The sequence below is a fragment of the Nitrospira sp. genome (genome assembly GCA_037045225.1).
GTDB lineage: Bacteria > Nitrospirota > Nitrospiria > Nitrospirales > Nitrospiraceae > Nitrospira_A.
Genome location: JBAOHZ010000009.1, coordinates 1,326,447 through 1,438,814, shown reverse-complemented (window position 1 = coordinate 1,438,814; position 112,368 = coordinate 1,326,447). Strand labels below are relative to the sequence as shown.

Here is a 112,368-nt window from a genome sequence, read left to right as displayed (position 1 = left end):
CTGTGAGATCGAATCAGGAACACCCCTGCTTCTCATGCGACGACCAGCGGCTGGTGCGACTCGTGCCGCGCGCGACCCTCGCGTCGATCGATCACGGGAGGCCATTTCAGCATCCGTTCGAGTTGACGCAAGCGGAGTGGGATACAACGGTACGCAGCGTAATGGTACGTAGCGTTCACAGCCCACTGCTCGGACCGTCATACCAAGGGACCATCGAGCCGGTCTTTTCCGAGGAGGAAGTCCGGTACCTGGGGGCATCGCTCCGGCACGCGTTTCAGCAGGCAACGGCGCAACAGCAGGTTGCCTTTGCGCTGGCAAGGGTGTCTGAGTCAGGCTTGGAGCAGTTGACATCCGGGGCTTGGTTTGTCGAAGCGGGGCGAATCCACCTTCGCTTAGCTAATTGCCGCGTCACGGTCACGATGCCGTCGATCCGGAAACAGATCTGGATCGATCCCCTATTTGCGCAGGCCGGGACATTGTACGATTTGGTGCCGGGGGAGCGGCAGGCGTTGGTGACTCCTGCACGGGACAGCGGCAATCCGTTTCGGCCCGCTCCGGCCGAACTGGAGATCAATTATCGCGGCATAAGTGGACAGGTGCCGGTGCCGGCTTCTTCCGGCACTACTTCACCGTCGGCCCCAGCCAGGTCTTTGGAGGAGCAGCTTGGCTTGTTGAAGCGCCTTCATGAGCAGGGCCTGATTACGGAAGAGGAGTATCGAACCAAGAAGCAACAACTCCTGGATCGACTCTGAGGGTGAGAATCTTTTCGGCTCGGCGGAAAGATGGCGCGGTGGTTGGCCGTAGAGAAATCTGATTTGTGCCTGCCCCTTCGGGTAAGATGCGGGGGAATGAATGCCCATGCGAAAGGAATTTCATGAGCATGCCTCCCGTTCCGATCTCTTCGCAGTGGTCCCTTCCCAAGCAGGATGACTGGTCGACTCCGTTTGCAGAAGTGTTGCTGGAACAACTCGATCTGCGCCCTGGCCTCACGATTCTTGATATCGCCTCAGGACACGGTATTCCCGCCTTCTATTTAGCCGAGCAGGTCGGTCAGACCGGCACCGTGGTCGGTATCGATGCCAGCCGAGGTCAGGTGGCGAGTGCGCGTGCGGTCCAGCGTGGCGAGCTCCCCTGGCTGCGCTTCGAATGTCTGGATATGCGCGCCCTGCCGGCATCGTTCCCCACGTTTCAACGTGTCACCGGGAATCTCTCCGTCATGTTCCTGCGACCGAACCGCTTTGAGGCGATGCGCGGATTGGTCGAACATCTGGAACCGAGCGGCCAGCTTGTGCTGACGTTTCCCTCTCTTGGCACGTTCGATTCCATCTGGAAACGGATCGATGAGGAAATGGACCGATACGGACTTGTCATCGAGCGGGAGCGATTGGCCGCCCATGTGGCGGAACGGCCTTCGGCGGCAGAGGCACGCGGATGGTTGGATCGGCTGGAGATGGAACGGATCGCCGTCGTCGAGCGGCCGCTTGAGGTGGCGAGCGGATCCGGTCAACGGTTTCTCCAGCATCCATTGTTGCGGGGCGGCTTTCTGGACGATGCCTATGAATGTTTCGAGGATCAGCGGGTGGCGGAAGAGGTGATGACGCGGGTCTCACTGGACCTGGAGCGCATGAAGCCGTTGATCGCACAACGATGCGCCCTCAGCGGCTGGAAGCGCAAGAACGGATGAGCCTCGGATGGTCACCGAAAGATGAGATGGCAGGGAGGATGACGTGAACGCTCATATCACTCGAGCGCTGTTCGGAGTGCTGGGAATTTTTGTTGTGGTGGGCTGCAGTCCCTTGCCTGCTCGATATGTTCAGCAGGCGGAGCCCGGAGTCACCTTGACCTCCCTGACACAGTCTCAGGAGGGCTATCAAGGAAAGACGGTGATTCTGGGTGGTGTGGTGGTCGACCAAAAGCAGGATGGCCAGCGGCTGTGGCTGCATTTGAAAAATCGCCCGTTGGACAAGGACTACCGGCCCCATCGCCCGACCATCAACGATGGGCCGGAAGCGGGATACTATTGGGTTGTGGTGCCGGACGCGTCGACCTTGCCTCCCAAATGGAAGCAGTGGGCACGGGTGACGGTGGTTGGGCGGGTCATGGACTCGAAAGCGGTCGTCTCTTCGATCGAGCCGACCGCTGAGCCGGTGCTCAGTTTATTGTTCATGCGAGGGTGGGCGATGGGGCAGTCCAGTCAAGCCGGCGTGTGGGAGGGATCGGTCGATGCAAACTATCTCTTCTCCGTGCCGGAAGGTATCCACAGGGACTGAGGGGGCACAGATGCGGCGACGCGGCCTCCTTCACCTGCCAGGTCCAGACAGAATTCAGCCCCTCTAACTAGACCGGCAGTGTTACGGCAGCCGCTCTTCCGCATACCGGCTGTGGAGTTTGAGCGGCGCCGCTCGTTTTTTCCGCATGCGAATGTTCAGCATTTCGACGGTCACGGAAAAGGCCATGGAGAAGTAGATATAGCCTTTCGGCACATGGACGTCGAATCCTTCGACCATCAAGGTCACGCCCACGAGAATCAGAAACGAGAGGGCCAAGATTTTGATCGTGGGGTGTTCATCCACAAAATCCCCGATGGTTTTGGCCGCCATCAACATCACCACCACCGCGAGAATGATCGCGACCGCCATAATCGACACATGTTCGACCAGGCCAACGGCCGTAATGACCGAATCCAACGAAAAGACGATGTCCAGCAGCGCAATCTGAACGAGCACCATGCCCAGGCTCGCCGCGGCGGTCGTCGTCTCGCCTCCCTCGATCCCCTCCAGGCTGTTGTGAATTTCGTGTGTGGCCTTGGCCATAAGGAACAGGCCGCCTCCGACCAGAATGAGATCCCGCCCTGAAATTCCGTGCCCGAAGATCGTCACCCATGGATGGGTCAGTCCCATCACCCATGAAATGGAAAATAGGAGTCCCAGGCGCGCCATCATTGCCAGGCCCAGGCCCACTTGGCGTGCGACGGCGCGCTGATGCTCGGGGAGTCGCCCGACGAGGACGGAGAGGAAGATAATGTTGTCGATCCCCAGCACGATTTCCAGCGCGGTCAAGGTTCCCAGGGCGATCCATATTTGAGGATCGGCAAGCCAGTCCAGCATCAGCGGCTCCATTCGTGAAAGAAAAGGCAAACGAGTCGATCGGACATGCGAGGATGTGCGGCATCGAGACGCGTTGAAGAAGTCTACCGTTCCGGGCGGGACTGCGCAATAAAAACCAGTCGATGGACGACGTGGTGCGACCGGGTGGATCGATCGAGGAGAGGTCCCCGAAGCGGCCTTTTCTTCAGGAAGGGGCTGGAGCAGGGTTTGTTAGACCGGCTCCTCGGGTCGTGAAGGGCGGTGCTGTAGCGATTCGAGGAACAGCAGCTTCAGGTCCTGGGTCATCAGGTTGACGTGGGTGTTCAGGAGGCCCAGCATCTCAGCGCGATGCCGCAATTCGTTGCTTCGGTAGATTCCCCCTCTGCCCAAATAGAGTTCGGCCAGACGTTGCTCCTGCTGTGAGCCGGGTTTGCCCAGATGGTGTTGCCATGTACGCAGATACGCGTGAAGCGGGATGCCTGAGCGAGGCAGGACGCCTGAGATCGACCCTCTCCTCATGGCCTGAGGCTGTTCCGGGGTAACCTGGAGACTGGGCCGGGGCACCGTTCAAGCCGGTCCTTTGCGTGGGAGCGTGGCGTGCGCGATCCCCGGCCGTTTCTGTTATGAGCCCGAGCTTCGCTTCAAAAAGTCCGGGCGGTCACGGATCGCGACCATCTTTACCAAGTCGCGGATAGAGAGGACCCCGACGACCTTCTCATGTTCGGTGACGGCGAGATGGCGGACTCGTTTCGCGGACATCCGTTCACTGGCATCGCGGATGGTGCGATTGATGTCGATGTCGATTAACGGCGAATTCATGAGCGCCCCCACGCGCAGGGTCTGCGGATCGAGTTGGTAGGCCAGTAGTTTGCGCACCAGGTCGCCTTCGGTGATAATCCCCACGAGTTCATCGGCTTCCATCACAAACAGCGCCCCGATATGTTTGTCCGCCATTCGTTGCGCGGCCTCGAGGGCCGTTTCGTCGCTTCCGATGGTTTCGATGGCGGTTTTCATTAGAACACTCAACGGGCGGTAGACATTGGTGAGCGCTTGCACCGGCCCGCCGTCTGCATCCACGAAGTGTCTCACCAAGTCGCGTATCGAAATGATCCCGAGTACCTCCGTGCCTTCGGTCACGGCGAGGTGTCGTATGTTTTTGTGTTGCATCAGATGGCTGGCATCGACCATCGGACGATTCGGTGCGATGGTGATGAGCGGACTACTCATGATGTCTGCCATGCTGGTTTGAGCGGGAACGCGACCCGGCGCCAACACCTTGGCGACGAGGTCGGTTTCGGTGACGATGCCCGCAATCCGGCAATCGTTGTGCGGGCGGTCGAAGCATTCGATCAGCACCGAGCCGACGCTGCGTGTCCGCATGGTGGTGGCCACGGTCACGACGGAGGTATCTTGCGGAACGACCTCCAATTGGCGATGCATGTAGTCACTGACGTGCTGGCCCGATACGGTCGTCATAGGAGCTCCTTTTTTCAACATGAATGTCCCTTGGCCTTTGCGTATAGGCTCGATTGTCTCTCATCGATCACCATCAATCCAGACCTACGTCACGTTCCTCGCTGGGGTTGCAGCGGGAGTCGCGCGCCCATTCGCCCGCAGACGAATTTCCGCAGTTCGTCCGCCAGGAGCAAGCCGATGGCCCCGAGTGCCAGCGGTCCGAAGATCCAGGCCGGGAGCGAGGCGGTATCGAACACCAGATGTCCGGCCGGGCTGTAGGTCATGATGAGCAGGATCGTCAGTTCGACGGTAACCCCCACCAGGATCAAGGGATTGCTGAACCAGCCGAGCCGAAACGCCGACATGCGGTCGGAACGGCAAGCAAAGACATTGGCGACCTGTGCCGCCACGATCCCGGCGAATGTGACCGTCGTCGCTTCCTTGTACAACGAGGAGTTCCAGTCGAGCGGCACTCCCCAACTCCAACCCTGGCTATATAAATAGAGAAAAAACCCTCCCATGGCAATGCCGGCTTCGATCAATCCCAAAAAGGCGTAGGCTCTCAGGAGCACATCCCTGCTGAGCAGCCGCTCGGTTCTTGGCCGTGGAGGGTCATCCATCACTCCGCCTTGCGGCGGCTCTGCGGCCAACGCCAGCGCCGGGACCATGTCGGTTCCCAAATCGACGGCGAGGATTTGCGGGACGGTCAAGGCCAGTGGGATCGACGACAGTCCAAACGCCAGGTAGGGCACGACCTCCGGGACGTTGCTGGCCAGCACGTAGGTTACGAACTTGCGGATGTTCATAAAGACGGCTCGACCCTCTTCGATGGCATTGACGATGGTGGCGAAATTATCGTCGAGCAGGATCATGGAAGCCGTTTCTTTGGCCACGTCTGTGCCGGTGACTCCCATGGCGATGCCGATGTCCGCCATTTTTAACGCCGGCGCGTCGTTTACCCCGTCGCCGGTCACGGCGACCACTTCTCGCATCTCTTTTAGCACCGAGACGATGCGCATTTTATGCCGAGGTGCCATGCGGGCGAAGATCGGGTCCAGTTCGCCGGGAGCGGTCGGCGTGAGCAGTTGGCGCAGTCGATCGTCGCTGAAGGTGTCGATATGGGCGCCTTCGATCACCGGTACGAAATGGCCCGGTGGCGTGGAGATCGTTTCCGGAGCCAGTCCGACCTTGCGTGCGATGGCCAATGCCGTCAGGGGATGGTCGCCGGTAATCATCATGACGCGGACCCCGGCCCGCCGGCATTTTGCGATGGCGGCCGGCACTTCGCGGTGTGGCGGGTCCATCATGGCCACGAGTCCGAGAAATGTCAGTCCTTGTTCGACCGTGTCGGCCTCTAACTGCTCGACGTCGCGGTCGACTTCTCGCATGGCCACGGCCAGCACCCGGTACGCCTGTTGGGCGAAGGCCTGACTCTGGGCCAGGATTTTTTTGCGTCCGTCGACGGTGAGTTCGACGGGCGCGGCTGATCCCTGCTGCAGGGTGCACAACGGCAAGACCGATTCCGGCGCGCCTTTGGTGAAGGCGAGCAGCCGACCCTCGTTCCAGTGCAGCGTCGTCATCCGTTTGCGATCGGCATCGAACGGGAGTTCGCCCATGCGCCGGAGCGGCGGGCGATGGAGGAGTCCGTGGTCCGCGGCAAACTCCAGCAGCGCTGTCTCAGTGGGATCGCCGGTCGTGCGGCTGCGACCGTCGGGGTGGCGGGTGCGCTTTGCGTTATTGCAATGGACCATGGCGTCGAACAGGGGACGCCAGCGTTCGGATTCGGCGGCGGTGATGAGGCGGTTTCTCGTGAACAAACAGCCCTCCCGCGATTCGACAATGAGGTCCTCCACGTAGAGCTTGTCGAGCCGCATCCGGTTTTCCGTCAGCGTGCCGGTCTTGTCGGTGCAGATCACGGTCGTGCACCCCAGGGTTTCGACGGCCGCCAGGTGTTTGATGAGCGCTTTGCGTGCCGCCATGCGTTGACTGCCCATCGCGAGGGCGAGGGTGACGGTCGGCAGCAGGCCTTCAGGCACGTTGGCGACGATGATGCCGATGCCGAAAATCGCGCTGGTCCAGAAGCTCAATCCCATCCCGACGCCGATGATGAAAAAGACCAGGCCCATCAGGACGGAGAGTGCGGCGACGACGTGGGTGACCTTCACGATTTCCTGTTGGAGCGGGCTCAAGCCGGTCTGAACCGTTGTCGTCAGATGCGCGATTTTTCCGAACTCGGTGTTGAGGCCGGTGGCAAACACCACGCCTTGGCCATGGCCGGAGAGGACTGTGGTTCCGGCAAAGGTCAGATTCGCGATGTCGAGTGGATGACCATCCGTGATGGGATCAGCCGTCCGGTGCTGTGGTTTTGATTCGCCGGTGAGCGAGGAGTTGTCGACGCGCATGCCGGCGGCTTCGGTGAGCCTCGCATCGGCGGGAATCTGTTCGCCTTCTTCGAGCACGAGCAGATCGCCCGGCACCAGTTCGCTGCGGGCGATCTGTTGCTGGTGCCCGTCGCGAAGGACCCAGGCTTTCGCCGGCAGCATGTTGCGCAAGGCCTGGACCGCGCGTTCGGCCTTATACTCCTGCAGGAAGGCGAAGACGGCATTAATGAGAATCACGCCGAGGATGGCCCACCCCAGCGTCGCCATGCCTTCACCGGAGTGGAGGGCGTCGGCGAGAAACGCCAGGCCTGCCGCCACCCATAGGAGCAGCGCCAGGAAATGCGTGAACTGACGCGCAAAACGGCTGATGAGCGGCACCCCGCGCAACGCGTGCAGACTATTCGGTCCGTACCTGAGGGTTCGTCGCCGGACGTCGTCCGCCGAGAGCCCCTGTGGGGTGGTGGCGAGTGCGCGGTATACCTGGCTGGGTGCCAGGCGGCAAATCTCTAGCGCAGTCAGTTCAGGCACGCCATCCTCGCACGATGAGTACCGAACAGGGGGCATACTTCAGCAGCGCTTCGGAGACGCTGCCCAATTGAAGGCGTTCGGACCCCGTCAAGCCTCGTGAGCCTGCCACGAGCAGATCCACCTTGTTGGAGGTGGCCTGCTGGAGAATCGTGTCGGTCACATGATCGACCTGCACCCGAGTCGTGACGGCACAACCTTCGGCCAGGAATCGATCGCGTAAGTTCTCTACCACCTGTTCCGCGGCCTGGCGTTTCGGGGCCGAGATCTGCTCCACCTGGTCTTTCGACAGATACTTGGTCGCGAGTTCCGTCATGGCCGGTTCGACGACCGACAGTACCGTGACGTGCGCGGACTCCGGAAGAAAGCGTTGGCACAGAAAGCGACAGGCGCCTTGTGAGTGTTTCGAGGCATCAGCCGCAAAGAGGACGTGGGAGAGGGTTGTGAGCGGCCGCTTCACGACCAGCACCGGGCAGGCAGCCAGGGCGCTGACTTTACGGGACACACTGCCCAGAAGGTAATGTTCGGCGTCGCTCAGGCCGCGCGAGCCAAGGACGAGCAGGTCGACTTTCTTCTGCTTGGCCAGCTTTGTGATGGTATCGGCGATGCGGCCATGGGCAAGGATCGTGTCGATGGACGTGCGAGGTTTGGTGGCGGCTTGTTTGAGGGCAATTTTTGTCAGGCCTTGGAAGCGGCGCAGGATCTGATCGCCGGCCTTTGTCATGGCGGCGATGGCCTGCTTCGAAAGTGCGGCATGTTTACGGGCGGCGGTTTTCAGCGGTGCGCTATCCACGACATGGACCAATGTGACGGAGTCGGGCGGGCGGCTTGCGACTGCTTCCAGTACCTGTACGCTCCACTCGGCGAACTCCGACCCATCCACCGCGATCATCATCTTCATGTGTGCTTCTCCTGGGTTATCAGCGATCTGCTCTGGAATGAGGTCTGCATCGGATATGCCTGAATATACTTCAATGCCGGGACAGTATTCACTGCGATGCCAGGCGGTTGACAGGTTTGTTGGGGACTCATGGGGCCCAGTTGCGGCGTTTTGCAGCAGTGAGGAGGACGATATTGGGGTAATTGGCATCAGTTAGAAGGGCGCCCGAAATGGCGATGGGTGGTCGATGTGCGTCTGTCTATTCGCCCTCATGGTCTTGTTGGTCGCTTCCGGGAACGTGTTCGGGAAGGCGGCTAGGCCGAGCCGGGCGGTCGAACCCTGTTTCCCCTGTGCCGCTCCTCACCCAAACGATGAACAGAGCGTGTGGCCGTACCGGCGCCTTCAGCGGGGAGATATGCGGGAGATAGTGCATGCTGGAGGCAGTGATCGACCGACGGTGGAAGATGAGGGCTCGTCCATTGCTTAGCCGGGGCGCCGGGGTTGGGCCACGGGAGAGAACAAGGTGCCGACGATCGCGAGCAGACTGAAGAGCGCGCCCGCATAAAATGTGAACGATGCGTCGAACCGATCCCAGAGGAATCCCGCCAGGACACTCGCAACGAGCATCGCAAGTCCGCAGGCCAGATTGAAGCAGCCGTAGGCCGTTCCACGCAAATCGGCCGGCGCCACGTCTGCGACCATGGTGGCCAGCAGGCCTTGTGTCATGCCCATGTGTACCCCCCAGAGCGCCACGCCTCCCAGCACGACGCTCCAGTGATCGTTCATGGCCAGGACCAGGTCGGCCGCAACCAGCACCAAGAGGCCGCCGGCGAGCAGCGCCTTGTGGTTCATCCTGTCGGAGAGCTTGCCGAACGGATAGGCAGAGCACGCATAGACCAGGTTCATGGCGACCATGACCAGGGGAATGAAGGCGATCGGAATCCCGCCTTGTTGGGCGCGCAGGACGAGAAAGGCTTCGCTAAACCGCGCCAGCGTAAACAGGGCGCCGATCCCCACGATCCACCAATAGGCCGACCCTAAGCGCGCGAAATTATCCCGGGTGATCGGATTGGTTCTCTGTGTCGTCGGGCGCGCCTCAGGCTCCTGTATGCCGAATAGCAGGAGCGCGACGGCCATCATGCCCGGTATGACGGCCACCCAGAAGACGGCACGGAAATCGTCGGCCCAGAGCAGCATCAATCCGACAGCGAGCAGGGGACCGAGAAAGGCCCCCACCGTATCGAGCGACTGTCGCAAGCCGAACGCGGCGCCACGGAGATGCGGCGGCGCGATGTCCGCTACCAACGCATCGCGGGGCGCACCTCGTACGCCTTTTCCCACCCGGTCCAGCAAGCGGGCGGTCAACAGGGTGCCGATGTCCGGGGCCATGGCGAAGAGCGGTTTGGTCAGTGCGCCTAATGCGTAGCCGCACAGGGCCAGTCCCTTCCGCTTGCCGAGGTAGTCGCTTAATGTCCCGGAAAAGACTTTGACCACGAGGGCCAGAGATTCAGCCAATCCTTCCACGATGCCGACAGCAATCGTGCCGGCGCCGAGGGTTGTGACCATGAAGAGCGGCAGGAGGCTGTGGATCATTTCCGATGAAATGTCCATCAGCAGGCTGACACAACCCAACACCCAGATGCCGGACGGCATTTGGCGAAGCACATGGCGCGGAGGCATGTTCATAATGATCGACAGGTCGAGGCGATCGTATGGCCATCATCGGCGTGTTTTTGCCTGACGGATTATAGGGAACGCAACTCAGGATTGTCATGTGACTCCTGCCGGGTCTCGGAGGTGGTGAGTACATCTTCGTTAGGGGCGCTGTGAACTCTACGTATGGGACCTGTGAAGGATCACGCGAGGCGTCAACGGGTGATTTCTGTGAGTGAGAACGAAGAGAGGTCCGGTTCTGAGTCCGCACCATGAGCCGCCGCCCGGCATAGAAGCGACCGCCGGAGGAAGGGATTGATGAGTGTGGGCGATTGAGGGGAGAGGTTACATTGAGGGACGAGGCATATACATAATGACGGCCATGCCGATGAGGCAGATCGCCGCTCCTACGACATCGAATCGATCCGGCCGGACACTATCCACGCCCCATCCCCACAGCAGCGACAGGATGATGAACATTCCGCCATAGGCCGCATAGACCCGTCCGAAGTGCGCGGTTTGCAACGTGGGAATGATCCCGTAGAGGATCAAGAGCACCGCCCCCGCTGCTGCATATCCGAGGGGTTTGCCTTCACGGAACCATAGCCAGACGAGGTAGCCGCCGCCGATCTCGCACAGTCCGGCGACGATGAAAAGACTCATCGACAGGGCAAATGACATCACTGCCTCCTTGCGACGACCTTCGGGGCATCCTGCGGGCTGGGTTGATCCCTATTGGCACAATACGGCATATGAGGTGATTGTGCTGTCCCACAACAACCGTGCCCTGCTGTACTCCGTCAGGCACAGGGTTGAGCTGAGAAAAATACGATGGGCGTTTCCTTGTTCTGAACATGGAGAATCAAGCCGCCGAACAATCGTGGAAGGAATGACAGGTCCCGTCGCTCTTGTCCGGCAACGCCGTTTTGGATGCTGCCCACCCATTCCGTCGCTTGCCGGTGATCGTTAGAGGCGTTGTAGGTCAGGTGTAACAGCTGCCCCTGGTACCACGCCTGGATCGGACCAGCCCGGATGGTCCGCTCCTCAGCTCCATCCTGGTTGCTGATGCCAAGCGTCAGGTGCCCGGTGGTGAGGGCCGTCACGACATCATCGCGCAGGGCCGAACAATCAAGCCGGATTGCCCGGACATGATGCCGCGCGAGAAACGCCGCGTCGTCTGCCAAAAACTGCCGATAGTCGTCCAGACCGGAGATGGTATAGGTCTGGATATGCAGGGCTCGACAGGCGTCCGGCGGGCACCAGGTGACAAACATCAGGACGCTCAGCACTGCCAACCCGGCTAGCGCGAGCACGATCATAGACTGCCGGTTCACCACATTGAGCTCTCATAAAAGGAACCTGGCGGCGCGATGGTTCCGGCCCTTGAGGCCCTGAACCGGACGCTGGTTTCATTGATTGTGGTGATCAGTTGTTCCATATGCCCACCTAGTGGTTCGATTGTCATGCTATTTACGCGCTCGTTGGTGATGTTGGGGACAGGGCTTCGGCCGTTGGAGATCGGACGGAATTTGAGTCGCCTCATCCAGGCAGGCCTGATCCAGTTGTGCTTGAACCAGCCCCAGTGTGCCGCTGAGGTTCGCCCCCCGCAAGTCGGCCTGTTGCAGATCGGCGTTGTTCAGTTGGGCGCCTGTCAAATCTGAGGCGCTCACATTCGCCCCGCGTAAATTGGCCTCCTGGAGGTTTGTTTGTACCACGACCGCGTGGCTGATGTCGGCCTGGCTCAGGTCGGCTGCCACCAGGTTGGCCAATTCCAGATTGGCTTCGGTCAGCCGGGCCTGCTGCAGATGGGCTTTCGGGCCATACATTTCGGTGAGGTCGGCTTTTCGCAGATCGGTCCGTGCCAGTTGGGCGCCGATGAGGACGGCGTGATGCAGCGTGGCCCCGTGTAGCGTGGCCCCGGACAGGTTGGCCTTATACAGGACCGTCATGGTCAGCGTGGCCGAGTCCAGTCGGGCTTTGACGAGGTTCGCTCCTTCCATATTTGCATTTTCCAGGTTGGCTCGCTGCAGGTTGGCTCCGCCGAGATGCGTATAGCGAAAATCTGCGCCACGGAGGCTGGCCTCATGGAGATCCGCGCTCGCCAGTGAGGCGTCGTCTAAATAGGCGCTCTCCAGATCTGCTTCGACGAGTGATGCGCCGTCGAGGGTCGCACTGTCCAGCAAGGCGCCCTGCAGACTGGCTCGGCGTAAATTGGCCTGGCGCAAATTAGCCCGGCGGAGGTCGGTGCTTGCCAGGTCGGCGTCGGTGAGATTGGCTTTCAACAGATTCGCGCCATAAAAATAGCCGTCCAAGAGGGTGGCATTGCTGAGGTCTGCGCCCCGCAGATCGGCATCTTCAAAATGAGCTCGCTCCAAGAGCGCGTCCCGGAGGTGCGCGCCTTGAAGGTTGGCTCCGTAGAACGCCGCTTCGTCGGCCGCGACGCGATTGAGATGGGCGTTGACCAACAGGGCCTTGCGTAGGTCGGCGCCCTCCAGGTTCGCGTCGTCGAGGATCGCCTGGGAGAAGTCGGCGCCTTTGAGGTGTGCTTGCACAAGACTCGCGGTGCGCAGATGTGAGCCCTTCAGGATCGCGCCTTCGAGATTGATCCGTTCGAGGTTGGCCCCTGCCAGGCGCAGTTGTCGAAGATCGGTGCGGCAGAGATTGGCCCGGCGGCCATCGGGGGAGTCCCGATCTTCCAGCCAACGGGCATGAGCCTGGAGCACTTTGTTTATTATGTTTGGCGCCGGACGCGTCTGCTTGAAGGCGCTTTCGCAGGTATTGCCCGTGGAGGGTTTGGGTGCCGGCTTCGCCGCGGCATCCGCACCGGCCGGTAGGCAGAGGAACGCGGCCACCATCCAAGCGGTGACGGTGGTGCTGGAAACAGAACGCTGGTTCATGAACGGGCCTCCTTCAAGAAGATTCGATGCTGCGGTGAATGGCATGGTTTCGGGAGCATGATGGGGCTCATGTGTAGCGATCGACCTGTTCTGCCAATTCGGTGAGAGTCGGCGCGATCCGGACCTCGTAAGGATCGGCACGGTCGATCCGGCGCAACGGGTCGGACAATTGTGTCAGCGAGAGCCGGGCATGTCTGCGGATCTCTTCCACCGACGGCGGGGGATGCGACGCGTGTGCCTCCCTGCATCACCTGACCCAGTAGCGGCTCGCCTTCCCGCCAGTCGCCCTCGACCGTGATGATATCACCGTTCAGGCATCCGTCGCTTCCGATCCGGCAATGGACCTGTTTTCGGCCGGGCCAGGTGGCCTTGCCTTCGGATCGTTTACGGCAGGGTCTGCCAGCATATTCCTGGAGTTTATAGGCGCAATAGTCGAGCAGGGGTTTATCGCCTGCAACTAAGACCAACCGGCAGGCTTTGGAGGCCACCAGCGTTTGGAAGTTCAGGAGATTCATGATCCTGATTTCCATGAGCTGCGTTGCGGCGGTAGTTTCCGAACAAAGAATTCAAAGACGGCGATGTCCGTCATGCTCTGGACGAGATAGGCCTGCGTCATTGAGAGCTGGTAGAGCTCTGTGAGCAGCGCGTCCGAGGTGCGGTTCATCTGGCCAACCGCTCCAGGCTCAGGGGAATGGCGCCGGCGAGCACCATCGCTTCTTCGGCGCGTCGACCGTCATCAGGAAGGACATTCACCGGCCGGATGGCATCGACCAACAGGCAGACCTCATACCCGAGTGTCCGGGCATCCCGCACCGTTTCAAGCACGCAATAGTCCGTGGCCAGTCCTCCGATGAACAACCGGACAATGCGGGCTGCCTGGAGACGATCGTGCAACGCAGTACCCTGGAAGCCGGAGTACGCCTCGCGTGTGGGGTCGGTGCCCTTGGAGATCACCACGGCCGTTGGAGGAAGTTGGAGGCTGTCAGGAAACTGTGCTCCTGGCGTGTGCGCGATGCAGTGTTGTGGCCAAGGCCCCCCCTGTGTGTGGAAGGAACAATGGTCGGGCGGGTGCCAGTTCTGGGTGAGAAACACCGGCAGGCCGCGTTCTATAAACAGCAGTAGATACCGCTGCAACGGGGGAATGACTTCCTGACCGCCGGGCACGGCCAACGCTCCACCCGGGAGCAAATCGTTCTGCACATCCACGATGATGAGCGCATCGCCTGGTTGAAAACGTTTCATACGGAGTCCCTTCGCGGAACTCGTCCGCTCGGCAGCTTATTGGCCCTGCTGCACCAGCAGCCGGATGTAGGCGAGCACGTCCTGCCGTTCCGTTTCGGTTAGTTGGCCTTGCCAGGAATGCATCGGGCTGAAGACGATGCCGTGTTCGATCGTTCGCAGAAGCTCCTCGTCGGACTTGAGGAAGGATTTCAAACGGTGGAAATTGGCCGGCGGGACCTTCAAGGCGGCGGCATCGGGGCCGTCGCCCCATCCGCCACGGCCATGGCAGGCGAGGCAATGACGCCCGTAGACGGCCTTTCCTCTGATGGGGTCCGGCGGGAAATCCTGGGCCCCTGCGGAGCCACATGCTGCCGCGAGGGTCACGACGAGCGAGAGGACGAGAGAAAGCCGGATTCCGGTGGCCATGATGATCTGCATGGGTCGCTGGGTCTCCTTCAGCTCTTCTTGGTCGTGTGGGCGATGAACGAGGAAAAGTGTTGCTGTAGTTTGGTGCTGCCGCAAGCCGGACATTGGACCTCGCCCTGTTCATGTTGTTTCAGCGTCACGATGATCAGCGATTCTTTTCCGCAGGCCAGACACGTGTAGTCATACATGGGCATACGGACCTCACACGGCAAATTCCCCCGCTTCCACGGCCGCGACGACTTCCCGGTTCAACGCGAGGTGGTTCGTATTCCGGGCGGGGATGATCACCCCCTGCGCACCGGCAGGACGCTTCTGTTTATCCGACGTCATCCTTGGCTCCTACAGTTCCAACGCGTGAGATGGCTGCACGATGGTGGCGTGTAGGCCCTTCTCACCCGGTTCACTTTCGAAGAGAACCTCCTGCCCGTCTTCCATGTCGTTAAACGTGATGCCCTTCACGGCATTCTTATGGAAATACACCTCGCCGCCGCCGTCCTTCAGGATGAAGCCATAGCCGAGGTCGGGGAATACCTTGCTCACCACGCCGCAGAGTTGAGGCAGCGGTTCGATGCGCAGGACTTTGTCCGCCCGTTTCTCGCGATATTTCCGCAGTTCGATCGCCACGGCATCGAAGGCGGCCCGGATCGCTTCCTCGAATGTTTTGTCTTCTTTGCGAGAGGTAATGGTGTGACGGGTTGGCACTGTGACCAGCACAAGCGCCTCCGCCACGTTGTCCAATTTCTTATGATGGCGATTTTTCGTCAGGGTGACGCGTCCATGTATAATGTCGTCGTGGCCACGCTGTAAGGTGGCCATCCGCTCTTCGATCTCGGTTTTCCAGCGCGGAGTCATGGCGATGTTGCGGCTCTCAACTTCCAGGTTCATGCGCCCTCCTCTCGTCTCAGATGAACAGTCTGTGCACCTGCTGTCTCAGCAAGGCACATGCCCTTGCCGCAGGGGGGGACGCAGGGCGTGGATGAAACTGAAACGCCTGAAAGAGGGGCTTTTGCACGAGTTTCGTACGCGGGATGATGGTGGGCTTTCGGGACACTGGCGCATAATTCCTCACTGCTCCTGGAGGGGCTGAAGCTCAATGCGCCAGTTGCCGCTTCACTTGTCGGTTGGAGCGGGGGATTTTTCAGGAACATGTTTTGCGTAGAAAACGTGGTATGCCGGTCTTGAAGAAATCTGCTGTGGAGACCTACCTCAAGGCCCGGTTCGGGCCGAGCGCCGAAGTGCTCGCCTATGGGCCGATCGGCAAGGAGACCACCGGCGCGCGGTATAAGCAATACGGGTATGGTGCGCCGGTCCGGCTGACCTTCCGGCAGGGAGGCAAGACTCGCCGGGTGGTATTGGGCACGATGAGTCCCGGTCCATTCGGTCACGAGCATTCAGCCGACCGGGCTCAGGCGATGTTGTGGGACTACGACTGCTACGGCCGTCTGCCGGGACATATCGACGCGCTGGATGTGGGGGCCTTCACGACGCGTGGCGAGTTGATGTCCGTGGCGGCGGCCAAAGAGTTTTTTTTGCTCACCGAATGGTCGGAGGGTGCGACCTATCATAAGGATCTCGAACGCATGGCAGGGGCGAGCAAGCCGACTGCGCTCGACCGGAAGCGGACCGGGGCGCTGGCCGGATATCTGGCCGGGATTCACAGGGTGAAACAGACAGACCCGCAACTCTATCGACGGCGGCTGCGGGAATTGCTCGGGCATGGCGAATGTATCATGGGGCTCACCGATAGTTACCCCGACCGGTTTGCGTTTATCACGCAGGAGCTGCTCGAACGGATCGAGGTGGCCTGTAACGCCTGGCGTTGGCGGCTGCGCGGCCGGCATACGCGTCTCTCCCAAGTGCATGGCGACTTTCATCCTTGGAATGTACTGTTTCGACGCGGGACGGATTTTTCCGTCTTGGACCGGTCACGCGGGGAGTGGGGCGAGCCAGCGGACGACGTTACCTCGATGTCGATCAATTACCTCTTCTTTTCGCTGTGCCGCCATGGAACGTTAACGGGTGCGCTGGAAGTGGTGTTCCATTCATTTTGGGAGACCTACCTTGCCCGGAGTCGCGATCACGAGGTGCTGGAGACGACGGCGCCGTTTTTTGCGTTTCGCGGGTTGGTGCTGGCGAGTCCGCTCTGGTATCCGAAACTGACCGTGGGGGTTCGGCGGAAAATCTTCCGGTTCATCGAAAATGTCCTGGCGGTGCCGCGCTTTGACCCGGCGGATGTGAATCGTTACTGCGAAGAGTGACCGTGATGACTCATGCCCCGTTCGCCATCTGGTTCACCGGTCTTCCCGCTTCCGGGAAAAGCTCGATTGTCGCGCGGTTGTTGCCGAGGCTTGAATTGGCGGGATTGCCGGCGGAAGTCCTGGAGTCGGATGCCATCCGGAGTATTCTCACGCCGGAGGCGAGTTATGCGAAAGAGGAGCGGGATCTGTTCTATCGCGCCCTGGCGTTCATGGGGGCGCGCCTGTTCGCGCACGGCGTGAACGTGATCTTCGATGCGACGGCGAGTCGGCGGGAGTATCGGGAATTTGCGCGCAGCCTGATTCCAAGCCTTTTGGAGGTCTCCATTGAGTGTCCGCTGGAGGTCTGCATGCAGCGCGATAAGAAGGGGACGTACAAGCGAGGGCTGGAAGGCGAGTCGTCCACTGTGCCGGGGTTACAGACGCCCTACGAAGCACCGACCTCGCCGGTCCTGACGATCGATACCACGGTCACCTCTCCGGCTGCTGCAGCCGAACAGATTCTCGATGTGATCCGATCCCGCCATCGGTCGTGAGAGGTTGCTTCGTCGCTTCGATTGTCGACATCGTCCTTCGCATATGTGCATCGCGGTAGGCTCTCTGCCCGTTCGCTATCTCTTGCCGAGTTGAGCGGCCTCGGATAGGATACAGCCGTTTCGGCGATGGCTTCTCGTGAGGGCCTCCATGCCCGCGTCACTCACCCACATTCATCCAGACACCCCGATGGGGGCCAATCTGATTGCCGGCGGCGCGACGTTTCGTTGCTGGGCCCCGCATGCCAAGTCCGTCTATGTGGTCGGCGATTTCAACCACCAGGTACGGAGTGAAGCGAGTTTGCTGACGCGGGACGCGCAGGGGCATTGGCGGGGGTTCATCCCGGGTGTGAAGAATCGCCAACGCTACATGTTCTACGTGGTCGGCGAGGGGAGTGAAGGGCTCAAGCGGGACCCCTATGCCCGCGAGTTGGAGGCGCCCTTCCCTAGTCAATGCATCATTCGCCATCCGGACTTTCCCTGGCACGAATGCGGCTATGTCGTGCCTCGTTTCCATGAATTCGTGATCTATCAGCTCCATGTGGGGACCTTCTTCACGCCGAATCTCCCGCAGAAGGGCGGCACCTTCCTCGACGTGGCTCGTAAGCTCCCCTACCTCGCCGACCTTGGCGTGACGGCGTTGCAACTGATGCCCATTCAGGAATTTCAGACCAGCTTCAGCTTGGGCTACAACGGCACCGACTATTTTTCTCCTGAAATGGACTTCGCCGTGGCGGATGCCGATCTGCCCCCCTATGTGGCGATGGTCAACCGATTGTTGGACGAGAAAGGATTGCGCCGGTACCAAGTGACGGAACTGCAAGGGGAAATGAATCAGCTCAAGGCGCTGATCGACCTCGCCCATATCTATGGCCTGGCGGTGCTGCTCGATGTGGTCTACAACCATGCGGGCGGAGACTTCGGGGACCAGAGCCTGTATTTCTTCGATCGGCAAGATCCGGCCGGCGGTCAGCGCAACTCGCTGTATTTCACCAATGTCGGCCATGCCGGCGGTCTAGTGTTCGACTTTGCCAAGCCCGAGGTGCGTGACTTTCTGATTCAGAACGCCAAGTTCTTCCTCACCGAATACCAGGTCGATGGCTTTCGATACGACCAGGTGAGCGTGATCGATCATGACGGGGCGCCGGAAGGCTGGCGTTTTTGTCAGGATCTCACGGCCACGTTGCATGCGCAGCATCCGGAGACGTTACACCATGCGGAATATTGGGATGTGAATCCGTTCATTGTCGCGCCGCTGCCGGTCGGTGCCGGGTTCGACACCACGTTGACCGATGGCCTGAGGATTGCGATCCGTGATGTCATCGGCAGTGCCAGCGCGCCCGACGCGCGTCCGCTGAATATGACAGGCCTGGCACGAAGTCTGTGGCCCGAGGGGTTCCACGAGTCATGGCGTGTTGTGCAGGGCCCGGAGAATCACGACATCGTCTACCAGGGGCGCGAGCCGCGCATTGCCCGGCTTGGCGATCCAGCCCATCCCCGATCCTGGTTTGCGCGCAGCCGTGCGCGTGTGGCCACCGGTCTCAGCCTGACTGCGCCCGGGATTCCCATGTTGTTCATGGGGCAGGAATTTCTGGAGGACAAGCAGTGGGCCGACGACTTCGTGACGCACGCCGATCTGCTTCTGCATTGGGCCGGTCTCGATCAGGGCGACAGGCAGATGCTCGATCACCTACGGTTCACGCGGGAGCTTTTGCAGGTGCGCCGCCGATTACCGGCGCTGTGTGGACAAGGGCTTCGCGTGACACATGTGCACGATCAGAACCGGGTCCTGGCGTTTCATCGTTGGGTGGAAGGAGAGGGGCGCGACGTGATGGTGGTCGTGCATCTGGCGGATTTTACCCGCGTCGGGTATCGACTCGGATTCCCCGGCGGGGGGGACTGGCGCGAAGTGTTCAATAGCGATGCCTATGAAAATTGGATCAATGCCGGCGCGGCCGGAAACGGAGGGCGCGTGACCGCCGGTCCGCAACCCTTGCATGGCTTCGCCTATTCGGCAACGGTTGTGCTCCCTGCCAATAGTCTGCTGATATTTGCGCGGTAACGCTCCTCCGGACCCCTTCTCTCATTCATCACTCCATTTTTCAGGCCCAGTCCGACGGGACCGCGCGTCACGAATCCGCCGTCTTGCGTGGCACAAGAGTTCTTCGTAGCACGGGCGACTGCAGGTTGCGCAACGGGGCCGCCCTCATCGTGCGTCGTTCGTGAAACGGCGTTCGTCATCCTGTTAAGTCGTCCACCAGGAGGCGACCGGAGGATGAGGCCGGGGGCGCAATGGCCGCGGATGAACCCATTGGCCTTGTGACCGAAGCCCCGCTTGTCGGCAGTAGGCGGCCGCGACAGTTGCTTCATCGGTGCCGTGATTCACCAGGAACAAGGTTCCTTGCGTCGCAAGGTTGCGCGCGATGCGAGCAAAGAGCCGTTCGGGGGAAAAGACGGTTAACGGGAGCCGCCAGGCGAGAACGGGAGCCGGCGTGACAAACGGAAACCAAGCCGTGATGACATCTACCTGCTCGTCCATCCGGCAGTAGTCGGCAACCACAAACGAGGTCTGCGGAAGATCCTCGATGTATCCGGCGGCCGCATCGTAACGGCTGTAGCCGGTGGGGTAGAGGCGGAATCCTTCGACATCCACGCCGGTTAGTTTTGCCGGTTGGAGAAACCGGTGCAGTGTCCGCGCATACCAAAAGTTGGCACAGCCCACATCCGTGACCAGACCGCCAGTGGGCACGGGCCGATCTGCTGCCGCCCAGGCTTGGTCCAGCAGATCGAGATAGGCGTAGTTCGCCAGGGACGTGTGGTGCCCGTAGTGGGATTCGAAGCAGAGACCATAGCGGGCCCGCAGTGACTCGATGCGAGCAGTCTGCCAGGGAGCGAGATTCGTGAGATGACCGACCGGGACTTCGTGGTAAGTCGATCTCGACCAGCGCATCTGCTCCGAGAGGCGAAACCACAGCGCATGATAGAGCGACCGGCACCGTTGTCCGAGTGAATAGCGAGGAGGTGATGGCTGCACGCAGGGTGACGACGCCCGGAGTTCGCAGGCCGATCGGGATGGTGTCGAAGGTGGCGTGCCCATCGGAACTCAGTCTCGCTCACCATCCCGGCTCTGCCAATGAAAAATGAAAAGGTCAGCGGGACTGTTATTGAGGCCGCACGAACCGGAGTAGGCTCTCGCCCGCGGCCAGCCGGGCAAATTTTCGCTTCAGTTCGTTCACTTGATGGAGGTAGAGCTTGGCACTGTGATCGCCGCACCGTTGCTGCGGGGCCAGCCGAAACCCGCGTGCGACATACGCGTGCCCGGCGCCGGCTCCACAGAGGTGAATCACAGCGGCCAGATCTTGTTTCTGCTGAAACGTGGGCCGAGGCTTTCGATGCGGACCGATGGCGTTTGCTACGGCGCGGTCGAGCAGGGCGGAGGTCAGCTCGATGGCATGGCTAGGCAGGACGCGACTGTAGAGGCTGTTGAACCAGCAGGAGTGAGGATCGTTCCAGGGGCCGTCTTGAACGACACGATGCTCATGAATGCAGTACCGCTTGCCTTCCTGAAAGGTTGCGTCGGTGATCTGGAACATGCCGACTGCGCTCGACGCCGGACGGTACAGGTCCAGCGGATTCCAGGTCAGTCGCCAACGCCAGTAGGTGCGTGCGACAGGATTGCCTGCGCTTTCGACCTGCGCCAGTGCGGCCAGCAGATCCGGCGTCACGATGGCGGTGGAATGTGTGCGGAAGAGCGAGCCGTACTCTTTCCATGTTTCGTAGGGGTGTTTATCGAGCGCGTCGTCGAGCGCAAAGAACATTTCCGACGGTTTGTGGATCGTATGGTAAACCCAGTTCACACCTGCGCCGAGCAGGAGAAGGGCGGACAGGCCCACCACCAACCTGACCGTGACGGGCAAGCGTCGCAAGGCGGCGAGGAGGGCTCGATATCGATGCCACCAGGCGCGCCCGCGCCGGCGAACGGCTGTGATCGTGCTCCTGTGTCCGCGCCTCCTGCGCCGAATGATAGCCTGCGGATGCGAACGGGAAGGCATGGGCTCACTATAACGCAAAAAGGGAGAATTGAAGGGCTGGTGATCGGCTTACTCGCAGAACGCGAGGTCAGTCTGTTTTCGTTCTATGTGTGCTTCTTGCTCATCTGAGGAATCGCAGATGTCGTCCAGATCGAACACGTTCTGAGTAAATAATTGAGGGCTATTGTCGGTCCAGATTCGCCTGCGGCACCATGAGCTCCTTCACCATCTTTCGATGCGGAATGCCGGCGTCCATGAAGGTCTCGCCGACCACGTGGAACCCGGCTCGTTCGTAGAAACCCAGCGCGTGGGTCTGTGCGGACAAGGTGACACGGGTGAGTCCTTGTCTGGCCGCCAGATCCAGCAGCGTCTTGAGAAGTGCTCGTCCCACGCCCCGCCTGCGCCAGTCTTTGAGTACTGCCATTCTGCCGATGGTGCCGTTCTGTTGCATGCGCGCCGTGCCGATGGCCTCTCCGCGGTCGTTCCACGCCAGCACATGGGCGCAAGATGAATCGAGCCCGTCCCACTCCAGTTCCACCGGCACTCGCTGTTCATGGATAAACACCACTTCTCGAATCGCCTTGATGGTCGATTCCGTTGTGGCCCAGTCGGTAAGCTCTATTCGTCCTGTCTCGTATGGGTGTGGCATGATTCGCTGGCCTCATCGATCTGTCCGACTTTCTGCACCTGACTCCGATCAAGCGCGCGTCCTAAATGTAAATCTCTTTTGGCGGATCGGCAACCACATGGTACCGTTCATCATGAGTGTCGGCTTCTGACACGAGGCAGGTGAGTGCCGAAAGGTTCCGGTTCATCGATGGGAGGTCGTCCGTGAAAACTCAACGTCGAACCTATGATGTCGTGGCAGGGCGGAGGGTCCGATCCGGATTGTGGCGTTCCTGGTGTCGGGTCGGCGGAAGGCCCGAAGCCCCGCGGGTGTTCGGCTGGTCTTTTCTGCGTTCGATGTGGTCGTTACTCTGCAAAGTGGCGTGGGGCGGGATCGGTCGTGGTCCTGACACCCGCTCTCACTGGGGACATAAATCAATCGGTTGTTCCGCACCTCGCTCCACGGCCATCTATGGTCGGTTGAACTGATCGGCGGTATTCCGTCCGGTTGACTGAGACCCTGTCCGCACGCAGGGTCGTTCTCTGCGCCGATACGTCTCTTTCAAATCTGTTCTCCATCACTTTATCAATGTGCTTAGGCGGTATCCTCCTCTCGTATGCCCGAGGGGGATGAAGCCGGGCGATAGCTCATTTTCTCAACACGAAGCTATTGACCCGCCGATCGGTTGGGGCGAAGATGCGGCAGCGTTGGCACAGAGCCTGCTACTGTAGTTGGTCACGGATTGAACGATGAGGGGCGACCTATGAAAGTCATGATTGCGACCGATGGATCGAAGTATGGCAAGTGGGCGACAGAATGGGTGGCGCGAATGCCGTTTGCGGAGAAGCCGGATGTGAGTGTCTTGCATGTGACGGATGTCGAGGCGTTGCGCGCGCCCTTCATGTTTCAGCCGGTAGTGGTCGGTAACGAGCCGTTCCTTCAGCAAGAAATCAAACGAATTGAAGGCCGGGGCAAGGCTGCCATGGCCGAAGCCAAGACCCAGATGGCGTCGCTCAAGTTGAAGGGCAAGGTGATCGCCGAGCGCGGGGCTGCCGGTCCGACGATTCTCAAACGGGCGCCGCAGCGTGATGGCCTGGTGGCAATCGGGAGCCGGGGGCTGGATGCGCTCGATCGCTTTATGCTCGGGAGTGTCTCCACCCAGGTGACGCTGCATGCGCCTTGCTCGGTCCTTGTGGTCAAGGAAGAGCCGCGCCCGCTGAGCCGGATTCTGTTCGCAGCCGACGGGTCCAAGGCCTCGGACAAGGCCTTGCGGTTCTTGTTGACCAAACTGCAGCCGGAGGAACGGGAAGGCCTGGAGCCGATCGATGTGGTGGTCATGCACGCCATGCCGTTTCTCAAGTATCCTGAGCTCAAAGAGGCCGGTGTCCGCTTGGTCGAGCAATACGCCAATAAATTGATGAAAGCCGGGTATGTCGTCGATGAAGTGGTTCAGCTCGGAAAACCGGCTGAGGAGATCTTGAAAACGGCCACGAAGAAAAACGTCGATCTGATCGTCACCGGGGCCAAGGGCATGGGGGCCGTCGCCAGGTTCCTACTGGGCAGTATCTCCACCAAGGTCGTACAACACAGTACCTGTTCGGTCCTCGTCGTTCGCTAAGCAGGCTGTGGCCAAAGGCCGCCCGCGATGTTTTCGCCAGACACAGCGGCCTCACCGTCTCGCCCACCCACAGGCGTGACGCTCAGGATGCTTCGCGTCGCGGACCTTGCTGGACCGCCTTTCTCAACAGCCTGCGGCAGACTGTAGGAATATCTATGCCTCTGCGGTTTCCCGGACCTTTGCTCTAAGCCCAGAGTTGATTCATGCGTGGTTAGGCATCGTTCGTCGCAAGGGCCTCTCTCGGGCCAACCAAGGTCGCTGTGGCGTTTCACCCCGCTCTCATGGCTGGTAGCGTAGCAAAACGCTGCTGCCGGCATCCTGTTTCCTTCAATATCTCGACTCACTTGCGGCACGGTCCCTGCTGCTCTCATGAATAGCAGGGTTGCTCAAGGTGGGTACTCGACGCATGACAGATCGAACAGGAAGGGGCACAGAGGCGGTCGGCCGGCGGCAGCCTGCTGAAGGGCTCGCGCTTGCGGGACGTTGCCTGGTGATCGGGTTGATCCTGGGGGCAGGGACCGCCTGTGATCGAGACCCGCCGGTGGCGCCGCCTGTCGGGAAGGCAGTGAGCAGGGCTGCCAATGGGATGGTGCAACTGACTGACCCTGAAATTGTCCGGGCCGGCATAGAGGTGATCACGGTCAAAAAGGAGCCGTTTACCTTCCACCGCGAGTTTCCGGCGACTGTCCAAGCCAACGAAAACGAACTGGCGGAAGTCACGACCCTTATTCGAGGGCGGGTCGTCGAGGTTCTGGTCGATGTGGGCAAGGATGTGAAGAAGGGCGAGCGGCTGGCGCTGCTCGACAGTACCGATCTGGGTATGGCTGAAGGGGCCTATCTCAAGGCGGTCGCGAGGCAACACGAAGCGCAACTGGCGTTTGAACGGGCGGAAAATCTTCACGAGCATCGTGCGATCAGTCTGGCCGAACTACAACGCCGGGAAGCGGAAATGAAAACGGTGCGCGCGGATGCGCGGGAAGCGGCGCATCGGCTGGCGCTGCTCGGTGTGCCGCCCCAAGAACTTCAACGTCTCGAACGCGAGCAAACGATCCGGTCCGACGTGGCGGTGCGAGCGCCCTTTGCAGGCCGCGTGATCATGCGTAATATCACGCGCGGCGAAGTGGTGGAAACCTCGCGGAATTGCTTCACCATTGCCGACCTGTCCGATGTCTGGGTGGTGGCCAGTGTGCCGGAAAAGGACGTGCGGTTTATTCGTCCGAAGGACGAGGTCCATGTGATGGTTCCGGCCTATCCGCACGGGCTATTCTCCGGCACCGTGACCTACGTCAGCGATGTGCTTGACCCATCGACCAGGACGATGCGCGTCCGTGTCACCGTGCGCAACCCCGATCGGACCTTGAAGCCGGAGATGTTCGCCATGGTCCGTGTGTTCGGGTCGCCTCAACCGGAGGCGTTGCCGGTGCCGCTCACGGCGGTGCAGCAGGACGGAACCGGTAAATTGCTCTTTGTGCGGCAATCGGACAATCGATTCGAATCGCGCCGCGTTGTCCTGGGAGACGAGCTAGACGGCAAGATCCTCGTGCTGGAGGGGCTGCACGAGGGGGAAGACGTGGTCGTCAAAGGAGCCTTTGCAATCAAGTCGGAGTTCGAGATCCAGAAGGTCGAGCCCACGCCATGATTGCCTCACTGTTGGAGTTCTCACTCCGTCAGTCGATCCTCGTCATCGGATTGGCCTGCATGTTTTCCGTGGCCGGTCTGTTCGCGTTCCAATCCATCCCTATCGATGCCTATCCCGACGTGACCAATGTGCAGGTGCAGGTGCTGACGGAGGCGCCGGGCCTCTCTCCGGTTGAAGTCGAACGCTTCATTACCTTTCCGATCGAGCTGCAGATGAACGGGCTGCCGGGCCTGACGGAAATCCGCTCCTTGTCGAAGTTCGCGCTCTCCCAGCTGACGGTGGTGTTCGAGGACGATGTGGATGTGTATTTCGCCCGGCAGTTGGTATTGGAGCGGATCATGGCGGTTAAGGAGCGGTTGCCGGAGGGGATCGATCCGGTGCTGGCGCCGGTGACGACCGGGCTGGGGGAAATCTACCAATACTATTTGGAGGGTCCACAGGCCCATGCGACCGATCCCGCGCTGGTCGAGGCAGAGTTGACGGATCAGCGGTCGGTGCAGGATTGGGTGCTCCGTCCCTTGCTGAAGAGTGTGCCAGGCGTGATTGATGTGAACGGCCTGGGCGGCTTCGTGAAGCAGTTCCAAGTGCTGGTGGATCCCGATAAGTTACGCAAATACAGTCTGACGTTGCACGACATCTATGAGGCGGTGCAGAAAAACAATGCCAATTCCGGCGGCAACGTGCTGGAGCGGCATGCAGAACGCGCCATTGTGCGGGGGCTGGGGCTCATCAAGACCTTGCCTGACATCGAACGTATCGTCGTGAAGGAAGCGGGCGGCACACCCGTATTCGTCCGTGATGTGGCGGAGGTTCGTATCGGCCATGCGGTACGCCATGGCGCGGCTGTGTTGAACGGCGAGCGAGAAGTGGTGGCGGGCACGGTGCTGATGCTGCGCGGAGGCAATGCGCGCGAAGTCGTGCAGGCTGTGAAACGCCGGGTTGAGACGATTCAGCGGGACGGGGTGTTGTCCGAAGGCCTCAAAATCATCCCGTTCTACGACCGGATCGAGCTTGTGACGGCGGCCATCAATACTGTGCGCGATGCGCTGATCGAGGGCATCGTTCTGGTGACCGTGGTGTTTTTTCTGTTTCTGGGCCATGTGCGCAGCGCGATCGTCGTCACCGTCTCTCTGTTGGTCACTCCGCTGATGACCTTCCTGGTGATGCAGCGCGTGGGACTCTCCGCCAACCTCATGACGTTGGGTGGCTTGGCGATCGGGATCGGTGAAATTGCCGACGGATCGTTGGTCGTGGTGGAGAACGTCTATCGCCATCTCTCCGACAACCATCTCCATCAGCGGTCCCGGCTCGAGGTGATTTTCAGGGCTACCAGCGAGGTAGGGCGGCCGATCGTCTTCGGGATTCTCATCATCAGCGTCGTCTTCCTTCCCCTCATGACGTTGCACGGCATGGAGGGAAAAATGTTCGCCCCCTTGGCCTATACGCTGGTGATTTCGCTGCTGATGTCGGTGGTCGTCACCTTGACGCTTTCGCCGGTTCTGGCGTCCTTGATCCTGCGAGGCGACCATCCGGAGGAGACCCGGCTCACGCGGTGGATGAAGGCCCGCTATCAGCCGGTGCTCCGTTGGACGCTCGACCATCGCGTGCCGGTGTTGCTGGGATCGACGGCGGTGGTTCTGGCGAGTCTGACCCTGCTCCCGTTCGTGGGGCGAGAATTCATTCCGATTCTGGAGGAGGGCGCGTTGACGCCGCAAATCGTGCGGCTGCCGAGCGTCTCCTTGCCGGAGTCGATCGCGATTGAGAAACAGACGCAGAAAGTCATGCTGGAGTTTCCGGAAGTGCAGATGTCGGTGAGCAAAATCGGACGTCCCGATATCGCCGTCGGTCCGGAGGAGCCGAATGAAAGTGATCCGATTGTGACGCTGCGTCCGCGAAACACCTGGACCACGGCACAGACACAAGCGGGCCTTGTTGACGCGATCCGGAAGCGTCTTGCGGAGATTCCCGGTATTTCCGTGCTGATGAGTCAGCCGATCCAGGAGCGGGTCGATGAGTTGATTTCCGGCATCCGGACTGAATGCGCCATCAAACTCTTCGGGGACGACCTCGATCTGCTCTATCAGCAAGCCGAGACCATTGCGGACCTGATGCGGACCGTGGAAGGCGTGAAAGACGTCAAGGTCGAACAGATCGCCGGGCAGCCCTATCTGACGATCGACATCGACCGTCAGAAGATCGCCCGGTATGGGATCAACGTGTCGGATGTGCACGACATCATCACGACGGCGGTGGGCGGCAAGCCGGCGACGCAGGTGTATGAGGGGGAGCGCCGATTTCAACTGACCCTGCGTTTTCCGGAGGCCTCTCGCAACAGCATCGGGGCCATCGGAGATATCCGGGTGCGGTCCGCGTCCGGTGCGCCGATTCCCTTGAGCGAGCTGGCGACGATTGAGATGCGTGAAGGTCCCGCTCGCATTAGTCGTGAGCAGGCGAAGCGGCGGATTTACATCGGGTTTAATGTGGTGGGACGCGACATCGGCAGTGTCGTGGATGAAGGCCGCAAGCTGCTGGCTGAACGGATGCGTTTGCCGCAGGGCTATACGGTGACGTGGGGCGGGGCGTTCGAGAATATGGAACGCGCGAATGCCCGACTGCTGGTGGTGGTGCCGATCACGCTTGGGCTGGTGTTCTTTCTGCTCTTCTGGGCGTTTCATTCGTTGCGGTATGCAACCTTGATCATTCTGAATCTGCCGTTCGCCTTGATCGGCGGCGTGGTGTCGCTGTGGCTGAGCGATCAGTATTTGAGCGTGCCCGCCTCGATCGGGTTTATCGAACTGTTCGGCCTGGCGGTCGGCAATGGGATCGTGCTCGTATCCTATATCAATCAGCTGCGAAACGGAGGCCAGTCGACGGAGGAGGCGATCATGACAGGCTGTGTCCTGCGGCTTCGTCCGGTCATCATGACCATGATGACGACCTTGCTCGGCCTCTTGCCGCTGGTCCTCGCGCAGGGAATCGGCGCGGAAGTGCAGCGGCCTCTGGCCACGGTGGTCGTCGGCGGCCTGTTTACCTCAACGGCCTTGACCCTGGTGGTGCTGCCGGCTTTGTATCGGAGTTTTGCCGAGCGAGACATGGTGGAGGAGCACGCGCCGGAATGGGTGTGAGGTCGACGGCGAGGACGCCTCATCGAGGGGCGAATCATTCCTCCGGGCTGCTGCCGGGAGAGAAACGGATTCTGAGTTGAGGGCGAGTGATAGAGGGGACTCATGTAATCCATCATCTCCTTGACTGTGAATCGTGATGTAGTACAACCAAAGGAAGACGCTCACACCGTTTGGATTCCACGCTGCCCACTCTCATGAGGACGTTATGGCCGGATGCCCGCAGCCTTCCCACACTCCGTTGTATGATCCGCAAGTGTTGTTGAATTCACAGCCGGTGATCGTGAGCGTCATCGATCCGGCCGACTATTCCGTACAGTTCCAAAACCGAACCTCTCTGGACATATTCGGCGACATGGCCGGCTCCAGCTGTCATGCGAAAATCGCAGGGCAAGCGGCTCCGTGCGAATTCTGCCGTATGCCCGAGGCCTTGGCGAAGGACGAGGTCGTGTCGAAGAAAGTGGATATGCCGGATGGCCGCCAACTGTTGATCCATTGGGCCAAGGCTCCCACGAAGGATGGACGGGTACATGTCATTGAAACCATCGTGGATGTGTCGAAACGCAAGCACGAAGAGGACAGTCTTCGGCAGTCGCAGAAGATGGAGGCGCTGGGCCGTTTGGCTGCCGGCATCGCACATGACTTCAATAATCTGCTCATGGTCGTGATCGGCCATGCGCAACGGGTGGCGCAGCAACTCGGCTCCCATCCCTGTCATCATGAAGTGGAGATGATCGGGCAGGCGGGAACCAGGGCCGCGGCTTTGACGAAGAAATTGCTGACGTTCAGCCGCCGCCAGGTGTTGGAGCAACGGGATGTGCCCCTCAATGGGCTGATTCGCGACATGGAAGATATTCTCCGGCGGCTGATCGGGGAACAGATTCAGACGGTCATCGTGCTTGATCCGAAGGCGGGGCATGTGTTGGGAGATCCGGTGCAGATCGAACAGGTGTTGCTCAATCTGGCCCTCAATGGACGCGACGCGATGGCGGAAGGCGGCATCCTGACGATTGAGACGGGCAACGCCGATCTGGACGAGGCCTATGTGCGCTCGCACCCCGGGTCGGTTGTCGGACGTTACGTGAAACTCGTCATCGAAGACACCGGCTGCGGGATCGACGCCGAGACGCTCAGACATATCTTTGAACCGTTTTTCAGCACGAAGGAGTCAGGGAAGGGAACCGGGTTGGGGTTAGCCACGGTGTATGGCATCGTCAAGGAAAGCCGGGGGTATATCGAGGTGACCAGCCAGGTGGGGCGAGGATCGCGATTTACGGTCATGTTCCCTCGGGTACTGACATCAATGGAGGAGGCCGAGCCGGTGGCGACGTCGCGTGTAGTGCCAGCCGCCTGTGCGACCATCCTCCTCGTGGAAGACGACGAGGGCATTCGGCGTCTTGTCGCAGCGGTGCTTCGGGATCAGGGCTATGAGGTATTGGCGGCCGCCGACGGTGTGGAAGCTTTGCAAATGCTTCAGCTCCGAAAAGGCGGATGCGACCTGCTGATTACCGATGTGATCCTGCCGAGAATGAAAGCCGCCGTGCTGGCACAGGGCGCGAAGACGATGTTCCCGAATATCAAGGTACTCTATATCTCCGGCTATGCCGGCGACATGCTGCTCTCGCATGGCGTGGATGCGCAGGCCGCCTACCTGCAAAAGCCGTTTCTTCCGCAGGCCATTATCGAAAAAGTTGCCGAACTTCTGTCGGCTCGCGCCTAACCGCGCGAGTGGTTATCCTGCCCGTTGGACCGGTCCGTCCCTACCCCCTAGCCCGCGTCCCACTCTCATCCGTGATTCCTCGCGCGTGACTCGGTGGAACGGTATGGTGTTCGGCGCGCTGATCGACCTCGTGCGACATCGACCGGGTTGCGCGCGCCTGGAGTGCCCACTACGCAAGCGGTCGGTGCGTCGATGGGCGTAGAGGTCAGGGATGGAGCGGAGTTGGGGGAGTCCCGATCGGGAACTATTTCCAGGTGACGGGCGGCAGGGAGATGACGCGCTCGGGCTCCGCGGTGTTCTGGGCGTCCAGGAGTAGATCGTAGACCATTTGTATACGATCCCGTATTTCCTTCGAGGGGCAGAGGAATTCGATACCGAAGGAATCGTTGCCCGTCCATGTCACGACCGCGGGTTTGATTTCGACGGGTTGCAGGCGATCCGGCAGTGAGACCCGCAGGGTCAGTCGCATCCCGCAATGCACTTTGGCGTCGCTCTGTTCGATTCGGCACCCACCCGGAGAAAAATTCCGCACGATGCCCTTGCTGATCCCACGGGGTCCCTGAATCTCAATGGGGCGGCTCATTTCAACTCGCGTGCTCTTACGTTGTGGCATCGATCTTCCTTTCCGTCCCGCGTCTCGATGTGACTGTACTCATACCCTGCCGTTTCAATACCGTTCTGTTCCCCTCGCCGAGGAAAAGAACGTCACGAACTTCGTTTGATGCCGGGTGATACTTGGAGCGTGGTATGTCCTTCGTTCAAATAGCCGGTTGCATGAGTGATTCCGTCAAGTGTCTGAAGGTCGGGTCCAGCATGAGCCGACGAAACGACGCGTCCTGTCGCGGATCCGGCAGGTGTTCGCTCGAATTCTGGTGCTGTGGGGAGCGAAAGGCTGTGTGGAGCGATTGCATTGCCTTGTCCCGCTCGTTCATCTCCGCATAGGTGCGGGCGAGGTGGTAGTGAAAGAGGACATTGGCCGGATCTTCCGAGAGTCCGTAGTCCAGTGTGATTTTCGCGCGGCTGAAGTCACCGGCCATGCCGTAGGCCGTTCCCAAGTTATGCACGAGGAGGCGCCAGATGGCCTTGTCGAGGGTTGAGTGTGCCTGCTCCAACGCGAGTGCCTGTTCATAGTGCGGGATGGCCTGTCTGAATTTTCCTTGGAGGTAGGGCGCGCTCCCTGCTCGAAAATGATCGAGGCTGCTGGGTGGTCCGGCGGGGACGATCTCGAGGCTTCGCAACACCGCTTGTAGTCGCACATCATCTCCGGCCATGACCCCTGTTTTTGAAAGATGAATGTCCGCATAGACATTGCCTTGGGGGACGCAGGCAAAGAGATGAAGCTGAGTCGGGTCGGTTCCGCTTGGCTCCGGCGCCAGATACTCGATGACCGGTACATGCCGGATTTCGTAGTGCGTGGTGTTCGGTTTGGCGTGAGTCGGTGATGGTGGCGAGATGCGCTCCAGATGGGCGGCACAACCCTGTTCCGTAGCCTGGCCTGAAATCGTCTCTAACGTGATCGAGAGCTGCATCGATGCGGCGGTATTGGTGGCGAAAAAGTATCGCCGGCCATCCGGCTTCACACCATCGACCTGCACGCGGTAGCCGGTGATATCGAGGTTCAGGGCCCAGGATTGTTCGGCGAGGGCGATGGTGGCCACATGCGGCGGTTCCTCTGCGAGGACAGTGCTGAGAGTCAGGAGGGTGATGCCGACTGTGCCGACTAGCGCCGATGTCGTGAATGAAGGCATGGGAGCTCCTTACCGCGTGCTGCTCTTGTGAAGGTCAACTGATGAATGTAGTCTAACGTTCACACGCCGTCGGCCAAAGAAAAAGTGCGAAACCAGCCAGATGACTTGGTGCTATGCCGTAGGTCGGCTGAGGACGGAGCGGCACTCGCCTGTGGCATCGTGCGACAGTGCGGAGGTCATGCTGGGGTATTTGCCGCCAGTGGTCATGCGCATGGCGCCGGGGGGATGGAGACCGTGTTCTCGATCGGTGTCTGCTGCAATTGCTCGGTCTGGGGATCGGGTTGTATCTGCGGATGGCTCGTGGGTACCGGCTTTGCATTGTGCGAGGGGAGATGTCTCTGTATCGTGCGCCGGTTGTCTCGATCGTCCAATGGAAGGAGTGAGGATGCAGCAGCCAATCAACGGAAGATTTGAGTTACGCCTCAGGTGGTGGGGGGCCTGTCTCTTGGCGGCAGGCCTCATGATTGCGGCCGGGCCATCAGTGCAGGCTGCGGTACAAGTGCTGCCTGATATGACGGTGAAGCGCGAGGGGCGGGCCATCACCGGAAATAAAGCGATTCGTGCCGATCCGACGATGCAGGAAATTCTGACGGCATTTGATCGTGCGGAACGTGCACTGGAGCGGCAGGAGCTTGGCGCGCTGATGCAGTTTTATGCATCCAGCTACAACTATCACGGGTTACATGTGGCGGATGTGGAACGTATTTGGGGCGAGGTGTTTGAGCATTATCGCGGGTTATCCTCCACACATTTGTTCTCTGAAATGAAGGTGGTGCAGACGGCGGAGGGCCCGCGGGTGGAGTTGACGTGCACCGGCGGTCTGTATGGCACGGAGGCGCAGTCAGGTGCCCGGATCACGCTGGATAGTTGGTTTCAGGAGGTGCACTATCTGGTGCGGGAGCAACACGGATGGCGGTTTCTCGGGAATCGAGGGGACGCGCCGCGTTCGGCGCCCTTCTCTTCCTCCCCGCATCATCCTCTGTTCTGAGCGACGGTGATTAGGCTGCCGCCGCGGATGCGACAGTGGCGGCTGTGCCGAGCAGCTTTTTGACGCTGGCATGGGCCAGCACTACATCCGGTGTCCGCTGCAAGGCTTCATAATAGCTGCGTTCAAAGCCATCCCCTTCTTCGGATGGACGGAGCATCATGCGCGCTTCTGCCAAGAGGTCCTGCGCCGCTTCAAGGGTCGTCTCTTCTTGATCTTCCAGGACGACATCGATTCGGACGACGAGGTGCGACAAGGGGTGAAGCCACGCGAACCAAGGGTCGTTCATCACGAGCTGCAAGAGCTGTCCCGCCGAGGAGACGCGCCCGTAAATGCGTTCATAGGTCAATTGTTCGGAGACGATCAGGGATTTGTGCAGGCCGAGCAGGCCGTGGCGGAGGTCCTTGAGGCTGCGGCGCAAACTGTCCGGAATCGGGTTCTGGGCCGACCAAGAAGAACGTGTCATATGCCACCACTCCTAACAGATCTACGGCTGCAAGCGACGGTTGTTCCTACCACAGGAATGACGCCCCGCCCCGGGGCCGATTCTCCGTCCTTCGTGGATACTGTATCGGTGTGTTTTCGCCGGGATTGAGCCTTTGGCTCGTTGTTCGGAAAGTTTTTTTCTCAGGCCCGGCCGTACGCGTGAAGGGAATTGAGGATTTATCCTGGAAGCTGAAGCACTTAGCGCTGGTTTACTCGGCGCGAGGTTCTGTACGTAGGGGATTGATCCGCCAAGACTTGGATGAGGGAGGAGAGCGTGGGCATGGGTGAGCAGGGACAGCACCGGCAGCCTCGGTGGTATGCGAAGTCACCGGAAGAGCTTGGGCGTGAGCTTGATGTGGTCTCGCCCGATGGGCTGAGTGAGGACGAGGCGGCACGCCGTCTAGGCGTTTATGGCCGGAACGAATTGCCAGAAGCCCCGCCTCCTTCTCCGTGGACTATCTTGGGGGCGCAATTTACCAGCCTGATTGTGTGGGTGTTGATCGGTGCGGCGATCGTTTCCGGTCTGCTCGGAGAGTGGGTCGATACCGGAGCGATTCTTGCCATTGTCCTGCTGAACGGACTCCTGGGATTTGTTCAAGAGTATCGAGCCGAACAGTCGCTGGCGGCATTAAAAACTCTGGCGGTGACCTATGCGCGGGTGATTCGCGGCGGCTCGCGTCGTGCTCTGTCCTCTACGGAGTTGGTTCCGGGCGACATCATCGATGTGGAGGCGGGGGACCACATCCCGGCGGATGCGCGCCTCATTCATGCTGCCGCGTTGCGGACGCAGGAGGCCGCGCTGACCGGCGAGTCTACACCGGTTGAAAAATCAGGCGCGGTGCTTCCCGATACCGACCTGTCCCTGGCCGATCGGCGGAACATGGTGTTTCTGGGGACCACCGTCACGGGAGGGAAGGGGCGTGCGCTGGTCATCGCCACCGGTCGGAGCACCGAGTTGGGGCGGATCGCCACGTTGATGGCGTCGGTGCCGATTGAGCCGACCCCCCTCCAGCGGCGGTTGGAGCAGTTCGGCCATGTGCTGCTCCTGCTGTCTCTCGGAATCGTCGTGGTCGTGTTTGTGCTGGGCTTGTGGCGAGGCGAGCCGGTCTTCGACATGTTTCTCACGGCGGTGAGTCTCGCGGTCGCCGCCATCCCGGAAGGCTTGCCGGCGATTGTGACGACGACACTCGCGCTCGGGGTGATGCGTATGGTGAAGCGCCACGCGCTCATCCGACGATTGCCGGCTGTGGAGACGTTGGGCGCGGCGGCCGTGATCTGCACGGATAAGACTGGGACGCTGACGAAGAACGAAATGACGGTCACACGTCTGGCTGTCGATGGACTGGTGTATGAGGTGACAGGGGAAGGGTATGCGCCGGCCGGGCAGATCATCGGCGGCGACCCACAGCAGGAGGGCTTGCGGCAGCTGCTCCTGAGCGCACTGTTGTGCAACGATGCCTCGCTCAAAGAGAGCGAGGGCAGTTGGAAAGTGGTGGGCGATCCCACGGAAGGAGCGTTGCTCGTCGCGGGCGCCAAGGCCGGATGGCGGAAAGAAGACCTGGAGCGGGCGCATCCGCTGATCGGGGAAATTCCCTTTGATTCCGAACGCAAGATGATGACGGTGGTTCGACGATCGGAGGAAACGATCGTGGCCTATGTGAAGGGAGCGCCGGATGTGCTGCTGGGCCGCTGCCAAGACTATCTGTCGGTCGGAGGGGAGGTGCGACCACTGACGGATGTCGTGCGCGGGACCATTCTCTCCATCAACCGGCAGTTCGCGCAGCAAGCCCTGCGTGTCGTCGCTCTGGCGCAACGTCGACTCGATCAGGTTCCGTCGATCTGCGAGTCGGAGACCATCGAGCGGCAGCTGATCTTTCTGGGTTTGGCTGCCATGAAAGATCCCTTGCGCCCCGAGGCCAAGGTGGCTGTCGATCTCTGCCGCTCGGCAGGAATTGCGACGGTGATGATCACCGGTGACCATAAGGAGACGGCCTTGGCCATTGCGCGTGAGGCGGGCTTCCCAGGTGGTCCGACGCAAGCGTTGTCCGGTCTGGAGTTGGATACGTTGACCGATGGCGAGTTGTCGGCACGGGTTCGTGATATTTCCGTGTACGCGCGAGTGTCGGCCGAACACAAGCTTCGCATCGTGCGAGCCTGGCGGGCGCAAGGGGCAGTGGTGGCGATGACCGGCGACGGGGTGAATGATGCTCCGGCCGTGCGGGAGGCGGATATCGGGATTGCCATGGGCCTGACCGGCACGGATGTGACGAAAGATGCGTCGGACATGGTGGTCACCGACGATAACTTCGCCTCCATTGCGGCCGCGGTCGAGGAAGGGCGCAGCATCTATGACAATATCCGCAAGGCCGTGCATTATCTCTTGTCGTGCAACTTGAGTGAAGTTCTGGTGATGTTGGGGAGTACGTTGTTGGGCTGGCCGCTCCCCCTGCTTCCCATTCACATTCTGTGGATCAATCTGGTCACCGATGGGTTTCCGGCCTTGGCCCTCGCGGTCGATCCGAAGGATCCGGATGTCATGAAACGGCCGCCGCGGGATCCACAGGCTCGCCTGCTGGATCGTGAGCGATTCCTGGCCGTGTGCCTCCAGGGGACGGTGATGGCCTTGGTGACGCTGGCCGTCTTCGGAATCTCCCTATCTCTCTGGCACGATGAAGTGCCCTTCGCGCGGACCATGACCTTTACCACGCTGGTGTTGGTGCAGCTCCTGCACGCCTTCAGTTGTCGCCATGAACGGTATTCGTTGTTTCAAATCGGGGTAATGACCAATCGAGCGCTCGTGGGGGCCGTGCTGCTCTCCGCCCTGTTACAGGGGGGGATTCTGTTGAGCGCCTGGGGACAGGAGATATTCAAAGTCGTTCCGCTTCGAGCCGATGAATGGTGGCTGATGGTGGGATTCGGCGTAGTGCCCTTTGTGGTGATGGAGTTCTGGAAAGCGTGGCGGCGGATGCAGAGGCCTGTGGTGGAAGCTCGTTAGCGCGTGGGGGACGGTGCGGTCCAAATGGTGGTGAGGGGGGAGGCCTGCCGGCTGAGCCCCACCGGTTTTGCGCCGTACATCTCCTCGATCGTCCGCAACAATCCGTAGTGATCGACTTGCTCACCGAACCGTCCCTGCCGCACCATCGGCCCCACCAGAATCGTGGGGATGTGGTTGTCGGATTTTCCGTTATCCTCATCCCAGGTAACGATCAGCAGGCTATTGTGCGTGTCCGCCCACTGCACATAGCTGTCGAGGTGAGTCCGGAGCCATTGGTCCCCGAGCTCGATGCGTTCGGGATCCTTCCCGTTGTGCAGGTCGTTCTGTTGATTGGGTACGACCATGCTGACGGTAGGCAGCGTGCGGAAGTCGGTTGGAAACTCGGAGAAGGGACGATTATCGGCGGGTGGCACTGTGTTGATAGGAGACGATTGCCAATTGACCCATGGACTATGTTTGCGGGCGTAGGCGCCTGCCACGCAATCTGTGGCGCCGACCGCGGGCAGATCTTCGGCGTACCCGACGAAGGTTTGGCCGACTTGGGCCAGGGTACTGTGAAGGTTCGGGGTGGTCAATGCCAGCGGGCACGTGTTCCCGTTGACTCCCTCGATGAACCCGGCGAAGAGGGCGATATAGTTGGGTTGACTGGGATGGGTGACACCATGGGAGTTGGTCAGCAGCGCGCCTTTTTTCGCCAGTGCGTTGAGGTAGGGGGCTGCCGGCGAATCGATGATTTGTGCGAACGAATGATTCTCTTCGATCACGATCACAATGTGGTCTGGCTTGGGGAGCGAGGTTTGAGCGAAAAGAGGTTCGATCCAGCAGAGGAAACTCAAGCACAGAATGAGCATGGTCGGGATGCGTGTGCGCATTCGAAGCTCTCCGCTCTGGGTTACACAGGTAGTTCGCTCAGTCGCAGGGTATAGAGATAATGATAGAGACCCTGTTGGGCCAGCAGGGCAGCATGGGTCCCTTCCTCGACGATTTTACCCTTGTTCAGGACCAGGATGCGATCGGCGCGTTGAATGGTGCTCAGTCGATGTGCCACGACGAAGGTGGTGCGGTTGACCATGAGCCGCTCCAGGGCTTCTTGGACTAGCCGCTCAGACTCCGTATCGAGGGCGGAGGTGGCTTCGTCCAGTAAGAGAATTCTTGGATTCTTCAGAATCGCCCGGGCAATTGCGACACGTTGGCGTTGACCGCCGGAGAGGTTAATGCCTTTCTCGCCGACGATCGTTTGATAGCCATCCGGGAATCCCACGATAAACTCATGGGCATGCGCGGCTTTGCTGGCTTCGATCATTTCTTCTTCACTGGCGTCTTCACGCCCGTAACGAATGTTGTCCCGGATAGGCCCGCCGAACAGGATTGTGTCTTGGGGCACCAGGGCGATTTGGCGGTACAGGCTGTCGAGCCGAACGTCTTTGACGTCATGGCCGTCCACCGTGAGCCGTCCGGCGGTCGGGTCATAAAATCGATGTAAGAGGTTCATGATCGTCGTCTTGCCTGATCCCGTGGGGCCGACGATCGCAATGAGTTCGCCTGGTTTGGCCTCAAAGGAGAGGTCCGAGAGGATTGGTTGTCGGGGATCGTAGGCGAAGCTGATGTGTTCTGCGCGCACATGACCACGGATGGGCGGCAGGTCGATGGCATTTGGCGCATCGGCAATTTCAGCATGGGTGTCGAGAATTTCAAAGACCCGTTGCATGGCGCCTTGAGCTTCCTTGATCTGTGCGAACACACGGGCTGCCGATCCAAACGGTCCGATGAGAATGCCTGCAAACAGCACGAAGGCAAACAGGTCGCCGGGGGACACCGTTCCGTCGATGACCTGCCGTCCGCCATACCACAATACCGTGGCGGCGGCGGCGAAGGTGACGAAGGTGATGGTGGGCACGAACCAGGCCATGATGGTTGCGCGGCGCAAGGACAGTTCCATCGCGGATTGGACCTGTGTGACGAATCGCTGCTCTTCGCGTTTGGTTTGGACGAACGATTTCACGACGCGGATTCCCGCGATGACTTCTTCCACCAGCGTGCTGACGGAGGCGGTTTGGTCCTGAATCGTGGTCGAGAGGGCCCGGAGCCGCCGTCCAAACAGCTTTGCCACGACAACCAGCAAGGGCAGAAGTACCAGAATGAGCAGGCAGAGCTGCCAGTTCATCGCAAACAGGAAGCCTGCGCCGCCGATGAACGTGACGATCTGTTTGGCCGCATCGATGGGCGTATCGGTCACGACGTTCTGAATGACGGTCACGTCATTCATGAGTCGGGACATCAACTCGCCGGTCCGCCGTTTCGAGAAGAAATTTACGGAGAGGGTCTCGAGATGGGCGAACAGGTGTATTCGGAAGTCAGCCATGACGCGTTGTGAGACCCAGGCCGTCAGGTAGCTGTGTCCCATTGAGCAGAGTCCCTGCAGCAGCACTAATCCCAAGAACAGGAGAATCATCTCCGTCATGCGTTCGGCATTATGCTGAACGGTGATCACGTCCCAGAGCGAGCCTCCCAGGCGAAGCAGGGTCAGGTTCACGGCTGCAACCGCCATGACCATGACGGCGGCGGCGATCATCCGGGGGACGTAGGGCTTGAGGAAGGGGTAGAATCGGTTAAACGAGAACATGGGTGTTACGACAATCGTTTCAGAGGGGGCAGGCGTCTAGCGCATCGCCGCATGGTGTCGGCGATGCGCCTACGACATAACCTTCGTGATGAGGTGAGATCGCGCTAGAGCTGAGCGATGGACTCGATCAAATTTTTATTGATCGCCACGAAGTCCGACCGATCCTTATCGTTGATCAACACGTCAGTCAAGCTGATAAACAGCCGCTGCTCTTCGTTGATCGCGTCGGACACACGATTACGCATGGGTGGGATAAGGAAATCCCCGACGTAAACACAGTTCACCGTTCGAACGCGGATGCGAACTTTTTTTCCTTCGGGCACGGATCCCTCCGTCCATTATGTCGTGATGGGCTCAGCTCTTGCGACGCAAGAATTTCTGACGCCGGCGCAATTTCTTGTACTTGTGCTTGCGCATCTTCTTCCGGCGTTTCTTGAGGACACTCGCCATACGTTCAATCTCCAACTGCTAGGCGCGGGAGTCTAGTGGGTTTTGCTCCAAAATGCAAGCCAAGATTCTGCGTTGTTGCTTACCGATCGGCCGCATGGCGGTCTGCCGCCGAAGATCGAACGTGGGGCGAGCCAGTTGGCTTGACCTCTTTCCGCCAAGGTTTCTATACTGCGCCATGTTTGAATCGTGCCCGCCGATCCGCCTGTATCTCAGTCGTGTCTTCCTCGCCCTGGTGTTGATCACGACCGTGGGCTGTGCAGGAAAAACCCTACAGTACAAGGACGATCACGATCGGATTGTCCGCATCGATCAGGCCGTGGAGTCGCTCCGTAAATCCTACGTAGAACGGGACCGCAGTGCGCTGGAGGCGTTGCTCCTCCCGTCGGGAAATCTGGACCAGGTGCAACGGGATATTTACAGCGACTTCGATACGTTTCGCGATATCCAGTTGGAGTTTTCTATCGAGCGCATCTTGATCGAAGGGGACAACATCGATGTGTTTGTCCATTGGCAGGGCCAGTGGAAGCGGGATCCTGCCGAGGTGGGCATGCGTCAGCGTGGCCATGGGCGATTAGCCTGGGTTGGCACGCAGTCCATTCTGCTTCGAGAAGCTCAAGGGGACCTGCCCTTCGGTATGGGTACGCGTGCAAGTCTGAGTGGCGACCCGGCACGCGGGCAAGCCAATCCATAGTTATGTCTGTCAGGCTGTCTTCCCCAAAAATTGAAACAGACTTTCTCGTGGTCGGCAGCGGTGTCGCGGGGCTGCGTGCGGCGATCGAGCTGAGCCGGGCCGGGCGTGTCTTGATGTTGACCAAGGGGCATCCTTTGGAAAGCAATTCCATGTATGCCCAGGGCGGCGTCGCGGTGGCGTTGAGCGAGGAAGATGATGTCGGTAGCCATTTGACCGATACGCTCAAGGCGGGCCATGGGCTCTGTCGACGCGAAGCCGTGCGTGTGTTGGTCGAAGAGGGGCCGGACCGGATTCAAGAACTGATTGCCTGGGGCGCGAAGTTCGACAAGATCGGAAAGCGCTTCGCCTTCACGCGTGAGGCGGCCCATAGCCGGAGCCGCATTTTGCGCGCGCGCGGCGATGCCACCGGCAACGAGATGGTGCGCGCGCTCATGACCTATGCCGCGAGGCAGCCGCGTATTCAACGGTTGGATCGGCGATTCACGGTCGATCTGGCGGTCGTTGACGGGCGTTGTTGCGGCGCCATTGTGCTGAATGAAATGACAGGCGAGCGCACGGTGTTACCGGCCAGTGCGGTGGTGTTGTCGACCGGTGGCGCAGGGCAGGTCTATGCGCGGACGACGAATCCGGGCAACGCCACGGGGGACGGCATGGCGATGGCGCTCCGGGCCGGGGCCTTGTTGATGGATATGGAGTTCGTGCAGTTTCATCCCACGTCCCTGTATCTGCCGTCGAGTCCGCCGTTTCTCCTGTCTGAGGCCATTCGCGGGGAAGGCGGTCAGCTGCGCAATATCAAAGGCGAGTTGTTCATGCATCGTTACCATCCGGACGGTGCGCTGGCCCCGCGCGACGTGGTGTCGCGGGCGATCTGGTCCGAAATGGCGGCGACACGTGCGCGCCACGTGTATTTGGATGTGACGCATCTGGGAGCGGCCTTCGTTAAGCGGCGATTCCCGACCATCTATGCGACCTGCCTGCGGTACGACATCGACATGACTGAAGAATGGATCCCTGTCTCGCCCAGCGCGCATTACATGATGGGCGGTGTCTGGACGGATGTGCAGGGAGCGACGACGTTGCCCGGCCTGTTTGCGGCCGGTGAGGTTGCCTGCAGCGGCGTCCATGGTGCGAATCGTCTGGCGAGCAATTCGCTGTTGGAAGGTTTGGTCTTCGGCATGCGGGCTGCGCAATCTGCGGTGGCCCATGCGGGACGATTCTCCGAGCCGGTGCACATGCCCTGCCTCGAAGAACTCGAACAGGGGCGGCCGACGGATTTCGAGGATCCCGAGAAATTGCGAAGCTCACTGCGTCGCTTGATGTGGGGAAAGGTAGGGCTGGTGCGCTCGGGCGATTCGTTGATCAGCGCTTCCGCGCAACTGGTCCGCTGGATGCGACTGCTGACCAAGCCGTTTGCCTCGCGAGCGGCTCTGGAGGTCAAGAACATGGTGCAGGTCGCCCGTTGTGTCACTGACGCGGCGTTATGGCGAGAGAATAGTGTCGGGGCCCACTACCGTTCGGATTATCCGGAGCCTAATCGACCTGGATGGCGGCAACACAGCCAGTTGCTGATCACGGACGGTCGGACGAGCGGGTCGGCATCGAAGGAGCGAGCGCTCGTGCTTTCGCCCCCAGAGCCTGCGCGCGGTAAGCCCCGGAAGAAGAAAGCCGGTCGTTCGTAAGGAAGGTGCGGTAGTACCGAAGCACCTTTTGGACATACTGCCTGGTTTCCGGGATTGGTGGAAGCCCTTGGTAACGCTCCACTGCATGTTCGCCGGCATTGTATGCCGCTAAGGCCAACGGAAGATTTCCGTTAAACCGGTCCAGCAGCTGTCGGAGATATTTCGTCCCGCCGCCGATATTCTCATCCGGGTTGTAGGAATCCCGCACATCCAAACGCACAGCGGTTTGCGGCATCAGCTGCATCAGGCCGATGGCCCCGGCGCGAGACACCGCCAGCGGGTTGAAGTCGGATTCCGTCTTGATGACCGCACGAATCAATGCTGGATGGAGGCGATGGACTCTGGAATGCCGCGCAATCACCGGCTCCAATTCCCCATCCGAGATGATGGTGCGCGAGCGAGGTAGTTCCGCAATCACTCGTCTGTATCGAGGATCGTTCGGCACGTTGGTGAGAGAAATGGTGCCGTTGGCATCGATGTACTGATAGACGTCGGCCCGGCTGGGAAGGGCAGTCAGGAGTAGTGTCGCGGCAATTGAGAAGAGAGCGGCTGTACGGCTGAAATAAGCCATCTGGATGGTGCATCCCGTGTAAGAGCCGAGTCCCATTCGGATGTCTCAACCGTAGCATCGGACCCCTGACCTGTCAAAAGCCTCTGTTCCGGGTTTTCTCGATTGGCCCTGCATAACAAATTGATATTATAGGTAAATATGTTCATGTTTCTACTGGGTTGGCTCAAGAAACCTCGTCCGGCTGTCGGCGAATCGCGTCTGCAGCCGACGCGTGAGGGGGCCTGGTCGACCCTCGCCGATGGCGAACGAATCGACCCTGCTGACCGGCATGATTTCCATGCTGGTATTCGTCAGGAAGCACTCATCCGCGCGCTGAAGATCGGCGACATGATAATGCCCTTCCCGGACAGGTAGCCCTTCCTCTTGTGCGAGGGTCATGACGATCGTTCTCGTGATGCCATCTAAGATGCCGCAGTCTAGTGCCGGGGTATGGAGAGTGTTGCCGGAGATGAAAAAGAGGTTGCTGACCGTGCATTCGGTCAACTCGTCTTTCCAATTCAAAAAAAGGCTGTCAAAGGTGCCGGCCGTAATCGACTCACGCTTAGCGAGAATGTTGTTCAGGAAATTGGTGGATTTGATGTGCGGCGACAACGCTTCGGGCAGATTCCGCCTGGTGTGAGCGACGGTCAGTGACACACCCTCGCGTGAGAGAATGGGAGGAGAGGGGGGGAGCGATTTCGTCATGATGACCACTGTGGCGCGTGGGCACAGACTGGGATCCAGGCCGATTTCCCCCTCGCCGCGTGAGACGGTGATGCGGAGGTACGCATCCGTCTGCTCGTTGCCGACCCCATTCCGGCGCATCGCTTCATGGAGCAACTCCGGCCATTGCGACTCCGGGATGGGAATGTCTAGGCCGATGGCATCGGCGGAGCGCCGGAGTCTGGCCAGGTGCTGGTCGCGCATGAAGATGCGGGATCCATAGGAGCGAAGGGTTTCATACACGCCGTCACCATAGAGAAATCCATGGTCAAACACGGAGACCAGGGCCTCCTCCTTGCGCACAAACCGATCATTGAGAAACACCCACATCAGCGGCTAGCCTCCAGGATTTTAAAAAACGCGCCCGCCTTGGCGAGCGTTTCATCATATTCGTGGTCGGGATCCGAGTCTGCCACAATGCCGGCGCCGACTTGGAGATACCCTCTGTTCTTGGTCAGTACGAGCGTACGAATGAGGATGTTCAAGTCCAGGTCGCCGCTCCAGCTGAAATAGCCCAATGCGCCGGTATAAAGTCCGCGTCGCACCGGCTCGAGTTCTTCGATGATTTCCATACACCGGAGTTTAGGGACACCGGTGATGGTTCCGCCGGGGAACACGGCTTTTACCAGGTCGAGTGCTGAGATGCCCGGTCGCAGGGTGCCGACCACGTCGGACACCAGGTGGCTGACATGTGAATACTGTTCGATGGTCATGAACTCATCGACCCGCACCGAGCCATAGCGACAGACCTTTCCGAGGTCGTTTCGTTCCAGATCCACCAGCATCACATGTTCGGCGCGTTCTTTGGGATTGGCAAGCAACTCCGCGCGCAGACGTTGGTCCTGTTGCAGCCCGGTGCCTCGCGGCCTGGTTCCGGCGATGGGTCTGGTGTCGGCCTGCGAACCAGCCAGCCGCACGAGTCGCTCAGGGGAACTGCTAACGAGGCTGAGGTCGGGGAATCGGACGAGTCCTGCGAACGGCGCGGGATTGATGTGGCGGAGACGGCGATAGAGTTCGGTGGAGTATCCTTCGTATCCGGTGGCCGAAGCGGCGGCGTCGAGATCGAGCGTAAAGCGGTGCGACAGATTGGCCTGATAAATATCGCCGGCGGCGATATAGTCCTGGCAACGCCGCACCCGAGTTTTGTAGGCTTCGCGCGATTGGCTGGGTACAAAGGTCGCCGGCGTAGGCCAGGGCGACGAAATGGGTTGCGGAACTGGGCTTGTCAGGCGGGCTTCTAGCTCTGCCAACCGGTCACAGCCTTCGCGATACAGCTTTTCTCGAGGTTCCGTCTGAAATCGCGATAACGGAGGGCAATACATCAGGTAGAGCTGTCGCGTATGGTGATCGACCGCGGCCACGACATCAAAAAAAGCTATGTGCAGGTCAGGCACGTGGAGATCGTCGGCGGCCAAGGACGGAAGCGATTCAAACGACCGCACGAGATCGTAGCTGAGGTATCCGACGGCACCCCCATAAAACGGCGGGAGGCCATCTGGTTTTGTAATGAGTGATTCGGCGAGCGTATGCTGGAGGGCCTGAAGGCCGGAGCCCTGGTAGTGCCGGATCTGTTCCTCGGTCTCGATCCGGTATTCCTGGGCGCGACTTGTGAGGGTGAGATAGGGGTCGCGTCCGAAAAATGAATACCGCGCGGTGGTGTCGGTGCCATTGGCGCTCTCCAGGAGAAACGAGGGGCGATCGGCCGGCGCCAGCCGACAGTACAGCTCGAACGCATCGGCATCCGGTTGTGGACGCACGACCACCAGCGGTTGCGGCGGCCCGCTTAGGAATGCCTGGTGAGAGGGAAAACTCATGAACCTGCGTTTCAGAAGGGTGCCATATCGGAAGAAATGACTATACCGCATCGAGCGGCCGGGTCATAGGTGGCCTACTTCTTGACAAGCCCCCAGCGAATTTGCTTGAATGGCGCGCCCGCCGATGGGTGCACTCTCTCCGATTGCGCTGAGGAGTGCCGCACGTGAGCATCTGATGCCCCCCTCTCAGGATCCGTTATATGCGGGGCTCGGGCAGGCTGTCCGGATCGGGACGGAACTGCTTGCTGCGTTGATCGTCGGAGGAGGGCTGGGTTGGGTTCTCGACACCTATCTGCTTGATTCGAATCCATGGGGATTGGTGGTGGGGGTAGGGTTGGGGGCCGCAGCCGGTGTACGGGGCGCCTATCGGTCGGCGCAACGATGGCAGAGTTAACCAGAGTCGTCTGACTGAAAAAGGATCATTGTGGAAGAAAGTCCGTTACATGCGTTTGAGCTGCACGATCTGATTCCGTTGGTTCCGGCCGGGGTGGATGTTTCCATCAACAAGGCCGTGATTCTAATGTGGGTGATCGTCGGCCTGGTGGCGTTTCTGATGATCTCGGCTGCGGCGTCTCGTAAGTTGGTGCCGGGTAAATTGCAGAACATGGCCGAATTGATCGTCGAGTTCATTCGCGGAATTATCATGGACACGATGGGTGAGCCGGGGATGAAATATTTCCCGCTGATCGCCACGTTGTTCCTCTTTATTCTCTTTGCCAATTTGATCGGGTTGATTCCCGGTTCCTATACCGTCACGAGCCAGATTATTGTCACGGCGGTGTTTGCCGTAGGAGTTTACGGGCTGAGTATTGTGCTCGGGTTTTCCCTTCACGGGATGAAGTTTTTCAGCATTCTCGTGCCGCCCGGTACTCCGGGTTGGCTCTTGCCGTTGATGATTCCGATTGAATTGATCAGTCAGTTGGCGCGACCCATTTCCCTGGCCGTCCGTTTGTTTGCGAATATGACCGCCGGTCACGTCATTTTGGGCGTGTTGTTCGGGTTGGCGATCAGCGGCGGGCTGCTGATCGGATGGTTGCCGTTTGCGTTCACGATCGCCATGAACGGACTCGAAGTCGGTATCGCGTTTATTCAAGCCTATATTTTTACCGTGCTGAGTTGTGTGTATCTGGGGGATGCGGTTACCCTGCACGGTCATAGCGAGCACGCACACTAGGTCGAGTTGTCTACATAAGGGAGGAGAGGACAAACAATGGATGCAGCAGCAGCAGCGTTGGTGGGTATGGGATTGGCGGCGGCAGGATTTGCCGGCGCCGGTGTGGGCATCGGGTATATTTTCGGGAAAATGATCGAGGCCGTGGCCCGGCAGCCGGAAGCGGAAGGTCGCGTCGGCAAGTACATGTGGATCGGATTCGCGTTGGTCGAAGCCATCGCACTGTACGGGCTGGTCATTGCGTTCATCATCATGGGCTTGCGTAAGTAGTCGTTTCGACGGCGGAGCCCTGATGCTGGGGCCTATTCCTGGCTCAGAACCTCAACTCATTTGGGTACTAGACTATGCCTCAATTTGAATCACATTTCTTTTCATCCCTGATCTTCTGGGAGATTCTCTCCTTTGGGATTCTGTTCTTCCTGCTCTACAAGTATGCATTTCCGAGCTTGTTGGGTATGCTGGAAGAACGCGAAAAAAAGATCAAGGACAGTCTCGATCAGGCGGAACGTCACCGTTCCGAAGCCGAGCGCAGGCTGAAGGAATACGAAGCCAAGCTGGCGACGGCGGCCAAAGACGCAGAGGCGATTTTGGGACAGGCCAAAGAACGCGCGCAACGCCTGATGGAAGAGAACGAACAGCGCATGACGACGGATGCGGAGCGCATCAAGGGTGATGCGACTCGAGAAATCGAGACGGAGCGCCGGAAGGCCGTGCAGGACATCCGTTCGCAAACGACCGACTTAGCGATGATGGTGGCTGAGAAAGTCGTTGGGCGGGCACTGACGGACAGCGATCATCGTCGCCTGGCGGACGAAGCCCTCGATGCCCTCGCAAAGAGCTACCAGAGCCGGAATTAGCCTCTCTTACGCCGGGGGGGTCAGACTCACGCCTCCCTGGCGGTATCCTTCCAAATCAACCGTCACGAACCGATAGCCGAGTTTCTTGAGGGTTTCGGCCAGCCGTTCGCGGCGTCCCGGTTGTAACAGTTCCGGCAGCTCCTCGACGACCATCTCTATTCTGGCGATCTCCCCGTGGTCCCGTACACGATATTGGCGAAAGCCTTCTTGTGCGAGAGCCGCTTCCGCACGTTCCACACGGGAGAGGGTGCTTCGGGTGATCGTGATGCCGCGCGGCACGCGGGAAGAGAGGCAGGCGGCTGCCGGCTTATCCCAATTGGAGAGGCCTAGCTCTCTCGCGACGTCGCGGATATCGGCCTTGGAGAATTCAGCTTCGAGCAAGGGGCTGCGGACGCCCCGTTCGCGAGCGGCCTTGAGGCCTGGACGGTCGTCTCCCAGGTCATCCACGTTCGTGCCGTCGACAATGTGTCCCGCCGCATATTCATCCCGGAGTGTGTCGAGGAGGGAGTACAAGTCGGTCTTGCAGTGGTAGCAGCGAGTGGCATCATTCTGGACGAATTCCGGGATTTGGAGTTGATCAGTTTCAACAATACGATGGCGCGCGCCGATCTCCGCGGCGATGTTTCGCGTGGCCTCCAACTCACTGGCCGGAAGGGTCGGAGAGACGGCTGTGACGCCGACAGCCTGGACGCCCAGCTCCTCATGCGCCAGTTTGAGGACGAGGGAACTGTCGATCCCGCCGGAGAACGCCACGATGACCGAGCCCATCTCGCGAAGGATCTGTCGTGCCCGGGCAACTTTGTCGATCAACGGAATTGTGGAAACCATGGGATTCTAGATCTGCGCGGCCAGACTGCGGGAGAGTGGCCGGCTATTGTTTGACTTTGGCCTTCGCGATCGATCCGACGACGACCAAGGCGTAATGTTGGGGATCGAGATACTGTTTGGCGACGCGCAGCACGTCGTCCTTCGTGACTTTCTCGATCGCTCTTGGGTACTGCGTGAAATAGTCCAGCCCAAGATTGTAGAGCTCGACTTGGGCGAGGACGTTCGCCAGTTTTGCGCTGGAATCGACCCGCAGGGGGAAGCTGCCGACGATGAACGATTTGGCCTCATTGAGCTCCTGGTCCGTGACCATGGCATCGCGCATCCCCTTGATCTCCGTCAGGACACCCGCGATGGCTTGGTTCGTGACGTCGGTTCTGGTCTGCAGGCTGATGAAAAACGCGCCAGGCATCAATCTGGTGTCGAACTGGCTCATGATCCCATAGGCTAGCCCTTGTTTGTCGCGAATGGAATCCATGAGCCGGGAGGAGAACCCTCCGGCGCCTAGAATATAGTTCATGACCGTGACGGCATAGTAGTCTGGATTCGTCCGGCTGATGCCGGTGTGCCCGAGGACGATGGTCGACTGCGTCAGATCCTTCTCGATGAGCTGGACCATTTTACGATCGATGGCCGCCGGCTTTTTGAGCTGGTAGGGCGGTGGAGGCCCCTTTTTCCACGAGCCAAAATGAGTCTGGACCAGCATCGCCGCCTGATCCTGCGTCAGGTCCCCAACGATGACCAGGATCGTTTGATTTGGCAGGTATTCCCTGGCGTGAAATTGCTGGATGTCCGCAACCGTAATTTTGTTGAGCGTCTCTTCCGTGCCATGGGCCGGCCAGCTGTAAGGATGGCCGTGAAAAATCAATTGGTGGAAGGCTTTCATCGCCACGTTTCCGGGATCATCGTCATCACTGACGATTTCGCCGAGGATCTGCGTGCGGACGCGTTCGACTTCCTGCTTATGAAACGCAGGATGTTGGAGCATATCGGCTAAGAGCGTAAAGCCGAGGTCCGCATCTTTCTTGAGCACGCGCGCGGAGGCGGTGGTAAAGTCTTCCGCTGCATGGGCTCCCAGTGAGCCTCCCACAAAATCGATCTGTTCGGCGATTTGTCGAGATGTTCGGGTCAGGGTGCCTTCATCCAGGAGACTGGCGGTCAGATTGGCGAGTCCTGCTTTGTCGGGTGGATCTTGCGCCGATCCCACTTTGACCAGCGCGTGGATTTCCACCGTTGGAAGAAAGTGCTGTTCCAGGAACAACACGGTCATGCCGTTGGAGGTGACAGAACGGGTTGGGACGATTTCCGCGGCCTGCGCCGGGGCGAATGACAGGCCGAGCGCCAGAGACAGCAGGCCTACCAGAGGCCAGCCTGTGGGGCGGCGATGGTGTTGGCGCGAAGGAAGGGTGATTTGTTGTGGCGTCATCGAGATCGCTCGCTAGTGAGATTGTGTCGGTGACGCGGCTTGGGTTTGCGGAGGCTGAGGAATCAAGGTTCCCGTCGTGCGAGTATCGGCAGTCAGATATTGCGACGCCACACGTTGCACGTCCTGCGCGGTGACCGCGCGGGTGCGCTCCACAAACTGGCTGACTTTGCGCCATCCTGCCCCGATGGTTTCGGCTTCACCGAGTAGCATGGCCTGACGGAAATTCGAATCCTGTTCGAAAATGTGGGCCGCCTCGATCTGATTTTTCGCACGCTGGAGCTCGAGTTCGCTCGGCGGCTCAATTTGGATCCGCTGAATTTCTTTGAGGACTGCTTCTTCGACCGCTTCAACCTTCTCGCCTGGTTTCACTACGGCATAAAAATAAAACAGCCCCGGGTCGGCCTGCATCAGTCCATAGTCGGCGCCCACTGCCAGGGCGGTTTTTTGTTCGTAGACAAGACTTTGGTAGAGCCGGGCGCTTTTGCCGTGAGATAAAATCGATTCAAGTACGTTCAGGGCATAGGAATCGTCGCTGGAATAGTTGGGGACACGGTAGCCCATCATGACGAACGGCACCTGCGCTTCGCGCTTCAGGAGGAAGCGGCGTTCGCCGTGCTGCGGCGCTTCGGTCACGGCCAGAGCTTTGGGGGATGGCCCTTTCGGGATCGGTTCGAAGAGCTTGGCGATGATCGGGAGGAGTGTGTCCGCCTTGATGTCGCCGACCACGAGCAGCGTGGCGTTGTTCGGTGAATAGTAGGTGTCATAGTGGCGCTGGAGATCGTCGAGGTTCATCGCGTCAAGATCGGAGAACCATCCGATCACCGGCCAGTGGTAGGGATGACTCATGAAGGTCTGTGCAAACAGGGCCTCGACCAGCGCACCTTGGGGATCGTCTTCGTTGCGCAACCGGCGTTCTTCTTTCACGACTTCCCGCTCGGTCTTGAATTCGTTTGCGTCCAAAATCAGCCCCTGCATGCGGTCGGCCTCGAGTTCGAGCGCCAGCGTCACGCGATCAGCGGCCAGATTCTCAAAGTAGGCGGTAAAGTCCTGGCTTGTGAAGGCATTGTCCATTCCGCCGTTCTTGCGAACGAGGCGGGAGAAGGTGCCTTTGGGGTACTTGGCGGTGCCCTTGAACATCATATGCTCAAGCATGTGCGACAACCCGGCCCGGCCCATGACCTCGTTTCGTGAGCCCACCTTGTACCAGACTTGCACGGTCGCCACGGGCGCCTTGGGGACTTCCACGAGGATGACTTTCATGTCGTTGGATAACGTGTATTCCTTGGGTTCGACGGCATGAGCCGGAGATGTCAGGCCGGCGAACAGGAGGACGCTGAGAATCGAACAAGCGAGGATGGAAACGCGCACGGGAGCTGAGTTGGAAGTTGAGCTCTGGTTAGGCATGTACGAAGAACATGCTATCAACGGGTCTGAATCTGTGTCAAGGCAACCTGGGATTCTGCGGCATCGAGGCGTCCGAGTTGGCCGCAGGCGCCCAATACATCGCGACCGCGGCTGCGGCGGAGGTACGCATCCACATGCCCTCGGCGGAGGGTGTCCTGAAACGTGTCGATCGCTGCGTCTGAGGGGCGTCGGTAGGGGTTGCCGGGAAACGGGTTGAAGGCGATCAGGTTGACCTTGCAGCGGAGGCCTCGAAGCAACTTCACCAACCGGACGGCATCCTCCACGCGATCATTCACGTCTGCGAGCAGAACGTATTCGAAGGTGAGGCGATCACGGTCTGCCAATGGATAGGCCCGACAGGCTGCGAGCAGAGCATCGAGTGAATGGAGCCGGTTGGCCGCGGGCATGAGTTCGTGGCGAAGTGCATCGGTGGTGGCATTCAAGGAGATGGCCAGGTTTACCTTGAGGGGGGCCACGTCCTTGATCCGTGAGGCGAGTCCGGCGGTGGAGATCGTGATGCGGCGGCCCGAGAAGCCCAGGCCCCAGGTTTTGTTGGTGAGGCGGGTTACGGCATCGGCTACGGCATCCAGGTTGGCGAGGGGCTCACCCATGCCCATGAAGACCAGGTTCGTCAATCGTTGGCCCTCCTGCAAATGCTCTTGGGCGAGGAAGACCTGGTCGATGATCTCATGCACCCGCAGATTGCGTCGAAGGCCCAGGGTGCCCGTCAGGCAGAATCCACAATCGAGCGTGCAGCCGACTTGTGTGGATAGGCAGAGGGTGAGCCGGTCCTCGTCGGGGATGAGCACACATTCGACTTGATTGCCGTCGGCCAGCGTGAGCACGAATTTCCTGGTGCCATCTTGCGACGAGAAAACCTGGACCGCTGAAGTCCGTTCGATGCTGCAGTGGCCTGTCAGGTAGTCGCGGTCCTTCTGTGAGAGATTGCTCATCTCGGCGAAGGTGCGGGCTCGTTCCTGATACAGCCAGCGCAAGATTTGCGAGGTGCGGTAGGTCGGCCACCCGAGTGAGACGACGAACGCGGCCATCTCGCTTTCGGTCATGGTCAGCAGATTGGTGCGGTGATCAGTCTGTGGGAGCATGCCGGAGCCTAGCACAAGGAAAAAACTTGTGACAAGCAAGGCGAACGTGGTCGCGTTTATACAGCGTTCCGCTATAATGAGGTCGGTTCACCCTCTTCTCTGGATGAGAATGTGACCGCATTTCCTTGGCGGATCAGCTTGTCGGCTCTTGTCATGTGGTCTGTGCTGTCGAGCCTGTTCTTGACGGCCACAGCCGAGTCACCGCGCCCCTTGCCCGTTGCCGCTGCCCCCTGCGTCTCTGCGGAAGATTGTTTCCGTTCCGCTGTGGCGCTCAATGAACGTTCGGGCTCGCCCGTTCAACGCGATCAAACGATGATGCTGAAGATCGACCAGTTGCGGTCGGTGATGGATCTCTATCCTTCCACGATTTGGGCCAAGCGGGCCGGGGTGGTGTTGGGCGTGTTGTTGATCGAGCGGGACCCGGTCGAAGCCGCCAAACGTTTGCAGGCTGTCCAGCCCGACATGCCGGTGTTGGACGACTATCTCCGCCTCTGGATCGGGGAATCGCTGCTGAAACGGAACGAACCGATCCAGGCGGCCGAATTGCTGGAGACGATTCCCAAGGTCGTGCCGGATTCAAACCTGATCGCCAAGGCTGCGTACAGGACGGGAGAAGCTTGGTATAGCGCCAATGTGTGTTTCCGCGCAGTGGACTGGTTGACGCGAGCGGTGGCTCTTGCGGAGAAGGACCCGTCGGCTCCGTTGGCCTTGTGGCATCAGGCCGAGTGCCACATCCGGGAGAATCGACTGCCGGACGCGCGCACCGCGTTGACGCAACTCTGGCTGCGCTATCCGCAATCGCTTGAGGCGCGCGAGGCGAAAGCCCGGTTGGATACGGCGCTGGGCGGAGAATCCTGGGCGCCGACAGCCGACGATCATTTGATTCGCGCACAGGCCTTTCTGGGCTTGGCCATGCAAGCAGAGGCGGGCGAAGAGTTGCGCCGCGTTCTAGCAATGGCTCCCGGGCACCCCCGCCGGTTTGATGCCCGCTTGAAATTGGGCGTGGCCTATGTCCGGCTCAAGCAATATGACCAGGCCCGTGAGACGTTCCGCGGGTTAGTGGCTGATCGAGTGCAGGAGTCAGCTGAGGCCACGGTATGGTTGGCCCGGGTGTATCTGCGGCAGAGCCAGGGCGATAAGCTGATCGCATTGGCGCGATCGGTGGCGCAGGGTTCCTTGGGAGGCGACCAGCGGGCGATGGTGCATCTCTTTGCCGGGGTGTGGTTGGAGGATCAGGGGCAATTCGATGAGGCGATCGAGATGTTCCGGCAGGTGGCGAAGGTGGGAGACTCGGCGAGTCAGCGTGCGGAAGGGCTGTGGCGCGCCGGGTGGGCGCAATATCGGACGGCCCGTTATCGGGACGCCGCCGAGACGTTTCGATCCGTTGTGGAGTTGCATGTCAACGGCTTTGAGCCTCAGGCCATGTATTGGGCGGCCAGAGCGGACGAACGGGAGAAAAACACCACCGTCGCCGATCAATACACGCGTCTCTGTCAGCGACACGCGTACAGTTATTATTGCCAGTTGGCTGCCCGACGCCTGTCGTTGCCGCCGGCCACACCGGTTGCGACAAGCACGGAGCGTCCGGCAAGCGAGGAGGCGTCACGTTTGCCGGAGAATCGGCGGTCTGAGATCGAACGGCATGTCGTCTATCAGCGCGGGATAGAACTCAAGATATTGGGGTTCGCCCAGGATGCGGCCCGTGAACTTGGGTCGCTGACAGAGCACTATAGTCGTGACCCGGAGGTGCTGCTGGCGTTCTCGACCCTGCTCAGTGAGGTGGGGGCCTACTATCCAGCCTTACGTGTGGCAAAAGTGCACTTTAAAGAGAAGCTCGAACGAAGCGGGCAGCCGACCGCGCCTGCCTTGTGGACGGTGGCGTACCCGACCGGTCTCCTTCCGACGATCACTGCGCAGGGCATCACCGCTGTTGACCCCTACCTGGCGGCCGCGATCATTCGCGAGGAGAGCCAGTACGATGAAAAGGCCGTCTCCATGGTGGGAGCCGTGGGATTGATGCAGTTGATGCCGGTCACGGCGAATGCCGTGGCGCAACGGTACGGGTTTCCCGCGGTGGGACGGGAAGAATTGTTCGATCAGGAAACGAACATTCGGCTCGGGGTGCGATATCTTGGGCAGTTGCTCGAGCAATACGGTGGGAATCTGGCCTATGCGGTCGCGGCCTACAATGCCGGCCCGATTGCCGTGAATAGTTGGATTGCGGTGCATCGAGGGCGGGAGCAAGACGAGTTCGTGGAGCTGATTCCGTATCAGGAAACGCGCTTGTACGTGAAGCGCGTCTTGCGTAGCTACGGAGAATATCGTCGTCTGCATCACGGCACGTCGTAGCGGGGCCGTTTTCTTGACAACCCGGAGCGAACTTTCTATATTTCGCCCCCATCACACAACGTGTTCGACCACCACTTTGATATGAGGAAATACCATGACTTTAGATCGTCTCGACGCCCTTGAAATTCGGATTCGCGATTTGGTGAAGCTGGTGCAGGATATCAAGCGGAAAAACGCCTCATTAGAGGACGACCTTCGTCTGGCGCGGGAGCGGGTTGCGGTTCGTGATGACGAAAACCGACGCTGGGAGCAGGAGCGGGTCGATATCCGTTCACGGATCGAGAAAGTCCTGGGGGAAATCGATCTGTTGGAATGCCTGGATGAACCCAAGGAGGTGGCTGTTGACTAAGACCATTGACGTGGAGATCTATGGCCAGCGATACAGCATCAATGGGGAAGCGGACGAATCCTACGTGAAGCAACTGGCCGATATGGTCGATAAGCAGATGAAGCAGGTGGCGGCTGGCATGCGGTCAGCCACCCCGGCCAAGTTAGCCGTCCTTGCTGCATTCAATCTTGCCCACGAGTTGATGGAAGCAGAGCGAAAGTCCCGGCAGGGAGAGGCCGACGCGGATCGTCGCGTGGCCTCCCTGATGGAATCGATCGATCAGCAGATGCCGTCCATCCTGTCCCGGTGAGTTTCGCCTTGCTTTCACTGTACTGCTTTGTTATCGTTTCTGTGTTGTATTGACCTGAGGGTCAACAAGAGCAGGAGAGGAAAGGAAGCTTCGAACAAGGACGGAAAATCTGACGACGGGTTTTGAGCGCTAAACATATGGAATCGCTGGTTTTTGTGCTGTTATTCACAGTGGCCGTGATGATGTGGATGAGCGAAGGCGCCCAGGCCGATATGTCTATCCGACAGGTGTGTGTGCAGCGTGTAGTCATGTGCGGAGAGCAGGCGTGTGCAGGTGTGCCAAGGCCTGTCCTGTCCTCCCAACCTGTGACGATCTCAGACAAGGGGCCGTGGTGTGTGCACCTTCGACGTGAAAGACGTCCTCATGCGGGCCGAAGTCGACCCTCCTCCACGTGAAGTAACGGCGGCGATTCCACGCTTCGTTTCTACTGGCTCACGAAGTCAGGTGTTTCCCCTTCGCGCGTAGACATTCTTTTCTCACATTCCATGCTCCCCCTTTAACACTGGCTGTGATCATTTGCAGGGTGACAGCGTCTACTGTCCCACTGCCGTAAGGGAGGTGGTTCCCATTTCTCTCAACGTTGTTGCGTACATTTTTATTGGGTTGGTGGGAGCGGTCCTGGGTGCCGGCCTGTACGAGGTTTTTCGTCGTCGGTCAGCGTTGGCACGGCGCGTAGAGGCCGAGGACCAGTCGGCGCAGATCATTCAATCGGCTCAGCGTGAAGCAGAGAACCTCGTCAAGGAGGCTAAGCTGGAGGCCAAGGATCTGGTCTTTCAGTCAAGAATCGAACTCGAAAAGGAACAAAAGGCAAAGCTTGCGGAGGTGTCCAATTCAGAACGGCGGGTGTCCCAACGCGAGGAGGGGCTGGATCGTAAGCTCAGTTTGCTTGAGAAGCGGGATCAGGACGCGCTCAAACGGGAGCAGGAACTATTAAAGCGTGAGGAGGTTCTTGTTCAGAAGGACGTGGTCTGCTCACAGGCGCTGAAGCAGCATCGTGAGGCCCTCGAGCGAGTGGCCAGCTTGACGGCGGAGGAAGCTAAGCGGCAACTCATCCAGGAGCTGGATAGCCAGGCACGATTGGAAGCGGCCGGCCTGGCGAAACGCCTGATTGAAGAAGCAAAGGAAAACGCCGATCGGGAAGCGCGAGAAATCATCGCCAGTTCCATCCAGCGGGTGACCCGGGATTATGTGAATGAGGCCACCATCTCCGTAGTGCCGATTGCCAACGATGCCATGAAGGGCCGGATTATCGGTCGAGAAGGGCGGAATATTCGGGCGATTGAGGCGGCGACGGGGATTGATCTCATTATCGATGAAACGCCGGAGGCAGTTATCATTTCAGGGTTCGATCCGCTTCGTCGCGAGATCGCCAAGGTTTCGCTCGAGCGGCTCATGCACGACGGACGAATCCATCCGACACGCATTGAAGAGATCGTCGAAAAGGTAAAGGTCGACATCGAGAAGCTGATGATCGAAGAGGCCGAAAAGGTGATCTTCGAAGTTGGTTTATCGGATTTTCATCCCGAGTTGGTCAAGGTGCTGGGGCGGCTGAAGTACCGAACCAGTTATGGGCAGAACAATCTGTACCATGCGCGGGAAGCCGCCTATATCTGCGGCATCATGGCCTCCGAGTTGAAGCTCGACGTGAAGCTCGCCAAGCGGGGAGCTTTGTTGCACGATATCGGCAAGGCCGTCAGCCATGAAGAAGAAGGCCCGCACGCCATGCTGGGTGCGGAAATCGCCAAAAAGTACGGTGAAAGCGCTAAGGTCGTGAATGCCATTGCGGCGCATCACGAACAGGTTGAGCCGATCTGTCCGGAGACCGTGCTCGTGGCGGCGGCAGAAGCGCTGTCGGCTGCGCGGCCGGGAGCCCGCCGTGAAGCGTTGGAGTCGTATGTGAAGCGACTGGAGAAGTTGGAGTCGCTGGCGACTGTGCACAAGGGTGTACAAAAGGCCTATGCGATCCAGGCCGGTCGTGAAATTCGTGTCATTGTGAAGCAGGAAGATCTGACGGATCCTGAATGTTTCCAGCTTTCTCGCGATCTGGCCAAGAAGATCGAGCAGGAGCTGACCTACCCTGGGCAAATCAAGGTGACGGTCATCCGGGAGAGTCGGTTCATCGATTTTGCGAAATGAGTGAACGATCATGAAAGTGTTGATGATCGGCGATATCATGGGCGAGCCAGGGCGTCGGTCCGTGGCTCGCCTCCTGCCGAAACTCATTGCCAACTATTCCATCGATGTCGTGGTGGGTAACGGCGAAAACGTGGCCGGCGGATTCGGCATTACTCCGGATTTGGTGGATGATCTCTTCGATCTCGGGGTGTCGGTCATTACCACGGGTAATCACGCGTGGGACAAGAAAGAAATTCTCGAAGTGTTTCCGCGCGAACCGCGTCTCTTGCGCCCGGCCAATTATCCGGCCGGAGTGCCTGGGCGAGGCAGTTATGTGTTCACGACGCCGGGCGGCGAGTCGTTGGGCGTGCTTCATTTAATGGGACGGGCGTTCATGCCGACGATCGATTGCCCGTTTCAAGTCGCCAAGCGCGAAATCGAGCGGCTCAAGACGCAGGTCTCCGCTATTGTGGTCGATATGCATGCTGAGGCAACTTCGGAAAAGATGGCGATGGGGCATTATCTGGATGGGTTGGTCACGGTCGTAGCGGGGACCCACACCCATGTGCAGACGGCAGATGAACAAATCCTTCCGAAAGGGACGGCCTACATCACCGATATCGGGATGACCGGTCCGCTGCATTCGGTGATCGGGATCAAAAAAGAGCTGGCGATCGAAAAATTTCTGACCGGGATGCCGCGTCGGTTTGAAGTGGCTTCCGGTCCCGTCGTCTTCTGTGCGGTGTTGATGGAGTTGGACGCCACGCTCGGCAAGGCGTTGTCGATCGAACGAATCCGAGTGGTGGATTGAGCGGTTCGCGTAGCCATTCTTTCGGGCTCGGCACGATATGACCGGCCATACCCTTCCGTTACCCCTGCTTCTCTCTGTGTCCGACGTGACACGACTCATCCGCGATTCCCTGGAAGAACAGTTTCGAGATATCTGGCTCGAAGGTGAAATTACCAACCTCCGCGCTCCGTCCTCCGGCCACCTGTATTTCACGCTGAAGGATGAGCAGAGTCAGCTGCGCGGGGTGCTCTTTCGGTCCGGAGCGTCAAGGCTTCGATTCACGCTGCAGGAGGGGTTGGCGATCGTCGCGCGCGGGCGCATTTCGGTGTATGAGCCGCGTGGCGAGTACCAATTGATCGTCGAGTCGCTTGAACCCAAGGGCGTCGGGGCGTTTCAACTGGCGTTCGAGCAACTCAAGGAGCGGTTGGCGCGTGAAGGCCTATTCGATGAGTCGCGAAAACGCCCCTTGCCGGTCTTCCCGCACACGGTCGGCGTAGTGACGTCCCGCACCGGGGCTGCGGTTCGCGATATTGTGGCGGTTCTCCGCCGTCGCTGTCCGGTTGCCAATATTCTCATCGTTCCCGTGCCGGTCCAGGGCGAGGGAGCCGCCGAGCATATTGCGGAGGCGATCCGGACGTTAAGCGGGCTGCCGCAAGTGGAGGTGGTGATCGTGGGGCGTGGAGGCGGCGCCTCAGAGGATTTGTGGGCCTTCAACGAAGAAGTGGTTGTGCGTGCCATTGTGCAATCAAGAGTGCCGGTGGTCTCTGCGGTGGGACATGAAATCGATGTGACACTCTCTGATTTCGCGGCGGATTATCGGGCGCCGACTCCCTCTGCCGCCGCGGAGGCGGTCGTGCCGGTGTTGGACGAGATTGTCGAGCGATTAGGTGAGACCTCGGATCGTCTGTATCGCGTTCTGCGGACCTTGCTGGAGATGCAACGCCATCGATTCGAGCGATCGGTCGGCGTCCTGCGCGACATGCGTTTTCGAGTGCAGGCGCATGCGCAGCATCTTGATGCATTACGGGACGGATTGACGCGCACGTTGACGGAACGCTTAACGGTGCTCCATCGCGGGATGGTGGAACGCCAGCATGCGTTGCTGTCTCAAGGCCCGCATAATCGGATTCAGACTGCCCTCGCGGTGGTCCCACAGCTGTACAAGCGGTTGGAGCAGGAAACTCGGCGAGGACTCATGTCCAAGCAGCAGGCGGTTGCGTCGCAGATGATGGCATTGGATGCCCTCAGTCCATTGGCGATCTTGAACCGCGGGTATAGTGTCATCCAGACCGTCCCGTCAGGACGGATCGTCCGGCGGACGTCTGAAGTGGCGGTTGGGGATGTGGTGCAGGCGCGGCTTGCCGAGGGGCGGCTGTTCTGTCTGGTCCAGGACGTATTGCCGTCTGTGATGCCTTGACCTCACCGATGGGGCGGGCAATAATGGCCCGTTCGATGCCTAAGCAAGGGAGTTGTTGTGGCTGCCGTGAAGTTTGAATATGCCATGGCGCGATTGGAAACGATTGTGGCCGAGCTTGAAAAGGGTGATCTTCCGCTCGATGATTCACTGAAAATTTTCGAGGAGGGGATTCGGTTGTCCAAAACGTGCCTCAAGATGCTGGAGGACGCCGAACGGAAGGTCGAGATTCTGGTACAGGAAAAGGACGGCAAGAAGCGGATTCAAGCCTTCTCTCCCGGCGAGGATGAGGCGGAGCGCCCTCAGTAACGATCTGATCGATGCGCGGGGATTCGCGGTGTCCGCGCCTATCGCAGTAGCACTTCCTTCACAGCCTATGACTCAGAAATTGCGTCCAGAGCGGGAACGGCTCGATCGTGCCTTGGTCAGTCGAGGGCTCGTCGCCAGTCGGGAGGACGCGGCGAGGCTCATTCTCGCCGGGCTCGTTCGTGTGGACGGGGTGGTGGTTGATAAGGCGGCGAAACCGACGCCGTCTGACGCCAAGGTTGAGCTGACTGGTCCCGGGTCACCCTATGTCGGTCGCGGGGGAGAAAAACTGGCCGGCGCCTTGGATCAATTCCACGTCGATCCCAAAGGAATGATCTGCTTCGATGTCGGCTGTTCGACCGGGGGATTTACCGATTGTCTGCTGCAGCGTGGCGCCGCGCGTGTGTATGCGGTCGATGTGGGGTATGGCCAGTTTGAGTGGCGCCTTCGTCAGGATCCGAGGGTGGTGCTCATGGAGCGGACCAACATCCGGTATCTTGAGCCAGGTGCGATCCGGGATCCCATCGACCTGATTGTCATCGACGTGTCGTTTATTTCATTGACCCTCGTGCTGCCCTGTGTCGTCCCCTATCTGACCGCGGTCGGATTTGTGATCACGCTGATCAAGCCGCAGTTTGAAGTGGGAAAAGGACTTGTCGGCCGGGGCGGGATTGTGCGGGATGATGGGTTGCGGGAGGCCGTGGCCGACAAAGTAGTGGTCTGTGCGGATCGGCTGGGGCTAGATTTGGCGGGTCGTATGGAGTCGCCGATCGAGGGGCGTAAGGGCAATCGTGAAATCCTGGCCTGGTTCCGACGCAGGGTATAAAGAATTCGAAGATAGAGTTTGTGAGGATTGAGCCGACTTTTCGTTGGCGGGTGCGCTCCCAAGAGCAAGACGAAAATACTTTGCGGAAGTCTTCAGAAGGTGTAGGCTGACCATCAATTGGTCGGTCTGGGAACCGGCAGGTCCGCAGACGAAGGAGAGGCGAGGAGACGTATGAAAGTCTTGGTTACCGGGGGGGCGGGGTTTATCGGGTCACATGTCGTGGATCGTTTGCTCCAAGAGGGGCACGAGGTGGTGGTGGTCGATAATCTTGTCACGGGCAAGCGGAAAAACGTCCCCAAAGCCGCCCAATTCTACAAACTTGATATTGAAAATCCCAAGCTGGAGCGGGTGTTTCGCAACGAACGGCCGTCGGTGGTGTTTCACCTGGCGGCGCAGATGAACGTGCGCCGTTCGGTCGAAGATCCGATGTTCGATGCGCAGGTCAATGTGCTTGGCACCCTCAACGTGCTGGAGCAAGCATCCAAGCACGGCGCGCGCAAGGTTATCTTCTCGTCATCCGGCGGGGCGATCTATGGCGAGCAGCTGGCATTTCCCGCACCGGAGACCCACATCACTCAGCCGCTGTCCCCATACGGCATCAGCAAGTTATGCGGGGAGCATTACCTATCCTACTATCACCGGCTAAGCGGTATTCAGATCGTGAGTCTCCGATATGCGAATGTGTACGGCCCGCGGCAGGATCCGGAGGGGGAGGCAGGAGTCGTCGCCATTTTCATTCAAAAGATGCTGCGTGGTGAGCAGGCGGTGGTGAACGGCAACGGCCGGCAGACGCGTGACTTTGTGTTTGTCGAGGATGTCGTAGAGTCGAATCTGATGGCGATGGGCCCCGAAGTGGAGGGGGTGTACAACGTTGGTACGGGGATTGAGACGTCGGTCAACGACCTCTTCAAAATCGTCGTCGATTTGACGAAGGTGGAGTTTAAGGAAGTGCATGGTCCAGCCAAGCGAGGCGAGCAGGCAAGGAGCGTCATTGACTCCGCAAAGCTCCATCGAGACCTTGGGTGGGAACCTAAAGTCGACTTGCGGGAAGGCTTGCGACGGACGGTCGAGTATTTCCGCGACGGGCTTGACTGACCGCCTGATCTAATACCGAGGCACGGATGAGTCTACTTGCGTAGACCAGGCATCGATACCTCCGATCAGGTTTTTCACGTTTCCGAACCCTTGCTGCAATAGAAATCCTGTCGCGTCCGCACTTCTCATCCCGTGGTGGCACACGGCGATAATCTCGGCGTTACGGTCCAGTTTGCTCAAAGACTGCTGCAGGGTCGCCAGCGGGACCAGGATGGATCCTTCCAACTTGGCGATGGCGTATTCCCATGGCTCTCGGACATCCACCAGGACAAGCTTCTCGCCTTTATCCAGCCTTGATTTAAGATCTTTTGGGGTAATTGTGAAACTCATCGGTGCACCTCCATCATGATAGGGTCGGATCATAAGGAGCCGAAAAAGGGGTGTCAACTCTGGCGTGGCGAGGCAGCGACCGCGAGGGCGGGATCTCAAGGCGTAGTGTGTTCGGACCGAAGGAGACGGATGGAGCAGAGGTGCCGACCTATTGGTTGGACTGGGTAATGGGTCGGCAGGCAATGCCGCAGGGGGATGGTCGTTTTTTGTCGAAATGTCCAAATCCTGCCTAGTGTTTGAAGGGTAATCCGGGGTGAAAATGGGTCCAAATAGCTTGTAAGGCGTTGATAGATAAAGCATAGTGTGTCAGTCCTATTTTTCAGAGGCATGCAATTTGCTTAAGCTGTGGGGGAGATGTGGAAACGAATGGTTCTGGGGTGGTGGTTTTCGTGACCGCAGGTACGGCAGAAGAGGCCGAGAAAATCGGAAAGATTATCGTGGAATCGAGGCTGGCTGCCTGTGCAAGTATTCTCAATGGTGTTCGATCGATTTTCCGATGGGAGAATGACATCAACGTCGAAAATGAATGCTTGATGATCATCAAGACAACACTGGCACGATACCCGGAGCTTGAGGCGGTGATCCGCCGTCATCATAGCTATACGACCCCGGAGATCATCGCATTGCCGGTCATTGCGGGGGCGGCGCCCTACTTGGAATGGGTCAGGAATGAGACACATAAGTAGTTGATTCTAATAAGCTAAATTCCTAAAACTAAGGGTTGACCAGCGCGCCTGAGATCAGTACACTGCAAAAGACCGTTGCTGAATTCTTGGTTGAATCCGTGAAGGGGAGAGCGTTCTATGAGCCAGCAAACAGCCGAAACAAGTGATGCCTATACCGTTGTGGTGTTTCGAGGGTCATCCTCCAAGCCCCTGCGGTTTAGTTTTCCACGGAAGTTCGTGCGCAAGCTTCTCATTCTGGCGGCGATCCTTATTGTGGCGGATCTGCTGGTTGTCTCTCATTATGTGATTCGGACCGGAGAAGTATGGCAGCTATCGGCGTTCCGGGCTGAGGCGATGGGTGCGCGCGAGCAGACTGCGGCCTTTTCCGCCGCAATTGATGATCTCAAAAAGCGTCTTTCGACCATGGGTGAGGTGAATCAGCGGCTCCGGGTCATGTTGGGAATTGATGCGAGTAAGCCGGCTGGGGATCTGGCCAACGGACGTGGCGGTGAAGATGGCCCCTTGCCGGACGGGAAGACGAGTGTTCAGGGGGCTGGATCTGCTACCGGCGGAGTGGAATCGCGACAGCAGGTTTCTGATGCCCGCGATATCAACCAGTCTGAGGTTGATTTCACGACGGAAAGCATCGAAGAGGTTACCCAACAGGTTCGCGAAAGCCTGGATGCCCTTGTGCGGGAAGCGAAGCAGCAGGAGGAGGCTCTTGAAAGCCTGACGCAAGTTGCCGAGCAGCGTTCGACTCAATGGGCATCGACTCCGTCCATTTGGCCTGTGCGCGGGTGGGTGACTTCGGCGTTTGGGCCTCGGGTGTCGCCCTTCACTGAGAAGCCGGCCTGGCACGATGGTCTTGATATCGGAGCGCAGGCGAATTCCCCCGTGCAGGCGCCAGCGCTCGGGCGTGTGATTACGGTCGCGTTTGATTCAAAAATGGGTAATATGGTCAAGCTGGACCACGGATATGGCATTGAGACAGTGTATGGACACCTGGCCAAGGCCTTGGTGAAGGAAGGCCAGCGGGTGAAGCGGGGCGATGTTGTGGCGTTAGTTGGTAGCACCGGTCTTTCAACAGGCCCGCACCTTCATTACATGGTGAAGAAGAACGGTCAAGCGCTGGATCCGACCAAGTTTATTCTCGACTAGCCATCCCCTATTCCTTCCGTTCTGCGAATGAAGTGATTTCGTTCCTCCCCCTTCCCTTCGAATGACTCCACGATTGGCTCCCGTCACTGCCCGTTCTACAATTCCTCACTGTGGACCTTGTGGCCCGGTATCTGGGTGAGTGCCGTGTTATACTCCGCGCTTTCCTGAAATTCTTGCTCTCACGAGGGACATGGCATGACTGACCTGGAAATTGCTCGTTCTGTCACTCACAAACATATTTTTGAAGTTGCGCAGTCTTTGGGGCTTCACTCTGATGACCTGATCCCTCTGGGGCGATACAAGGCGAAGATCACCTCCACGTTGAGTGAGCGAATTCAGAACAGACCGCAGGGGCGGTATATCCTGGTCACTGCCATCAATCCGACGCCGCTTGGTGAGGGAAAGACTACGACGTCCATTGGGTTGAGCATGGGGTTATGCCGGTTGGGTCATCGGGCTGTCGTGACGCTGAGGCAGCCCTCTTTGGGGCCTGTGTTTGGAATCAAAGGGGGAGGCACTGGAGGCGGCCGTGCTCAGGTTCACCCCATGGAAGAGATCAATTTGCATTTCACCGGCGATGCGCATGCCGTTTCAGCGAGCCACAATCTCCTCTCCGCATTTGTCGACAACCATCTTTTTCACGGAAATGCGCTCAAGGTTGATCCACAAGGAATCAAATGGCCTCGTGCGCTCGGGGTAAGTGACCGGGCGCTTCGGGACATCACCTTGGGGGCGGAAACCGGGCATCGCTCAGGGACATTTGTCATTACTGAGGCGTCGGAAATCATGGCCGTGCTGGCCTTGGCGAGCGACCATGCAGATCTTCGAAAGCGTCTGGGCCGAATTCTTGTCGGCCTGAGAGAGGGCGGGGAGATGGTTCGCGCTGAGGAGTTCGGCTGTGCTGGCTCGATGGCCGTGTTGTTGAAGGATGCGTTACTGCCGAATTTGGTGCAGACGTTGGAAGGGACACCGGCATTCGTTCATGCCGGGCCATTCGGCAATATCGCCCATGGGAATTGTTCGATCGTCTCTGATCGGTTGGCGTTACGTTGTGCAGACTATGTGGTGACTGAAGCCGGATTCGGGAGTGATTTGGGTGCTGAAAAATTCTTCAATATTAAGTGTCGTACCTCCGGTCTTCGTCCGGATGCGGGGGTAGTGGTGGCGACGTTGCGTGCACTCAAGCTTCATGGCGGAGGGGGAATCGTGAAATCGGGATCCCCGTTGCCGTCCGGTGTGACGGGACCGAACCAGGCGGCGCTGGAACAAGGATTTGCCAACCTCGAACAGCATATTGCCAACGTCCGAGCGCATGGCGTGCCGGTGGTGGTTGCGGTGAACGCGTTCAAAGATGATTCGTCCGATGAATTACGCTGGGTGTGCGAACGCGCCTTGGCGGCAGGTGCCTCGGCGGCGGCGGTGTCGACCCACTGGTCTGATGGCGGGCGAGGAGCCGAGGAGCTGGCCCGGGCGGTCGTCAAGGTTGCTGCGCAAGGCGCGCAATTCAGTCATCTCTATGATGTGACCTCGCCCATCAAGCAGAAGATCGAGACGATTGCCACCAGGATCTATGGCGCCGCCGGCGTGTCGTTTTCTCCCCGGGCGGAACGGGACGTGGCGCTTGCGACGCAATTGGGATTCGATCAGCTTCCCATTTGTATGGCAAAGACGCCGTTGTCCCTCTCCCATGATCCGGCGCTCAAGGGGCGGCCTTCCGGGTTTACGGTGCCGATTCAGGAACTGCGGATTCTGGCCGGGGCCGGCTTCCTTACGGCTGTCTGTTCGGGCATTCAGTTGATGCCGGGATTGCCGAAGAAGCCGGCGGGGGAACGAATCGATGTCGATCCGCAATCAGGTCAAATTGTGGGCCTGGCCTAACTACGCCTCAACGCTGTTTCAGGAACCGGAAGAATTCTGAGTCCGGACTGACGAGAATGGTGGTCTTTTCCTTGAGGGTCTTACGATAGGCTTCCATCGTACGGGTGAACTCGAAAAAATGCGGATCCTGGCGATAGGCATCGGCATAGATGCGGAACGCCTTAGCATCCCCGCCTCCACGCAGCTCTTCTGACTCTCGATAGGCCTCTGCAAGGATGATCTCCCGATCTTTCTCGGCTTCAGACTTGATCTTCTGAGCCTCCTCCGCGCCTTCCGCACGATACTGCTTCGCTTGCCGTTCCCGCTCGGCTTGCATGCGAGAGAATACGGCCTTTTCATTCTGCTCAGGCAAGTCGGCTCGTTTAATCCGAACGTCCTGAATTTCGATACCATAGGCTGATGCTTTTTCATTGGCGCGCTGGGTCACGACGGCCATGAGCTGTGCCCTGGTTGATGAGACGATTTCGGCCAGATCGTGTCGGCCTAATTCGACGCGTAGTTCCGAGTAAATAATATCGTGCAAACGCTGGAGCGCACCGCGCTGGCTCTGAAACGCCTGATAGACCTTTAATGGATCGGTGATGCGCCACTTCGCGAAGTTATCCAGCAGTAACGTCTTCTTGTCCTGGGTGATGACATCTTGCGCATTCGAATCATAGTCGAGGAGGCGCTTGTCGAAGTAGGTGACTTCTTCGATAAACGGCACTTTGAGGTATAGGCCGCCTTCGGTCACGTTCCGGACCGGTTTCCCGAGCTGGACGACGATGGCATTCTGGGTGACATCGACGATGTAAAAAGGCGACGCACCGAGGATAAGCAGCCCGAGCACAATGCCGACGAATGCTAACAAAAATCCTTGTCTGCTCATGGCGTGCGCTCCTGTGTCGAGCTGGATGGGGCCGGTTTGGAGAACCGATCGAGTGGCAGGTACGGCAGCGTACGGTCCGCTCCTTTGCCATCCAGGACGAATTTTTCGATGTGAGGGAGCACGTCTTCCAGGGTCTCGATATAGATCCTCTTGCTGATAATGTCTTTCGCCTGGTTGTATTCTTTCAGTGTCGCGAGGAATCGGTTGGCTTCGCCCTGGGATCGATTCAGTCGCGCCTGCGCATATCCCTTGGCCTGGTTCACCAACTGCGCCGCCTCACCTTTGGCTTTGGGGGTGATGTCGTTGCGATAGCCCTGGGCCTGGTTGATCAACTTTTCGCGGTCTTCCTTGGCGTTGGTGACGTCTTTGAATGCGGCTGCCACGGCTTCGGGCGGGTCGACATCCTGTAGCTGGACCGCGGCTACCTGCACGCCGGTCTTGTAGTCATCCAGAATGTGTTGCAGCAGTTCCTGCGTGTCGTGCTGGATTTGCGCCTTGCCGGTCGTCAGCGCTTCGTCGATCTTGCTCTTGCCGATGACTTCCCGCATCGACGCTTCCGCGGCTTTCCCGATCGTGTCGTCGATGTCCGCGACATTGAACAGGTACTCGCGGGAACTCTTGATCTTATATTGAACGATAAATTCAATCGCCAGGATGTTCATATCGCCGGTCAGCATGAGGGCTTCCTGAGGCACCATCTGCTGGCGCGCTTGACGATCGGTTCGAAAGCCGATTTCCACCCGATGCAGTTTGGCCACCTTCGGTTGCAACACGCTTTCGACGACGGGGATTTTCATGTGTGGGCCAGGATCCACGACGCGCACGGGGATGCCGAACCGTTTCACCACGCCTTCTTCGTCCGGCGCCACAATAAATGCGCTCTGCCAGATGAGGAAGACCGTGAAGGCGACGAGGAGGAGATTGCGAAAACCGCCGGTAGGCAGCAAATTGCGAAGTTGGCCCTGGGCCTGCTTAAAGGCCTGATCCAAATCGTCGCCCTTCTTGCTCCAAGGGTCTTTGGGGTCCCAAACCATGTGGTGGCTCAATTCAGTGGGGATGGCAATGTCGCCAGCGAGTCACCTTAGCAAAGTGAGGACCGGCGAGCAACACATAAAGGCGCCTGCTTGACTGATCAATATTTATTGATATATATTTTTGCCATGAAGGGAAGCACGGTACGAAATCCAACACGGGCTGCGGAATTGTTCCATGCACTTGCGGATCAAACCCGTTTGGAGATTTTGGACGAGCTGAAAGAGGGCGAGTGTTGTGTCTGCGAACTGACGGATCGCCTGCAGGCCGGGCAGTCTCGGCTCTCATTTCACCTGAAGGTGCTCAAAGATGCGGGGATGATCGTGGATCGACGTGAAGGCCGATGGATGTATTATGCCGTGAACGCCGCCGCCCTTGTCGAACTGGATGAGCTCGTCGATTCGTTCAAACAGGCAAGGCGGGCGCGTCGCACCTCCGGCTGCTGCTGATTTTTTTTGCGCCTAATAGATCAAGTAAAATTGATGAATTGAGAGGAGGAGCCGAAATGGACGCACAAGCGATTCGAGAGTTGGTCAAGGAAAAGTATGGTGAAGCGGCCGCAAGAGCCAAGAGCGGAGGCAGTTCCTGCTGCGGAGCTTCCCCTGCGCTAATGAATGTCGATCCAATCACGTCGAATCTGTATTCAGATCAGGAGCGTCAGGGGTTGCCGGCGGACGCGGTGGCGGCATCGCTGGGCTGCGGGAATCCGACGGCCCTGGCTGAACTGCATGCGGGTGAGACGGTGTTGGATCTGGGGTCCGGCGGCGGAATCGATGTGCTGCTCTCCGCCAAGCGAGTCGGTCCGACGGGGAAAGCCTATGGGTTGGATATGACCGAGGAGATGTTGGCGTTGGCCAGGGAAAATCAGCGTACCGCCGGCGTGGAAAATGTCGAGTTTCTGAAGGGCGAAATCGAACACATTCCGCTGCCCGATCGTTCCGTGGATGTGATCATCAGCAATTGCGTCGTGAATTTGTCCGGCGAAAAGGAACGCGTGCTGGCGGAGGCGTTTCGCGTGCTCCGTCCGGGAGGCCGGCTGGCGTTGTCCGATATCGTGGTGCGAGGGGCGGTTCCCTCGGAGATCCGACGGAATCTCGAATTGTGGGCCGGTTGTGTGGCGGGCGCGTTGGAAGAGACGGAGTATCGAGACTTGTTGGCTCAGGCGGGGTTTATCGAGATCGGAATGGAACCGACGCGTATTTACCACGCCAATGACGTGAAGGAATTGCTGGTCAGCACAGACCTCTCCAGCGAGCTATTCGTGGCCCAAGTCGAGGGCAAGTTCATGAGTGCATTCATTCGAGCCAAGAAACCGGCAAGCACTGTCTAACTCCGCCGAGTCGTGCATGCATGAAGGAGCGCGCTATGGAACTCGCATTACCGGTCGATGCGCCGCAGGTGACCACGAAACGGCTGTCGTTTTTTGAACGGTATCTCACCCTCTGGGTGGCACTCTGCATGGTGATAGGCGTGCTGATCGGGCAGGCGATGCCCGGTTTGGTGTCCAGCCTGCGAGGGGCTGAGATCGGGCAGGGCAGTCACATCAATCTGCCGATTGCCGTGCTCATCTGGCTGATGATTGTGCCGATGATGATGAAGGTTGAGTTTGCCTCGATTCGTGATGTGGGCAAGCGACCGGTCGGGCTGCTGATCACCCTGTTTGTGAATTGGGTGGTGAAGCCCTTCTCCATGGCGTTCTTCGCCTGGGTGTTTTTCAGGTACGTCTTCGCAGCCTGGATTTCACCGGCCGAGGCCGATCAATACATCGCCGGCACCATTATCCTGGCTGCGGCGCCCTGCACGGCAATGGTGTTTGTGTGGAGTTACCTGACGGACGGGGATCCCGCCTACACGCTTGTCCAGGTGGCCGTGAACGACCTGATCATGTTGGTGCTTTTTGTTCCGATTGTCGGGCTGCTGGTGAGCGGCGCCTCATCGTTGGCCGTTCCGTTCGATGTCCTATTGTACTCGGTGGCGATCTTTATCGTGATTCCATTGATTGTCGGCGCCGGCCTCCGACTGTGGCTGGTCCGCCGGTATGGGCTGCGGTGGATGGAGGAGCAACTGTTGCCTCGATTCGCGCCGGTGACGATCGTGGCGCTGCTCCTCACGTTGGTGTGTATCTTCGCGTTTCAATCGCAGAATATTCTAGGGAAGACCGTACATGTTGTGTTGATCGCGGTGCCGATTCTCCTCCAGGTCTACATGAATTCGTCGCTGGCCTATGGCCTGATGCATCGGTGGCGGGTTCCCTACGCGATCGCTGCGCCGGGCGCGCTCATCGGTGCCAGCAACTTTTTCGAATTAGCTGTGGCGACCGCTATCGCCCTCTTTGGGCCGGAGTCCGGTGCTGCATTGGCAACGGTGGTCGGGGTGTTGGTGGAAGTGCCGGTCATGTTGTCGGTCTGCACGGTGTGCAACCGCACCAGGCATTGGTTCGGTCAGGAGGTCGGCGCATGAAGGCACGAGTGTTATTCCTCTGTACCGGCAACTCCGCGCGCAGTCAGATGGCGGAGGGGTGGTTGCGGCATCTGGCGGGCGATCGGTTTGAGGTGTTCAGTGCGGGTACGCACCCGGTCGGCTTGAATCCTGGTTCGGTCGACGCGATGGCTGAGGTCGGCATCGACATTTCGGCCCATCGCTCGAAGCAGGTTTCCGAATTTCTGACGCAGCCGTTCGACCACGTCATCACGGTCTGCGACCGGGCCAAGGAATCCTGCCCAAGGTGGCCAGGGAGCACGCATCTGTTGCATTGGAGTTTCGACGATCCGGCGGCAGCCACCGATTCGGATGCGACTCGTCTGCAGCTGTTCCGGCGTGTGCGCGACGAGATTCTTGGGCAGATCAAGGGCTTTCTGGATCAAGAGGGACAGCCGCTCGCGGCAGGTCCTCGCTAGGTGACGGCGCCGCCGCAGGAGGAACCGGAGCCGGCCGTGCACCCGTAGCAGTGGTTCCTCGTCACGATCGGCCGATGGTGCAAACGTGCGGGATCGAAGTTTCGAATGTGTCGAGGGGCGCCCTGCGAGACCGGCAATTCCAGCATCTGATTGAAGTCGCAATCGTAGAGGGTCCCGTCCCATCCGACCGACAGCGTGTAGCGGCACATGACGCCCGTCGCCGCGGCCGGGTTGAAGGCCGCCGCAAGCCGTTCCATGTATCCTTCGTAGTTGCCGCTCTCCAGGAGGAACTCCAGAAATCGGCTGATGGGCATATTGGTGATAGTGTAGAGGTGCGTGAAGCTGACGCCGTGGCGGGTGGCCAGCTCTTTCCGGAACTTGGCTTCGATGCCGTCCTGCTTCGGCGGTAAAAAGGCACCGACCGGGTTGTACACCAGATTCAGCGTGAGCCCGCTTCCTTCGTTGCCGTAGCCCAATCGGTTCAATAATCGAAGGGCCTCCATCGACTTCTCGAAAATACCCTCGCCGCGTTGTGCGTCCGTCTGTGTGGCCTGATAGGACGGCAGCGACGCGATAACCTCCACGCGGTGCTGCGCGAGAAACTCCCCCAGGTCGGCTTGCGAAGGCAGGAGCAGTACGGAAAGATTGCAGCGATCCAGCACCTGTCGGCCTAGCGATCGGGCTTGTTTGACCAGCCAGCGGAAGTGCGGATTGAGTTCGGGTGCGCCGCCCGTGATATCCAGAGTGGGAATATCCGTGCGAGCCAGGGCCTGCAGGCAGAGATCAATGGTGTCTTTCGACATGACTTCCGTCCGGTCCGGTCCCGCGTCTACATGACAATGACGGCAGGTTTGATTGCACAATTTCCCGAGGTTGAGTTGGAGCGTGGTGATGCCAGTCGCCTCCAGCGGATAGAGCCCGACCCGATCGAGAGCCGTCTCAAATGGCTGACAAGCGGTCGTTTGGGCCAGGAGGCGCAGTTGTTCAGACGCGGCAGCGAGTGGATCCCGTCGAGCGAGCAGGCTTAGACCCATCGGATCGATCCTTTCCTCATCATCGGGGGCTCAACAACAACCGCCGGTCGGGCTGCACGCGACTTCCGTGCCGTCCACACCTGCCGAGGCTCGCTGGTAGATCGTGAAGTGAGGGCGATAGGCCTCCTGTGTCAGGACTTGGAGGGTCTTTGAACAGATTTCCAAGGGCACGCCTCGGTAGTACTGGTGATGATCGTCGTCCTCGGCGCTGATGATCGGTCCGGTGAGAATGGCATAGGCGCCTTGCCAGACGCAGGGTTTCTGCTCCGGAAGGATCGCGCACCAGCGCGGGTCGGTGGCGGCGAGTGTGACGGGCGCGGGGCCGAGAAGAAACAGCGAACGAAGCGGCTCGCTCTGCAACAGTTGCGCGCTGGGGCCATCGATGCGTTGGGGCACGCCGCGTTCGTACCGTTGCCCCATTTCGTCCGTGACACTCGAGAAGGGACCGCAGAGGGTGGCATACGAGGGGGCCTTCTCCTCGGCGATGGCTGGAAACTTGTATCCGGTGAGCGTCACCGAGAGGAAATGGATGCCGTCGATCGACTGCCAGGGCGCGAATTTGATCTGGTGGACGGCCCGAAATCCCGCATCGACCATCCCGCCGATGTAGTCCTGCACCTGCAATGCTCCGGACAGGCAATCGCCCCACTTGGCTGCATCATGCACCAGGTATTGCGGCACCACCTGGTCCGAGACGATGTCGGAAATCGTAAACCGGCCGCCCGGCTTGATCACGCGGTACATTTCGCGGAAGACTTTGCGCTTGTCGGGGGCCAGGTTGATCACACAGTTGGAAATGATCAGATCGACGCTGGCATCCTCCACCGGCATGGCATCGGCCATGCCCTTGCGGAACTCGATATTCGATGTTGCATAGCCTAAGTTTCCGGCGACGATGGGCGCGTTGCGCCGTGCAATTTCCAACATGGTGTCCGTCATGTCGATGCCGATGACCCGGCCGGTGGGGCCCACGCGGCGCGCCGCTTCAAAACAGTCGATCCCCCCGCCGGAGCCGATGTCCAGCACGGTTTCCCCTGCTTGAACGGTGTTCAGTCCGGCAGGAGTGCCGCAGCCGTAGGAGATGGTCAGGACTTCTTCCGGCACAAAGGACTTGAGGTCAGCAAAGTCGTACCCGGTCGGGCAACACATCTGCTCACCGGTTGCGGCAGCACGGGCATAGCGATCACTGACTTTCTGGGTGATATCGTCTATCGGCATGGGTGTCCTCTCGTCTCAATTCATCGATGGGGATGCGTCTATGTACCAACCCTTCTCGTTCGAGGTCAATGTGGTCCTATCTGTGCCGTTTCCCCATCCAGCCCTGTCTAGCCAAACACCCGACGGAGGGCCTCCGGCAGGCACGGCCCTCCTGTCGACCTCCCGTCGTCGCACCGGCTTAGAACGTCATGATCTGGTATCCCTTGCGAGACCAGTTTCTTGAAACTCGGATGATCGCAACGTTAGACATGCGGCACTCTTTTTCACTAGAGATACACTCACCGTGGCGCTTCACGGTCTGCTTCATGGAGGCACCCGGTGAATGCCGATACCGATTGTCACCGTATCCCATCCTGATCATTCCAATCTGTGAGGTGGCTTACAAAGCACGGGAGGTGCTTCGTCGGGTCCTCCCTTGCCTCCTCTCCAGAAGATTCGGTAGGCTGTGGCGGCGTCACTTAGTGGTTCGATAGCACGAATGACATCGCTTCCGAACAAACTCTGGTTTCTGAAACACATTCGATTGTTTGATGATATTTCTCCGTCCGAGATGCAAGCGATGGAGAAAATTACGCATATGAAAGAGATTAAGAAACGGCAGCCTCTCTATCTCCCTGGCGATCCGAGCAGCAATGTGTATCTCCTCAAGCGAGGGCGCGTGAAAATTGCCAATACGGCGCCCAGCGGGAAGGAAGTGACCTTCGACATTTTGGAGGCAGGGGAAGTATTTGGAGAACTCGACGCGCTGGACGACGTACCCCGTTCGACCTCAGCGGAGGCTCTCGACGATGCGCTCATTTGTGTGATTCCACGGAAAGAATTTGATCGGTACCTCGCCACGCATCCCAGTGTGACAATCAAGCTGACCAAGCTCATCGGCTTGCGGCTCAAGAAGTTTCAGACGCGAGTGGAGAACCTCGTCTTTCGAGATGTTCCTGCCCGTCTTGCCCATCTACTGGCAGAATTGGGGAGGGCCGAAAAGGGCGGGGGAGAGCCGGAGATTCGACTCAAGGCCAGGTTGACGCATCAAGAAATGGCGAATCTCATCGGCTGCAGCCGTGAAACCGTGAGCAACACGCTTGGGCAGTTTCGTGATGAGGGTCTCATTCACATGGACGGCCGCACCATCGTGATCCTCAACTTGGAAGCGCTGATTGGCCTAGCTGCCTAGAACCTATCTCAAAATTGTTTGAGGAGCATGGTGATACAGGCGAGCTGGACAAATCCGAGGAAATTCGTGGCGTCGTATTCCCAGCGAATGAGGAGGCGCCGCTTCCACTGCAGCCAGGCAACGAAGCGTTCGACGAGCCATCGGTGTTCATATCGACGTAGGTGGCGGCCATCTTGGGTTTTCAGTTTACGAGTGGACCGGTGCGGCGCGATCATGTTGACGCCATCTTGCTGAAGCTCGTCATCGAGGCCGTCGCTGTCATACGCCCGATCGCCAATGAGATGTTCCGGCTTGGCCTCGAGCATATAGAAGTCGTAACTCAGCTGGACCAAGGTGACTTCATGATGATGGGCGGCATGCGTACTGACCGAGAGGGGCAGCCCGTGCCGATCCACAATCGCGAGGATCTTCACGTCTTTACCGCGTTTGGTGAGCCCGATGGCCTCGCCGCCGCCCTTGGCCGACGCAAAGGTGGCGTCGATGAAACTCTCCCGTTCATCGATCGTCCCTTCCTCGCGCAGCGCATTGGCCAACTGTGTGAGGACCTCTCGCAGCACCTCCCGCTGACACCATTGTTGGAATCGGCGATGGACGGTTTTGTAGTTGGGAGAGCACTGCGGCAGGAAGTGCCACTGGGCGTCGGTGTTCAGAATCCAGAGCACCGCCTCCAGGACGGCCCGAGTCGGGAGGGGTTTGCGCCCCAGTCGGGAGTCGGGAATGTGCTCTTCAGGAAAGTGTGCGCGAATCCGCTCCCATTGATCGTCCCGCAGCCGCAGCATGCCCGGACTTATACGGGTGGAAGGTCAGGCCGTCAACTATTTTGAGATAGGTTCTAGCGTCCCACCCCAGTATTTCTCTCCGACCCGCAGGCGAGCCAGCGGGAGCTCCTGAATTTGGACAGTATGGTAAGCGGCAACCTGGTGTCACCGGGTGGTGGCGAACCAAAGGAGCGAGGCAATGAAGAGAGCAAGACGCAATCTCGGAGCGCCTTGTAAGGCGCAGGTCGCCCTTATGAAGAGGGCCACCCCCATGCCTACGAGATTGCCCGCGATGCTCAGGCCGGGACTGCACACTACGTGACGCTCTACAATGTGGTCAGGCGACGAACGCACACCCGATCGTGTGTATTGGGAGCCCTTGCCAGCACGGCCCACGGCCGCGTCGGCGCATACCGTCAGGCACCACTTATAACTGGACAGAAACTGTCCAACCAACCGGAGCCACCTCTTTACTCGCAAGCCGCCAGCGCGAGGTCATTGATGCGTGAGCAACGATCCGTGTGCTGCAGCCCATCGATGAAGCCCGCCGACAGAAATGCGATGGTCAAGTCACGCTCTGGGTCTACCATCCACATCGTTGAGCCACCGCCCATCGCGCCAATGGCACGCGGCGAGGCTGTATAGCCCATGGGTGTTAAGTAGTCGCCCTTGTCCCGGCAATAGCCGCCAAGCAACGAGAAATTGGCGCGATACGGTGGCCGACCTTCAGCAAGACAGGCTGAGACCCACGCTCCGTTGACCATATCCCCTGTGTGATTCTTCGCCGCGTACTCGAAAAGCGCAGGAGAGATTAAGCGGTACCCATTGCTGCTGCCACGCTGGCGCATGGTGTCGGCAAAGCGAAATACATCGGTACTGCTGGAATGGCCACCGCCCGAAGGCATCTCGGCATCGCCGAGCGAAATGGCTTCTAGCATGGCCACCACCTGTGGGGTGGTCGGTACTGTCCGCTTCGGGGTATAGGACATGGGAACCCGGCGGGGATTCTTTGGGTCGATGCCGAAGCTGGAATTCACCATCCCTAACGGCTCGAACAAATCCTCGTGTGCAATATCTCGAAATTGCCGCCCCTTGGGGTCGGTCACCACCAACAGCCAGCCCAGCGTATTGATTCCAGCCATCGGGGTGTAGGCGCATGCAGTGCCAGGTTTATAGGTTGCGGGGGTGATTTTGGCGATCTCAACCGTTTTTCTCAAAATGCCGTTTTCTGCCAGTGGATGGGGGGGTGGCAACGCGATCAGGTTATAGACCCCAGCGGTGTGCGTCAGCAGCATCTGCACCGTGACCTCTTGTTTGCCGCCCTGCGCAAAACCAGGAATCAGGCTGTCAATCTTAGTGTCGAGCGTGAAGCGACCCTGATCGATAGCGCGCAACACCAGTGCGGCGGTGTAGGACTTGGCCAGCGACATAGTCATGAAAATGTCGTCGTGCGCGGTTGCCCGCTCGGGAGCAACCGTGCCAAAGGTTTTCTGGTGCCCAATCTTGCCGCCACGGGCAATGATAATCGACGCGCCGTAGTTGTCGCCGTTGTCGATATAGGATTGGATGACGGCATCCAGGCAGGTTAGTGCGTCGGCGTTCAGGCCAGCGTCACTGGGTTCGACCAGTTGGTTAGAATTTGAGATGGAGGTCTTCATTTTTACTCCTTTCCGGTTTCATGACATGTTCGTAACCGTGCGAGCCGCGATTGCGCATGGTGTACATGACCAACCAAGAAATGTCGTCGTGCGGTGGGGTGAAGGCTGGGTCCATGCGTAGGGCGTCAGCACATCCACCGACATGCCAAGCAGGCGCTGCAGTTCCTCTTGGATGGTAGCCGCGTCCATCAGCGTCGTTTCCGGCGTCGGGTCAAAGAGGATGTCCAGGTCGCTGCTATCAGTGTCTTGGCCGCGCAACACGCAGGCGAAACCCCGAGCATTGCGGGTGCGGTGAGACTCAACCACATGCCGGACCGCAGCGCGGTTCGAGGATCGGCTTCAGGGGCTTCAGGTCTTCTTCTCCACAACAAAATTCGGTTTCAAGTTAATCTAACGTCGCCCGCAGGGCAACAAGAAGTTCAGGTGTTACGCCACGATGACATGAGCCGGTTCAGATGCAGGAAACACACACATATTTGGATAGCCGAAATAAGAAGAGCTGCCTTGTAAGTAAACAAGTCCGCAGTAGCAGCGAGAGCTGGGGAAACGCAGCCCCCGTGCTAGTGTGAACTACATCTGCGCTCTCGTTTGGAAATATTCGTCGTAGCGGTGGACGAAATCTTTCTGCGCCAGCGGCGTGTGGCAGGCGCGGCACTTTGTGAAACCCTCCATCAGCGGCTTGCTGGAAGCATCGTAAGCAGTATAGGGCCCAGTCGCCGTTCTTCAGATTCTCGGGCTGCTTGTCGCCCCAGCCCTGTTCTTTCCCCATCACAAACATCTGCGCAGATCGTCCTTCACCGGCTTCCCGTCCATGCCGGTCATGAGCTTGTCGCCGTCCATCTTGGCTTTGTAAATCTCCATCACCATAACCGTGCCGTTCGGGAAATTCTGTCCTGACGATGTTCCTGCGCCGGTCGGATTGATGTAAATGTCACGGACCTGGTTGGCTTCGCCTTTCGGAATGTCTGTCAGGAATTTCGGCCAGGATTTGTAGCTTGCGGGCAGTGGCAGCATGCCGCGCGGGTCGGTCATGGCCGCCGATGAGGGGACGATGTCTTTATTCATCGGACCGAGCGCGCCAAGCAGTTCGTTCTTTTCCCGTTCGCCGACTTTGAATTTGTTCAACGCGGCGACGAGGTCTCCGACCAGTGCGTCGAAATCGCTGCTGCTGACGCCCATCCCGGCATGGGTGCTTTTCATGTCTCGTCCGGTGTAGCTGCAAGGTCCGCCCGACGCCTGACAGATTTGATCGATCAGCAGCGATTTCAGTCGCGGAATGTTGGCGTTCGCGAATGTTCCGTTGATGCGATTGTCCGCTGCCACGCGGCCGACGAAGTCGCCTACGACCGCGGTGATGGCTGTCTTGCCTCCCAGCCGGTCCTACCTGGTGGAGGGAGCTGCATGTGCGCTGGGGAATTTCTCCAGGCAGGGGACTACCATCGCGGCGAGGCCGGGAGCGTTCATCCCATCACATCGAGCGAGCAGGGGTGTCTTGCCCTGGTGATGACCTCGACACAGAACGAACCAGCCGGCTTCAACTCACTTCTGTCGCCGGTCCCTCGCCGCCTTCCCTAAGGCTTGCCAATAGACCGCTACGTTCACCATCACCACCATCGTCCCCAACAGTATTTGAATGTTGCATGTCAGCCCTGCTGGATACACTAGGGGTATGAGGTAGCGGCCTGTAAAATCGGCGTCAGAGGCCGGTTCTCCCGCCATGGTCCGCAAGGTGTTTTCCAACGGGGTGAGTGGGCAGATCCATCCGCTGAACTCGACGACGGCTCCCCAGATCGCCGCCGGTAGGTGTAGCCAGGCCAGGCGGGGCCATTTCAAGAGCAGAAGTCCGCCTGTCATCACGAATAGCACAAAGGCCAAGTGGAGTAGCAGCACGAGATCCGCGCCGATTCGATACCACATGCTGAGGTTCCCTGGTGAACCCGGGAGGCGAGCGCCATCCGGAACGACCCCTCAGAACAAGCGGGGCGGAGCCTCCTCACCAGCCGGAGCAGGATAGACAATCAGGTCGCCCTCGACCCTGGCGAAGGTCGTCAGCTCGTGCCGCTTGATTTGGCCAGGTCCTAGGATGTGGACGACCTGCCAGCCGTGAATCACGAGGGCATCGGCCACCAATGTTCGATGGCAGCGCCAGGGAACTGCTTCGGCGCACATGATGGCCGTTCGTGAGGCGGCGGCATCGGTCATGAGTGTGTGCAGAGCTTGCTGAAAAGCCTCCGTGCTCATGTAATCTGCGTAGCCGCGAAAGCCGGCGTTCTTCCAGCCGCGGTTCGGGGAGTCCGGGCGTGCCGTTCGTCGGCCGCCCAATTCCACCAACTGGTGGTATTCCAGTCCTGCATTGGTCAGCGTGTTGTTCAGTGCGTCCGAGTGGAAGTGGGGGTAGCGCCGCGAGCCGGCATAACGGCGGATGTCGATCAGGCGGCGGATGGCATGTTCTTGGAGCAGCGCCAGGAACTCATCGCTCGAACGGGTCGAGTGGCCGATGGTCCAGAGTGTGAGGCGGTCGGCAGTGTGGTCATCCATCGCGCAGAACCGATGGGTCGTACCCATAGGCCAGGCCGGTGTAGGGGAGGGGCAGCTGCGCGGTGGGTAAGGTCACGGCGCTGCGAGCCCAGGCGGCCAGTTCCTGCGGGTCCTCCAGAATATCTACCGGCACTTCGTAATACTGCCGGAGCGTTTGTTTGGCACCCGGACGGAAGGGGTGCATGCCATGCGCACGATAGAGCGGTTGCGTCAGGTCGTTGGTTTTGAAAAACAGCCGGCCCTTATGAATGATGCCGAAGAAAATGCCCCGCTGGTAGAGGCCAAAGCCGCCGAACATGGCTTTCCCTGTGAGCTCAGGCATCTCACCGAGTTGATCCAGCACGAAATCTTTGAAGCCGTCGTGGCGCATGTGTCGGGACTGATTGGGTGGACCGCTGCTCATGTCGGCTGTTTTGATTGGCGCACTCTGCACCGATGATTGAATTATTTCAACTGCCGGAGTATGGAGGTCGGTATGGGGGCTGTGAACTGTATGTCATACACGGAGCCGTGCGAGTCGTCGGACGTGTGGGGGGATTTCGGGCGAAATCAGGATGTACGGTCTCTGTGCTGCAGCAGTCCTCGTCGCACGTGAATCCAAGCGCCCCGTGGATGCTCCACGACAAGGTCTGAGCATATCTCCACGAGGCGCACGCAATTCAGGGGGCTCCTAGGACACCTTAATCTCGATCGATTTCGGCTTCGCTTTCTCGGATTTCGGGAGATGCACGTGGAGCACCCCGTCTTTGTAATCGGCTCTGACCTTGCTCCCGTCCGCATCCTCCGGGAGTGAGAAACTGCGGAGAAAACTCCCATAGGCGCGTTCGATCCGGTGATGCTTCTCCTGTTTCTCTTCCTGCTCATATTTCCGTTCGCCGGAAATGGTCAGCACCCCGTTATCCACGGTGAGTCGTACGTCTGCTTTTTTCATGGCCGGTAACTCCGCCTTGATCCGGTATTCATTCTCGTCTTCCACGATGTCCACCAACGGTGACCACTCGGCAACCGTCAAGGCTTCTCTTCCCCCATTCCCGGTCGATGCTCGATGTCCCAGAAGGGTCGACAATCGGCTTTCCAATTCGTCCCGCTCTTTCAAGGGATTCCACTGAACTCGAAACGGATCCCAACGTATCAGTGTGCTCATGGCGTCATCTCCTCGTATAGCCAAAATGACGGGCTGGCGACTCGAAATCGGTGCGATTAGTGGCCCGCTGCGGCAGCCAGCTGACGTTCTGCGCTCAACCAGTCTTCCAGGGCTTGCCCGTCTTTCCGTCCCCGTTTTTCATACAGTTCGTAGGCACGTTGGGCGATCGCAGCAGTTCCCTTTGCGGCCTGCCCCGCCTGTGCGGGTTTTTCATGGCTCGGGCTGGTGTGGGCTGTGCCAATTCGCTGCGGAGTGGGTCGACTCACATTCGTATCCATCATGGTGTCTCTCCTTGTTGACTAGCATGTGTTATGGCTGCAACTAACAGAGGCTCTGCCGTCCGCCGAGACCCGTCTGTCGGATCTCGACGGACGAAGAGCGGGCCTGTGTGAGGAAGAAAAGGGTTAGGCCTTTTCCTTCACCGTGAGGTCGTTTTTCACAGCCTTCACGCCGGGCACTTGCCAGGCCGACGAAGAGGCTTCGGCGCTGGTCGTCAGGTCCTGAACTTCGCCGCTGAGCGAGACAACGCCTGCGTTCGTCTGCGCATGAATGCCGGCTTTCTTCAGGTGTGCGTCTTTCTCCATATGCTCATGGACGCGGGCGGTGATGGCGTCATCCTTGTCGTCCGTCGCCTCACGTTTGGAGGGGGCCACGACCTGTAGATCGTTCTTCACGGTTTTGACCCCGTCGACCCCTTTCGCAATCCCTTCCGCCGCCTGTTTGGCCGCATCCGAATCGATCTTGCCCCGGATCATGACTCCGCCCTGGGCGGTCTCCACGTTGATCTCGCTTCCCTTCACCCGGGAATCGGCAAACAGCGCGATCTTGGTCTTCGCCGTGATCCAGGCATCATTCATGGGCGTCTTCTCGTCGGCCTTGCCGATGGCATGCGCCGATCCGGTGATCATCGCCCCGCCAAGAACCAAGGTTGCGCAGAGGGTCAGTACAGTGCGTGTGGTCATCAAGTCTCCTTACGCGAACAGTGAAAATGTGCGGCGAAATATGTTTCGCCGATGGTGTCGATTCAGGGAACCTTCGTTCCCTCGGCGTCCGGCTTCGCCTGCCCATGCCAGTGGGAAACCCACTGCATCAGCTCGGCCTTCTTCTCGCCGTACCGTTCCTGCACGTTGCCGACACATCGTGTGTCGGCCATGCAACCTCGTCTGGATGTGACTGTCGGGTCCTCATTGGGTAAAGGGCTCAGACAGCCTGGATCGTTGTCAGGTGGTGCGCGGAGTCCGTCCCGACACCAGATGCACCACCAGCAACACGGCCCCGATTACAAACAAGATCCAGGATATTTGGACGGCGACTGCGGCTACACCCAACACGTTCAGGGCGTTGGCAATCAATCCGACCACTAAGAACATCAGCGCGTAGTACAGCATTGTGCACTCCTTTCTAGGGAGGCATCGGCGTGAGTCGAACAATCCCCTGGGGCCTCGCACATCCTGGCTGCGCTCCATGAGCGGGCCAATGAATCGGACAGGAAGCACCTCAGAGAGACTCTGGTACAAGGAGCGGCGGAGACTGGGGAATCAGTCACGCGTGCGAAGAAACGGGAAGCGCGAGGATAGGACAGTCAGCGGAGCTTCATCGGGCACCTCTTCACGCTAAGCGCAATCGTCCATCGCGTCAAGCACTATAATCTGGGGAGACATGTGGGCGGAATGTGGAGGATGAATCGACGTGAGAACGCGTGTCATAAGATCAGGAGCTTTCTCAACGTACGGTCAGGGGATTTGCTAGTGCCGTCTTCGTCGAGATGGCGCGGGCGAACGGGCCGAAGGGAAGATGAAGGAGTGACATGAGAAGGCAACAGACAAGCGTAGCTTCGTATACACCCGCCGGCTCGTCAGAGTCGGCGGGCGTTGTATGTGCAAGTGCTGCCGCTACTGCGGCTTGCGCGCGCTCACGATCCTCACCGCAATCGGCAACGAGACTCCTTGAGGCCGGCGATATTCATTCACGGCTTTGATGATGCCTTGCTCCGCCAGGGCCTGTTGATCCGTCGTCAATTTCGCGAACAGGTTTTGAATCGGGGCGGCGATGTCCATCAAGCCGCGAAAAAATTCCTCTGCCGTGGCATAGGTCACCTCGGCCGTAAATTCTTCGTCGTCCAATGGTCTGAGGCCGGCGCGTTCGAACATGCCGGCCAGGTCGCCAGGTTTTGCCAGCCGGAAGATGCCGGGCGCCTCGGGGTCGGGCGGCGGTAGAGGCGTAATGGTCTTGATCACATCCATTGGGATGCGAATGAACGGATTCCTCTCCGGTGCAGACCAGACGGCGGCCGCGACATAGCCTCCCGGTTTCAACACGCGAGCGATTTCCGCGGCGGCCTTGGGAATGTCCGGCAGGAACATCAAGCAGAATCGGCTGATCACCGAGTCGATCGAGGCGGTCTCAAAGGGCAGTGATGTCACGTCCCCGGTACGAAACGTCACGTGCTGGAAGCCGAGCGCATTGGCTTTGCGCGTCGCGACGGCCAGCATGGATTCGGCGAGGTCGATCCCGACCACGGCGCCCTCCGATCCCACGATTTCGCCGGCCAGGAGGGCCGGATAGCCGGTGCCCGATCCAAGATCCAGCACGCGAAGGCCCGGCCGCACCCGCGCATCGGCCACCAGCCGGTGGTTGAGGAAGGCCATGGTGCGGTTGAAAAACTGATCCCATTTATCCCATCCGGCGGCAACGCGATTCCAGTCCTGACGTTGAGCCTCGATCACAGCCTCTGGTGTTTGTGACGGCATCGGAAGGACTCCTTGTTAAACAACGTGGAGACGCAGATTACTTTATACGCTCAAAGGTAAACACTTTCGGCACGTCCTTGCCGGCCTTGCTTAAGGTCCAGGTTTGGATGAAGTGGTCATGGTCTTTGACCTCGATCGCCAATTGGCGCATGTGCACATCGGTCGGGTTCTTCAAATTCGTGGCATCCACGAAGGCAAAGGTGATGGTTTTATCTCCCTCTTTGACTGCACCCGCGCGCATGCGCGGTTGGTTATTGAGGGAGCAATAATGTGTCAGCATCAGCTGATCACCGTCGCTGTAGTACATGGTCGTCATGGGCGGGCTATCCGGCGGCGTGAGTGTTTCGGTCAGGCTGGTGCCGCCTGAACTGAGCGCAAAGGTGATCTTGTGGGCCTTGCCTTCGGCGTCGGCGCCTTTCCATTCTCCGACGAGAAACTTTAAGGGGCTCAGGCTTGTATCGGGAGCCGTATCAGTAGCTTGTGCGGAGAGCGAGGTGAGGAGCAGGACTAGAGTCACGAGAATGCGAAGACTTCCATGCGGCATGCAACCCCTCCATCAAGGAAGACGAAAAACGAATGAATTTCAGTCAAGCATGTCTCTACGGTGCAGATCAAGACTTTTTCCGCCGCTGTCGCAGAATCGGACAGCATGAGCGGCAGGAGTGAATCGGAAATACACGTATAATCATTTGGACTGAGGGGGCAGGACGGAGGCTCATTCGGGCGAGAATGTCCCGGGGAGTGGGAACGTCCGCGCTGAATGTGGTCGTACAGCCCTGACGGTTTCTCTGCGGTACGCATGTTGGATATGATCGTCGAGGGGTAGTAAGGGTTGCATGAAAGACTGCTCCCTAACGTTCGACCGGCCTAGGCCGAATGACGCCGGCGTATCGATTTCGAAGGCGAGTCACACGCGGTCTGTAATAATTGCCGCCCGGTTCCGTCTGTAGTGGTGAACGGTATCGTTTATCACTCACAAGGAGAACTCTCATGAGCCACCACCAATCGGCGTTGGGGTTGGTCTTGGCGTCCGATACTCTCTCCATGACGACCATAGAATTGGTAGATAATACGATCATGGTGATGGTTCCCGGCGCGATGGATACCGGTCTGTCCGATCCGCTGCTGTGACTTGCCTGGCTGCTGATGAGGGGCAGCCAGGCGGGCTCGTCTCGCGACGGAGCCGACATGGTTGAAGAGTCTTGCTAGGGTGTTGATCAAGGTGATTGTGGAGCGATTCAGTATGACGATTGGCAAATATAGGCACATGCTGGCGTTGGTAACCTTGGCCACGATCGCCTTCGCGCTGGCGGGGTGCAGCCAGTTCGAGCCGCGTGACAAGCGCTTCTATTACCGCGCGCTGTGGAATTTTTCGATGCGGGAAGATCTGGCCGAACTCGACAGTGAGTTCAACGGCGTGGACTTTGGCCATTCCAATCTCTACGAGAATTTGTTGCTGACGGGGGGGCAGGACGTGCCGGCCATTGAGGAGCAGGCGCGTAAGCAGACGCTCGCGTTTATTGCGACCAAACCTCGGCTGAATCCGAATGAGGAGGCGATTGCTCCGACGTATATGAAGCTGGCTTGGCGCGCGCAGAACACGTTCGACGAAGCGCATGCCTTGCACCGGGCTACCTACGACATTGTGGTGTCGGATGAGCCGGACAAGGATCAGGCCGTCCGCAATGTGTTGGCCTACTATAAGGACAGCGCGTACGCGATCACGTCGAAGCGATTGGATCATCATCGGCTGGATCAATTTCCCTATTCCAAGGCGTTCAGGACACGCTTCCCGCTGTTCAACGCGACGATTTGGGCGTACCACTATCTGCAGGTGGCCGTGTACGACCCGTTGCAGGCCGCGCGCGACCTTGCCGAGAAGGCACAAGCGATCCGGCCGATCCTTGCGACCTACCGGCGGTATCTCGAGCAGCCGCCGGTGGAGTGGACGTTCATGCCGCTCACGGCGGAACTCAGCCCGCAGTTTGCCGCGCGTTATCCTGAATTAGCCAACATCTTCGACAACCTGCACATGCTGCACGACAACATCAGCGATATCCTCACCAGTGAGCGGCTTCCGACTTGGGAGGCGAAGCGGGCTGAAATTTATCGGTTGGTAGATAGTTACTATCTGGCCAGTGCGGATGCGACCAATCCGATGATTGTGCAGGGGCAGGAGCATCACCATTGAAACTGGGACGGAGGCAAGTCGTTGCGTGCCTGCTCGGCGCCGTGCTGATGTGGACGGCCGCGCCGCTGTTCGCCTTGGATCATGACAATCTCGATCCCAACCGTCCGATCGGGATGGAGGATGCCTATGCCATACCCAAGGGTGAGATCGGTTTGGAGGGCGGCGTGCGCTTCAATGATCGGCGAGAGGGGCGCACGAGCGTCACGTTTCAGCCGCAGATCATCTACGGTGCGTTCGCCAATACGCAGATCGAAATCCAAGGCGATCTGTTTACCGATCCGCGTTCGCTGGTGGGCGCGAATAAGTCCGGCGATCTGCATCTGGGGGTACTGTACAACTTTAATACCGAAACGTTGAATCTGCCGGCGTTTGCCGTCCGGGTCGAAGCGGATCTGCCTACCGGCGTGAATTCCAAGGGCGTCGATACGCAGCTCACCGGCATTCTGACCCGTTCATTCGGGCGGTTCCGAGTGCATCTCAATGCCGGGTATACCGTGATTGGCTCGCCGCAAGGGCAGGAGCGGCCCGGCGCCTATCGCGCCGTCGCCGCCGTCAGTTATCCGTTGGGGTACCCCACAAGTTTTCGTGACACGCTAATCGCCAGCGTGTATAGCCGCCAATCGGACCTGCGCGGGCAACAGAACCACACCGGCGTCGAAATTGGTATCCGGCATCAATTGACCTCGCGTGTGGTGCTCGACGGTGGGCTCGGTACCGAGTTTGTTGGTCCGGCGGATCGTGCGGCATTACTGGGGACGGTTGGTGTTTCGGTTGGATTTTAGAGGGATGGTAAGTGGAAGGACCATGAGATGCGGCCGCCTCAATAACTCGTCGGTCTGTACCAACGTGACGCTGCTTGTTCGTCGGGTCGTGGACATCACGGAACACGTGGCCTGAGAGGGTTCTCCGGCCACGAAGAGCGCCTGAAGGTGACGCCTGAGACCAAAATCGAGGGCGCGGTGGGTGGTCGCTTGAAGACCGGCGACAAGATCGTGGCGCAGATCACCGACGACCGTAAGGCGCTCTCGATCAAGTTGCAGGTTCCGGACAGCCAGTAGGGTCTTCCCCTCTCCGAATGTTCCATGCAGGCTGTTCAGAATGGCCGCCCTGTTCGTTCGTCGTTCGTGAAACGTCGTTCGTCTCTCGTTTCAGAGCGGACTGTGACATGTTCGCGGGATACGTTTTACGCTTCACGGATCGGCAAGCGACGGAGGACGCTGATGGCGCGCTTTATCAACATCCTGCTAATCGAGGATTGAGAAGGCGCCGATGAAATACGGCTCGTTCGCCGCCTGCGCGCCTCTGATCCGCACTTCGGTCACATCGTACACCCACCCGCCCACCAGCCAGGGATTGGGGGCCAGGCTCGACCAGTACCACCAGCTGCCGTTGGTTTTCCTGAACCAGAATTGAATCGGCTCGGTGCCGGCCACTCTGATGATCGGCATGTCGAACACTCTGGGCTGATGCGTCACCCGGTCTTCCATCCAGATCTTGATCCAGTGATCCCACCAATGGGTGACGAGGGTTCTCGGTTCATGAATCCAGTCGGCGGCGATGCAGTCGTCTCCGACGTTCCGCCCAAAGCCCGATCCCGGCCCGTCGCCGGGATCGACAAAACAAGGCGTGAGCAGGCTTGGGCTATCGAATGTCAGATGAATGTGACCGTAGGTCATATCGTCCACGTTGATGTAATTGCCGAAACAGCGATGACGATACGTCCAGCAGGCCTGGTGGGTGGCATTACACAGCTGCAATTCGCCTGCATTGTCGATGCCGGTAGGGTACCCGAAGTTCCCTCTCGCCTGCCCGTAGATATAGGTCAGCGCAAACGTATTATCGAAGTCCACGACACAGTCGCCGAGCCAATCGTGGGCTTTGGCCGGTGTGGCGGCCGGTAACAGTCCGCCCAGGATGATGGTGGCAGAGAGCAGCAGCGTGCTGACTTGTATCCGCTTCATGGTCCTTCCCTTTCTTGCTCAGGTCGGGCTCCGTTCACGGTCACTTTCCGGTCGCGTCTCGTAATTGCCGGAATGCCTGATCACGCTCGGCTTCCGGCAGAAGCAGGGCCGCATGGTGATAGCGATCCACCAAACGCTGCTTCTGCCGAAAGTTTGTGGCTTGAGAAATCTGTGTGAGCAACCCGTTCAAATCAACTGGTCCGGCTGGACCCTGCTGATGTAACGAGGATTCTGCCAACATGGCGCGCACTTCCTCATCGCTCGCTTGCCGTGGTTCCTGTGCAGTGAGCCCGGCTTCGCCGAGTGGTCCTCCCGGCACGAACTGGTGCGGAGGAGGCGGGACACATCCGTAGAGAAGCAGCATCAGCAGGGTGATCCGGCGCATCACGCCCTCCTTGTCGTTCGCTGCCGACTTTTGAATCGCGACCGGCGGGTGTGTGCGGCAAGCGATCCGGTTATGGCGTCACCTGACGCAAACATCGCGCCATGGAGTGTGGCGTAACCTCTGCGCGTAATAACAATCGCTTGGAGCCAGCGGCCGGACGGGCTGGTATTTACGTGAGGCTGGCGCGGTATCGCATCGGATACAGATCCGTATCCCATCCGATACCACTACGTAGTCTTGTTCAAGCTGGCGGGAAACGAGGGGTGCAGCCGGACGACGGTTGAAGGGGACTGTGGTGACTTTCTACCAGGGCCGGACGGCACGGATTGACAGAATGATCGACAACACGTAGCCTAGAATCCATTCTCTCTGCTCTCCGAATCACGGCAGTCGCTGTTCGTCGGGAGGGCCGCATGTTTACTCCGCTGCCGCTTCGTGTCCTGGTCTCCATGGCGATTCCGGTGTTCTCCGGCCTACTCGTCTCCTGCGTGTCCTTGGAATTCGACCGCATGACGGGAACCACATTCCCTGCACAGCATATGGTGAATGGCCAGCCCGTGACGGTGAGTTCGATCTTCGACGATGCAGGTATCAAGTTGAGCGTGGAGGAAGATGATACGGGAATTCAGCCGCTCAACATCGCCGGAGACGATTGCATTAGCGATGCCGAATTAACGACGTTGGAGAACGGCCATCGCCACCTGTCGCTCTTTCCCACGGCCGCCTGTCCCTTTGACTTCTGCAATACATATCACCTCTACGGCGCGGTGGTGAATCACTATGGCGAGGTACTCGATGTCTGTCTTCCTGAATTCGTCCTAGGCAAGATGTGGCAAGGACATACCAGGTCGGCTTTCGCCATTTTTTATCGTATGAACACCATTCAGTCTGGCGGTCCCGAATTTTTGCGCACGACGGCCCATGAGATCGGTCATGCGTTCAATCTCCACCATAGTGACGGTGACGGCACCTCGGTCATGACGCAGACAGATGATCTGACGGGCGATCCGGTGTACCGCTTTTCCGAGCAAAGCCGGGAGCATCTGGCTAACCATCCGGGGCAGTGCAAATTTCCCGGCGCCATCGGGGCTGCGCCATTCACGTGGGTCGCCAATGACCATGCGGTTTGGGCGCATCCTCTGGAAGAATTAACGATTACCGATTGTCAGTGAGGCTGAAGGGCGGCCTATGCACCTCGATCCTATCGCGCGCCTGTGCAGGAAGGTGTCTCTCGTCTGCGTGATCGCGCTCCTGTTCCCGGCGGTGCGGGCAAACGACGGTCTGGCGCAGGAAGGTTCCGGCCCCGGCACGCTCGAGCTCACGCTCGACATGGGACAGCCCGTCCTGAGTCTCGGAGAGCCGGTCTATGCCACAGTCCGCCTCGTCAATGTGGGGACGAGGCCGGTGGAGGTGTTTAAACTGCTCGATCCGCAAACCGGCGCGATCCAGATTGAAGTGTCGAGTTCGAATAGGCCGCGGTTCGTTTTCCTGCCGCTGTTTTACGCGGATGCCGTACACACCAGGACCGCTCTGGCTCCGGGCGAGGCAGTTGTGGCGATCTTTCCGGTCTTTTATGGCGCGCTGGGATGGACGTTCGATCGACCGGGAACCTATCGCGTGACGGCCGAATACCGTCCTCAGGGCGCGCCTCAACCGGACCGGATACGGTCGCACGCGGCAGGCGTGACGGTGGTCGACGAGAATGGAGTCGGCGCCTCCTTACTGACCGGCTCGTCTGCGGGTGTGGAAGCAGCAAAATTTCTGTTATGGCAGCGCGGCGACCAATTGCAGGCAGGACAGGCGCTGTTGACCGGGCTGGTGACGGAACATCCCGATTCGCCGCTGGCGGATTATGCGTTGCTGGCATTCGGGAGAAATCTGAGCCGGAGTTTTCGCAATTATGCCGTAGGAAAGATCCGTGAAGCGGACTGCGAGCCGGCGTTGAAATTTTTTCAGAGGGTCCGATCGGAGCGGTTGCCGGCCTTCTTGCAGATCCAGCAACGCCTGGATGAAGCCCGATGTCTGATCAAGCTGTCTCGACCGGCCGAGGCTCGAGCGTCGATGGAGGGGGCCGAACGGTTACGCGCCGGTCGTCCTGAATTCAATCTTTTATTCCAACAAGCGATACGGTTGGAACCGGCGCTGGGCCATAACTCTGACATCAACCCACCGCACCGGTAATCCTCCCCGCCGAACCTCGACGACTGTCTTTTTCGCACCGACATCTATCAGGATGCGGACAAAGTCCGCCAGCGGTGTTCTCGACACTCGTGAAGCGTATAGAGTAGTGGCGCCCACTCTCGATTTCTGACTGTAGGTTGTAAGCTACAGTACAAGCTCTTTTCTGTGGACGAGAGACGAACCACGTTTCACGAACGGCGAAGGAGGAGTCGGCCTTTTTGCGCATCCTGCGGGTTATTGTCATGGCGGCACGGCGCATGAGTGGATTGTAAAGTACTTCGCACCAATCGAGTTGCTCAGCATCTGCTCTGCGCTCGTTCCGGTTCGCGTCGTTTCAACGAATGGTTCGGTGTAATCGTCCAAGGCCCGTTCTTTGCGGCCTTGGGCGGATGGATGTGCAAGAGATCCTGGCCGATGCCTTGGAACCAGCTACGCGCCGGAGTATTCTTTTCAGGACATGTATCCCCAACGCGCTCATAACAGACCGTTCTGCTTCATGAGCAAATGGCTGGTGATCTCCGGTCTCTTCATGGCCCTGTGCGGCCTGCCCGTTTCTGTGGACGCAGCCGTCACCACGTTCGTCGCGGAAGACTATGCCTTCACTGGCCCCTGAGCAGCTCGGCCCCGGTTGGCAAACAGTGCGACTCAGCAATCACGGTCGGGATGTGCATCAGGTTCAGTTCCTGGCGCTCCCATCGGGCAAAACCCTCGCTGATGTCGAACGGGCGATGGCCTCCCGGTCTCCAAGTCTCCCAAGCTGGCTGAGGCGTCATGGCGGTGTGAATGCCGGCCGGCCTGATGCCGAGGCTTCCGTCGACATTCAACTTGAGTCGGGAGACTATGTGTTGCTCTGCGGCATTCCGGACGTGACGGGACGCCCCCACGCCATGCGTGGCATGGTGCGGGCGCTTCGGGTGGTGGGCGCAGCGGCTCCGGGCGAACCAGTGTCACGGCCCGATGCGACGCTACGTCTGAACGATTTGCGTTTGCGTTGAGTGACCCGCTGCAGGCGGGGCCTCGAACCGTGCACCTAGTCAATGACGGTCGGCAAGCCCATGAGGTGGTGATGATTCGTCTGGCGGAGGGAGCATCGGCGCAGGGGTTCATCGCGCGGTACAGACCTGGCGGACTGCCCAATTCCGCCGGTCAGGAAGTCGGCGGCCTCACCGGTCTCGATCCGGGGCGAGAGGGCTACCTGCATCTCGATCTGGAGCCGGGGCGATACGGGCTGCTCTGTTTTCTGGCGGACCCGGTGACCGGCGCCCCGCATTTTTCCCATGGCATGTGGATGGACATAGACGTGAAGTCGGTGATGATTCCAGCGGAGGGCCCATGACCTATCGGGCCCTGATGCGGCTGGCGAACGGTTATGCGGAGTCAAAGGTACTGCTCGTCGCCAATGAACTCGGTTTGTTTACGGCAATCGGGGATGGCGGCAAGCGCGCCGACTCACTGGCCGCCGCCTGCGGGGTGACGCGCGAAGGCATGCAGCTTCTGCTGCAGGCGTTGGTTGGCCTCGGCCTGGTTCGTGCCAATGCGGGCCGGTATTGGAACAGTCGGCTGGGGGTAAAGTATCTGGATGGCCGAAGTCCGACGGCGGTGACGAATCTGCTGTGGCTGCTGAACCATCATTGGTCTGATTGGACCGGGATGGCGCAGGCCATTCGGCGCGGTCGGTCCGGATGGGCGCCTGTCACGAAGACTACGGCGTTCCGACGACGGTTTGCCTTGGCGATGCACGAGCGAAGTTATGTACTGGCGCCGCGTACGCTCGACGGGATCCGGCTGCCGCGTGGAGCGACGCGCCTGTTGGATCTGGGCGGCGGGTCGGGCGCCTACTCCATCGCGTTGGCGCAACGTCATCCCGATGTTCATGTGCTGTTGGTCGATCAGGCCGTGTCGGTGGCGAGACGCCACATCAACGAGGCCGGGTTGCGGGACCGTGTCGCGGTGCGGCAGGGGGACGTCTTGACCGCGCCGCTCGATTCGGGATTCGATGTCGTATTGCTCTCCAACCTGCTGCATGATTTGAGCGAGGCGGAGAATCGAGGGCTGTTACATCGGGTGCATGGCGCACTGCGTCCGGGAGGAAAGATTGTGATCGTGGAGTATTTTCTCAACCCTGCCGGCACCCTTCCTGCCGAGGCCGCCGTGTTTTCGTTGCTGATGTACGCGTTCACGCCGACCGGGAGAAGTTATGCCTGGAAGGAAGTTGAGATCTGGCTGAGGGCAACCGGATTCGGACGGTTTCGCCGACGCTCCGTCACGGATAGCATCGGTACGCTTGAAGCGGTCAGGCGGTGACTTCCGCCGGTGGCGAGGTGGCGGCACTCAGCCGGGCATGATACTTCTGCAGATGCCGCCGGACCGGGATGAGTAATCGTGGCGGGATGTGAGGGCAGACTTCACGATCGAATGATACCGCCCGCTGATACCGCTTCACGCCCAGTGCCGCTTCAGCCAATGCCCAGTAGAGATTCTCCACCCACCCGGAACGGATCACGGTATTCAGATATGTGTACAGGACGTGAGGCGATCGCACGGCACCCCGATAGGCGTCCTTGATTTCGTTCAACAGCCGCTCCTCCTTCGCCGTTCGTTGGTACAGGCTTTCCACCACATGGTTGAGCGAGAGAAAATCCTGCAGATCGAAGCGGGCGTCGACCGGTTGCGTCTGTTCCGGATAGAGGTCCCAATCGGTCGTAAAGTGGAGGCGCTCCAGCAGGGGGAGCAGATCCTGCAACGTGAGTTCTTCCACCGTTTCGCAGGTGCGGGAGAGGCGGACCTTGATGAAGGTCCGTCGGTCGTATGTGTGCTCGGGCAGATAGTGCGTGCCGGAGAGTTCCGTCAATCGACCCGCCTGATCGTGTTTCGGAAATTGCCATTGCCATTGGTCCGGGAAGTGAACCCCGGCCGCCTGCAGTTCTGCCCTGTAGCAGGGAAGCAGGTGTTCGAAGAAGGGCCCGCCTGCGTGATCCAGCGGGGTTCCGGGCAGGCTTCCGACGGCCAGCGTCAGTCTGGCAAACGCCATGCGAGTGTAGCCGTCGTCGTCCACGACGAAGTTGAAGCCGCCCCAGGGTCCGATGTCCAGTAGGGTTTCGTATCCCTGTTCCGCCAGCCATGTTTCGGTATCGAATGCCAGACGCCGCCAGAGTTGGATCAACCTGCCGATGTGTACGTGACGATTACGGAACAGTGGGACGAAGGTTGACGGGGAGGTGCCCTCGATGCCATGAAGGCGGGTTTGGAGCTTGAGGGTTTCCCACTCGACCGCTTGGGCCAAGGTTCCTTTGTGAACGGACAGGCCGGAGAGATCGCGTCGGCAATCCGCCGCGATGCCTGCCCAAAGATCCATCCCGGGCATGGCTGTGGCGGCCTGTTGGGTGACGTGATCGATCAGCTCGGAAAGCCCTGCCGGAGCATGGGTTGCCGCGTGATTCTCAAGGGAGGTTCGAAAGTGACGGATGGCCCGATCAGCCCGACGTTTCCCAGCGGCGCTGAATGCGATCATGTCTGAGGCCCTGCTCGTACAGGCGTCACACATTACAAGGACTGAGCTCCCGTTGCTCCGCCAGGATGTGCGAGGCCCTTCCTGCAGCGGCGAATCATGTGCGGCACTTTCATACGGCACTCGGGCCACGAGGTGGAACTCGTAAAACCCGAAGGTCTCGGCCGGAAGGTTACCAGGGGGTGGAGAATTGTGAGGATTTGGGACGGTCGCGCCGCGCAATGACCGGAGAGGCATCGGTCCTCAATGCGGTGAGTCGCGGGCGGCGAATGGGGATGGGCTGTGTGTGACGCGCTGATCGGGAGGGGAGGCGGAGGCCGCCCGGAGTGAACAGGTCTGTGTTCGGTGACGGGGAAGGGGTGGTATTAGCGCCGCCGTCGCACTCGCACGGTCTGTCGTCCTTGCACCCAATCCCAGATGAGGGTGCCGATGACCAGCGCGGGAAGCGCCAACAGCCAGACATACCAACTTGCCCAGAGCATAGGGTCGTGCATGATCGTGCCTCCAGTGTATTCGGCATCTGGCAGAGCAAGCACCATACCGCCGTTCATTGCTCTGAGGGATTGTCCTACAGTCAGCAAAACCACTTGCTATTCGCATAGATGCAAGGTTGTGGCGGCGATGTTCTCTGTCGCAACGCGCGCCAGGCAAAATTTGCCGTCGCATAAACCTCACAATACGTGACGCCATTCCCACAGGTGCCGGATGGACATAACCGGAGGAGGTCTACGGAGCCGATGCATTGGAGCCGGGATTCGGCCCGTTTATCCCGCCAGCAAGAAGACGAGTTGCGGCAGCCATGGCAGCAGCGCCACGCCGACGCAGATCGAGAGGGCCACAATCGATGTGACGAGGTCTTCGTCCAGGCCCGTGTCGGTTGCAAAAATGACCGCCGTGACGGCGGAAGGCATGGCGGCGATGAGGATCACGATGGCCCGTTCCATGCCCGCAAGGTCGAGCCCATAGGCGACGGCGAATCCGAGGAGTAGTCCGCCGAGCATGCGCATGCCCACGCCCAGCAATGCCAAGGGCCAGGTTCGTCGCACGGCGGAGAAGCTGATGGACAGGCCCAGCACCAGACTTGCCAGGGGTGTTGTGGTGAGGTGGATGGGGATCAGTGTCTCGCGGAGCCAGCCGGGAAGATGAAGTCCGAACAGGGTCAGCAGCAGGCTGAGGCAGAGGGCCCAGAGCGGCGGAGACGACACAAACCGCAGCATGGCTGATCGGGTGGTGGCGCTCTTTGCGCTGTGCCACACCGCCAGCGCATAAATCACCGTGAGTGTGAGCGTCGTTTGTCCCAGATCGAACAGGATCGCCTGCGCCAGTCCCTTGTCTCCCAGGGTTGCGAGAACGACGGGATAGGCGAAATACACGGAGTTGATACAGCCGGTGCCCAGGAGAAATCCCCCTCGTGTGGCGCGCGACAGGTGGAGGAGGCGGGTGACCGGCCAGGAGCAGAGCAACATCGAGAGCGTCACCAGGCAGGCGGCCAACGGCAGCTTCCAGGCCGTGGGGGCAAAGACCATCCGGTCCAGGGACACCAGAATGGTCGCCGGCAGGCTGATCGAGAAGACCACAGAGGCCAGACGCTCCGCATGGAGTTTTCTGAGCAGGCCGGACGACCGGAGCAACGCGCCGAGCAAGAAGATGGCGATGAAGGCCTGGAGGGTGGCGGGCATCGAGGGGAGGGTAACAGAAAACCTCTTCGAATAGGAGGCGCATCAGTCGACTGATTTCTACGTCTTTTTCTATACGCCTGGAAGGCGAGCCTGCTACCATGGCCCATCCCATGACACACTCGCAGAGTTCAGCCGCACCGCGGCAAGCGGCGGTCTTCTTCATCCTTGTCACCGTCGTGCTCGACATGTTGTCGTTCGGGATCATCATTCCCGTGTTGCCGAAACTGGTCGAAGAGTTCCTCGGCGGCGATACCGCGCAGGCTGCGGAGATCTATGGCCTGATGGGCACGTCCTGGGCCTTGATGCAGTTCGTCTGCTCGCCGATTCAAGGCGCGCTGTCCGATCGCTTCGGGCGGCGGCCGGTTGTGCTGTTATCCAACCTGGGCCTCGGTCTCGATTTCATCCTTATGGCACTGGCGCCCAGTCTCGCCTGGCTCTTCGCGGGCCGGGTGATCGCCGGCATCGCATCATCCAGTTTTAGCACGGCCGGCGCCTACATCGTCGACGTGACGTTGCCGGAGAAACGCGCCGCCGCATTCGGCATGATGGGGGCCTCGTTCGGCCTCGGGTTTGTGTTGGGTCCTGCGGTGGGTGGGCTGCTGGGTGCCATCGATCCGCGTTGGCCTTTTTGGGGTGCGGCGGCGACCAGTCTGCTGAATGCCTGTTACGGGTTCTTCGTGCTCCCGGAATCGCTTCCGTTGGAGAAGCGGGCGCCGTTCCGCTGGAAACGGGCCAATCCGGCCGGCGCGTTGATCCTGTTGCGCTCGCATCATGAGCTGTTCGGTCTGGCCACGGTGAACTTCCTGATGAACCTCGCGCACGGAGTATTGCCCAGTGTCGCGGTGTTGTACCTGGGCTATCGATATGGCTGGGGGCCGTCGGCGGTCGGGTTCACGCTTGCGGCGGTCGGGGTCTGTGCCATGATTGTCCAGGGCACGCTGGTGAGACCGATCACGGCGCGGCTGGGGGAGCGGCGCACGTTGATCACCGGGTTGCTGTGCGGGGCCGCCGGGTTTGCGATCTATGGGCTCGCGCCGACGCCACTGATCTATTGTGCAGGCATTCCGGTGATGGCGTTTTGGGGACTTGCCGGTCCTTCGTCGCAAATGTTCATGACGCGCCGTGTCAGTGCGTCCGAGCAGGGGCAATTGCAAGGCGCCATTGCCAGCCTGACCGGCATTGCCGGGTTGATCGGACCCACGCTCTTCACGCAGACGTTTGCTGCGTTTATCGGTCCGCAGGCCGACTGGCATCTGCCTGGTGCGCCCTATCTGTTATCGGCGGCACTGTTGCTGATCGGAGCGGGTATCGCCTGGCGAGCAACGCGAGCAGTCTGATCGACGCGAGCCGTCTGAGCGACGAAAGTCGTCTGACGGGCTACCGGTTTCCGTGCACGGACAATTCGCGCTTGCGGTAGGTCGCCAGGGCATGGGTTTCCGCATCTTGAGATTCCGCGGTGTGCCCCGATTCTCGATAGAGCTCGGCGAGAAGCGACCAGGCCTCAGCCTCGGCGGCGGTATCGTGGATGGTTTGGGCGATGACCAGCGCGCGTTTCCCGAGGGCGACGCGATCGTTCAGGGCGTCCTTCTCGGTATCCAGCCGCGCGAGTCGCAGTTGCATCATGCCTTCGAACGGCAGGTGATGTTCCGTTTCGGCCAGGCTCAGGGCATCCATATAGGCGGTGCGTGCGTCAGTGGTGTGGCCGAGCAGCCAATGGGCATCTCCGAGCGCGACGGTGGCGGTGAACTGTTGGTCCACGTGCCGTCTCGTACGCGCCTCTTCCGCGGCCTGCTGTAACGTGGTCAGCCCCGTGCTGTTCTCGCCGCCCGCGATTTGCAACAACCCCAACTGCACCATCGTGTCGTTCCATCCTCGGGCATTTCGCACGCGCGTAAAGAGGGCGGCGGCCTGGGTGAGGGCGTCGCGCGATTCGTCTTCGAGTCCCAGCTGCGCGGAGACTCGACCGATGGCGAGCAGGGACTCGGCATGGGCAGATCGGTCCGACGCCTTGGCGAACAGCGACACGGCTTCCTTGAGCGCGGTGTGGGCCGGCTGCAGATGGTTCTGGCGTTCATTGATGTGCGCGATCTTCACCAACGTGGTGGCGATGCCCTGGGACTGTTTTTTCTCACGGAATTTGGACAAGGCCAGGTTGTAATACGTCAGCGATTCCGGGAAGTGTTCCTGCTGGTCGTGGATGGTCCCGATGCGAAGGAGCTCATGGCCTGACAGGGTATTGGGAGATGCGGCCGGTGTGGCCGGTTCTGCGGAGAAAGCCCGGTCCGCACCTAAGCCCGAGAGACACCAGAGTAGGAAGAACGAGCAACTGATCACGGTCTGGCGGGTCCGACCTGCCACCGAACAGTGACGTGAGATTGACGTGTGAGGCATGGCCTAAACATGCACGTGCCGATGGCCAAGGTCAAGTCGGTGCGGGCGCTTGCCTCGCCTGTTTCGGAGGGGTAAGATCAATCATCCCGCCAAACAAAGAGGAGGTGCCATGTCTACGACGCGCACAACTCCCAAACGAGCCCGGATCTCCCTCGATCGCAGCATTGAACGTTTGCGCAGGCAGTTGGCCGATCTGGCCGCCTATCTGGGCAGGGGCTTTCCCACCCGTAACCTCGAAGAGTTCGATCGGGACACTGAAGACCTCATCGCAGAATTACTCGGAGACACCTCTGAGCTGCTGGAGGCGTATGAATATGCCGAGTTCGGCGAGGCCGCCGGCCTGGTGAATCTGACGGACGAAGCTCCGGAAAGCGCCGGCGTGGAGAGTCAGCGACAGCGACTGTTGCAACGCAGTCGGGTGCTGGAAAGTTGTATCGCCGAACTTGAAGCCCGCCGCGCCGCTGCCCCGAAATACTCACCAGCCAGTCAGCAGGCGCTCGTCGGTCCTCCGGTCGCCGAACATATGTCGTCCGAGATCCGTAGTTTGTCCCAGGACGCCAGCCTCACGGAGGCTGGGCAAGCCATGGAGCAATGGCAACTCGGCTCGCTGCTACTCACCGATAATCAGGCCTATGTCGGATTCATCACCGATTCAGACCTCGCTCGCGCGGTGGTCGCCAAGGGGGTGAATCCCGCGACGGCGGTCAATGTGTGTATGCGACGGCCGGTGGTGTCGATTGCAGGCGATCGTCCGATGATCGAGGCGGTGCGCATGATGAAGGAGCAGGCGACCAGGCATCTGGCCGTGACGCAGGATGACTCGATCATCGGGGTCATCTCAGTGTCCAATATTCTGCGGTACTACTCGGGCGTAGTGTAATCGGACGAGCAGAGCGAATGGCGGATGGCCGATAGCTGATGGAACACACGGAGCAGGCGGGATTTCTTTCCTAGCCGCTGGAGGTGGAACATGGGGCCAACCAAAGCAATCGTGAAAGGACAGTCGCTCCACGAGGCCGTGAGCGGCAAACTGATACGGGACGGATTTACGAGTCAGCAGGCCATGGAAGATTATGTGCGGCAGCACTATATCGTTTTACCGGTGCGCGACCATGCCGGTCATCCCTGGCAGCTGGACGGAAAGCCTGTTTACTGCCTCCATGGGGTGCAGTATGAAACGGTCGATGATCAAAAGGTCCATCTCGTCCGGTGTCCCGATTGCGGCGGCATGGGTATCCGGGCGGATGAACTCACGGTCGAGTCCGACTGTATCCGCTGTACGGCCTGTGGTCATGAGTTTGATGTGCGGTTGGAGATGATGGAGATGTAGGCGCGGGGGGCTGGTCTGCTCAGCGTCTTTTTTCTCGCGCAACGCGTGAGCTTCAGAAGACGCTCGCAGGGGTAGGGAATGCGCCGGCCAAAAATGCACGCGCAGTGAGGCACCGCAGTCTCTCGAAACGGGTGCAAGAAGAAGTTCGCCGACGAGAAGCAGAACCGGTTATACTCAGCCCCCGCACCTTGTTAAAGGTGGGTGTCGGTCATGAGGCGGGTCATAGAAGAACCGGAAAGGGACGAAGGATATGGCAGGTGCAACGGGGACTCGGCAACGCAAGACAGCAACACAGCAACAGAAGAAGGCGCCTGCGAAAATGTCCAAGAAGGCTCGTGTTCAGGAGCCGTCCGGTGCGGTGATCGTGCTGTCCGGAGCCACGCCGCTTCGCCGGCAAAAGGCGGCGGAGGTGTTGGCTGAAGAACTGCAGTTGCATCTGGCCAGCGTGGATCTGTCGGCAGTCGTCAGTAAACATGCGGGCGAGACGGAGAAAAATGTGAACCGCGTGTTCGACATGGCCAACCGTCATGGATCGATCCTCTTTTTCGATGAGGCGGACGCGCTGTTCAGCAAGCGCTCCCAGGTGCAGGATGCTCATGATCGGTATGCTAATGCCGAGGTGTCTCATCTCCTGCAATGCATCGAGAAGCACCAGGGCCTTGTCATCCTCACGACCAATGGAAAGAGCCGCATTGAGGAAGCCTTCTCGCCCGAAAAGCCGGTGATTGTGCTGGGCGGTGCCCCAAAGAAAAGGGGTGGAGCTCCAAAGGAAAAGGCTGCTGCCAAGGCAACGCCCAAGCCCAAGTCGAAATCCACGCCAAAGCCCGCGCCCAAGAAGAAGGTGACGAAAAAGAAGTGAGGCGGAGCTGATCAGGTTTGTGCGTGACGGGCCTGAGCAGGTCAGGCCGGTGGATATGCGCCTGCGGCTGGGGAATTACGACATTGATGCGATCAGCGCCACTTTCGCGGCGCGATCCAGTGATTTGATGGCGGCTTCACGTTGGAGCGCGGCCCCCTTGCTGTCGAGCGCTTCGGTGTACCGCACCGTGAACGGCCCACGGTGCTTCGTGTATTTCGCTCCCTTCCCGTTTGCATGAGCCTTCATGCGCCGCTCCAAATCATTTGTGATCCCGGTGTACAGGCTGCCGTCGGTGCACTCGAGGATATAGACAATCCAAGTCATGTGGTGTGGAGCCGACATTTTTTTGTGCGTGGGTACCCGCGCGGAGCGAAGGTTCTTCGCCCGGATGCCCAATGATAGCGAAAAGGATTGAGAGACGCGACTATTTGAGGATGGTGTAGGGGAAGTCCAACACCAGACTTGAGAGTATGGCTGCTAGAACGAGGGCTGAGGCCAGTGCCACGACCAGGAACTTTCGATCTTTGCGCACCGAATCGTGGAATCGATATCTGTGAGATCTGCGTAGAGAATGAGTGGTCATGATCGTTTCGTCTGTCGTGGGCGGTTCCCGTCGCATACAGTCGCTGTGCCTGCAGCCTGTCACGTGACTGGAGCACTATGCGTGGTTGATTCCCGGAGAGGAATAGGGATTTTCCTGAAAGGACGGGGAAATATTACTGTGGTGGGTCTATTGAGAGGTATTCCGCGCTCTGCATACTCGGACCATGCAGCCCTTCAGTTTCGAGCTGAGTCCCTGGGTGCTGCGGGTCATCAATCCCTTCCTGATTGACAGTTCCGGCATCGGCCACGTAGCGTGCCCGGTCATGTCCGATGTCACGATGATCGACCGCGAACTCGCTGCGGCAGCGATGGCCTGGAAGAACGGCAATGAAGGCAAGGCGCGGGTCTGTGCGCGACGGGCGGTGGCGTCGGCCGCCGAAGCCTGGTTGGCGCGGTTTCCCGAACGACTCTGGTGCGGTGATGCCATGGAGCATTTGCGCCGGATTCAGCAGCATGAGGCCTTCCCTTTGGCGGTCCGGCAGGCAGCAGAGCGACTGAGCACCGCCGTCACCAGGCGGCATGAAGCCCCCTTCACCAACGATCCGATCAGCGATGCCAACCTGATCATCGGGCATTTGACCGCTGCCTCGTGACCGGTCCATCGCGGCCTGGTCTCAATTGCCTCCCACGCGCCGGCTATTCTTTGACGTAATGCACGCGCACCGTCTGGATCTGCCCCGCTCCGTTGACCGTCATCATTTCCGCCGCCAGTAATCCGTTGACGCTACGGTAGTACAGCAACAGGCTGTCGACCCCTGGCAGCGTGCGTATTAATTCAAAGTGCAGGTTCGGGTAGGCGTCGAGTCCTTTTCGAAAATACGCCCGTAATGGGTCTCGCCCATGGATGGTGCCGGACGGCTCACCGGATAGCGCCGGCACGAACGGGCTGGTAAACTCCACGTCCGTTGCATAATGGCGCACAATGGCATCCAGATCGTGCCGGTTCCAGGCGTCGATCCAGGCTTGAGCCAGACTGTCGGCCCGTTGTTCGTTCATATCGATCTGACCTTTCCTGCAAGTATGATGTGCGGAGCCTGGGCAATGCGGGTGAGATAAACAAGGGGCCGTAAGGCTTGTAGAAGGATAACGCGGCTCGTTTCGGTTGGGTTGGAGTCGCGAGACATAGCATGACTCCATTCCTGGCGCAATCGCGAGCACCATCACACACAGGTCTTACACTGATCGCCCTCTTCAAGCTGGCCAAGGGGATGGTCTTGCTGCTTGTCGGCGCGGCGCTGATTCGGCTGGTGGATCCCGAGATCGCGACATTTTTGGCTCCGGCGATGGATGCGTTGCATTTGCACGGGCATTCCCGCCTGGTGCATGCGCTGCTGCTGAAGATCCCCGTTGTTTCGTCTCACACCCTGCTGCTCATGGCCTATGCCAGTCTGTTGTACTCCGTCCTTTTGCTCGTCGAAGGGTGCGGTCTGTGGCTTGAAGCCTCGTGGGCGGGATACATGACCGTCATCTCCAGCAGTGTGTTCCTGCCCGTTGAATTCTACGAAGTGATACGACAAGTCTCAGTGCTGCATGTGGCGATGCTCTTCCTCAATGTTGCCATCGTGGGGTATCTGGTGCGGCAACTCGGAGAGCGGACGCTCCGATGAACGACGGGAAGCCGGCGTACGGGGGCGATGCTGCGGTCGGTATCAGTGGTCGGGCTCACGGAGGGTGGCGAGGTAGGCGACGAGGTTGCGGATACTTCGTCCCGGAGGAGTGTCTTGGGGTACATGGATGTGCGTGCTGAGCTGCGGGGGTAAGCGGTCTCTGTGGCCGTCGACGCCGTGGCAGGTGGAGGAGAGTCATGGTGCTTCGTGCGGGGGACTGGTCACGCGATTCAGGATCCCGGTACAATGCGCAAGAGTGAGGGACACACGATGTACACGGCGATGAATATGACAGACCACCGTCACTGCGCCGCTCTGTCGGGCTGTTTTCGCGGCAAACTCTGTGAGCAGCTCATGAACAGGCCTGGGCGTGCCGTGGGCAAGGGCGAACTCGTCTACGGCCTTGGTGATTCGGCTCAGAGTGTCTTCTTCCTTCGGCGAGGATTTGTGAAGTTGACTTCTCTGACCGAGGATGGCCGTGAATTGATTCTCCGCCTGCATCAAACCGGAGAGGTGTTCGGCGAGCTCTGTCATTGCACCGGGGAGCGTCGCGAACGGGCCGTGGCGATGGAAGACAGCGAGATCGTCGAATTGAACTTCGATGAATTTGTGGCGCATCTGCAGAACAATCGTCCCGCCTTCCTACTGTTTCTCTCCAACGTCGCGCAGCAGCTGTCGGCGGCCTATGACCAGATCCAGACCCTCTCATTCAGCAGCACCATGGAGCGATTAGTGCGGACGCTGGGTCGGCTGGCCGATGAATTCGGCGAGCCGGACGGCGAATGGGTGCGACTCACGCATTATTTCCGGCAGGACGATCTGGCGCAGATGATCGGTGCGCGCCGGGAAGTGGTCTCGACCCTCCTCAACCAGTTGCGCGAGCGGGGCTTGATCAATTACGCGCGGAAGGACGGGTTGCTGTTGCATCGTGTCGGTCTCGACGGATTTTTGAGTGCTGCGGAAAAGATGCCTGCCAATCTCAGCGATTCCGGCTTCTAGGCCAACAATTCTTCCCGCAATGTTATCCCGCTAACTGACAGGCTTGCCCCCGTTCTCTATCCTTGCCTATCGATGCTACGGCCGGTGTCGGTTGATCCGGCCGTGCTATTACTATTTTCCAAAGGAGAGTGATCATGCAGAAGCTGGTTCGAGCGTTGCCTGTGTTCCTGTTGGCCCTATCTCCGATTGCCTGTGCCCATTCGACTGATTCGCCTGCCGCAACGGTGTCTCCGTCGGCGACGGCGCACCCGGCCAAGGTGGCGGAGACCAAGGCCGTGCTTCGGGATCTCTGGCTCGGCCATATCCTGTCCATTCGCAATGTGGCCGTGGCGACGATGGATAAAAATGCGCCTGCACGGAGCGCCGCCGAAGCGGGTGTGGTCGCCAACGCCGAGCAGATTGCCCGGTCGATCGAGCCGTTCTATGGCAAGGCGGCATCCGACAAGCTTTTTACGCTGTTGGCCGGTCACTATGGCGCCATTCGTGATCATTTGGATGCGACCGTGGCAGGCTCGGCGAGCCAGCAGGAGGCGGCCGTGAAGGCTCTCACCGCGAATGCGGCAGAGATTTCGACGTTCCTCAGCGGTGCCAATCCGAATTTGCCGAAGGATACGTTGATGGGACTACTCATGGCCCATGCCGCGCATCATCTGACGCAGTTTCAGCAGTTGAAAGACGGAGACTATGTCCACGAGGCGGAGACCTGGACTGGCATGAAGCAACACATCTATGTGGTGTCCGATGCGCTGACTCAGGCGTTGGCGGCGCAATTCCCTGCGAAGTTTTAGCAGGTTTCGGGTAGGTACGTAGCATCTCCTGACAGAGCCGACTCTCACGGCTCATGCTTTCGGAGGCCGGGCCCAGCAGCCGGAGAGCGAATGTTCTGCTCCCCGGCTGCGCTCGACACAATTGTTGCCGGGTATCAGGCCTGTTGCGGCCTGTCTCATCTTGTCGCTCCCGCACTCATCCTCGGGTTGGACGTTTCCATCATCCTGGCCTCTTCTCAATGATACGTACTAATGGTTTTCATGGCGTGCCGTTCTGTGACGGGAATGTCGTCTGAGTGTGCGCCACGTATCGAGCGTATTCCGCCTTCCACCGCGGCACACTTTTTCTTGAAAATGGTGCGGCGACTTGCCTAGAGTGCACTGGTCAAGAATATTTTACTATCAGAGGAGGGGTAGTATGCGTAGGATTCGTGAGCAGTGTGTGTTCGGTGGGGCAGTGGTGCTGAGCGTCTTGTTGAGCCTGGCCCCCGCGCTCTCTCAGGCCGCCGAGTGGGTTCATGAGGGCATGGCCGAAGAGGGGAAGTTCACGGCAGGGTTTCGTGTGGGCCCGAGCTTCATGACGCAGAGTGCCGGGGTGTCGACGGTTGGTCCGGCGCTGAATTTTCAAGGCATGTTCGGGCTGAACAAGTGGTTTCGTCTCGGTATGATGTTGGAGTGGGAAAATCATGGGATTGATTCGCCACAAAACGGCTCCCTCAATACCATTACGCTTCTCCCGGTGAATCTGGAGTATCGGCCCGGGCATTTCGGTAACTTCATCCCGTATTTCACCACCGGTCTTGGCGTGAATATCAATACGAAGGATGTTCGAGATACGTTTGCCTGGCGAATCGGTGGCGGTATCGATTACGCGTTGACCAACCTCGTCCAGGATGCGCCGAAGGGCCTCATGTTGAATATGGAGGCGGCCTGGAAGCGCAATCACCCCGAGAGTGACGGGTCCGCCATGGGCCTGATTTTCGGTGTGCGCCATACCTTCTAACTCAGTCCTCGAATTTTCGCGCGAGTCCTCGCGCGGGAATCGCGCTATCCGTGGGCAGCCAGTAACGGTTCAGCCGTTACTGGCTGCCGTCGCGGCTGCCACCTGATTCCTTCAACCGCTTCTTCGAGCGATCAAGCCTGCGAAGCTCGCAGCCTGCCGATGAACCTGCGTACATTTTTCTGAAATGGCGGTCGGGTATGTGAGGGCGGTAAGAAGGCCTCCGGCTGGTTGTTGCCTGTGCCGCGTGCGCGGGAGGGCTGAGCGGTGGGCGATGGATGTGGTTCGTCCGGATGGTCGCGCAGGCACGTGGCGGTGCGGGAATCTTCCCGCGATCAGCCGCCGGCGGAATCGTGTCGAAGATATTCGCGGAGGAGGTCCCGCCAGGTGATGATGCCTTCAAGATGCCTGTCCGTGGTGACGACGGGGAGGCAGGACACGCGATGCTCCAGCAGGAGTCGTGCGGCGGCTTCCACGGTCGTGTCGGCGGTGACCGTGATGAGTGTCCGGCTCATGATTTGATGGGCGCGTTTGTTGAGCGTCGCCCGGTCGCGATCGGTTTCGGACAGCTTCCCGATGTTCGGGCTCACAGCCTTCAGCAGGTCGCGATCTGAAATGATGCCGAGGAGTGTCGGGCCCTGCACGACCAGCAGGTGGTGGAAATGATGTTCATTGAAGAGCTCACGGGCTCGAGCAAGGGAATCGTCCATGGTCACGGTCACGGTTCGTGTCGACATGATAGTGCGAACTGTCGGTGGTGCGATGGTGCCGGGGAGGACCATCGGGGAAGGCATTGTCGGGGAATCGTCGGGACCTGGTTGGGACATGGACGGATCTCGTGGGCAGCAATGGAATGTGCGCAACGGTCTGCGTTCCTGTGCTGGTTACCATATCGGTCGCGGGGCGACCATTCTTAAGAGATTGGAGCGACTTGCGTGGAAGGGGTGGGGCGGGGGCTGATAGATCAAGTCGAATGGCCGATCGCGACTGACTATTGATCGGTTGGGGCTGACCGTGGCGCCCGTTTCTTGCTGAGTGAAAGGCGGTATGGCCTCTGATGTGGCTCCGCAGGAGCGGCAGTTTCTGAGGGTTCGCTCTGATGGAGAGAGCGGCCTGTCATCGATGCGGGAGCCGGCCACAGAGTCTCTGCTGTTTCATTTGGCCCCGATGTGTTATACACTGTCGGTTTCTCTCGCCGATTAGACATGTTTCATTGCAGTGTGCCGCAGAATCAATCCAGACCTTCGCGGATCGTACGATCAACAGACCGTCAGTTCCGAGAAGATTCACAGGGGGAATGAACTAGGATGAGCAAGAAGGAAATCGATGCAGCGCGACGACTGATGAGCCTGATGTTCAAGGCGCATCCTTGGCACGGGGTGTCCATGGGCGAGCATGCGCCTGAATTGGTAACGGCCTATATCGAAATTGTGCCGACCGATACGGTGAAGTATGAAGTGGACAAGGCCAGCGGGTTTCTCAAGGTCGACCGTCCGCAGCGATTCTCCAACTACTGTCCGTCCTATTACGGGCTGATTCCGCAAACCTATTGCGGCGAGCGCGTGGCGAAACTGTTCGGCGCGCGGGCCGGCCGACCGGATATGGTCGGAGACGGCGATCCGCTTGATATCTGCGTGTTGACCGAGAAGACGATTCCGCACAGCGACATCCTCCTCACGGCCCGGCCCATCGGCGGGTTCAGCATGGCGGACGGCGGCGAGGCGGACGACAAGATCATCGCGGTCATGCGGGACGACGCCGTGTACGGAACGTTTACCGATCTCAAAGATTGTCCGGAGACACTCCTGGATCGCCTGCACCATTATTTCCTGACCTACAAACACGCCCCCGGATCGACGCAGCACAAGGTTGAGATCACGAGCATGTACGGCCGCGATGAGGCCATGAAAGTCATTCACGCCAGTCACGACGACTACAAACAGAAATTCCCTGAGTTGGAATTCATGTGGCCCGCCGGCATGAACAGCTAGTACTACCAAGAAAGGTTTATCCCCCCCTCATGAAACACACCACGACGCATTCGCAGACGGAGCCGGCGGCCAAGGGATTTTCTCCCGGGTTTGCCGCGCTCGGATTAGAAGCCTCGCTGTTGACCACCCTGGAGGCCTTGGGCTACGAAGAGCCCACCCCGATTCAGCGTGAAGCCATCCCTCCGCTCCTGGAGGGACGCGATCTGCTGGGCCAGGCCGCCACGGGAACCGGAAAGACGGCGGCGTTTGCGTTGCCCCTTTTGCAGCGGATCGCCCATGGCCCACGACAACGTCCTACCGCCTTGGTGCTGGTGCCGACTCGGGAGCTCGCCGTTCAGGTGAGTGAGGCCGTGCAGCGGTACGGCAAGGAATTGCGGATCAGCGTGCTCGCCTTGTACGGCGGTCAAGCGATGGGACCTCAGCTGCAGGCTCTCCGGCGCGGGGTGGAAGTCATCGTGGCGACGCCGGGTCGAGCCTTGGATCACTTGCGCCGCAAGACGTTGAAGCTGGCGGATTTACAAGTCGTGGTGCTCGATGAGGCGGACGAGATGCTCGACATGGGGTTCGCCGACGACCTCGATGCCATTCTCGAACAGACTCCTGCGACCAAGCAGACCGCGTTGTTTTCTGCGACCATGCCGCCGAGGATTGCGTCTATCGCGCGCCGACACTTGAAGAATCCGGTGGATGTGACGATTGCGCGTGAGCCGGTGAAAGCGGGCGCTGCCCCGCGTGTGCAGCAAACGGCCTATGTGGTGGCGCGACAGCATAAGGTGTCCGCGCTGGCTCGCGTGTTGGATATTGCGACGCCCAAGTCGGCGCTCGTTTTTTGCCGGACGCGGTTGGAAGTGGATGAAGTGACGGCGGCGCTGAATGGTCGCGGCTATCGGGCCGAGGCGATCCATGGCGGCATGAGCCAGGTGCAACGGGATCGCGTGATGCAAGCGTTTCGCTCAGGGCAAACCGAACTGCTCGTGGCGACCGACGTGGCCGCGCGCGGGTTGGATATCCCCTCCGTCTCCCACGTGATTAACTACGACCTGCCCTCGTCGTTGGAAGTCTATGTCCATCGGATCGGGCGAACGGGACGGGCGGGGCGCGAAGGCGCGGCAATGACTATCATCGAGCCACGGGAACACCGGTTATTGCGCGCGGTCGAACAGCATACCAAAGCGAAAATCACGGTCGCGGCCGTGCCGTCCCTCGGCGATTTGCTGGCGAAGCGGCTGGAGCGGACCAAGACCTCCATCCAAGAAACCTTGGAGGCCGGCGAGTTGGAGGATTTTCGTCGTGTCGTGGACGCGCTGTCTGCGTCGGCAGAGCCGGCGGATATTGCGGCGGCGGCCATCAAGCTGGTCTATCGATCCCATGGCGGTGAGCGGGCGGAAGAAGAAATCCCGGCAGTCTCGACCAGGGCGCCCGAGCCCTATCGGCCGTCACGTCCAGCATACGGGTCCGCTCCCCAACAAGGGGACCGTGCGCGTGCGCCACGAGGTGGACCTGCTCGCGGTGGTCGGGCGGCCGGAACCGTACGTGTGTATGTCGGAGCCGGTCGTGCGGCGGGGATCAGGCCGGGAGATCTCGTCGGAGCCATTGCCAACGAAGCGGGTGTGCCGTCGCGCATGATCGGAGCGATCGAGGTCGAAGAGCGATTCTCCCTGGTGGATGTACAGGAAGAAGCCGCCCGGCAGATTATCGAGGCTCTCGGACGGACACGCATCAAAGGGCAAAAAGTCGCCGTGAGGTTATTCAGAGACTAAGCCGCAAGGTGAGCCGGCTGTCACGACCGGCTCACCACTTCAGCCTCCGGAGGGGATCCTCTGTCAACCGTTCCCGCCGTCGAGTCCAGTCGGTTTGTCCCCCGCGCAGGCTGGGCCATCGCCACCGTTTCAGCTCGGCATCTTCCTGCATGGCTCTTGTTGCTTGGTCGATTTTGCGATACCATCCCGTTAGACATGATGCGTCTCACCCAGACCGTGTCGGCCGCCTCGCGATCGTGAGGGAGTGCCGGCAGAGTGTGCGTCACACCTCATTCCCAGACCAGTGACAGGCGGATAGTCTCTGTGGTGCCTCGCTTCGTCGAGCCATTGCGGGGAGAGTCTGGTGGCGTATGACCTTGGGTAGTGAGCCAAGGGGATGGCGCAGGAGTGAGAGTCCGTTCCAATGATATCAGGCGATGGAGAGGAACCGTGTTGAGATGGCCGTGACGCTCGCCCCATGGAAAGCTGTGTTGCGGGACTGGCAGACGAGGGCGGTGGCCGACGTGTTGGCGCAGCCGCGCGAGGACTATCTCGTCACCGCGACGCCCGCTGCCGGAAAGACGCGTTTTGCGCTCCGGATCGCCCATCAATATCTGGCCGACCGGGCTGCGAGCCGTGTGTTGGTGATCTGCCCGACGAACCATCTTCGAACACAGTGGGCTTCCGCGGCGGGGCAGGTCGGCATTCAACTCGATCCGGCGTTGTCGAATGAACAGGCCTGCGAGGCCCGCGACTATCACGGTGCGGTCGTGACCTATCAGCAAGTCTGTCTGGCGCCTGAAGTGTTCCGGCGCGCCTGCCGCAGTCGCAAAACGCTGGTCATCCTCGACGAGTTGCACCATGCCGGTGACGGCAAAGATTGGGGCAAGGCGCTGCGCGAATCTTTCGGCGAAGCGGTCTTTCGCCTCGCACTGTCCGGCACGCCCTTCCGTTCGGATAACAATCCGATCCCATACGTGCGGTATGAGCAGGGTGAAAGCCAGGCCGATTTCACCTATGGGTACTCCCATTCGATTCGTGACGGGGTTTGCCGTCCGATTCTGTTCCCGAGCTACGAAGGCGAATTGACCTGGTTGTCGGATGGGCGTGAGCATCGGGCCACCTTCGAAGACGGGCTCACCTTCGAGCGTCAGCGGGAGCGACTCAAGACGGCGCTGCTTCAGGAGACGTGGCTCGGGCCTGTCTTGAGCGATGCCCATGCTGAGTTGCAGCGGTTGCGCAAACAGGAGCAGGCGGATGCGGGCGGGTTGATCGTGACCATGAATCAGGATCACGCGCGGCAGGTGGCGGACCTGGTTCTGAAGCTCACGGGCACACGCGCGTTGGTGGCCGTCTCCGACGACCCCGCTGCCTCGAAAACTATCGAAACGTTTGCGCACCATAAGACTCAACAATGGCTGGTGGCGGTAAATATGGTGAGCGAAGGCGTCGATATTCCGCGCCTGCGGGTCGGTGTGTATGCGACCAACGTGTTGACCGAGATGTATTTCCGTCAGGTCGTCGGCCGGTTCGTGCGGATGCAGGATAAGGTGCCGAAACCGCAACGGGCCTGGCTTTATCTGCCGAAAGACGCGACGCTGGTACATTATGCCAAACGCATCAAGGTCGAGCGCGATCACGTTCTTGAAGAGATCATGCCGTCCGTGCAACGGACATTGTTCGGCACGGCGGCCACTTCCCTGAAAGAATATATCCCGCTGAACGGCGTGGCGCGGCTCGATGCGTTGATCGGCGCGGACGAGGGCGATCCGGCCGGTGAAGGTAAGGGACAGCCGGAATTGGCGGTCGCGTTGCACGACCAGAAAAACATCTTGCGGGACAAACATCGCTCGCTGGTCGGGGCGGTGGCGCGGAAGTGCGGCATGGATCATCGGCAGCTCAATGCGGAACTGATCAAGCGCACCGGCGGCCGGGTCGATCAGGCGACCATTCCGCAATTAGAGCGGCGGATCGCCCTGCTGGAGAAATGGCGGGATTCCGGCTTCGACAAGAAGCGCTGAGCGGCTGAAGTGTGGTAATGATGACAGACTCGATCGGTGAGTGACGGGGTCGTTGAATATTGATGTGAGAGGAAGGCAATCATGGCTGGGAAACAAGTGAAGCGGCGCCCGCGCGCGGCCGCTAAGAAGATGACGAAGCAGGCGGTGAAGAAATCAGAGACCAAGAAAGCAGCGCCGGCCCGCCGAGCAAAGGCCACTCGCGCGAAGCGGCCGTCGGTGGCGGTGGTCGTCCTGTCCGGTTCCACTCCGCTTCGTCGGAACAAGGCGGCGGAATTGGTGGCGGAGGAACTGCAATTGGATTTAGCGAAGGTGAATCTCTCTTCCGTCGTGAGCCGTCGAGTCGGCGAAACCGAGAAAAACATCAACCGGGTGTTCGATGAGGCGGAACGGAGTGGATCAATTCTCTTCTTTGACGGGGCTGATGCGCTGTTCGCTACAGGCCGGGCGGGCAAAGATGGCGCCGGTCCCACTACCGCCGCCGGAGCGGCTCATCTGTTGCAGCGCATCGAGGATCATAACGGCTTGGTCATTTTGACGACCAACGGAAAAAGCCGGATCGATCAAGCCTTGTCGCGGCAAGCGAAGGTGTCCGTCATGGTGGGGATCAAGCAGAAGCGGAAAAAGAAGACCGCCTGACGAGTCGTTCTCCCCAAGGGTCGTTCGAGAAGCGATGGCCTGAACATAGGATGCTCAAAAAGGCTGTTCAGCAAGGCCGCAGCGAGTGAGGGCCCGCAGGCGTACCCTCAGGGGTACGTGGAGGGGACGAGCGATGCGAGAACGCGGCTGACAGACTTTTTCAGCATTCTGTGAGGATTATTCCGTTTCTTCGCTCGCCTCCAAACACTTGGTGCACTGTTCCAGATCGGGCACGCCATGCGCGCTGCAGAAGTGCCGATGGCAGAGGCCGCAGAGCATAAAGGTCATCTTGATGCGGTCTTCCGCTTCGCAGTAGTAACAGTTTTTTGCAGTTCTTGCCTTCGGCATGGTCCTTCTCCTCAACACGTGTGTCGGTTCAATTGCCAGTCATCGATTGAGTGCGCTTCGCCGTTCCATGCCGAGAGTCGGCCATGAAGGCGGCAAGACCTGAAATCATGACAGGAGGCGGGCAGCGCACCTGGGCCGAACTAGCCTGAGGCGCTAAGGGCAGCGAGAGGTGTGATCGTGCTCGCGTTCACCATGTTATGTGGCGTCCAAGCACTGGTCTGAAATGCCGACTCGTTATAACACATTTTAAGGGTTGTGGTGTCGCTCAGAAATTTGTGCGAGGCGACGAGGTGAAGTGTCAGGCCGGAGCCCCTGTCGGTCTGATTGTTGTAGCGCACGGCGAATGGCATCCGTCGTCCACGACACATTGCCGAGGTCATGGTACACCCGGAATTTCTCAGGGACAAAGGCCACAATGAAACAGATGCCTCGATCGCGAAGGGGCTCAGGAGGGCACGATTTCAGGCGAATTCTTAGCCTTCTGTGCCGGTCACTTCTTCCCGCAACAGAAACTTGATGGACGGGTTCGATTTGATGCAATAGGCCAGCAGGTGTTCGGTGGTAAACAGCATGACGCCGCGGCCTTGTTGATCGACGAGGCGGATGGTATCGGACGGCCAATAGACAGCCGAAATCGTCGCGGGATCGCCGACAATCCAGCGGGCCAGGGCATGAGGCAGACGTTCGACGGATGTCTTTACCCCATACTCGTTTTCCAGGCGAGACATGACGACGTCGAATTGCAGTTCCCCGACTGCCGCCAGCACCGGTTCGCGGCGCACGTGGTCGGGTGAATAGAAAATCTGCATGACCCCTTCTTCTTCCAGCTGCTTGAGCCCCTTCTGAAACTGTTTATGCTTGGAGATGTCCTGCGTCCGCAAGAGGCCGAAACATTCCGGTGCAAAGTGTGGGATGGGATCGAAGGTCAGTGCGGGGTCGGAGGTCAGGGTGTCTCCGATCGTGAACAAGCCAGGGTTCACCAACCCAACCACATCACCTGGGTAGGCTTCGTCGATCGTCTCCCGGTCGCGGCCAAAGAGGCGATGGGGGCGCGTCATCCGGATCTTGCGGCCCAGTCTGGCGTGATGCACCATCATGTCCTTCTCGAAGCGTCCTGAGCAGATGCGGAGGAAGGCCATGCGGTCGCGATGCTGCGGGTCCATGTTTGCCTGAATCTTGAACACGAAGCCGGAAAAGGCTTCGTCGGTCGGTTGTATCAGTCCCTGGGTGGTTTGGCGGGGGCCGGGAGGCGGTGCGAGTTTGGTGAACGCGTCGAGGAACGGCCCGACGCCGAAGTTGGTCAACGCGCTGCCGAAGAACACCGGCGTGAGTTCGCCGGCGAGGAACCGCTCCCGATCGAAGGAGGTGCCTGCGCCCGTCAAGAGCCCGATCTCTTCCTGCAGCGGGCCGTAGGCATCGCCGAGGGTTTCCGCCAGTTTCGGATTGGGGAAGGCCTCGACCGTCATCGGGGCTCGTCGTTGATTGTGCGCCGTGCGCTGGAAGAACAGCACCTGGCGGTGCTGGAAGTCGTACACACCTTGAAAGCCGGAGCCTTCCCCGATCGGCCAATTGAAGGGCACCGCCGTCATCCCCAAGGTCCGTTCGATCTCATCCAACAGGTCGAACGGGTGGCGGCCAGGCTGGTCCATCTTGTTGATGAAGGTCAGGATCGGAATGCCGCGTTTGCGGCAGACGGCGAAGAGTTTCTTGGTCTGCGGCTCGATACCCTTGGCGCCGTCCAGCACCATGACGGCGCTGTCCACGGCCATGAGTGTGCGATAGGTGTCTTCGCTGAAATCCTGGTGCCCCGGCGTATCGAGCAGGTTGACCCGCGCGCCCTGATAATCGAACTGCAGCATGGTGGAGGTGATCGAAATGCCGCGCGCCTGCTCCAATTCCATCCAGTCGGACTTGGCTTGACGCTGGCTAGAGCGTGCCTGCACCGCGCCGGCCAGGTGCAC

118 protein-coding genes (1 of these 118 cut by a window edge) are annotated in these 112,368 nt (G+C 59.4%); 57 read left to right on the top strand and 61 right to left on the bottom strand.

The features are described from left to right. Positions 1–161: 161 nt before the first annotated feature. The 3 genes from V9G17_07395 (at position 162) to V9G17_07385 (ending at position 2,270) form a co-directional block, all read left to right on the top strand. Positions 162–752 carry an SHOCT domain-containing protein gene (locus V9G17_07395; GenBank protein ID MEI2752414.1) on the top strand — a complete coding sequence of 197 codons (591 nt, stop codon included), beginning with the start codon at positions 162–164 and terminating at the stop codon, positions 750–752. A 122-nt stretch (positions 753–874) separates the two neighbouring features. Continuing rightward, positions 875–1,684 carry a class I SAM-dependent methyltransferase gene (locus tag V9G17_07390; GenBank protein MEI2752413.1) on the top strand — a complete coding sequence of 270 codons (810 nt, stop codon included), beginning with the start codon at positions 875–877 and terminating at the stop codon, positions 1,682–1,684. Positions 1,685–1,727: 43 nt separating this feature from the next. Continuing rightward, on the top strand, positions 1,728–2,270 hold the full coding sequence (locus V9G17_07385) for a Slp family lipoprotein (GenBank protein ID MEI2752412.1): 543 nt from the start codon (positions 1,728–1,730) through the stop codon (positions 2,268–2,270). Positions 2,271–2,351: 81 nt separating this feature from the next. Here the strand turns inward: V9G17_07385 and V9G17_07380 are convergent, their stop codons facing one another. The 15 genes from V9G17_07380 to V9G17_07310 all read right to left on the bottom strand — a co-directional run bounded on the left by V9G17_07380 (position 2,352) and on the right by V9G17_07310 (position 15,409). Continuing rightward, positions 2,352–3,107: a TerC family protein gene (locus tag V9G17_07380; protein MEI2752411.1), complete on the bottom strand. Its 756-nt coding sequence runs from the start codon at positions 3,105–3,107 to the stop codon at positions 2,352–2,354. A gap of 210 nt (positions 3,108–3,317) precedes the next feature. Further along, positions 3,318–3,605 carry a hypothetical protein gene (locus V9G17_07375; protein MEI2752410.1) on the bottom strand — a complete coding sequence of 96 codons (288 nt, stop codon included), beginning with the start codon at positions 3,603–3,605 and terminating at the stop codon, positions 3,318–3,320. 102 nt (positions 3,606–3,707) lie between these two features. Beyond that, positions 3,708–4,562, bottom strand: coding sequence for a CBS domain-containing protein (locus V9G17_07370; protein MEI2752409.1), 855 nt, complete (start codon positions 4,560–4,562; stop codon positions 3,708–3,710). 89 nt (positions 4,563–4,651) lie between these two features. Then, the gene (locus V9G17_07365) at positions 4,652–7,450 is read right to left on the bottom strand and encodes a cation-transporting P-type ATPase (GenBank protein MEI2752408.1); all 2,799 of its coding nucleotides are present in this window, start codon (positions 7,448–7,450) and stop codon (positions 4,652–4,654) included. Further along, a complete protein-coding gene (locus V9G17_07360; protein MEI2752407.1) occupies positions 7,443–8,348 on the bottom strand; it encodes a universal stress protein in 906 nt (301 codons plus the stop codon). Before V9G17_07360 ends, V9G17_07365 begins: the two co-directional genes overlap by 8 nt. Before the next feature lie 462 nt (positions 8,349–8,810). After that, entirely contained in the window at positions 8,811–10,013 is a 1,203-nt protein-coding gene (locus V9G17_07355; GenBank protein ID MEI2752406.1) for an MFS transporter, read from the bottom strand. A gap of 312 nt (positions 10,014–10,325) precedes the next feature. Next, positions 10,326–10,661 (bottom strand): YnfA family protein, encoded by a 336-nt coding sequence (locus V9G17_07350; protein ID MEI2752405.1) that lies wholly within the window; start codon positions 10,659–10,661, stop codon positions 10,326–10,328. A gap of 119 nt (positions 10,662–10,780) precedes the next feature. Further along, a complete protein-coding gene (locus V9G17_07345; GenBank protein MEI2752404.1) occupies positions 10,781–11,314 on the bottom strand; it encodes a hypothetical protein in 534 nt (177 codons plus the stop codon). Between the two features lie 132 nt (positions 11,315–11,446). Next, the gene (locus V9G17_07340; GenBank protein MEI2752403.1) at positions 11,447–12,877 is read right to left on the bottom strand and encodes a pentapeptide repeat-containing protein; all 1,431 of its coding nucleotides are present in this window, start codon (positions 12,875–12,877) and stop codon (positions 11,447–11,449) included. Between the two features lie 511 nt (positions 12,878–13,388). After that, on the bottom strand, positions 13,389–13,541 hold the full coding sequence (locus V9G17_07335) for a hypothetical protein (GenBank protein MEI2752402.1): 153 nt from the start codon (positions 13,539–13,541) through the stop codon (positions 13,389–13,391). Further along, positions 13,538–14,119 (bottom strand): isochorismatase family protein, encoded by a 582-nt coding sequence (locus V9G17_07330; protein MEI2752401.1) that lies wholly within the window; start codon positions 14,117–14,119, stop codon positions 13,538–13,540. The genes V9G17_07335 and V9G17_07330 overlap by 4 nt, the downstream gene beginning before the upstream one ends. Positions 14,120–14,155: 36 nt before the next feature. Beyond that, positions 14,156–14,536, bottom strand: coding sequence for a cytochrome c (locus tag V9G17_07325; protein ID MEI2752400.1), 381 nt, complete (start codon positions 14,534–14,536; stop codon positions 14,156–14,158). A 17-nt stretch (positions 14,537–14,553) separates the two neighbouring features. Next, positions 14,554–14,712 carry an FmdB family zinc ribbon protein gene (locus V9G17_07320; GenBank protein ID MEI2752399.1) on the bottom strand — a complete coding sequence of 53 codons (159 nt, stop codon included), beginning with the start codon at positions 14,710–14,712 and terminating at the stop codon, positions 14,554–14,556. A 13-nt stretch (positions 14,713–14,725) separates the two neighbouring features. After that, positions 14,726–14,854, bottom strand: coding sequence for a hypothetical protein (locus V9G17_07315; protein MEI2752398.1), 129 nt, complete (start codon positions 14,852–14,854; stop codon positions 14,726–14,728). A gap of 9 nt (positions 14,855–14,863) precedes the next feature. After that, positions 14,864–15,409, bottom strand: a complete 546-nt coding sequence (locus V9G17_07310; GenBank protein ID MEI2752397.1) for an HPF/RaiA family ribosome-associated protein — start codon at positions 15,407–15,409, stop codon at positions 14,864–14,866. 266 nt (positions 15,410–15,675) lie between these two features. Between V9G17_07310 and V9G17_07305 the strand changes: the two genes are divergently transcribed. The 3 genes from V9G17_07305 (at position 15,676) to V9G17_07295 (ending at position 19,374) form a co-directional block, all read left to right on the top strand. Further along, on the top strand, positions 15,676–16,782 hold the full coding sequence (locus V9G17_07305; GenBank protein ID MEI2752396.1) for a phosphotransferase: 1,107 nt from the start codon (positions 15,676–15,678) through the stop codon (positions 16,780–16,782). Between the two features lie 5 nt (positions 16,783–16,787). Beyond that, positions 16,788–17,315, top strand: coding sequence for an adenylyl-sulfate kinase (locus tag V9G17_07300; protein MEI2752395.1), 528 nt, complete (start codon positions 16,788–16,790; stop codon positions 17,313–17,315). 148 nt (positions 17,316–17,463) lie between these two features. Next, positions 17,464–19,374: an alpha amylase C-terminal domain-containing protein gene (locus V9G17_07295; GenBank protein MEI2752394.1), complete on the top strand. Its 1,911-nt coding sequence runs from the start codon at positions 17,464–17,466 to the stop codon at positions 19,372–19,374. Between the two features lie 183 nt (positions 19,375–19,557). On the opposite strand, the gene V9G17_07290 is transcribed toward V9G17_07295, so the two are convergent. From V9G17_07290 to V9G17_07280, 3 genes are all read right to left on the bottom strand, one after another. After that, on the bottom strand, positions 19,558–20,262 hold the full coding sequence (locus V9G17_07290; GenBank protein MEI2752393.1) for a class I SAM-dependent methyltransferase: 705 nt from the start codon (positions 20,260–20,262) through the stop codon (positions 19,558–19,560). Positions 20,263–20,473: 211 nt separating this feature from the next. After that, positions 20,474–21,238, bottom strand: a complete 765-nt coding sequence (locus tag V9G17_07285; protein MEI2752392.1) for a transglycosylase SLT domain-containing protein — start codon at positions 21,236–21,238, stop codon at positions 20,474–20,476. Between the two features lie 286 nt (positions 21,239–21,524). Next, positions 21,525–21,992: a GNAT family N-acetyltransferase gene (locus tag V9G17_07280; GenBank protein ID MEI2752391.1), complete on the bottom strand. Its 468-nt coding sequence runs from the start codon at positions 21,990–21,992 to the stop codon at positions 21,525–21,527. 721 nt (positions 21,993–22,713) lie between these two features. Here V9G17_07280 and V9G17_07275 point away from each other — a divergent pair. The 4 genes from V9G17_07275 to V9G17_07260 all read left to right on the top strand — a co-directional run bounded on the left by V9G17_07275 (position 22,714) and on the right by V9G17_07260 (position 30,049). Then, on the top strand, positions 22,714–23,568 hold the full coding sequence (locus V9G17_07275) for a universal stress protein (protein ID MEI2752390.1): 855 nt from the start codon (positions 22,714–22,716) through the stop codon (positions 23,566–23,568). A 406-nt stretch (positions 23,569–23,974) separates the two neighbouring features. Then, complete coding sequence (locus tag V9G17_07270) at positions 23,975–25,207, top strand: efflux RND transporter periplasmic adaptor subunit (protein MEI2752389.1); 1,233 nt, start codon at positions 23,975–23,977, stop codon at positions 25,205–25,207. Further along, positions 25,204–28,332 carry a CusA/CzcA family heavy metal efflux RND transporter gene (locus V9G17_07265; protein ID MEI2752388.1) on the top strand — a complete coding sequence of 1,043 codons (3,129 nt, stop codon included), beginning with the start codon at positions 25,204–25,206 and terminating at the stop codon, positions 28,330–28,332. The genes V9G17_07270 and V9G17_07265 overlap by 4 nt, the downstream gene beginning before the upstream one ends. A gap of 205 nt (positions 28,333–28,537) precedes the next feature. Further along, positions 28,538–30,049, top strand: coding sequence for an ATP-binding protein (locus tag V9G17_07260; GenBank protein ID MEI2752387.1), 1,512 nt, complete (start codon positions 28,538–28,540; stop codon positions 30,047–30,049). A gap of 244 nt (positions 30,050–30,293) precedes the next feature. Here V9G17_07260 and V9G17_07255 read toward each other — a convergent pair whose 3' ends face one another. After that, entirely contained in the window at positions 30,294–30,662 is a 369-nt protein-coding gene (locus tag V9G17_07255) for a PilZ domain-containing protein (GenBank protein ID MEI2752386.1), read from the bottom strand. Between the two features lie 145 nt (positions 30,663–30,807). Further along, positions 30,808–31,797: a tetratricopeptide repeat protein gene (locus V9G17_07250; GenBank protein MEI2752385.1), complete on the bottom strand. Its 990-nt coding sequence runs from the start codon at positions 31,795–31,797 to the stop codon at positions 30,808–30,810. A gap of 385 nt (positions 31,798–32,182) precedes the next feature. Between V9G17_07250 and V9G17_07245 the strand changes: the two genes are divergently transcribed. Then, positions 32,183–32,785, top strand: a complete 603-nt coding sequence (locus V9G17_07245) for a hypothetical protein (protein MEI2752384.1) — start codon at positions 32,183–32,185, stop codon at positions 32,783–32,785. Positions 32,786–32,795: 10 nt separating this feature from the next. Here V9G17_07245 and V9G17_07240 read toward each other — a convergent pair whose 3' ends face one another. Beyond that, complete coding sequence (locus V9G17_07240) at positions 32,796–33,248, bottom strand: hypothetical protein (GenBank protein ID MEI2752383.1); 453 nt, start codon at positions 33,246–33,248, stop codon at positions 32,796–32,798. 300 nt (positions 33,249–33,548) lie between these two features. Between V9G17_07240 and V9G17_07235 the strand changes: the two genes are divergently transcribed. Next, on the top strand, positions 33,549–36,263 hold the full coding sequence (locus V9G17_07235) for a cation-translocating P-type ATPase (GenBank protein MEI2752382.1): 2,715 nt from the start codon (positions 33,549–33,551) through the stop codon (positions 36,261–36,263). Here the strand turns inward: V9G17_07235 and V9G17_07230 are convergent. From V9G17_07230 to V9G17_07215, 4 genes are all read right to left on the bottom strand, one after another. Beyond that, the gene (locus tag V9G17_07230; protein ID MEI2752381.1) at positions 36,260–37,135 is read right to left on the bottom strand and encodes an alkaline phosphatase family protein; all 876 of its coding nucleotides are present in this window, start codon (positions 37,133–37,135) and stop codon (positions 36,260–36,262) included. The genes V9G17_07235 and V9G17_07230 overlap by 4 nt on opposite strands. 20 nt (positions 37,136–37,155) lie before the next feature. Then, complete coding sequence (locus tag V9G17_07225; protein MEI2752380.1) at positions 37,156–38,886, bottom strand: ABC transporter ATP-binding protein; 1,731 nt, start codon at positions 38,884–38,886, stop codon at positions 37,156–37,158. A 104-nt stretch (positions 38,887–38,990) separates the two neighbouring features. Next, positions 38,991–39,209 (bottom strand): hypothetical protein, encoded by a 219-nt coding sequence (locus tag V9G17_07220; GenBank protein MEI2752379.1) that lies wholly within the window; start codon positions 39,207–39,209, stop codon positions 38,991–38,993. A gap of 31 nt (positions 39,210–39,240) precedes the next feature. Then, positions 39,241–39,336 carry an AURKAIP1/COX24 domain-containing protein gene (locus V9G17_07215; protein ID MEI2752378.1) on the bottom strand — a complete coding sequence of 32 codons (96 nt, stop codon included), beginning with the start codon at positions 39,334–39,336 and terminating at the stop codon, positions 39,241–39,243. Positions 39,337–39,511: 175 nt separating this feature from the next. Here V9G17_07215 and V9G17_07210 point away from each other — a divergent pair, with 175 nt between their 5' ends. Both V9G17_07210 and nadB read left to right on the top strand, forming a co-directional pair. Beyond that, entirely contained in the window at positions 39,512–40,027 is a 516-nt protein-coding gene (locus V9G17_07210; protein ID MEI2752377.1) for a hypothetical protein, read from the top strand. Between the two features lie 2 nt (positions 40,028–40,029). Then, positions 40,030–41,706, top strand: a complete 1,677-nt coding sequence (gene nadB, locus V9G17_07205) for an L-aspartate oxidase (protein ID MEI2752376.1) — start codon at positions 40,030–40,032, stop codon at positions 41,704–41,706. Here nadB and V9G17_07200 read toward each other — a convergent pair. The 3 genes from V9G17_07200 to V9G17_07190 all read right to left on the bottom strand — a co-directional run bounded on the left by V9G17_07200 (position 41,597) and on the right by V9G17_07190 (position 44,793). Continuing rightward, a complete protein-coding gene (locus tag V9G17_07200; GenBank protein ID MEI2752375.1) occupies positions 41,597–42,277 on the bottom strand; it encodes a transglycosylase SLT domain-containing protein in 681 nt (226 codons plus the stop codon). The genes nadB and V9G17_07200 overlap by 110 nt on opposite strands. A gap of 150 nt (positions 42,278–42,427) precedes the next feature. Beyond that, a complete protein-coding gene (locus V9G17_07195; GenBank protein ID MEI2752374.1) occupies positions 42,428–43,309 on the bottom strand; it encodes an aminotransferase class IV in 882 nt (293 codons plus the stop codon). After that, positions 43,309–44,793 (bottom strand): anthranilate synthase component I family protein, encoded by a 1,485-nt coding sequence (locus tag V9G17_07190; GenBank protein MEI2752373.1) that lies wholly within the window; start codon positions 44,791–44,793, stop codon positions 43,309–43,311. Before V9G17_07190 ends, V9G17_07195 begins: the two co-directional genes overlap by 1 nt. 124 nt (positions 44,794–44,917) lie before the next feature. On the opposite strand from V9G17_07190, the gene V9G17_07185 reads away from it, so the two are divergent. The 4 genes from V9G17_07185 to atpF all read left to right on the top strand — a co-directional run bounded on the left by V9G17_07185 (position 44,918) and on the right by atpF (position 46,821). Further along, positions 44,918–45,187, top strand: coding sequence for an AtpZ/AtpI family protein (locus V9G17_07185; GenBank protein ID MEI2752372.1), 270 nt, complete (start codon positions 44,918–44,920; stop codon positions 45,185–45,187). A 30-nt stretch (positions 45,188–45,217) separates the two neighbouring features. Continuing rightward, positions 45,218–45,967, top strand: a complete 750-nt coding sequence (locus tag V9G17_07180; protein ID MEI2752371.1) for a F0F1 ATP synthase subunit A — start codon at positions 45,218–45,220, stop codon at positions 45,965–45,967. A 36-nt stretch (positions 45,968–46,003) separates the two neighbouring features. Beyond that, the gene (gene atpE, locus V9G17_07175) at positions 46,004–46,234 is read left to right on the top strand and encodes an ATP synthase F0 subunit C (protein ID MEI2752370.1); all 231 of its coding nucleotides are present in this window, start codon (positions 46,004–46,006) and stop codon (positions 46,232–46,234) included. A gap of 74 nt (positions 46,235–46,308) precedes the next feature. After that, positions 46,309–46,821 (top strand): F0F1 ATP synthase subunit B, encoded by a 513-nt coding sequence (atpF, locus tag V9G17_07170; protein ID MEI2752369.1) that lies wholly within the window; start codon positions 46,309–46,311, stop codon positions 46,819–46,821. A gap of 6 nt (positions 46,822–46,827) precedes the next feature. On the opposite strand, the gene larE is transcribed toward atpF, so the two are convergent. Genes larE through rlmN form a run of 4 tightly spaced genes read right to left on the bottom strand, consistent with a single transcriptional unit; the run spans position 46,828 to position 51,579 of the window. After that, positions 46,828–47,649, bottom strand: coding sequence for an ATP-dependent sacrificial sulfur transferase LarE (gene larE / locus V9G17_07165; GenBank protein ID MEI2752368.1), 822 nt, complete (start codon positions 47,647–47,649; stop codon positions 46,828–46,830). 43 nt (positions 47,650–47,692) lie between these two features. Beyond that, entirely contained in the window at positions 47,693–49,072 is a 1,380-nt protein-coding gene (locus V9G17_07160; GenBank protein MEI2752367.1) for a pitrilysin family protein, read from the bottom strand. A gap of 12 nt (positions 49,073–49,084) precedes the next feature. After that, complete coding sequence (locus tag V9G17_07155) at positions 49,085–50,440, bottom strand: pitrilysin family protein (protein MEI2752366.1); 1,356 nt, start codon at positions 50,438–50,440, stop codon at positions 49,085–49,087. A gap of 53 nt (positions 50,441–50,493) precedes the next feature. Next, complete coding sequence (gene rlmN, locus V9G17_07150) at positions 50,494–51,579, bottom strand: 23S rRNA (adenine(2503)-C(2))-methyltransferase RlmN (protein MEI2752365.1); 1,086 nt, start codon at positions 51,577–51,579, stop codon at positions 50,494–50,496. Between the two features lie 111 nt (positions 51,580–51,690). Here rlmN and V9G17_07145 point away from each other — a divergent pair, with 111 nt between their 5' ends. The 9 genes from V9G17_07145 to V9G17_07105 all read left to right on the top strand — a co-directional run bounded on the left by V9G17_07145 (position 51,691) and on the right by V9G17_07105 (position 61,112). After that, a complete protein-coding gene (locus V9G17_07145; GenBank protein MEI2752364.1) occupies positions 51,691–53,928 on the top strand; it encodes a transglycosylase SLT domain-containing protein in 2,238 nt (745 codons plus the stop codon). Between the two features lie 94 nt (positions 53,929–54,022). After that, complete coding sequence (gene zapB / locus V9G17_07140; protein MEI2752363.1) at positions 54,023–54,277, top strand: cell division protein ZapB; 255 nt, start codon at positions 54,023–54,025, stop codon at positions 54,275–54,277. Next, the gene (locus tag V9G17_07135) at positions 54,270–54,566 is read left to right on the top strand and encodes a cell division protein ZapA (protein ID MEI2752362.1); all 297 of its coding nucleotides are present in this window, start codon (positions 54,270–54,272) and stop codon (positions 54,564–54,566) included. Before zapB ends, V9G17_07135 begins: the two co-directional genes overlap by 8 nt. Positions 54,567–55,124: 558 nt before the next feature. Continuing rightward, positions 55,125–56,702, top strand: coding sequence for a ribonuclease Y (rny, locus tag V9G17_07130; GenBank protein ID MEI2752361.1), 1,578 nt, complete (start codon positions 55,125–55,127; stop codon positions 56,700–56,702). Positions 56,703–56,712: 10 nt separating this feature from the next. Beyond that, positions 56,713–57,492, top strand: a complete 780-nt coding sequence (locus V9G17_07125) for a TIGR00282 family metallophosphoesterase (GenBank protein ID MEI2752360.1) — start codon at positions 56,713–56,715, stop codon at positions 57,490–57,492. 37 nt (positions 57,493–57,529) lie between these two features. Continuing rightward, positions 57,530–58,888, top strand: coding sequence for an exodeoxyribonuclease VII large subunit (gene xseA, locus V9G17_07120; protein ID MEI2752359.1), 1,359 nt, complete (start codon positions 57,530–57,532; stop codon positions 58,886–58,888). A gap of 57 nt (positions 58,889–58,945) precedes the next feature. Beyond that, on the top strand, positions 58,946–59,194 hold the full coding sequence (gene xseB / locus V9G17_07115; GenBank protein MEI2752358.1) for an exodeoxyribonuclease VII small subunit: 249 nt from the start codon (positions 58,946–58,948) through the stop codon (positions 59,192–59,194). Positions 59,195–59,261: 67 nt separating this feature from the next. Beyond that, positions 59,262–60,017: a TlyA family RNA methyltransferase gene (locus V9G17_07110; protein MEI2752357.1), complete on the top strand. Its 756-nt coding sequence runs from the start codon at positions 59,262–59,264 to the stop codon at positions 60,015–60,017. A 171-nt stretch (positions 60,018–60,188) separates the two neighbouring features. Further along, positions 60,189–61,112 carry an SDR family oxidoreductase gene (locus tag V9G17_07105; protein ID MEI2752356.1) on the top strand — a complete coding sequence of 308 codons (924 nt, stop codon included), beginning with the start codon at positions 60,189–60,191 and terminating at the stop codon, positions 61,110–61,112. Positions 61,113–61,121: 9 nt separating this feature from the next. Here the strand turns inward: V9G17_07105 and V9G17_07100 are convergent, their stop codons facing one another. After that, on the bottom strand, positions 61,122–61,442 hold the full coding sequence (locus V9G17_07100; protein ID MEI2752355.1) for a rhodanese-like domain-containing protein: 321 nt from the start codon (positions 61,440–61,442) through the stop codon (positions 61,122–61,124). A 389-nt stretch (positions 61,443–61,831) separates the two neighbouring features. Between V9G17_07100 and cutA the strand changes: the two genes are divergently transcribed. The 3 genes from cutA to V9G17_07085 all read left to right on the top strand — a co-directional run bounded on the left by cutA (position 61,832) and on the right by V9G17_07085 (position 65,143). Next, on the top strand, positions 61,832–62,128 hold the full coding sequence (gene cutA, locus V9G17_07095; protein ID MEI2752354.1) for a divalent-cation tolerance protein CutA: 297 nt from the start codon (positions 61,832–61,834) through the stop codon (positions 62,126–62,128). Between the two features lie 117 nt (positions 62,129–62,245). Then, entirely contained in the window at positions 62,246–63,265 is a 1,020-nt protein-coding gene (locus V9G17_07090; GenBank protein MEI2752353.1) for a M23 family metallopeptidase, read from the top strand. Positions 63,266–63,460: 195 nt separating this feature from the next. Beyond that, positions 63,461–65,143 (top strand): formate--tetrahydrofolate ligase, encoded by a 1,683-nt coding sequence (locus V9G17_07085; protein ID MEI2752352.1) that lies wholly within the window; start codon positions 63,461–63,463, stop codon positions 65,141–65,143. Between the two features lie 7 nt (positions 65,144–65,150). Here V9G17_07085 and V9G17_07080 read toward each other — a convergent pair whose 3' ends face one another. Together V9G17_07080 and hflK are read right to left on the bottom strand one after the other, a co-directional pair. Then, the gene (locus V9G17_07080; protein ID MEI2752351.1) at positions 65,151–66,011 is read right to left on the bottom strand and encodes a protease modulator HflC; all 861 of its coding nucleotides are present in this window, start codon (positions 66,009–66,011) and stop codon (positions 65,151–65,153) included. Next, complete coding sequence (hflK, locus tag V9G17_07075; GenBank protein MEI2752350.1) at positions 66,008–67,045, bottom strand: FtsH protease activity modulator HflK; 1,038 nt, start codon at positions 67,043–67,045, stop codon at positions 66,008–66,010. The genes V9G17_07080 and hflK overlap by 4 nt, the downstream gene beginning before the upstream one ends. 90 nt (positions 67,046–67,135) lie before the next feature. Between hflK and V9G17_07070 the strand changes: the two genes are divergently transcribed. From V9G17_07070 to V9G17_07055, 4 genes are read left to right on the top strand one after another with little or no spacing between them, the layout of a single operon-like run. Next, a complete protein-coding gene (locus V9G17_07070; protein ID MEI2752349.1) occupies positions 67,136–67,492 on the top strand; it encodes a metalloregulator ArsR/SmtB family transcription factor in 357 nt (118 codons plus the stop codon). 56 nt (positions 67,493–67,548) lie between these two features. Beyond that, positions 67,549–68,373 (top strand): arsenite methyltransferase, encoded by an 825-nt coding sequence (locus tag V9G17_07065; GenBank protein MEI2752348.1) that lies wholly within the window; start codon positions 67,549–67,551, stop codon positions 68,371–68,373. 35 nt (positions 68,374–68,408) lie between these two features. Continuing rightward, on the top strand, positions 68,409–69,503 hold the full coding sequence (gene arsB / locus V9G17_07060) for an ACR3 family arsenite efflux transporter (protein ID MEI2752347.1): 1,095 nt from the start codon (positions 68,409–68,411) through the stop codon (positions 69,501–69,503). Beyond that, complete coding sequence (locus V9G17_07055) at positions 69,500–69,940, top strand: arsenate reductase ArsC (GenBank protein ID MEI2752346.1); 441 nt, start codon at positions 69,500–69,502, stop codon at positions 69,938–69,940. Before arsB ends, V9G17_07055 begins: the two co-directional genes overlap by 4 nt. On the opposite strand, the gene arsS is transcribed toward V9G17_07055, so the two are convergent. After that, entirely contained in the window at positions 69,937–70,974 is a 1,038-nt protein-coding gene (arsS, locus tag V9G17_07050; GenBank protein MEI2752345.1) for an arsenosugar biosynthesis radical SAM (seleno)protein ArsS, read from the bottom strand. The genes V9G17_07055 and arsS overlap by 4 nt on opposite strands. A gap of 30 nt (positions 70,975–71,004) precedes the next feature. Next, complete coding sequence (locus tag V9G17_07045; GenBank protein ID MEI2752344.1) at positions 71,005–72,192, bottom strand: methyltransferase domain-containing protein; 1,188 nt, start codon at positions 72,190–72,192, stop codon at positions 71,005–71,007. A 478-nt stretch (positions 72,193–72,670) separates the two neighbouring features. Here V9G17_07045 and V9G17_07040 point away from each other — a divergent pair, with 478 nt between their 5' ends. After that, positions 72,671–73,363 carry a Crp/Fnr family transcriptional regulator gene (locus V9G17_07040; GenBank protein MEI2752343.1) on the top strand — a complete coding sequence of 231 codons (693 nt, stop codon included), beginning with the start codon at positions 72,671–72,673 and terminating at the stop codon, positions 73,361–73,363. Positions 73,364–73,371: 8 nt separating this feature from the next. Here the strand turns inward: V9G17_07040 and V9G17_07035 are convergent, their stop codons facing one another. The 13 genes from V9G17_07035 to V9G17_06975 all read right to left on the bottom strand — a co-directional run bounded on the left by V9G17_07035 (position 73,372) and on the right by V9G17_06975 (position 82,755). Further along, positions 73,372–74,142: an IS5 family transposase gene (locus V9G17_07035; GenBank protein MEI2752342.1), complete on the bottom strand. Its 771-nt coding sequence runs from the start codon at positions 74,140–74,142 to the stop codon at positions 73,372–73,374. A gap of 449 nt (positions 74,143–74,591) precedes the next feature. Continuing rightward, positions 74,592–75,779, bottom strand: coding sequence for a serine hydrolase domain-containing protein (locus V9G17_07030; GenBank protein MEI2752341.1), 1,188 nt, complete (start codon positions 75,777–75,779; stop codon positions 74,592–74,594). 768 nt (positions 75,780–76,547) lie between these two features. Next, positions 76,548–77,153, bottom strand: a complete 606-nt coding sequence (locus V9G17_07025; GenBank protein ID MEI2752340.1) for a cytochrome P460 family protein — start codon at positions 77,151–77,153, stop codon at positions 76,548–76,550. Positions 77,154–77,318: 165 nt separating this feature from the next. Further along, the gene (locus V9G17_07020) at positions 77,319–77,696 is read right to left on the bottom strand and encodes a DUF2784 domain-containing protein (GenBank protein ID MEI2752339.1); all 378 of its coding nucleotides are present in this window, start codon (positions 77,694–77,696) and stop codon (positions 77,319–77,321) included. 51 nt (positions 77,697–77,747) lie between these two features. Beyond that, positions 77,748–78,317, bottom strand: a complete 570-nt coding sequence (locus V9G17_07015) for a DUF488 domain-containing protein (GenBank protein ID MEI2752338.1) — start codon at positions 78,315–78,317, stop codon at positions 77,748–77,750. Continuing rightward, positions 78,310–78,720 carry a TfoX/Sxy family protein gene (locus V9G17_07010; protein MEI2752337.1) on the bottom strand — a complete coding sequence of 137 codons (411 nt, stop codon included), beginning with the start codon at positions 78,718–78,720 and terminating at the stop codon, positions 78,310–78,312. The genes V9G17_07015 and V9G17_07010 overlap by 8 nt, the downstream gene beginning before the upstream one ends. Positions 78,721–78,987: 267 nt before the next feature. Continuing rightward, positions 78,988–79,461 carry an Hsp20/alpha crystallin family protein gene (locus V9G17_07005; protein MEI2752336.1) on the bottom strand — a complete coding sequence of 158 codons (474 nt, stop codon included), beginning with the start codon at positions 79,459–79,461 and terminating at the stop codon, positions 78,988–78,990. A 56-nt stretch (positions 79,462–79,517) separates the two neighbouring features. Then, a complete protein-coding gene (locus tag V9G17_07000; protein ID MEI2752335.1) occupies positions 79,518–79,742 on the bottom strand; it encodes a DUF2934 domain-containing protein in 225 nt (74 codons plus the stop codon). Positions 79,743–79,865: 123 nt separating this feature from the next. Beyond that, positions 79,866–80,423 (bottom strand): BON domain-containing protein, encoded by a 558-nt coding sequence (locus V9G17_06995; protein ID MEI2752334.1) that lies wholly within the window; start codon positions 80,421–80,423, stop codon positions 79,866–79,868. Positions 80,424–80,485: 62 nt separating this feature from the next. Continuing rightward, positions 80,486–80,614 carry a hypothetical protein gene (locus V9G17_06990; GenBank protein ID MEI2752333.1) on the bottom strand — a complete coding sequence of 43 codons (129 nt, stop codon included), beginning with the start codon at positions 80,612–80,614 and terminating at the stop codon, positions 80,486–80,488. Positions 80,615–80,681: 67 nt separating this feature from the next. Beyond that, positions 80,682–80,849, bottom strand: a complete 168-nt coding sequence (locus V9G17_06985; GenBank protein ID MEI2752332.1) for a DUF1328 domain-containing protein — start codon at positions 80,847–80,849, stop codon at positions 80,682–80,684. Between the two features lie 504 nt (positions 80,850–81,353). Beyond that, the gene (locus V9G17_06980; GenBank protein ID MEI2752331.1) at positions 81,354–82,211 is read right to left on the bottom strand and encodes a methyltransferase domain-containing protein; all 858 of its coding nucleotides are present in this window, start codon (positions 82,209–82,211) and stop codon (positions 81,354–81,356) included. A 37-nt stretch (positions 82,212–82,248) separates the two neighbouring features. After that, positions 82,249–82,755, bottom strand: coding sequence for a hypothetical protein (locus V9G17_06975; GenBank protein ID MEI2752330.1), 507 nt, complete (start codon positions 82,753–82,755; stop codon positions 82,249–82,251). A 446-nt stretch (positions 82,756–83,201) separates the two neighbouring features. Here V9G17_06975 and V9G17_06970 point away from each other — a divergent pair, with 446 nt between their 5' ends. From V9G17_06970 to V9G17_06955, 4 genes are all read left to right on the top strand, one after another. Further along, complete coding sequence (locus V9G17_06970) at positions 83,202–83,342, top strand: DUF4396 domain-containing protein (protein MEI2752329.1); 141 nt, start codon at positions 83,202–83,204, stop codon at positions 83,340–83,342. Positions 83,343–83,454: 112 nt separating this feature from the next. Further along, on the top strand, positions 83,455–84,402 hold the full coding sequence (locus V9G17_06965) for a hypothetical protein (GenBank protein ID MEI2752328.1): 948 nt from the start codon (positions 83,455–83,457) through the stop codon (positions 84,400–84,402). Continuing rightward, a complete protein-coding gene (locus V9G17_06960; GenBank protein MEI2752327.1) occupies positions 84,399–85,184 on the top strand; it encodes a transporter in 786 nt (261 codons plus the stop codon). The genes V9G17_06965 and V9G17_06960 overlap by 4 nt, the downstream gene beginning before the upstream one ends. A 147-nt stretch (positions 85,185–85,331) precedes the next feature. Beyond that, positions 85,332–85,460, top strand: coding sequence for a hypothetical protein (locus V9G17_06955; GenBank protein ID MEI2752326.1), 129 nt, complete (start codon positions 85,332–85,334; stop codon positions 85,458–85,460). A 186-nt stretch (positions 85,461–85,646) separates the two neighbouring features. On the opposite strand, the gene V9G17_06950 is transcribed toward V9G17_06955, so the two are convergent. Together V9G17_06950 and V9G17_06945 are read right to left on the bottom strand one after the other, a co-directional pair. After that, positions 85,647–86,363 carry a hypothetical protein gene (locus V9G17_06950; GenBank protein MEI2752325.1) on the bottom strand — a complete coding sequence of 239 codons (717 nt, stop codon included), beginning with the start codon at positions 86,361–86,363 and terminating at the stop codon, positions 85,647–85,649. A gap of 40 nt (positions 86,364–86,403) precedes the next feature. Beyond that, a complete protein-coding gene (locus V9G17_06945) occupies positions 86,404–86,748 on the bottom strand; it encodes a hypothetical protein (protein MEI2752324.1) in 345 nt (114 codons plus the stop codon). A gap of 413 nt (positions 86,749–87,161) precedes the next feature. Here V9G17_06945 and V9G17_06940 point away from each other — a divergent pair, with 413 nt between their 5' ends. The 5 genes from V9G17_06940 (at position 87,162) to V9G17_06920 (ending at position 91,233) form a co-directional block, all read left to right on the top strand. After that, complete coding sequence (locus tag V9G17_06940) at positions 87,162–87,920, top strand: hypothetical protein (GenBank protein MEI2752323.1); 759 nt, start codon at positions 87,162–87,164, stop codon at positions 87,918–87,920. 67 nt (positions 87,921–87,987) lie between these two features. Beyond that, complete coding sequence (locus V9G17_06935) at positions 87,988–88,929, top strand: hypothetical protein (GenBank protein ID MEI2752322.1); 942 nt, start codon at positions 87,988–87,990, stop codon at positions 88,927–88,929. Positions 88,930–89,522: 593 nt separating this feature from the next. Then, positions 89,523–89,924, top strand: a complete 402-nt coding sequence (locus tag V9G17_06930) for a hypothetical protein (GenBank protein ID MEI2752321.1) — start codon at positions 89,523–89,525, stop codon at positions 89,922–89,924. Further along, positions 89,921–90,265, top strand: coding sequence for a hypothetical protein (locus V9G17_06925; protein MEI2752320.1), 345 nt, complete (start codon positions 89,921–89,923; stop codon positions 90,263–90,265). Before V9G17_06930 ends, V9G17_06925 begins: the two co-directional genes overlap by 4 nt. Beyond that, positions 90,262–91,233 (top strand): methyltransferase, encoded by a 972-nt coding sequence (locus V9G17_06920; protein MEI2752319.1) that lies wholly within the window; start codon positions 90,262–90,264, stop codon positions 91,231–91,233. Before V9G17_06925 ends, V9G17_06920 begins: the two co-directional genes overlap by 4 nt. Here V9G17_06920 and V9G17_06915 read toward each other — a convergent pair. The 3 genes from V9G17_06915 to V9G17_06905 form a co-directional block, all read right to left on the bottom strand. Beyond that, complete coding sequence (locus tag V9G17_06915; GenBank protein MEI2752318.1) at positions 91,223–92,440, bottom strand: hypothetical protein; 1,218 nt, start codon at positions 92,438–92,440, stop codon at positions 91,223–91,225. The genes V9G17_06920 and V9G17_06915 overlap by 11 nt on opposite strands. 362 nt (positions 92,441–92,802) lie before the next feature. Continuing rightward, on the bottom strand, positions 92,803–92,976 hold the full coding sequence (locus V9G17_06910; protein ID MEI2752317.1) for a hypothetical protein: 174 nt from the start codon (positions 92,974–92,976) through the stop codon (positions 92,803–92,805). A 225-nt stretch (positions 92,977–93,201) separates the two neighbouring features. After that, on the bottom strand, positions 93,202–94,116 hold the full coding sequence (locus tag V9G17_06905) for an AEC family transporter (protein MEI2752316.1): 915 nt from the start codon (positions 94,114–94,116) through the stop codon (positions 93,202–93,204). A gap of 98 nt (positions 94,117–94,214) precedes the next feature. On the opposite strand from V9G17_06905, the gene V9G17_06900 reads away from it, so the two are divergent. Continuing rightward, positions 94,215–95,453, top strand: coding sequence for a TCR/Tet family MFS transporter (locus tag V9G17_06900; GenBank protein ID MEI2752315.1), 1,239 nt, complete (start codon positions 94,215–94,217; stop codon positions 95,451–95,453). A gap of 40 nt (positions 95,454–95,493) precedes the next feature. On the opposite strand, the gene V9G17_06895 is transcribed toward V9G17_06900, so the two are convergent. Then, positions 95,494–96,474, bottom strand: a complete 981-nt coding sequence (locus tag V9G17_06895; GenBank protein ID MEI2752314.1) for a hypothetical protein — start codon at positions 96,472–96,474, stop codon at positions 95,494–95,496. A gap of 142 nt (positions 96,475–96,616) precedes the next feature. Between V9G17_06895 and V9G17_06890 the strand changes: the two genes are divergently transcribed. The 3 genes from V9G17_06890 (at position 96,617) to V9G17_06880 (ending at position 98,696) form a co-directional block, all read left to right on the top strand. After that, a complete protein-coding gene (locus V9G17_06890; GenBank protein ID MEI2752313.1) occupies positions 96,617–97,387 on the top strand; it encodes a CBS domain-containing protein in 771 nt (256 codons plus the stop codon). Positions 97,388–97,477: 90 nt separating this feature from the next. Then, entirely contained in the window at positions 97,478–97,837 is a 360-nt protein-coding gene (locus V9G17_06885) for a hypothetical protein (protein ID MEI2752312.1), read from the top strand. 358 nt (positions 97,838–98,195) lie between these two features. Next, a complete protein-coding gene (locus tag V9G17_06880) occupies positions 98,196–98,696 on the top strand; it encodes an ATP-binding protein (GenBank protein MEI2752311.1) in 501 nt (166 codons plus the stop codon). A 75-nt stretch (positions 98,697–98,771) separates the two neighbouring features. Here V9G17_06880 and V9G17_06875 read toward each other — a convergent pair whose 3' ends face one another. Then, positions 98,772–99,020: a GIY-YIG nuclease family protein gene (locus V9G17_06875; GenBank protein ID MEI2752310.1), complete on the bottom strand. Its 249-nt coding sequence runs from the start codon at positions 99,018–99,020 to the stop codon at positions 98,772–98,774. Positions 99,021–99,463: 443 nt separating this feature from the next. On the opposite strand from V9G17_06875, the gene V9G17_06870 reads away from it, so the two are divergent. Beyond that, complete coding sequence (locus tag V9G17_06870; protein MEI2752309.1) at positions 99,464–99,892, top strand: hypothetical protein; 429 nt, start codon at positions 99,464–99,466, stop codon at positions 99,890–99,892. A 43-nt stretch (positions 99,893–99,935) separates the two neighbouring features. Here the strand turns inward: V9G17_06870 and V9G17_06865 are convergent, their stop codons facing one another. Continuing rightward, positions 99,936–100,295 carry a nuclear transport factor 2 family protein gene (locus tag V9G17_06865; protein ID MEI2752308.1) on the bottom strand — a complete coding sequence of 120 codons (360 nt, stop codon included), beginning with the start codon at positions 100,293–100,295 and terminating at the stop codon, positions 99,936–99,938. Between the two features lie 131 nt (positions 100,296–100,426). On the opposite strand from V9G17_06865, the gene V9G17_06860 reads away from it, so the two are divergent. The 4 genes from V9G17_06860 (at position 100,427) to V9G17_06845 (ending at position 103,675) form a co-directional block, all read left to right on the top strand. Continuing rightward, positions 100,427–100,906, top strand: coding sequence for a DUF2127 domain-containing protein (locus V9G17_06860; protein ID MEI2752307.1), 480 nt, complete (start codon positions 100,427–100,429; stop codon positions 100,904–100,906). A gap of 282 nt (positions 100,907–101,188) precedes the next feature. After that, the gene (locus tag V9G17_06855) at positions 101,189–101,905 is read left to right on the top strand and encodes a Crp/Fnr family transcriptional regulator (GenBank protein ID MEI2752306.1); all 717 of its coding nucleotides are present in this window, start codon (positions 101,189–101,191) and stop codon (positions 101,903–101,905) included. 134 nt (positions 101,906–102,039) lie between these two features. Beyond that, positions 102,040–102,693, top strand: a complete 654-nt coding sequence (locus V9G17_06850) for a hypothetical protein (GenBank protein ID MEI2752305.1) — start codon at positions 102,040–102,042, stop codon at positions 102,691–102,693. Between the two features lie 397 nt (positions 102,694–103,090). Beyond that, on the top strand, positions 103,091–103,675 hold the full coding sequence (locus V9G17_06845; protein ID MEI2752304.1) for an outer membrane beta-barrel protein: 585 nt from the start codon (positions 103,091–103,093) through the stop codon (positions 103,673–103,675). Positions 103,676–104,007: 332 nt separating this feature from the next. Here the strand turns inward: V9G17_06845 and V9G17_06840 are convergent, their stop codons facing one another. Beyond that, the gene (locus V9G17_06840) at positions 104,008–104,409 is read right to left on the bottom strand and encodes a CBS domain-containing protein (GenBank protein MEI2752303.1); all 402 of its coding nucleotides are present in this window, start codon (positions 104,407–104,409) and stop codon (positions 104,008–104,010) included. Between the two features lie 570 nt (positions 104,410–104,979). Between V9G17_06840 and V9G17_06835 the strand changes: the two genes are divergently transcribed. From V9G17_06835 to V9G17_06820, 4 genes are all read left to right on the top strand, one after another. Then, positions 104,980–105,663: an inorganic pyrophosphatase gene (locus V9G17_06835; protein MEI2752302.1), complete on the top strand. Its 684-nt coding sequence runs from the start codon at positions 104,980–104,982 to the stop codon at positions 105,661–105,663. Positions 105,664–105,692: 29 nt separating this feature from the next. Beyond that, positions 105,693–107,423 carry a DEAD/DEAH box helicase gene (locus tag V9G17_06830; protein MEI2752301.1) on the top strand — a complete coding sequence of 577 codons (1,731 nt, stop codon included), beginning with the start codon at positions 105,693–105,695 and terminating at the stop codon, positions 107,421–107,423. 416 nt (positions 107,424–107,839) lie between these two features. Continuing rightward, the gene (locus V9G17_06825) at positions 107,840–109,423 is read left to right on the top strand and encodes a DEAD/DEAH box helicase family protein (GenBank protein ID MEI2752300.1); all 1,584 of its coding nucleotides are present in this window, start codon (positions 107,840–107,842) and stop codon (positions 109,421–109,423) included. 81 nt (positions 109,424–109,504) lie between these two features. Next, a complete protein-coding gene (locus V9G17_06820) occupies positions 109,505–110,059 on the top strand; it encodes an ATP-binding protein (protein ID MEI2752299.1) in 555 nt (184 codons plus the stop codon). A gap of 177 nt (positions 110,060–110,236) precedes the next feature. On the opposite strand, the gene V9G17_06815 is transcribed toward V9G17_06820, so the two are convergent. Both V9G17_06815 and V9G17_06810 read right to left on the bottom strand, forming a co-directional pair. Further along, positions 110,237–110,407 (bottom strand): hypothetical protein, encoded by a 171-nt coding sequence (locus tag V9G17_06815; GenBank protein MEI2752298.1) that lies wholly within the window; start codon positions 110,405–110,407, stop codon positions 110,237–110,239. Between the two features lie 473 nt (positions 110,408–110,880). Then, positions 110,881–112,368: the 3' portion of a peptide chain release factor 3 gene (locus V9G17_06810; protein ID MEI2752297.1), read on the bottom strand. It continues 138 nt past the right edge of the window; 1,488 of the gene's 1,626 nt are visible here — the last part of the coding sequence; the start codon falls outside the window, past its right edge — the gene reads right to left on this strand; the stop codon is at positions 110,881–110,883.

Excerpts from the sequence above, each read along its gene's own strand:
- V9G17_06875 (MEI2752310.1), bottom strand. The coding sequence starts at position 99,020 with ATGACTTGGATTGTCTATATCCTCGAGTGCACCGACGGCAGCCTGTAC.
- V9G17_06965 (MEI2752328.1), top strand. The coding sequence starts at position 83,455 with ATGACGATTGGCAAATATAGGCACATGCTGGCGTTGGTAACCTTGGCC.
- nadB (MEI2752376.1), top strand. The coding sequence starts at position 40,030 with ATGTCTGTCAGGCTGTCTTCCCCAAAAATTGAAACAGACTTTCTCGTG.
- xseA (MEI2752359.1), top strand. The coding sequence starts at position 57,530 with ATGACCGGCCATACCCTTCCGTTACCCCTGCTTCTCTCTGTGTCCGAC.
- V9G17_06975 (MEI2752330.1), bottom strand. The coding sequence starts at position 82,755 with ATGCCGCATGGAAGTCTTCGCATTCTCGTGACTCTAGTCCTGCTCCTC.
- V9G17_07035 (MEI2752342.1), bottom strand. The coding sequence starts at position 74,142 with ATGCTGCGGCTGCGGGACGATCAATGGGAGCGGATTCGCGCACACTTT.
- V9G17_07210 (MEI2752377.1), top strand. The coding sequence starts at position 39,512 with ATGTTTGAATCGTGCCCGCCGATCCGCCTGTATCTCAGTCGTGTCTTC.
- V9G17_07125 (MEI2752360.1), top strand. The coding sequence starts at position 56,713 with ATGAAAGTGTTGATGATCGGCGATATCATGGGCGAGCCAGGGCGTCGG.
- V9G17_07300 (MEI2752395.1), top strand. The coding sequence starts at position 16,788 with ATGACTCATGCCCCGTTCGCCATCTGGTTCACCGGTCTTCCCGCTTCC.
- V9G17_07260 (MEI2752387.1), top strand. The coding sequence starts at position 28,538 with ATGGCCGGATGCCCGCAGCCTTCCCACACTCCGTTGTATGATCCGCAA.
- V9G17_07080 (MEI2752351.1), bottom strand. The coding sequence starts at position 66,011 with ATGAGCAGACAAGGATTTTTGTTAGCATTCGTCGGCATTGTGCTCGGG.
- V9G17_06830 (MEI2752301.1), top strand. The coding sequence starts at position 105,693 with ATGAAACACACCACGACGCATTCGCAGACGGAGCCGGCGGCCAAGGGA.
- V9G17_07245 (MEI2752384.1), top strand. The coding sequence starts at position 32,183 with ATGCAGCAGCCAATCAACGGAAGATTTGAGTTACGCCTCAGGTGGTGG.
- V9G17_07375 (MEI2752410.1), bottom strand. The coding sequence starts at position 3,605 with ATGAGGAGAGGGTCGATCTCAGGCGTCCTGCCTCGCTCAGGCATCCCG.
- V9G17_07110 (MEI2752357.1), top strand. The coding sequence starts at position 59,262 with ATGACTCAGAAATTGCGTCCAGAGCGGGAACGGCTCGATCGTGCCTTG.
- V9G17_07235 (MEI2752382.1), top strand. The coding sequence starts at position 33,549 with ATGGGTGAGCAGGGACAGCACCGGCAGCCTCGGTGGTATGCGAAGTCA.
- V9G17_07355 (MEI2752406.1), bottom strand. The coding sequence starts at position 10,013 with ATGAACATGCCTCCGCGCCATGTGCTTCGCCAAATGCCGTCCGGCATC.
- V9G17_07185 (MEI2752372.1), top strand. The coding sequence starts at position 44,918 with ATGGGTGCACTCTCTCCGATTGCGCTGAGGAGTGCCGCACGTGAGCAT.
- V9G17_07295 (MEI2752394.1), top strand. The coding sequence starts at position 17,464 with ATGCCCGCGTCACTCACCCACATTCATCCAGACACCCCGATGGGGGCC.
- V9G17_06815 (MEI2752298.1), bottom strand. The coding sequence starts at position 110,407 with ATGCCGAAGGCAAGAACTGCAAAAAACTGTTACTACTGCGAAGCGGAA.
- V9G17_07225 (MEI2752380.1), bottom strand. The coding sequence starts at position 38,886 with ATGTTCTCGTTTAACCGATTCTACCCCTTCCTCAAGCCCTACGTCCCC.
- V9G17_07325 (MEI2752400.1), bottom strand. The coding sequence starts at position 14,536 with ATGCAGATCATCATGGCCACCGGAATCCGGCTTTCTCTCGTCCTCTCG.
- V9G17_07265 (MEI2752388.1), top strand. The coding sequence starts at position 25,204 with ATGATTGCCTCACTGTTGGAGTTCTCACTCCGTCAGTCGATCCTCGTC.
- arsS (MEI2752345.1), bottom strand. The coding sequence starts at position 70,974 with ATGGGTCTAAGCCTGCTCGCTCGACGGGATCCACTCGCTGCCGCGTCT.
- V9G17_07310 (MEI2752397.1), bottom strand. The coding sequence starts at position 15,409 with ATGAACCTGGAAGTTGAGAGCCGCAACATCGCCATGACTCCGCGCTGG.
- V9G17_06915 (MEI2752318.1), bottom strand. The coding sequence starts at position 92,440 with ATGATCGCATTCAGCGCCGCTGGGAAACGTCGGGCTGATCGGGCCATC.
- V9G17_07005 (MEI2752336.1), bottom strand. The coding sequence starts at position 79,461 with ATGAGCACACTGATACGTTGGGATCCGTTTCGAGTTCAGTGGAATCCC.
- V9G17_06840 (MEI2752303.1), bottom strand. The coding sequence starts at position 104,409 with ATGTCGACACGAACCGTGACCGTGACCATGGACGATTCCCTTGCTCGA.
- V9G17_06910 (MEI2752317.1), bottom strand. The coding sequence starts at position 92,976 with ATGGTGCTTGCTCTGCCAGATGCCGAATACACTGGAGGCACGATCATG.
- V9G17_07200 (MEI2752375.1), bottom strand. The coding sequence starts at position 42,277 with ATGGCTTATTTCAGCCGTACAGCCGCTCTCTTCTCAATTGCCGCGACA.
- V9G17_06985 (MEI2752332.1), bottom strand. The coding sequence starts at position 80,849 with ATGCTGTACTACGCGCTGATGTTCTTAGTGGTCGGATTGATTGCCAAC.
- V9G17_07315 (MEI2752398.1), bottom strand. The coding sequence starts at position 14,854 with ATGACGTCGGATAAACAGAAGCGTCCTGCCGGTGCGCAGGGGGTGATC.
- V9G17_07085 (MEI2752352.1), top strand. The coding sequence starts at position 63,461 with ATGACTGACCTGGAAATTGCTCGTTCTGTCACTCACAAACATATTTTT.
- arsB (MEI2752347.1), top strand. The coding sequence starts at position 68,409 with ATGGAACTCGCATTACCGGTCGATGCGCCGCAGGTGACCACGAAACGG.
- atpF (MEI2752369.1), top strand. The coding sequence starts at position 46,309 with ATGCCTCAATTTGAATCACATTTCTTTTCATCCCTGATCTTCTGGGAG.
- V9G17_06980 (MEI2752331.1), bottom strand. The coding sequence starts at position 82,211 with ATGCCGTCACAAACACCAGAGGCTGTGATCGAGGCTCAACGTCAGGAC.
- V9G17_06885 (MEI2752312.1), top strand. The coding sequence starts at position 97,478 with ATGGGGCCAACCAAAGCAATCGTGAAAGGACAGTCGCTCCACGAGGCC.
- V9G17_07030 (MEI2752341.1), bottom strand. The coding sequence starts at position 75,779 with ATGAAGACCTCCATCTCAAATTCTAACCAACTGGTCGAACCCAGTGAC.
- V9G17_07250 (MEI2752385.1), bottom strand. The coding sequence starts at position 31,797 with ATGCCTTCATTCACGACATCGGCGCTAGTCGGCACAGTCGGCATCACC.
- V9G17_07105 (MEI2752356.1), top strand. The coding sequence starts at position 60,189 with ATGAAAGTCTTGGTTACCGGGGGGGCGGGGTTTATCGGGTCACATGTC.
- V9G17_07280 (MEI2752391.1), bottom strand. The coding sequence starts at position 21,992 with ATGCCACACCCATACGAGACAGGACGAATAGAGCTTACCGACTGGGCC.
- V9G17_07190 (MEI2752373.1), bottom strand. The coding sequence starts at position 44,793 with ATGAGTTTTCCCTCTCACCAGGCATTCCTAAGCGGGCCGCCGCAACCG.
- V9G17_07350 (MEI2752405.1), bottom strand. The coding sequence starts at position 10,661 with ATGTCATTTGCCCTGTCGATGAGTCTTTTCATCGTCGCCGGACTGTGC.
- V9G17_07270 (MEI2752389.1), top strand. The coding sequence starts at position 23,975 with ATGACAGATCGAACAGGAAGGGGCACAGAGGCGGTCGGCCGGCGGCAG.
- V9G17_06865 (MEI2752308.1), bottom strand. The coding sequence starts at position 100,295 with ATGAACGAACAACGGGCCGACAGTCTGGCTCAAGCCTGGATCGACGCC.
- V9G17_06820 (MEI2752299.1), top strand. The coding sequence starts at position 109,505 with ATGGCTGGGAAACAAGTGAAGCGGCGCCCGCGCGCGGCCGCTAAGAAG.
- V9G17_06930 (MEI2752321.1), top strand. The coding sequence starts at position 89,523 with ATGCCTTCACTGGCCCCTGAGCAGCTCGGCCCCGGTTGGCAAACAGTG.
- V9G17_06905 (MEI2752316.1), bottom strand. The coding sequence starts at position 94,116 with ATGCCCGCCACCCTCCAGGCCTTCATCGCCATCTTCTTGCTCGGCGCG.
- V9G17_06950 (MEI2752325.1), bottom strand. The coding sequence starts at position 86,363 with ATGAAGCGGATACAAGTCAGCACGCTGCTGCTCTCTGCCACCATCATC.
- V9G17_06890 (MEI2752313.1), top strand. The coding sequence starts at position 96,617 with ATGTCTACGACGCGCACAACTCCCAAACGAGCCCGGATCTCCCTCGAT.
- V9G17_07330 (MEI2752401.1), bottom strand. The coding sequence starts at position 14,119 with ATGAAACGTTTTCAACCAGGCGATGCGCTCATCATCGTGGATGTGCAG.
- V9G17_06920 (MEI2752319.1), top strand. The coding sequence starts at position 90,262 with ATGACCTATCGGGCCCTGATGCGGCTGGCGAACGGTTATGCGGAGTCA.
- atpE (MEI2752370.1), top strand. The coding sequence starts at position 46,004 with ATGGATGCAGCAGCAGCAGCGTTGGTGGGTATGGGATTGGCGGCGGCA.
- V9G17_07015 (MEI2752338.1), bottom strand. The coding sequence starts at position 78,317 with ATGGATGACCACACTGCCGACCGCCTCACACTCTGGACCATCGGCCAC.
- V9G17_07360 (MEI2752407.1), bottom strand. The coding sequence starts at position 8,348 with ATGAAGATGATGATCGCGGTGGATGGGTCGGAGTTCGCCGAGTGGAGC.
- V9G17_07020 (MEI2752339.1), bottom strand. The coding sequence starts at position 77,696 with ATGTGGTATCGAATCGGCGCGGATCTCGTGCTGCTACTCCACTTGGCC.
- V9G17_06870 (MEI2752309.1), top strand. The coding sequence starts at position 99,464 with ATGCAGCCCTTCAGTTTCGAGCTGAGTCCCTGGGTGCTGCGGGTCATC.
- V9G17_07395 (MEI2752414.1), top strand. The coding sequence starts at position 162 with ATGGTACGTAGCGTTCACAGCCCACTGCTCGGACCGTCATACCAAGGG.
- V9G17_07100 (MEI2752355.1), bottom strand. The coding sequence starts at position 61,442 with ATGAGTTTCACAATTACCCCAAAAGATCTTAAATCAAGGCTGGATAAA.
- V9G17_07195 (MEI2752374.1), bottom strand. The coding sequence starts at position 43,309 with ATGTGGGTGTTTCTCAATGATCGGTTTGTGCGCAAGGAGGAGGCCCTG.
- V9G17_06940 (MEI2752323.1), top strand. The coding sequence starts at position 87,162 with ATGTTTACTCCGCTGCCGCTTCGTGTCCTGGTCTCCATGGCGATTCCG.
- V9G17_07340 (MEI2752403.1), bottom strand. The coding sequence starts at position 12,877 with ATGAACCAGCGTTCTGTTTCCAGCACCACCGTCACCGCTTGGATGGTG.
- V9G17_07040 (MEI2752343.1), top strand. The coding sequence starts at position 72,671 with ATGACATCGCTTCCGAACAAACTCTGGTTTCTGAAACACATTCGATTG.
- V9G17_06860 (MEI2752307.1), top strand. The coding sequence starts at position 100,427 with ATGACTCCATTCCTGGCGCAATCGCGAGCACCATCACACACAGGTCTT.
- V9G17_07010 (MEI2752337.1), bottom strand. The coding sequence starts at position 78,720 with ATGAGCAGCGGTCCACCCAATCAGTCCCGACACATGCGCCACGACGGC.
- V9G17_07055 (MEI2752346.1), top strand. The coding sequence starts at position 69,500 with ATGAAGGCACGAGTGTTATTCCTCTGTACCGGCAACTCCGCGCGCAGT.
- larE (MEI2752368.1), bottom strand. The coding sequence starts at position 47,649 with ATGGTTTCCACAATTCCGTTGATCGACAAAGTTGCCCGGGCACGACAG.
- V9G17_06995 (MEI2752334.1), bottom strand. The coding sequence starts at position 80,423 with ATGACCACACGCACTGTACTGACCCTCTGCGCAACCTTGGTTCTTGGC.
- V9G17_06855 (MEI2752306.1), top strand. The coding sequence starts at position 101,189 with ATGAATATGACAGACCACCGTCACTGCGCCGCTCTGTCGGGCTGTTTT.
- V9G17_07275 (MEI2752390.1), top strand. The coding sequence starts at position 22,714 with ATGAAAGTCATGATTGCGACCGATGGATCGAAGTATGGCAAGTGGGCG.
- V9G17_06845 (MEI2752304.1), top strand. The coding sequence starts at position 103,091 with ATGCGTAGGATTCGTGAGCAGTGTGTGTTCGGTGGGGCAGTGGTGCTG.
- V9G17_07215 (MEI2752378.1), bottom strand. The coding sequence starts at position 39,336 with ATGGCGAGTGTCCTCAAGAAACGCCGGAAGAAGATGCGCAAGCACAAG.
- V9G17_06945 (MEI2752324.1), bottom strand. The coding sequence starts at position 86,748 with ATGCGCCGGATCACCCTGCTGATGCTGCTTCTCTACGGATGTGTCCCG.
- zapB (MEI2752363.1), top strand. The coding sequence starts at position 54,023 with ATGACTTTAGATCGTCTCGACGCCCTTGAAATTCGGATTCGCGATTTG.
- V9G17_07045 (MEI2752344.1), bottom strand. The coding sequence starts at position 72,192 with ATGCCGATAGACGATATCACCCAGAAAGTCAGTGATCGCTATGCCCGT.
- V9G17_07230 (MEI2752381.1), bottom strand. The coding sequence starts at position 37,135 with ATGCGCACACGCATCCCGACCATGCTCATTCTGTGCTTGAGTTTCCTC.
- V9G17_07090 (MEI2752353.1), top strand. The coding sequence starts at position 62,246 with ATGAGCCAGCAAACAGCCGAAACAAGTGATGCCTATACCGTTGTGGTG.
- V9G17_07000 (MEI2752335.1), bottom strand. The coding sequence starts at position 79,742 with ATGATGGATACGAATGTGAGTCGACCCACTCCGCAGCGAATTGGCACA.
- V9G17_06825 (MEI2752300.1), top strand. The coding sequence starts at position 107,840 with ATGGAGAGGAACCGTGTTGAGATGGCCGTGACGCTCGCCCCATGGAAA.
- V9G17_07255 (MEI2752386.1), bottom strand. The coding sequence starts at position 30,662 with ATGCCACAACGTAAGAGCACGCGAGTTGAAATGAGCCGCCCCATTGAG.
- V9G17_06990 (MEI2752333.1), bottom strand. The coding sequence starts at position 80,614 with ATGGCCGACACACGATGTGTCGGCAACGTGCAGGAACGGTACGGCGAG.
- V9G17_06835 (MEI2752302.1), top strand. The coding sequence starts at position 104,980 with ATGAGCAAGAAGGAAATCGATGCAGCGCGACGACTGATGAGCCTGATG.
- V9G17_07320 (MEI2752399.1), bottom strand. The coding sequence starts at position 14,712 with ATGTATGACTACACGTGTCTGGCCTGCGGAAAAGAATCGCTGATCATC.
- V9G17_07160 (MEI2752367.1), bottom strand. The coding sequence starts at position 49,072 with ATGACGCCACAACAAATCACCCTTCCTTCGCGCCAACACCATCGCCGC.
- V9G17_06970 (MEI2752329.1), top strand. The coding sequence starts at position 83,202 with ATGAGCCACCACCAATCGGCGTTGGGGTTGGTCTTGGCGTCCGATACT.
- V9G17_07390 (MEI2752413.1), top strand. The coding sequence starts at position 875 with ATGAGCATGCCTCCCGTTCCGATCTCTTCGCAGTGGTCCCTTCCCAAG.
- V9G17_06900 (MEI2752315.1), top strand. The coding sequence starts at position 94,215 with ATGGCCCATCCCATGACACACTCGCAGAGTTCAGCCGCACCGCGGCAA.
- V9G17_07380 (MEI2752411.1), bottom strand. The coding sequence starts at position 3,107 with ATGCTGGACTGGCTTGCCGATCCTCAAATATGGATCGCCCTGGGAACC.
- rlmN (MEI2752365.1), bottom strand. The coding sequence starts at position 51,579 with ATGCTCCCACAGACTGATCACCGCACCAATCTGCTGACCATGACCGAA.
- V9G17_07240 (MEI2752383.1), bottom strand. The coding sequence starts at position 33,248 with ATGACACGTTCTTCTTGGTCGGCCCAGAACCCGATTCCGGACAGTTTG.
- V9G17_07370 (MEI2752409.1), bottom strand. The coding sequence starts at position 4,562 with ATGACGACCGTATCGGGCCAGCACGTCAGTGACTACATGCATCGCCAA.
- V9G17_07335 (MEI2752402.1), bottom strand. The coding sequence starts at position 13,541 with ATGAACCGCACCTCGGACGCGCTGCTCACAGAGCTCTACCAGCTCTCA.
- V9G17_06850 (MEI2752305.1), top strand. The coding sequence starts at position 102,040 with ATGCAGAAGCTGGTTCGAGCGTTGCCTGTGTTCCTGTTGGCCCTATCT.
- V9G17_07290 (MEI2752393.1), bottom strand. The coding sequence starts at position 20,262 with ATGCGCTGGTCGAGATCGACTTACCACGAAGTCCCGGTCGGTCATCTC.
- hflK (MEI2752350.1), bottom strand. The coding sequence starts at position 67,045 with ATGGTTTGGGACCCCAAAGACCCTTGGAGCAAGAAGGGCGACGATTTG.
- V9G17_07065 (MEI2752348.1), top strand. The coding sequence starts at position 67,549 with ATGGACGCACAAGCGATTCGAGAGTTGGTCAAGGAAAAGTATGGTGAA.